Below are 112,659 nucleotides of genomic sequence, written 5' to 3' on the forward strand. Positions count from 1 at the left end.
CACACCACCACATCGCGCCTGGTCAGGGCGTCGGCCATCAGCATCGTCCAGCCCTGCGACTTCCCGGCCCGGGTCATGCCCATCACCAGCCAGTGCGCCAACGCGCGGCCGGCGGCGTCGTCACCGGTGAGCCACAGATGGCCGACCTCGCCGTCCTCGTACACGCCGGCGGGCAGCGGGTCGTGGATGGATCCGCCCGGGTTCGACGGGCCCGGCCACACCGCGCCGCGCTCCAACGGGTCGTTGGGGACGATGACCAGCTCGGCGCGGCCGGCGTCGTGCGGGTCGGCGGCGATGCGCACCGCACCCGGCCGGACGCCCAGCGCGCCAGCCATCTTGTCGGCAACGCCCTGCAAGTCCTTCACGGTCTGCTCACCGCGGTTGACCTCGACCTGGGCGACGACCCGGCCTTCGATTTCCTTCGGCTTGTACACCTCGCCGCCGGCGAGCACCTTGTCGAGCTTCGACTCCTGCGGCTCGCCCTGCTGCTCCGCGGCACCGTTGACGACCATGCGGCGGATCGTCCAGAACACGCAGATCCCGAATCCGCCGAACGCCCACGCGTCGATGACACCCCTGGTCAGGGGGCCGACGAGCATCCCGACGATGAACCAGAACCCACCCAGCCCCGCGGAGACGGTGCCCATCCAGCGGAGCACCTCGTCGCGGGGACGCAGCACCCGCCACGTGAACGGGACCAGGCCGGCGACCAGCGCGAACGCTGCCATGCTCATCCACGGCGCGGCCACCGGGTTCCGGCCCCACACCACGTAGGCGATTGAGGACAGCATCGGCAGGAGCATCCACGCCACCCACGGCGGGGCGTAGGTGAGCAGCCGCGACGCGCCGTGCTTCTGCACCCGGCTCCCCGTGGCCTTGCCAGCGTTCGCGCTGGTCGCACGCTTAGCCATCGCTGATCAGAGTCCCTTCATGTCGAACACCTTGCGCTGCCGCTTGGCGCCGATGACGTCCTGGTACTCGGACAGGAACGCCCGCGGGATGCGGGCGATGCTGGCCTGCGCCCCGTGGAGCAGCTCCCCGGCGCGGCGGGCGTGCCGGGCGACACGGCGGGCGCGGGCGTTCGGTGGCCGGCGATCCATCGAGGGGATGGTCGCCAGCGCCTGGTGGATGTCGTAGGCGCCCTGCAAGACGATCAGGCCGGAGTTGGAGGCGACGCGTCGTCCCAGCTCACACCACGTGAATAGGGCTTCGGCGTTCTCGAACTCGATGTCGCCGAGGACGGAGAAGTCGGCGTCAGATCCCACGGTCAGGCCTCCTGGTCGTCGATGGTGTTGGGCTTCGGGTTGTCGTGGCGGTACTCCATGGCGAGCGCGAACACGGTCACGGCCATGAGCAGCACGCTGGTGATGAGCGCGCCGTAGTAGAGCTGCTGGCGGTTGATGTACTCGCCGTAGACCGCGAGCAGCGCGAACGCGCCGGCGATCATGGAGGCGGCGTTGACGAGCCGTCCCCCAGCCGCTGCGCTCGTAGACGGTGTCGGGCTCGTCGAGGGTCAGGTCGACCTCGGTGTCGGTGTGCGTCCGGGTGTCGGACATGATGGGTGTTCCTTCCTCTGTTGGGGTTGGATGCGGGTCCCGGCCCGGCTGTAGGAGGTGGGACCGGGACCCGCAGCTTGGGTCAGACCGGGACCTGGTCCAGGTCTGCGGGTGAATCGGGAACGTGCACCGGACCGCCCTGCGCGTCGCGCTGGGCCCGGTAGATACGGACCGCCTCCGTCGCGTCCTGCTTGCGCCAGCGGTACCGGTTGACGACGGCGCTCACAGACACCGGACCGGGCTGGTCAGCGGGGTGGTCCACCCACAACTGCTCCACCATCGCCAGCACCCGCGGCGCCGGCTGCTTCTGCGCAGCGGACCGGGTGGACCGGGCCGCGGTGGACCGCTTCGCCTGCTTGCGGACCGGCGGCGTGTGGACCGGGGGAGGGTCGGTGTGGACCGGCTCGGGCTGCGTGGGAGTGGACCACTGCCACGGGTCCACCCGCTCCTGGTCCACCTCGACCGGCTCCGGATCGGTGTGCACCGGCTCCGCCTGGTCCACGTCCGCGTTCGGCTTCGCGCCCATCGCGCTGGCCGCCTCAACGAGCGTCACCAAAAGGTGAACCGACAGCGCCAGCATCACCGCAGGGATCGCCGACACCGCGAACCGCACCTGACTCTCCTCGATCACCAACGCGGCGCCAGCCGGCGGGATCGCGTGGAGACCGTTGCAGGCGATCGAGATCCCGGCACCGACGAGCACAACCGCCCACGGGTACCAGGCGGTGCTGCCGGTCATCCGGCGCAGCACCACCGCCGCGATCGTCGCCACGGCCATCGCCCCGTCCACGGAGACCGGCAGCAGCCACGCCCACTCGGTGCGGATGCGGGAGGCGATACCGACCGCGCGGATCGCGTCGTAGGACAGCGCGAACCCGGCTACGGCGACGGCGAGGGTGCCAGCGGAGGCGACCGTGCCGGCGAGGATCCCGAAGGCGATCGTGCGGATGCGGGGCCAGTTCATCGCTCGGCCCCCACCATCGCGATGTGCTCAACGTGCCCGGCCCCGTCCGCGACGTACACGACGGCGTAGTCGACGCCGTGCGCCACGACCAGGCCCCGGGCGGTCTCGACCGCCTCGACCTCGTGGCGGGCGATGAAGCGCTCGGTGCGCCGGAAGCGGGCGCCGGCGGCGTAGAGGTCGCATCGGTAACTCGGCATGTCCGCCAGCATGACACATCTTGGAAAGGTTGGAAAGGTTGGTAGAGTACTTCGCATGTTGAGCCCACCGCTTGCTCCCGCCCAGGGCCTTGCCATGCGACCATTGGTCAACTTGCAAGACCTGGCAGACCTGGGAGACGACGTGGCCGAGAGCGGATACCTGACCATCAAGCAGGTCCGGGACCGCCTCGTCGCCGCCGGCTACAGCGACAGCGACCAGACCATCCGCCGCCTCCTAGCCGACGGGAAGCTCGGCAAGGAAGGCATCGACTGGTACCGCACCGAACGCGGCAGGTACCGGATGGTTTCCGCCGATGCGGTGGACCGGCTCATCGCCCAGCGTCGCCAGCAGGGCGAGTAGCAGGCTCCCGTCCACTCGGGACGCTCACGGCCCGTAACCCAAGATCCTCAGATACTGCAAAGAGGTTCGCGTCCGATAGGGGCGGACCGGACGCCCGGTCATCGATCGGACGCGACGAACGGTCACCAACCGCAATCTGCTAGATGCAAGCTGCACGCGAATGGACCATGATGGGTCCCTTCACATCGACGCACCACACACGAACAACCGTTCCCGTCGGCCATCATGGCTGGTAGGAACTACACCAACGTAAGTCCCGGGCAGACACCACCGTGGGGGGAGGTGACCGCCATGCACCACCGCACACTCCAACGGGCGCTGCTGCTCGGCGCGTTCACCGCCGCCGGTGTCGCTGGCGCCGTCGCCTGGCAGTCCGCCGCCCACGCCGCCGACAAGCCGCCCGCCGCAGTCCACCAGCCGGGGGGTCTGGTGGAACGCGCGGTGGACCTGCCCGAGCAGGCGGCCGACCGGGCCCACGAGGTCGTCGAGGACGCCACCGAGCACGAGCCGGAGAACGAGGCGCCGGCCGACGAACCCGAGCACGCCGACGAGCCCCGCGGCGAGACGCCCCGCCAGGACGACGAGCCCGCCCAGGAGCCGGCCGACGACGACAGCGGCGAGGTCGCCCCGGAACGCCCGGTCGACGAGCAGCCCGCCGAGGAACCGCCGGCCGAGACCGAGCCGGAGACGCCCACCGACCCGGTGCCCGACGTCCCGCCGGTCGTCACCCCGCCGACCACACCGCCCGTGGTGGTCAACCCGCCCCCGGTCGTGGTCAACCCGCCGCCCGTCATCGTGACCCCCGTCCCCGAGACCCCGGCGCCGCAGCCCGACCTCTACGAGACCACCGAGCCCCCCGAGCCCCAGCCGGCGGCGGCGCCCGCCCTCGACGAGCCGGACCTCCCGGCCACGCCCACGATGCCCCTCGACCTGCCCGTACTCATCGGCCCCGTCCCCGCCACCGGCACCCCGCGCGAGGACGGCATCCGCCCGGTCGAGCCGCAGCAGGCGGCCCAGGTGCCGCTGTGCGCCGACGAGCTCGACGCGGCCCACCTCGACCCGAAGCGCATCACCATCCCGCTCGAAGTGCAGCACCACCGCAAGAAGGCCACCGCCGCGAGTACCCGCGGCAAGCCCTGCCCCGGTACACCCGGCGCACCCGACCCGCAGACAGCCGGCGCAGGCAACGTCAAACCGCCACCGCCCACCGGCGAGCAGCTCGTCGCCGAATCCGTGGCCGCCGCCTACTCCCGGCCGATCCTCCACCGGCTCTACCAGCTCCGGCCCCGCAGCCACATGCCCGCCGGACGCATGGAACACCCCGAGCCCGGACCCGCATAGCCGCCCCCCAGCCCGCCGCACCACAGCGGGCACGCGCCGGCAAGCCCACCATCCCGGGCTCCCGGCACGGAGGTGGGGGGAGCCGCCTCCGATCACCCGTCCCAGCAACGATCGGAGCTGAAACCAGAGTGAGTACCACCGCACCGAAACCACCGACGAAGCGCCTGCTGCTCACCGCCGGCCTCACCGCTGGCGCCACCATCGGGACCTGGGTCATCACCGGCATCGGGCACTTCGTCTTCTCCGGCATCCCCGCCCACCGCATCCCGGTGTATATCGGGCTGGGCGTCATCGGCATCATCGCGAGCGCCTGCCTGTTCACCCGGTACGCCATCCAGAAGCACCGCCGCGACGCGTGGTGGGAGGGCTTCTCCGCCAGCGACGAGCCGGCCGCCGAGGTGATCGAGCTGCGCGACTTCCGCCGCGACGGCAACGACACGCGCGGCTTCGGCACCGGCTCGACCAGCTAAGGCACGGAGAGTAGTCTCGGAAATGTGTACTGGACGGTGTACTGACCTTCTCTGACTGCCCCTGAATACGTCTCAGGTCAAGCCCCTGAGCAGGGACATTCAGACAAGGTCAGTCCGATCCAACACGCTCGTAATGCGTAGGTCGACGGTTCGATTCCGTCAGGCGGCTCGGTGAAGAAGCCCAGGTCATTGGCCTGGGCTTCGCCGTTTTCCAAGGTTTACAACTTTGCCGCCGGCCGTGCCCAGTCCGCATCTCCTCGCCGCGACCGCCGCGCCCATCTGGTTGGCGACCGCGTCCAGGTCGTCAGCGAACAGCCGCAGCGCTACTCAGTGACGGAGCCAGCCGGCTCACCGACCGCTTTGGCCTCACCGACTGGACCGGCCTCCTGAGGATCCTGCACGACCACGGCCCAGCCGACCTGATCCGCCGTGTATGCGCCGCAGAAGACTCCGACCCGCAGGGCGAGCGCTGGCCCCGTGGCAAGGCCCACGACGACGCGACCGCCGCCTACTGCACGCAACTGCTCGACGCATAGCGTCGCGGTCCTGTCTAGTCCCACCACATGCTCGACGAATCCGTCCCAGCACATGCACGACAGCCGGCCTTGGTTGCTCAGTCGACCCGGTTACAGTCGGTGACCCCTGAGCGACTGGGGCGCACACTCACATGCCGACGTGTGGAGGCCCCGGCGTGGGTCCTACGGCGCGTGCACGATCGGCTGATCGCCTCCCCACATCTCCACCACCGTTCCACCGGCTCCCGCTCGGACGAGATCCAGAACGACCGCGACAACGTCGGCCGGAGGAATCAGCGGCCGAGATGCTGCCCGCTCGTCGGCATTCATGCGCTCCCATTGCGCTCGGGCCCGGCTCAGCCCGATCCAGTCCGGCGCCACGCACATCATTCGGACCCCGTGGCTGCTCGCCAAGCTGGCCAGACTGGCGGTGAACCGAATCAGACCAGCCTTCGCTGCCCCGTATTCGGGCGAGCCGTAGGACCCGAAACCGATGCCACCGCTGGATGCGATGTTGATGATGGCGCCACCACCTTGTTGCCTCATCGGGTCTAGAACGAGCTGACTGAGCAGCATCGGGGCGATGAGGTTGAGGTTGATCGTCGCGGCCCACTCCGCGGCCCTCGCCTGCGGATACTGTCGCCGCGGGGTCCAGCCGCCGGCATTGTTGACAAGCACATGAGGACCGCCGAGGTTTTGCGCGGCCGCCACGACAAGGGCCAAGTCGTCATGCCCTCGTACGTCGACGCACAACCCTCGAGCCGGCATCCCACGCTCCTCGATCAAGCTCGCACACGCCTGCGCAGCTGGCTCATCGAGGTCGGCGACGACGATGCCGTAACCGGCGTGAGCCAAGCCGAGCGCGATCTCGCGCCCCAATCCACTGCCGGCGCCAGTAACGATCGCGGTGCGAGCCATGATCACACTCCCTTGACGTCATCTCATCGCGGTCGACTCTTCCTACCCGCACACGTGCCGCCCGAGACGCATGCGGACACGACCGACCGCCGGCGGTCCGCACAGGTGGCCGGTTCCGACTGAGCACCCGGATCTGCCGCATTCCGCGTGGCCGTCCGTCACAGCGAGCGGTTCTCACTGCCGAATTGACCTCTTGAGGATCAAGACGGCCCGCAAAGCGGGCCGCGCCGGCCCGGCCCCGGCCTGCTGGCGACCTCCGGCCGGCATCGGCCGGGCCGGCCGGCCACGTTTACGGACGACAAGACCTCGAAGACCTCGGGGCGCTGCCCCGAACCCCGGCCCTCCTCAGAGATCGGCCGGGTCGATCACCTCGCCGGGCACCACAAGGGCTACCAGCCTCCCCGGACGGGGCCAAGGTCGTTCGTCCGGTAGGGCGCTCCACCTTGTCCCCGTCCGGGGAGGCTGGACGGTCTGGCGACTGCCCGACGAGGAGATCCGCCACTAGGGGCGGGGTGGCAGGAGCGAACGACATGAGCTCTACTGCCACAGTAATGATCGAGCGAGGTTGCTTCTCCTGTGAGAACACCGCCCGGTTTGACGAGCTGCCGCCGCGTGAGCGGATTGCCAGCGATGAGCACTGGCGTGTGGCGCATGCCGCAGGCACCGGCCTACCGGGCTGGCTCGTGCTCGTCCCGCGCCGACACGTGCTCACCATCGCTGACCTGACCGATGCCGAGGCAGCCGGGTTGGGCTACTGGCAGGTGCGCCTGTCGCGAGCGCTGCATGCCGTGACTGGGTGCGTGAAGACGTACATCGTGCAGTTCGCGGAGGCGGAGGGCTTCGGCCACGTTCATTTCCACGTGATCCCACGGCCGGCCGATCTGCCCGTTGACCGCCGGGGGCCGAACGTTTTCGGATTCCTGGGGCAGCCGGAGGGCCAGGTGGTGAACGTTGACGAGATGGACGGCGTAGCGAGCGCCCTCGCACAACGGCTGGCTCGCGCAGGCGACACCAGCCAGGGCCATCACGGGCCATCCACGGGCCAGTAGCGGTGGCATGCACCGGTCACGAGAGGGCACGAGACGCAGTCCAGCGAGCCGCCGGCCGCAGGCCTTTCGGACATCACGACCGGTTGAGCGCGCTCTTCCAAACTGAGGCTCCGGCGCTTGGCGCCCCAGGAGAGTTTGGCTGGTAGGTAGCTACTCTCTGGCCGCTAGACCGGCAAGCGCGTATGCAACGACGACCAGAGTGCCGATCAGGAGCCATGGTGGCGCAAAGGTAGGGAGGTCGAGTGCCCCCCACCCGCAGATGAGCACGCCACTGATCATCAGGCCCAGAAGCGAGACTGCCCATGGGCGGCGCAAGCCGGCGGCCCATGCGACGAGCAGGCCGAGAACCACGCTGCCCGGGACTCCGACCCCAAGCGTGACGAGGACGGTGGACCCGAGGGTTTCCGGACCGTCGATCTCCGGATGGCGGTCGATGACCGAGCTCGCATACTGCGTCGCCAGGTAGAAGGCACCGGAAACTGCAAGACCCGCGGCGGCGCCCCGCAACCCATCCAGCAGCGAGGTTGGCACTGCGCGGCCGGGCGAGGCGGTCATGCCGCAAGCATTGTCTACTGAACTGCAAAGCACCAACCGCCGCGCGACCGCCAACGACCGCCATTGGTGACAGCAACAACGACAGCAACGCCGCCGGACTGGCGGGTACGGGGTAGGACGGTGACAGGCGTAGAGCCAGGACTTACAAGCGATGGCGGACCGTTTCGGACGGCTCCGCCGAGGCTACGGATCAGAGGGTCTGGCTTGGGAGCCACGCGTGGGAGCCACTGAGGCGAACCGAGCCGGACGAACTGGGACCGATTCAGTTGCCGAGAGCGCGGCGACCAGGGCGACGCGGACTTTGCCGAACGCCTGCGGAGAGGTCTTGGGAATCTACGGATCAGATGGCGGCACCGCACTGCATCAGTCCTCATTCAATCCTCAAGGGGCCGGGCCGCGCCCACCGACACTGAGAGATGCCGAGAGGGATTTCCGCAGGCCAGGCGGGGTTGGGGCAGGTAGACCGAGGTGGGCAACATGATCTCGTAATGCGTAGGTCGACGGTTCGATTCCGTCAGGCGGCTCGGTGAAGAAGCCCAGGTCATTGGCCTGGGCTTCGCCGTTTTCCAAGGTTCACAACTTTGCCGCCGGCCGTGCCCAGTCCGCATCTCCTCGCCGCGACCGCCGCGCCCATCTGGTTGGCGACCGCGTCCAGGTCGTCAGCGAACAGCCGCAGCGCTGCTCAGTGACGGAGCGAGCCGGCTCACCGACCGCTTTGGCCTCACCGACTGGGCCGGCCTCCTGAGGATCCTGCACGACCACGGCCCAGCCGACCTGATCCGCCGTGTTTGCGCCGCAGAAGACTCCGACCCGCAGGGCGAGCGCTGCTGGCCGCCGGCAAGGCACACGACGACGCGACCGCCGCCCACTGCACGCAACTGCTCGACGCATAGCGTCGCGGTCCTGCCCTCCGTCGACTGATGCGCGACATCCGTCCGCCAACTGATCTGCGACGCCTCCGCACGCTGATCGCGGCATGAGTGTGCGTCAGCGAGCGCAGAAGCCGGTAGAAGGTTCGCCTATCCCAACCTCTCGCGGACGAACGTTGCCAGCGCCTCTCGGGATGGTTGGCCCCAGCCGATGCAGAACGGGTGGCCGGCTGGATCGGCGTACACCCGGTGCCCCTCATCGCTTTCCAGATCACCGGCTTGCAGCAAGCGGGCACCGAGCCTCATCGCCTGTTCGTGCGCCGGCTCGGGGTCCTCAACGTGGAGGTCCATGTGTACCTGCTGAGGCTCGCCGTCCGGCCAGTCGGGAGGAACATGCTTCGGCGCGAGCTGGACGCCGATCCGCCACTCACCGGCCGCGTCGATGACGCTGTGGAACGTCTCGTCCTCAAAGACGTGCCCACCTAGCATCCCGGCCCAGAACGCGCTTTCAGCGTGCAGGTCAGCGGCTTCGAACACGACCACGGTTCGTATCAGTTCCATGAAAGTCGATCCTATGAACGCGTCCGACGGCGCGCCAGATTCGACTTTGCGGCAACAGCACGCTCATCGGCATGACAGGACCTCGCGTAGCGGCCACCCTGTCGCCCCCAGCTTGCTGGATCTGTCGCGCATCACCTGGCGGAACTGCGTCGCACATCAGTTGTCGGATCACATAGCGTCGCGGTTCAGACTGCCGAATTGCGCTCTATCAGATCAAGGCGGCCCGCGAGAGGGCCGCGCCGGCCGCGCTCGGCCTGCTGGCGGCGCAAGCGCCGGCATCGGCCGGCGCGCCGGCCAATGAAGGGCATGCCTCCGGCGGGGGCCAGACGACTCCGGAATGAGTTGCCGAACGGTTTCGGTCAGTCCTTCGAGCCAGAGCGGAGCTCTTCACGGACGTCAAGCCGGAGACGCCGCCCCGACCGGCCAGGACCGCCGATAGCCGGTACCGCCGCGGTCGGGGCGTTGTGCATCTGCTGGCCACCGCCATCGAGGAGGGCCGGGACCTGTCCTCGATGAGCGGCGTCCTGGCCGGCACCGCCTACTGTCTGCTGCTGGCCTGACGGCGGGGTGTTCGGCGGCTAGTTCAGATGCCGGGTGAAGAACCGGGCCGCGGCGTCCCCCGCGAACTGCGGGACACCGGTGTGCCCGCCCATATTGGCGTGCAGCGTCTTCTCCTTGGAGCCGAAGGCGTCGAACAGGTCCAGGGCTAACTGCCGATCGTTTCCTTCGTCGTCCCACTGCAGCAGGACATGCAGCGGAATGGTGACCTGCCGGGCCTCTTCGAACATGATGCGGGGCACGAAACTCCCGGCGAACAGAACGGCGGCCGATATGCGCGGCTCGACCACCGCCAGCCGGACGCCGATGGCGATCACTCCCCCCGAGTACCCGACCGGGCCGCCGATCTCGGGCAGCGAAAGGAGGGCGTCCAGGGCGGCCTGCCATTCCGGGACCGCCTTCTCGACCAGTGGGAGGACGAGCCGGTCGACAATCTCGTCGTCCACCGGCTCGCCGGCCTGCAGCAACCGGTGCAGGTCGGCGCGGGCCTGCTCGACGGCGGCGAAACGGGGCCGGTCACCGCCTCCGGGGAGCTCGATGGTGGCCGCGGCGAAGCCGTCCGCCGCGGAGTGCCGGGCCCGGGCCACCAGTCGGGGGTACATCTTGTGCAGTCCGCCGGGATGGCCGATCAGGATCAGCGGCGCCGGTGTGGACGCGGATGCGGATGCGGGCGTCCACAGGATGCCGGGGATCTCGCCGAGGGTGAATTCGCGCTCGAGGACACCGTCATCGAGGCGCTGTTCGGAAATGAATCGCACGGTCGTGCCTTTCGGGAGTGCTCGTGAACGGCGCTCCCGGACGACCTATCGCCCGACCGTGACTCCAGAGGGGAGCACCCATGTCGATACGTTCACGGGTACCACCTCCTCGGTCTCTCGCACGGACTCCGGAAAGGTAGCAGTAGTCGCCGTGGCCCGCCAACGGGTTTTTGCGAAGGCTCCGTGGCCGGACACTGGCGGACAGCCGTCTTGATCCTTGGTAAGGCGAGGGTCGGCGATTGCTTCCGGCCGTCGGCAGCGGCGCACGGATGTGACCCCACCGCCGCCCACTCCTGCCAGTGAGGCATAGGTCCCGCTCGCGCACACTTAGGCGGATTTGACGGCCTGTGCGATCAATGCCGCGCCGGAGGCGACGAGGGTGGCCGCAACCAGCACCAGGACCAACCGGGTCAGGACCCGGCCGGCGACCGCCCCGACGATGACCCCGTACTGCTCCTGTTCGGCTCGCACGAACCGGCTGGGCAGCAGCAGGACGGCCACCCCGGCGAACAGGAGCGCGGCACCGGCGACGGAAGGCATGAGGCGCCTCCTCGATCGATCCTAGTGCGGCCGGCGAGGGGCGCGCTCTGTGAACACAAGAGCAGCCAGGCGAGGAGTGGAGATCTGGCAGCGCCGTCCGCAAGGGCAGCGTGCCTGGGCGGTTTGGAAGATCATGAAGCCCGACCCGGCGACGCTCTGGAGAGGCACAGCATGGCGACCGCGCGAACGCGAAAGGTCACGGGCATCCTGTTGCTCGTCCTGCTCCTGCTCATCGTCGTCGGCGTCTTCGGCTGGGTTCTGTGGGATTTTTCGCGGTCGATGGACTTCGACTAGCCGAGGCCGTGATGGGTTGTCCAGGGGCCAGTACCTGTGCTCTCGGGATTGAATATTGGACACCGCGACCCGCCCCTCGCCACGCGCACCACGAGGCAGAAATGAGCGGCCGCATCTGGTCCGCAAGAGGTCGCGGACGGCGCGGGAAGAGGTCCGGTTACTCTACCCTGCCTTTGATTGCCAGCCTGACCTCTTCCTGCAGTTGATCCGCGACAAGGTTCCACCTGTGCTCGGCAATGATTTCGTTTACCTTGTCTGCCGGCATGCTGGGGCTCTTCTCGGCGAATAGTTGGCGCAGGTAGTCGTCGGCGTAGGTGGTTCGATCGACCGAGCGGCCGGTGGTCATGTTGTCGATTAACCGACCTGTCGACATTGCCTTCCAGAGCGGCAGTTCCACGCGCGGAATCATGGCTAGCCTGGCGAAGACGTCGTTGGAGAACAGAGGGCCGTCAGGCCTCCTGCTGGCGCGCTCTGCGAAATCGTTCTCGTCAAACCTCAGTGCTAGATCTCTCAGCACCTCCAGTTCGAACGCACTGCGGCCCTGATCCTTTGCCACGCGGTACGACTCTTCCGCAACCCTGTACGCCTTGACCGCGAGATACAGGGCCACGAGCCCAACGAGGCTCGAGACTGCGTTGAAGATCAGGCCAGCCATCTCCACAGCGACCATCCAAGCAGCACCGATCTACCGTTCAACCGTGCGCCAGTGCCTCGTCTTCGTAGCGAACAGCTGTCTACATGATCGCACCACCAACTGAGTAACGGCAGGTCGTCGATTGGGTGCCACAGCGCATGCCGAGCCTTCCGACGCGGCCCACGGACGCGCACGACAGCCGGCGCTGTCGGCACGATCGTGGCAAGCAACTGGTTAGCCGCCGAGGCGTCGCAAGCCATCCTTGATGGCCCCGCGCAGCATGGTCCCGTAGTCGTCCTCGGGTAGAACGGCGACGTGCCGCTGGGCCTCGAGGAGCGCGTCACGTGCGCCCGCACTGTCACCGAGGCGCTCGCGGGCCAGGCCCACCCCGACGTACAGGGACGGGTACAGGGTGGCCACCCGCTCGTCGCCGACCGCGTGGGCGAGATCGAGCGCCTCCTGGTTCCACCGCAGGACGTCCGTCGGCTCGTCCTGATGGCGGGCGACGTAGTGCGCCGCCACACACGCGTCGTAGTCGTCGCGGCTCGCGTCCCACGCCTGCTCGAACAGCGTACGGGCGTCCGCGCGGCGTCCTTCGGCCTCGGCCCGCATGCCTTCCTGGCACAGCTTGACCACCGGGTTGTCCAGATCCACGTCTCTCCTCCGTCCTTCGGCCCGTCCGGCCGCCCGAGGATCGTCGAGGGTCATCCAGGTCGAGGGTCAAGCGGCACGCGGGCGATCGCCTGCGGGAGCGGCGACGGAACGGCCGGAAGCCGGAAACCCGTTGGCGACGTCGGCGTCCGGCCGGGCAGGCTTGCGGCCGTGATGCTTCATGAGGGCGAGATTCCGGTGGACGAGGTGGTCGTCCGCTCGCTGCTGGAGGAACAGCGACCGGAGTGGGCCGCCCTTTCCCTGTCACCCGCCGGCTCAGGCACGGACAACAACATGTACCGGCTGGGGGACGACCTGCTCGTACGGCTGCCGCGCACCCCAGACAAGGCGGCCACGCTGCGCAAGGAGCAGACGTGGCTTCCACGGCTGGCGCCCCGTCTGGCCTGCCGGATCCCGGAGCCCGTCCACGCCGGGACGCCCGGAGCCGCGTTTCCGCTGGCCTGGTCGGTGTACCGCTGGATCGACGGCGAGGAGCCCGGCCCCGGTGCGGTCACCGACTGGGCCGCGTTCGGTCGGGACCTCGCGGAGACGGTACGCAGCCTGCACACCGTCGACCTCATGGGTGCCGCCCGCACGGGCAGCCTGAGCGGGTACCGCGGTGGTGCGCTGGGCCCCTGCGACGGGTGGGTCGGTGAGTCCTTCGACGCCTGCCGGGCGATCCCGGGGCTCGACCTGGACGTCGCGTTCCTGCACCAGTTGTGGCGGGACGCTCTGGCGCTGCCCGATCCCGCCGGGCGGCACGTGTGGCTCCACGCGGACCTGAAACCGACCAACCTGCTGGTGCGGGACGGCCGGCTGCACGCGCTCATCGACTTCGGCGGCCTGCAGGTCGGCGCACCGGACGCCGAACACGCGCCGGTCTGGGATCTTCCGGCAGAGGCGCGCGGCGCCTACTGGGACGCCATGGACCTGGACCACCTGACGTGGCTGCGTGCGCGGGCGTGGGCCGTGGCCGTCGGGATCAGCGGGGTGTCGTACTACTGGCACACGTATCCGGCGTTCGTGCGTGAGTGCCTCGCGCGTCTCCACGCGATCCTCGCCGAAGCCGGCCACGACTGACCGCCGGCCGGGACCGACCGCCGGGCACGACTGACCGCCGGCCAAGACTGACCGCCGGCCAGTACTGAGCGACCAGCCCAGTACCCGGCGCCGAGCGACGACGAGCCGAACGACGGCGAGTAACCGGGGTGCGCCGCCGCACGGCCGGGCGCGAGAATGCGGCGTGATCACCGACCACTGGCCCCTCCTCGGGTTGCGCCTGCGGACCGAGCGCCTCGAACTGCGGCTGCCGGGCGACGACGACCTCGCGGCCCTCGCCGACCTGGCCGTGCGCGGCGTGCACCGGCCGGACGAACGGCCCTTCCTGACCCCGTGGACGGATCTGCCGCCACGGGAGCTGGCGCGGAGGGTGGTGCAGTGGCAGTGGCAGACCCGCGGTCAGTGGACGCCCCAGGACTGGACCCTGCAACTGGTGGTCTTCGAGCACGGCCGGCCGGTGGGTGTGCAGCAGATGCGCGGGCGTGACTTCGCCGTGCTCCGGGAGGTGAAGAGCGCGTCCTGGCTCGGCCTGGAGCACCAGGGGCGGGGCGTCGGGCGGGAGATGCGGGCCGCGATGCTGCACCTGGCCTTCGCGGGTCTCGACGCCGAGTACGCCGTCACCGAGTCGTTCGCCGACAATCCCGCGCCGCTGGCGGTGTCGAAGCGGCTGGGCTACCGGCCGGACGGGATCAGCCGGGACGTCCTCGACGGCGAGGTGCGGGTCTCGGAGCGGCTGCGGCTGGCGCGCCGGGACTGGGCCGTCGCCGACCGTCCGGCCGTCACCGTGGAGGGCCTGGACGCCTGCCGCGAGCTGTTCGGGATCGGCTCGGCCGCCTGACCCGAGCGGCCGTGCCGCGGCCCGGCCCGCGCCACCGACGCGATGCAGGCCCGTGCCGTAGCCCTGCCCGAGCCGCCGACGGCGGTGCAGGCCCGTGCCGCGGCCTGCCCGAGCCGCCGACGCGGTGCAGGCCCGTGCCGCGGCCCCGCCCAGGCGGGACCGCGGCCGCGCCCGAACGAGAATCAGGCGCCGCTCGTACCGGTGTTCATGGCGGCGATGAAGACCAGGAGGAACCCGAGCACGCCGAGGATCGTGAAGATGTAGCTCAGGACGAGGCCGGCCGTGGCGATGCCGCCGCCCTGCTCGCCGGTCCGCTGGATCTGCTTCTTGGCGATGTGGCCGAGCACGATGCCGGCCGGGGAGAACACGAACGCGAAGACCAGCGACAGGATCGCCATGACGTTGGTGCCGGCGACCTGCGGCGCGGCGGACGCGTGCCGCTCGTGCTCGGTGTACGACGGTTGACTCATCGGTCCCTCCCTGGAAGCTCGCTGTGAGCCTCCAGATGTCCACAAGGGAGATCATGCAAACATGGATCTCGATACGATGTTCCTTCGCGCGATCACGTGCCCAGGTCAGCGACGCTGACCTGGGCACGTAATCGGGGTCGAGGGTCGCCGCAGGGGGCAAGGTGGGTGCCGGGCCCGCGGCGACCCGGGGCGGCCCGGCTCAGCCGTCCTCGCGGTCCGGGTTCTCGAGGCGGAAGAAGTTGCTCTGCTTCCCGTCGGAGCGCTCCTCCTGGTAGATGAAGTTCAGCCGGCGCCCGTCAAAGGTCTCGAACCACTCCTTCCAGCCGATCTCCCGCAACCGTTCGTCGCGGCCGTTGCTGGGGAAGTCGAAACGCAGGACGCCGGGACGCCCGTCGTGCTCGGTGCCGTCCACCGTGCACGGCACGCCGCCGCGTTCCTCGGCCCACTGGCGGATCACGTCGTGGTCGGTGGTCACGAGGCTGCGTCCGGGACGCTCGGGCTCGTCGTCGACCGAGGTGACCTCCTGCGAGTACTTCAGGGACGACGAGCTGTGCGGGCCGGTGCGGACGCCGCCGGACGACCCGCCGGACGACCCGGACGACCCGCCGGATCCGTTGCCGGAGGAGTCCTCGCGAAGGCTCCGGATCAGGGCCTTCACCAGCTCGTCCTTCTTCATGTCGGTGGTGCCGCCGACGCCGCGCCGGCTGAGCCGGCTGCGCAGCTCGTCCACCTTGAGCTCGGCGATCTCGCTCTCGTTGATGTCGGGGGTGTTCGGGGTCTGGTTGCCCGGTGGGTTCGTGGTCGCGGTCGTGCCCGAGTTGCTTCGCGTGGCCATGGCAGGTGCGTCCTTCCGTCGACCCGTGTCGGGGGTGGCGCCTTTCCGCGCCGGGGTCACCCGAACCAGTACCCCGAGCCGTCCCGCCAAACATCCCTCACCCGTCGACGGGCTCCGGCAGGTCCCGCAGGCGGCGTACCGGGGAGAAGATCACCCAGAGCACGCCGGCGAGCGCGCCCACGGTGGCGATCCAGAGCGCCTCACGTACGCCGATGGCCGCGCCGAGGCCGCCACCGATCACCGCGCCGATGGGGCGGATGCCGTAGTTGATCGTGCGCCGTACGCCGGAGGCACGGGCCAGCAGGTGCTCGGGCGTGAGCGCGGTCTGCACCGAGCCGCCCACGATGTCGAGCACCATGACGCCCACCGCGCAGAGGAACTCGGCGGCGAACAGCATCCCGAGCACCGCCGGGGTCGGCCCGCCCGCGAGCGGCACGAGCAGCAGGGGAGCGGGGAAGAGCACGAAGGAGGCCACGAGGGTCGGCCCGATCCCGAACCGGCGGGTCAGCCGCCCGGTGACGGCCGCGCCGAACAGCCCGCCCACGGCGCCCGCGCCGAGCACCGCGCCGAGCAGGCCGGGCGAGAGGTGCAGCTCCCGGGTCGCGTAGAGCACGAAGAGCGCCGCGAACATGAAGTTGAACAGGTTGAGCGTGGTGGTGCCGAGGAGGATCGCCCGCATCATGGGCGTCCGCGTGATGAACCGCAGGCCCTCGCGGAGCCCCAGGCCTCGGCCGCGCGCCGGCGCCGGCTCCGTCGGCCGGATCCGCCCCAGGAAGTACGCGGACACGAGGTACGACACGGCGTCGGCGACCAGGGCGATCGGCGCGGTGAGCGCCTGCACGAGGAGGCCGCCGATGCTCGGCCCGGCGACCAGGGACATGGCCCGGCTGCCGTTGATGAGGGTGTTGGCGTCGACGTAGTCCGGTCGGGCCACCAGGGACACGAAGAGCGGCCCGCGGGCGACCTCGAAGAGCACGGCGAGCGTGCCCATCGCGAACGCCACCGCGTAGAGCTGGGGCAGGGTGAGCACGTCGAGCAGGTACGCCGCGGGGATGGTGGCCAGCAGGAGCGCCCGGCCGACGTCGGCGAGGATCATGATCCGTCGCTTGTGCGGCAGCCGGTCCACCCAGCCGCCGGCCACCAGGGAGAAGAGCAGGTTCGGCGCGAGCAGGGCGGCGGTGAGGTAACCCATCTCGGCGGGCCCGGCGTCGGTGATGAGCACGGCCAGCAGCGGCAGCGCCAGCGTGGAGATCTCGTCGCCGAAGTAGGACACGGTCTGCGCCGACCAGTACCGCCGGAACGTCACCTCGCGCAGCAGTCGGGGCAGGCGGCCGCGGCGGACCGGGCCGCTGGGAGCGGAACCGGCCGGAACGTCGGCGATGTCGGGAGCGGGCGTGGCAACCGGGGTGGTGGGCAGGTCAGCGCTCATGGGAGTCACCCGACCCGGTCGCCTCTGCGGGCGGCGCGGACGCGTCCGCGGGCTCGCCGCCCGGGGTGGGCGACAGGACGGCGAGGCGTACGAAGGTGACCCGGCGGGCGTCGGCCGGCCGGCGGGACGGGTCGGCGACCCGGTCGTCGTACGTGGAGAGCACCGCGTCGATCCGGGCGGTCAGCTCGGCCATCTCCTCGGCGGTGACGTAGAGGGGCCAGTCGCCGAATCCGGTCACCGCCCGCCAGGCCGCCGGTTCCTCCGGCCGCCGGGCGAGCGACTCCTCGGCCTGTCGGGTGTAGAGCGCGAGCTGCGCCCGGTGCAGGTCGTCGGTGGCGGAGCGCACCTGCGGGTCGTCGGAGTCGTCGTCCCAGGAGGTGGCGAGGGCGGTGGCCCGCCACGGCCGCTCCCGGCCGTCGGCGGCGGGCGCCCGCTCGGCGAGCCCGTACTTCGCGAGTTGCCGCAGGTGGAAGGAGCAACTGGCCACACTCTCGTCGAGCGCCTCGGCGGCGCGGGTGGCCGTCATCGGGCCCTGCCGGCGGAGCAACCCGATGAGGGACAGCCGCAGCGGATGCGCGTAGCCGCGCAGCGCCTTGGGGTCCGTCAGCTTCACGCGGGGCAGCGTCATACGCTAAAGCTATCTTTAGAAAGCTATCTTTAGCAACCGCGCAAGCCCGAGACGGATCGACGCGGGACGGTCAGACGTACAGCTTCGTCACGTAGTCCGGGCCGTAGTGGCGCTCCAGGGCGGCGAGGTCCAGCTCGGGCGCCTCGACCTCCTTCACGAGACGCGCGCGGGTGGGGAGCGCGTCCGGCTGCCACGTCTCCGGCATCCACAGCTCGGACCGGAGGAACGCCTTCGCGCAGTGGTAGAAGATCTGCTCGATCTCCACCACCACGGCGAGGATCGGCCGGTGGCCCTTGACCGTCATCTCGTCGAACCACGGCGCGTCGCGGACGAGCCGGGCCCGGCCGTTGATGCGCAGCGTGTCGGTACGCCCCGGAATGATGGAGATCAGCCCGACGTGCGGGTTGTCGAGGATGTTGCGGTAACCGTCCGCCCGCCGGTTGCCCGGCCGCTCCGGCACCGCGATGGTCCGGTCGTCGAGCGCCAGCACGAAACCGGGCGGGTCGCCCTTGGGCGAGACGTCGCAGCTGCCGTCCGCTCCGGCGGTCGCCACCAGGCAGAACGGCGACGCGGCCAGCCACTGCCGGTCCCGATCGTGCAGCCGCGTGCGTTCCTTGTTGGCCGCCCGCGCGGTCGGCGTGCCCAGCAGCTCGCGCAGTTCGTCGTGCGAGGTGATCTCCACCGTCACGTGACCTCCCCGGAGGCGTTGACCATGATGGCGGAGCCGCCGCGCTGCGACCCCGTTCGCCAGCCTAGGGCAGACGCCCGAGCCCGGGTTTGCCCGCCGGAGCCGGGGGTACCGCCACTCACTGCGGCCGCCAGCGGATGGAGAGGTGCTGCGATGAGTGAACAGAGCGGTGGCGGATTCGGTCGCGGCTGGCTGAGCCGGCAACAGGGCTGGGATCCGATGGGCGAGCTCCAGTCGCTCCGCGCCGAGTTGCGCCGGCTGGTGGGCGGCCGGTCCGGGCCGCCGGACGTGGAGCTGGGCGAGACGCCCGACGGATGGGAGGTGGTCGTCCGGCTTCCCGGCGTGGCGCCCGAGGAGGTGGCCGTCGAGCTGGACGACCGGGAACTCTGCGTCCGCGCCCGCTCCGAGGCGGAGGTCAACGCCGACCACGGCATTCCCGGCGGTTTCGAGACGCGCGGCTTCGAGTACCGCGTGGAGCTGCCGTCCCGCGTGGACCCCGACGCGATCGACGCGGTGATGGACCACGGCCTGCTCCGTGTTCGGCTGCCGCGTGCGGCCCGGCCGGCGCCGCGCACCATCACCGTGGGCCGCTCCGGACCCCACACCGGGTCTCTCGGCGACCGTACGCCGATGCCGGGCGACCCGGCCGCGGACCGGGAGCTGCACCGCCCGGACACGGCGGCCGGCGAGATCGACCGGCCGTAGCGGGCGGAGTGGCCGCCGCGTCCCTGCTCGGCCCGGCCGCCGAGCCCCTGCCCGAGGTCGAACGGATCGCCGTGCTGCGCGCCAACGCGCTCGGCGACTTCATCTTCGTGCTGCCCGCGTTGGACGCGCTGCGCGCGGCGTACCCCGAGGCGGAGATCGTGCTGCTCGGGGCGCCCTGGCACGCGAAGCTCTGGCGCGACCGCCCCGGCCCCGTGGACCGGGTGCTCGTGGTGCCGCCCGCCGACGGCATCCGCTACCCGGAGCCCGATGAGCCGGCCGCCGCCATGGACGACTTCCTGGCGGCGGCCCGCACGGAGCGCTTCGACCTGGCGCTGCAGCTGCACGGGGGCGGTGGCAACTCGAACCCGCTGGTCGCCGCGCTCGGCGCCCGGGTCACGGCCGGCCTGCGCAGCGAGAACGCGCCGCCGCTGGACCGGTGGATCCGGTACGTCTACTACCAGCACGAGGTGATCCGCTACCTGGAGGTCGTGGCGCTGGTCGGCGCGCCGGCCACCACGATCCTGCCCACGCTCGCCGTGACGGTGGCCGACCGGGCCGAGGCGGCGGAGGTGCTCGGCCCGCCGCGGGCGCCCCGGGTGGCGCTGCACCCCGGCGCCACCGACACCCGGCGGCGCTGGCCCGCCGAGCGCTTCGCCGAGGTCGCCCGGGAGCTGGTCGGTGACGGGTACGAGGTGCTGGTCACCGGCACCCCGGCGGAACGGGAGGTGGTCGACCGGGTGGTCGAGGCGGCCGGGGTGCCGCTGCGGCCGCAGGTCGGCACGCTCAGCCTCGGCGGGCTGGCCGGCTGCTACGCCGACTGCGCGCTGGTCATCTCCAACGACACGGGCCCGCTGCACCTCGCCGGGGCGGTCGGCGCGCCCACCGTCGGCATCTTCTGGGTCGGCAACCTCATCAACACGGCGACCCCGCTACGCGGCCGGCACCGCCCGATCACCTCGTGGACGGTGCACTGCCCGGTCTGCGGCGTGGACTGCACCCCGGGCATCTACCCGCACCGGCCCGGCGACGGCGAGTGCCCGCACCGGGACTCCTTCGTGATCGACGTGCCCGTCGTCGAGGTGCTCGACGCGGCCCGGGAGCTGCTCCGCCCGGAACCCGGCGCGCCCTGATCCCACGACCCCGCCCGGCCGGGCCGGTTGCGGCAGGCCGCCCGGGGCCGGTTGTGGCAGGCGGCCCGTTCAGGCCGGTTGCGGCGCGTCCTCCTCGGCGAGGACGACCTCCCACGCCTCCACGTCCCGTTCCGTGACGGTGGTCGGCGACTCCAGGTGGTACGCGCCGCTGGGCAGCACCCCCGCCCCGCCGTGGCGGGCCAGCACGGCGAGCTGGGCGGCGACGTCCTCGCCCTGGTGCTTCTCCTGCACCCGCTGCCAGAAGTCGAAGCCGCCCGAGTCGACCAGCTTGGCCCGGTCGTAGAGCACGCACCCGCCGATCCACGAGACCTTGTACGCCCGCCACGCCCCCGGCGGCAGGGCCAGCTTCTCGGTGATGTGCAGCAGGTTCGCGGCCGGGTGGATCTGGGCTCGGTCCCACTCCGGGGTGCCGGGGCGGATCCGCTCCGGCGTTGGCGCGCCGATCCACTCCTCGTAGTGCGCGTGGGTCTCCGGCCGTACGTCGTCGACGTACGACAGCCCGTGCACGGCGTTGCCCACGAAGCCGCAGCCCAGCTCGGCGAGCGCGGTCACGAGCCGGTGCAGCGTGCCCGGCTCCAGCCAGACGTCGTCGTCGAGGCAGAGCACGTACCGGGCCGCCGACGCGGCCAGCAGGTACGCCCGGTGCTCGGCCAGCCCGCGTCGCGGCAGCCGGCGGGTCAGCAGGACCGGGTGCCCCCGGTGCCGCAGTGCCCGCACCATGGTGGCGGCCGCCGGGTGGGCGAATGCCGGATTCCCGTCCGACTGGTCGCTGACCACCACCCCGAACCCGGGCACCCCCTCCTGGACGGCCAGCCCGGACAGGGTGACGGCCAGCTCGGCGGGGCGGTTGCGGGTGGGGATCAGCACGTCGACCAGCCGGTCGGCGCGGAACTGCTCCGGGTTTCCCGGATCGAGCGGCCGGTTCACGACGGCTTGCGGGACAGGGACGGGTCGGTCTCGTGCTGCGGGGTGTGCGCCCGGATGCGCTCGATGATCCGCGAGGTGGACCGGTCCGGCACGTACCCGAGGGTGCGGACCTGGCCGCCGAGGCGGCGGACCAGCGGCGCCTCCGGCACCATCTCCGGCGGGTAGTCGCCGCCCTTCACGTAGACGTCCGGGCGGAGGGCCTTGATGAGCTCGGCCGGGGAGTCCTCCTCGAAGACCACCACGTGGTCCACGCAGGTGAGCGCGGCGAGCAGCGTCGCCCGGTCCTCGATCGTGTTCACCGGCCGGTCCGGCCCCTTCAGCCGGCGTACGCTGCCGTCGGAGTTCACGGCCACGACGAGCAGGTCGCCGAGCGTGCGGGCCTGTTCGAGATACCGCACGTGGCCCCGGTGGAGCACGTCGAAGCAGCCGTTGGTGAAGACCACCGAGCGGCCGGCGCGCCGGTGCTCGTCCACGATGGTGGACAGCTCGTCCGCGCCCACCACCACCGGGTGCCCGGCGTCCAGGCCGGGCGTGTCCAGCGCGGCGAGCAGGTCCTCGCGGCGGCAGACGCACGTCCCCGTGTCCGAGACCGTGATGGTGGCGGTGAGCTGGGCCAGCTGGGCGGCCGTCGACAGGGGAGCGTCGGCGGCCAGCGCCAGCGTCATCGCCGCCAGGTACGCGTCACCGGCTCCCACGGCGTGGCTGGCCGGCACCGGCGTGCTGTGGCTGCGCCGGCGCTCGCCGTCCGCGCCGCCCACCACGGCGCCCTCCGTGTCCAGGGTCACGGCCACCACGTGGGCGCCGGTGTGCGCGTGCAGTTCGGCGAGGCGCGACTCGGCGAGCATCGCCCGGTCCACGCCCTCCCCGGCCGTGGCGTTCACCGTGACGCCGGTGGCGGTCACCGTGAGCCCGTCGTCGGTCGTCGACAGCCGGTCCTCGCCGGGTGTCGGCTCGCCGGTGCGGTCGGGCCCGCCGGTACGCGCCGCGCCCACCGTGGTAGAGGTCTGTGCCCGGGACGTACGGTCGCCGGGCGCGGCGCCCACGGTCAGCTCGGACGGGCCGTCGGCCGGGTCGACGTCCGGGTGGTCCAGGTGCAGCTCGGCCCCGCCGCCGGGCCGCGCGGTGCGGGCGGCCCGGGCCAGCAGGCGGGTCGCCTCCGCGAAACTCGGGGTCACCACGGTGGGGGCGAGGCCACGCCAGTCGGCCAGGTCGTGGGCGTCCAGCGCCACCGTGGCGTAGCGTTCACGGTTCGCCACCAGCCAGGCGCGCACCGGGGCGGGCAGCGCACCGAGGCCGTAGTCGCAGACGACGAGGGTGGGCGCGGCACCACCGGCGGCGGCGCGCAGCTCCTCGGTGGCGCAGCTCAGCGCGGTGAGCAGGCGCTGCACGCCGTCCGGGTCGAGCGCGTCGTCCGGATCGCCGGAGTCCTCCCGCAGCAGGATCTGGCTGCCGGCCAGCATCCGTCGCTTCACCGGGGTGGGCCGGCCGTGCTGGTTGACCGTACGGTCCCAGACTCCCGCCCGGTCCAGGCAGTCGTGCAACTCGTCGCCGGCCACGTCGGCGCCCACCGGGGCGACCAGCACGGCGCGGCCGCCGAGCGCCGCGACGTTGACCGCCGTGTTGGCCGCGCCACCGGCCGCGGAGATCCGTCTCCGGAGGGTGAGCACCGGCGCGGGTGCCTCGCGGCAGAGCCGGTCGGACTCCGCGAACCGCCACTCGTCGAGCATGGCGTCGCCGATCACCAGGACCGGGCGTCCCTGCCAGCTCTCCACCACGCTGGCGAGCCGCCGCTGTTCCGCTGCTGCTCCTGCCATGCCTTCCGGGATCCCCTCGGCCCGATGGGTCAAACCTTGGCCCGGGCGGACGCGGGGCGCCTCGTGGGGCTGGTCACCGGACGTCGCGTTTCGCCCCATGCGGGTCGGGAAGGAACCACAGGTACCCCCGGGAAAGGAGATGCATCGGAGATGGCAGCGACGACACTTCAGGGCAAGCGGGTCGCGTTCCTGGCGGCGGACGGCGTCGAGGAGGTCGAGTACGTCCAGCCCCGGGAGGCGGTGGAGAACGCCGGCGCGACCGTCGAGCTGGTCTCGCTCAAGCCCGGTTCGATCCAGTCCTTCAACCATCTGGACCAGTCCAAGACGTACGACGTCGACGTCACGGCGGCGGACGCGGACCCCGACGCCTACGACGCCCTGGTGCTGCCGGGCGGGGTGGCGAACCCGGACTTCCTGCGTACGGACGCGGACGCGGTGCGTTTCGTGCGGGCGTTCTTCTCCGCCGGCAAGCCGGTCGGGGTGATCTGCCACGGCCCGTGGACGCTCATCGAGGCCGACGTGGTGCGCGGCCGGCGCATCACCTCCTGGCCGAGCCTGCGTACCGACCTCACGAACGCCGGCGCGAACTGGGTGGACGAGCCGTGCGTCACCGACAGCGGGCTGGTCAGCAGCCGCAAGCCGGACGACCTGCCCGCCTTCTGCGCCAAGATCGTCGAAGAGTTCGCGGGGGGCAGGCACTGACCCGCGGCCCCAGCCCGGTGATCATGAGCTTGGCGGCGGAATCGATTCCCGATCCCGCCGCCAACCTCATGATCGACGCGGGACAAGTTCCGCCCCTGCCCCGGGCATGGGTCCTTCGTGAGCGGGGTAGAAGGGCGGGTGACCACGGAAGCGCACGCCGCACCGCTGCTGAACAGCCGGCAGATCCGCCTGCTCATGCTCGGCCTGATGACCGGCATGCTGCTGGCGGCACTCGACCAGACCATCGTCGGTACGGCCCTGCCGACCATCGTCGGCGAGCTGGGCGGGATCAACCACTACTCGTGGGTGGTGACCGCGTACCTGCTCGCCTCGACCGCGTCGACCCCGCTCTACGGGAAGATGGCCGACCTGTACGGACGCCGCCCGGTCTTCCTGTTCTCGATCGGCACGTTCCTGCTGGGGTCGCTGCTGGCCGGGCTGTCGCAGAACATGACCCAGCTGATCCTGACCCGGGGTATCCAGGGCTTGGGGGCCGGCGGTCTCATGACGCTCGCGTTCACGATCATCTCGGACGTGGTGTCGCCCCGTGAGCGGGGTCGCTACCAGGGACTCTTCGGCGCGGTCTTCGGCATCTCGTCGGTGGCCGGGCCGCTCGTCGGCGGGTACTTCGCGGAGGCCAACTGGCGCTGGATCTTCTACATCAACGTGCCGCTGGCGATCCTCGCCATCGTGGTCTGCTACCACGTCATGCGGCTCGTGCCGTTCGAGCGCCGCGAGCACGCCATCGACTGGATCGGCGCGGCGCTGCTGGTCGCGGGCGTGAGTTCCCTGCTGCTGGCGCTGAGCTGGGCCGGCACCGAGTACGCCTGGAGCTCGCCCGTCATCCTCGGGCTGTTCGCGGCCGGCGCGGCGCTCGCCGTGCTGTTCGTCGTCCAGGAGGCCCGGGTCGCCGAGCCGATCCTGCCGCTGCGGCTGTTCCGCAACCGCACGTTCTCGCTGGCCAACCTGGCCGGCTTCGTGCTCGGTCTGGTGATGTTCGGGTCGATCATCTTCATCCCGCTGTACCTCCAGATCGTCAAGGGCGCCTCGCCGACCAAGAGCGGTCTGCTGATGTTGCCCATGATGGCCGGCATCATCGTGACCTCGGTGCTGACCGGCCGGGCCATGAGTCGGATCGGCCGGTACAAATGGTTCCCGGTGGTCGGCTCCGCGGTGCTGCTCGCCGGCATGCTGCTCTTCACCCAGCTGCGCGTGAACAGCTCGCTCTGGACGGCGTTCGGCTACATGGTGGTCATCGGCGTCGGGCTCGGCCTGTGCATGCAGTCCCTGATCCTCGCCGTGCAGAACGCGGTGTCGGTCCGGGACCTGGGCGCCGGGACCTCCTCGGCGACCTTCTTCCGGTCGCTCGGCGGGTCGTTCGGGGTGGCGATCCTGGGCGCGGCGCTGTCCTCACGACTCGCCGCCGAGCTGACCGACCGGCTGCCCCCGGCGATCGCCCAACTGCCGCCGCCGCAGCAGGCGGCGGTCGCGGCGGCCGGCGGCCCGAACATCTCGATCAACGACCCGGCCACCATCATGGCGCTGCCCGGGCCGGTGCGGGCCGCGATCCAGGCCTCGTTCGTGGAGGGCCTGCACCAGGTCTTCCTGACCGCCGGTCTGATCGCCATCGCCGCGGTGCTGGTCACGCTCGTCATGCCGAACGCGCAACTGCGCGGCACGGGGCCCGCCGGCAACACCGGTGGCACCGACGGGCTGGGCGGGGAGGCCCCGGCCCCCGGCGGCAAGCCGCTGTCGAAGGAGTCGAAGGACCAGGCCGCCGCCGAGATGGAGGCCAAGTCCCAGACGATGATCTAGGGTCGCCGGCGCCTGGCGCCTGGCGCCAGGCGCCAGGCAGCTGGCGGCACGGTCGGCGGGTCGCGTTGGTCGCGGCCCGCCGGGTCACTTCAGGATGAGCCGGTTGGTCTGCTCGAAGACGTCCAGGTCGGCGAGGGTCTCGAGGACCGAGGTCGAGAGCGGGGCCGGGAACTGCTCGCGGTGGAAGAAGCCCGCGTCCGTGGTCTCGTCGGTCACGCGGGCGAGCGTGCCGTCCCACTCCTCGACCCGGAACGCCGTCGTGAAGATCTGGTACGTGTGGCCGTACATGTTGGTGTGGGTGCGGTCGGGCCCGGTGTAGAGGGCGAACGCGCTCACCCGCAGGGCTCGCAGGCCGGTCTCCTCGCGGACCTCGCGGACCGCGCAGTCGGCGATCGACTCACCGAGCTCCATGGCGCCTGCGGGCATGGCCCACTGCCCGTTGTCGGAGCGTTGGATCAACAGGACACGGCCGGCGTTGTCGCGTACCACCGCGCGGGCACCGACGAACATCAGCGTCCGGTCCCCGGCGAGCGCGCGAAGCTGCCCCACGTACGAGTCCGCCCAGGAGATGCTCACCCGGACAATTTACGAGCCTCGGCCCGGGGCGACCCGGTTTCCGGGGTTCCCAAGATGTGACCGACGCCACTAGCTTGTCAGCCATGCGTAGCACGATGATGGACGCTCCCCTCCAGGTCGCCCGGATCCTCGAACACGGCTCCACCGTGCACGCCACGGCCGAGGTGGTGACGTGGACCGGCGCCGAGCCCCGCCGCATGACGTACGCCGAGGTGGGGCGGGCCGCCGCCCGCCTGGCCCACGGGTTGCGTGCCGAGTGCGGCGTGACCGGCGACGAGCGGGTCGGCACCTTCATGTGGAACAACAACGAGCACCTCGTGGCCTACTTCGCGGTGCCGAGCATGGGCGCGGTGCTGCACACGCTGAACATCCGGCTCTTTCCGGACCAGGTCGCCTACATCGCCAATCACGCCGAGGACAGCGTGGTGCTCGTCGACACCACGCTGATCCCGCTGCTCGCCCGCGTGATCGGCCAGATGGGCACGGTGCGGCACGTCGTGGTGGTGGGCGGCGGCGACCCGGCGCCACTGGTCGAGGCGGCCGGCGACCGCATCACCGTGCACCGCTGGGACGACCTGCTCGCCGGCCGCCCCGAGGCGTACGACTGGCCCGAGGTGGACGAGCGGGACGCGGCGGCCCTCTGCTACACCTCCGGGACCACCGGAAACCCGAAGGGCGTGGCGTACTCGCACCGCTCGATCTACCTGCACTCGCTCCAGGTCTGCATGCCGGAGGGGTTCGGCCTCGGCCCGACCGACCGGGAGCTGGCCATCGTCCCGATGTTCCACGCGATGTCGTGGGGCCTGCCGTACGCCGCGTTCCTCTCCGGCGCCTCGCTGGTCATGCCGGACCGGTTCCTCCAGGCGGCGCCGATCGCCGAGATGATCGCCGCCGAGCGGCCCACCCTGGCCGGCGCCGTCCCGACGATCTGGACCGACCTGCTGGCCTACCTGGACAGTCACGAGGTCGACATCTCCTCGCTGAAGGAGGTCATCGTCGGCGGCTCGGCCTGCCCGCCGGCGCTGATGCACGCGTTCTCCGAGCGGTACGGCATCGAGGTCATCCACGCCTGGGGCATGACGGAGATGTCCCCGCTCGGCTCGGTCTCCCGGCCGCCGGCCGGCGTGGCGGACGAGGAGGCGTGGCGCTACCGCTACACGCAGGGCCGGGTGCCGGCCGGTGTGGAGGCGCGCATCGTGGGGCCGTCGGGTGAGCCGCTGTCCGCCGACGGGACGTCCGTGGGCGAGCTGGAGGTCCGCGGGCCGTGGGTGACCGCGCGGTACGTGGGCGACGAGACGCCCGACGAGGAGAAGTTCCGCGACGGCTGGCTGCGTACGGGTGACGTGGGCACCCTGTCCCCGGACGGTTTCATCACGTTGACCGACCGGGCCAAGGACGTCATCAAGTCCGGGGGCGAGTGGATCTCGTCGGTGGAGCTGGAGAACGCCCTCATGGCGCATCCGGCCGTGCTCGAGGCCTGCGTGGTCGGGGTGCCCGACGAGCGCTGGGACGAGCGTCCCCTGGCGACGGTCGTGGTCCGGGAGGGCGCCTCGGTGACCGCCGAGGAGCTGCGCGAGTTCCTGGCCGGCTCGGTGGCGCGCTGGCAGCTGCCGGAGCGGTGGGCGTTCATCGACGCCGTGCCGAAGACGAGCGTCGGCAAGTTCGACAAGAAGGTCGTCCGTTCGCGGTACGCCGAGGGGGAACTCCCGGTCCGGGAGCTGGCCGCGCCGTAACGTTTTCCCGCGGGCGGTCGCTGTTGGGGACAGGACGTTCCTGACAGACCTTCCTCCCCAGGGGGCGGCCCCGGCGTTCGCACCGCGCCGGGGCCGCCCGTTTTTTGCGGGGCGACCCGCAATGCCATTATTGCGAAACTTGTTCGCCTACGTCCCGATGACGGGAAATCTCCTGGCCCGCCGTCATGACCGCACCCACCCAGCCCAGGCAGGGGTTACTGGTCGCTCGTCGCGATGAGGACCTTCCCGACCGCCCCACCCTCCACGGCCTCGTGCGCGGCGGCCGCCGCCGAGAGCGGGTAGTGGTGCAGGGGCAGGCCCGCGTCCTCACCCACCCGGATGCCACCCTGGGCGGCCGCCGCCGCGACGTCCCTGACCGCCTGCGCCTTGGCCGCCTTCGGCTCCGTGTAGACAAGGACGAACTGCCAGCGCGCGTTCGGCATCATGAGCTTCCGCACGGGCAGCGTCACCTCCCCGCCACCGTCGTCGGCGTAGACGCAGACCGAGCCGCCGTGGCGCAACACCTCCACGTCCGTGGCCGCGTTCGCGGCCGGGGCGACCTCCACGATCGTGTGCACCCCGTCGGGAGCGATCTTGCGGACCTCCTCGACCACGTCCTGCTCCCGGTAGTTGATGACGAACGACGCCCCGGCCGCCGCCGCGAGCTGCGCCTTCTCCGCGCTGCTCACCGTGGCGACCACGCAGGCGTCGGCCCAGCGGGCGAGCTGGATCGCCGCGTTGCCGACCGCGCCCGCCCCGCCCTGGACGAGCACCGTGTGGTCGCTCAGCGCGCCGGCACGCAGGTTGTCCGGCATGTACTCGCCGGCCGTCAGGCAGCGGTGCGCCGTGAGGAACGGAATGCCGAGGGCGGCGCCCAGGTCGAACGAGGCGTCGCCGAGGCGTACCGCCTGACGGACGGGGACCACCGTGTACTCGGCGGCGGTGCCCCACGGCCGCTGCCAGGCGGCCTCCCAGAGCCACACCCGCTCGCCGATCAGGTCCTGGTCGACGCCCTCGCCGACGGCCTCGATCACGCCGGCGCCGTCCTGCCCGGGAATCTGCCAGCCCTCGGGCAGCGGCCACTGCCGCCGGGCCTTCCAGTCCGTCGGGTTCACCCCGGAGACGGCCATCCGCACGAGGACCTCACCGCGACCGGGCTCCGGCACCGGCCGGTCGACCAACTGGAGCACCGACGGCTCGCCGGTGCGCTCGTACACGATCGCCTTCATCGTCCTGGCTCCTCCCCGCGCGGCGGCCCGCGTAGCCCTACCCGGCCGCGCGCTGATCATTCCGTCGGTGGGCTTCCAAACCGTACAACCGGGTCGGCGGAGGACGCGGACGGGCGCAACGGCACGGGAGGCGACTCACGCGAGTCGCTCGACCACCTCGGGCGTCAGCTCGTCGACCGAGGCGAGTGTCACGGCGGCGAGTTGCGCCGCGTCCGGGTCCAGTGGATACGACCCGTGCGGGATGGCGATCACCCGCATCCCCGCGGCGGCCGCCGACCGCACCCCGTTGGACGAGTCCTCCACGGCCGCGCAGCGTGCCGGGTCGACGCCCATCCGCTCGGCCACCGCGAGGTAGACGTCCGGCGCCGGCTTGCCCCGGGCGGTCTCCTCGGTGGAGAGCGTCGTGCGGAACACGTCGGTCAGGCCGGTGGCGGCCAGCGTCGCGGCGATCAGCCGGGTCGGCGAGGAGCTGGCCAACCCCAGCGGCCACCGCGCGGCCACGCGGCGCACCACCTCGTCGGCGTCGTCGATCAGCGGTACGCGCGCCGCGTACCGCCGGGTCATCTCGTCGACCACCTCGGTGGCCACCTGCTCGGCGGTACGCGAGACGCCCAGCTCGTCGCTGAGGTAGCGCGCCCACTCGCCGGTGCTCATTCCCATGAGCCGGCGCTGGCTGTCGGGCTGCCAGGTCCCGCCGTGCGTCGCCACGTACGCCCGCCGGACCTCCTCCCAGACCGGTTCGGAGTCCACGATCACGCCGTCCAGGTCGAAGATCACCGCATCCACCACGCCCCCATCCTCCCCGACGCGCCCCTGACCGGGTCGATCATGCAGTTGTGGTGCCCGTCCGGTGGCAATTTGCGCCTTTCGTACACCACAACTGCATGATCGCGGGCGATCCCCTGCCCGCGCGAGGGCTCAGCTCGGCAGGGCGGGGAGGCCGATCGGGCTGTTCGGCGGGATGACCGTGTGGCAGGCGCGGGCGATCGGGTCCAGCAGCTCGCGCAGCCGGTCGGTCCGCTCGGCGCCCAGGGTCCGCCAGGGCCTCGCGGCAGCCGCGTCGGTGGCGTCCTCGACCGCCTGGAAACCGGCCCGGCCCCGCTCCGTGGGCTCACCCGCCGCATCGAGCCAGCCCCGCGCCGTCAGGCGTTCCCGGGCGGCGTGCCACTGTTCCTCGGTCCAGCCCCGGCCCAGCAGGTTCTGCGCCGGCATGTCCACGGCGACGCGCCAGGCCAGGGTCTCCACCGGGTCGAGGTCGGCGGCGACCAGCGCGGCGATGTGCCCGTCGCCCCGGTGCTCGCGCAGAGTGGTGGCGGCCTGCCACAGCCGGGCCAGCGGGTACTCGCCGACGGGCAGCGCCGCGTTGGCCGCGCCGAGGACCCGCCCCGCGGTCTCGACCGTGCCGGCGGCCTCCTCCAGCAGGTCGGCGGCCTCGGCGAGGTGGGCCTCCGGCAGCTCGTACGTCAGCTCCGCGAGGGCCTGCACGGCTCCGGTGAGCCGGGCCCGCAGCGCCTCCTGCGGCGTGGCGAGGCACCAGACCGACGGCAGCGCCCGGGACACCATGACCGGAGCGAAGGTGAAGAACGCGGCGATCACCGGGGCCGCGTCGACGGCGCCCAGCGGAGCGGCCCGGCCCGCGAAGTAGCCCCGCCAGTACCCGCGCAGCCCGACCGCCTCGTACGCGGCCCGCGCCCGCGGATGGAAGTACGTCACGGCGTGCGCCGGCTCGTAGTGCGTCCACAGAAGCCGGGCGGTCCGCCCCAGGCCGTCCAGCACCGTCACGTGCACCTCCGCGTCCGCATCCGGATCCCGTGGACATCCGACTTCCAGGGTGACCAGGAACCTACTGGAGGTGCGTAACGGGCTGGAAGCCCTCTGTGGGCAACTGCACCGCCACCAGGTGACGGACCCGGATAAAGCAGGACGGCGGGCCGCCTGGAGGCGGCCCGCCGTCGCGTCGGGAACGCTGGTTACTGGGCGGCGAGGACGTCCACGACGAACCGCAGCGGACCGGCCGGGCGGCCACCGGCGCCGTCGTTGCCGTACGCCAGCTCGGCCGGGATGTCGAGCTGCACCCGGCTGCCCACGGTCACACCGACGAGCCCCTGGTCCCAACCCGGGATGACCTGGCCGACGCCGATCGGGAAGCTGGCCGGCTGGCCGGCCTCCCAGGAGGAGTCGAACTCCTTGCCGTCCTTGAAGAACACGCCCACGTAGTTCGTGGTGATCGTCTGGCCCTTCTTCACGGCCGGGCCGGTGCCCTTGATCACCGGGGTGACGGTCAGCTTCTTCAGCTCGCCCGTGCCGGGGGTGACGGTCGGCTTGGTGCCCAGCGCCGGGTCCGCGCCCTCGGGGAGCTGCGGGGCCTGGGGAGCCGCGGGCTGATCGGCGGGGGCGCTCGCGGACGGGCTGGTGTCGGCCTGCGGGGTGGCGTCGTCGTCGCCACGCTGACCGACGATCACGAAGACGGTGACCAGCACGGCCACCACGGCGAGGCCCGCGAGCCCGCCGAGCCACGCCTGCCGGCGGCGCTTGGCCTCGGCCGCCTTCTGCGCGGCCAACTGGGCGGCCAGCCGCCGCTCGGACTTCGACCGGTTCTGGGTCCGCTCGCTCACTCGTCGACTCCCTGCGAAAGGTGGGGGTGGCCGGCAGCGGGTGCCGGAGGGACAGCCGACGCACACGGTACCCGCCCGGACGCCCACAGCGCCGCACCCGGCGCCCGGCAACTGTGCCGCTCAGCCCTCCAGATGCCGGGCGAGCGCCTGTCGCAGGTGGTTCTTGGGTCGCGACCCGACGATCGAGCCGACCGGCTCGCCGTGCCGGAACACCAGCAGGGTGGGCAGCGACATCACCTGGTAGCGGCGGGTCGTCGCCGGGTTCTCGTCCGAGTTCAGCGTGACGATCGACAACCGCCCGGCGAACTCCTCGGCCAACTCGCCCAGACTGCGGGAGATGGCGTGGCAGCGCCCGGACCAACCCGTGCGTCTCGTAGTACCGCAGGGTTCGGGTGCTCGTGCCGGCGCGTTCTGCCAGTTCGCCGATCAGCATCGGACCTCCCTCGCCGCTGGCGTCGAGGGAAAAGCTAGACCTTGTCGCCGACGTCAAGGCAAGCCCGGAGCGCCGCTTGCGCGGGCCGGGAGCGCGGAGGGTGCGCCTCAGGCGGTCTTGCGGGCCGTCTTCTTGGGCGCCGCCTTCTTCGTGGTGGCCTTCTTCTCCGCCGCCGCCGTCTTCTGCGGCGCCGCCTTCTTGGCCGCCGCCTTCTTCGGCGCGGCCTTCTTCTCGGCGGTCTTCTTGGCCGGCGCCTTGGCCGCCTTCTTCTCGGCGGCCTTCTTCTGGGCCGAACGGGCCGCCGAAATCGGGGTCGGCTCTGCGGCGCCCTCACCGCGAGGCTCGCCGCGCGCCGCCTTGGCCCGCTCGACGGACGCCTTCAGCGCGGCCATCAGGTCCACGGCCGCGGCCGGGGCCTCCTCGACCTCCTCCGGCTGGACGACCTCCCGGCCCTCCACCTTCGCGTCGATGACCTCCTGCAACGCCGCCCGGTAGTCGTCGGTGAACGCGTCCGGCTCGAAGTCACCGGTCATCGAGTCGATCAGCGAGCTGGCCATCGCGAGCTCGGGCGGGCGGACCTTGAGGTCCTCGTCGAGGAAGCCGAACTCGGGCTTACGCACCTCGTCCGGCCAGAGCATGGTGTTGAGCAGCAGGACGCCCTCGCGGACCCGCAGCGTGGCGAGCTGCTCCCGCTGGCGCAGGGCGACCTTTACGATGGCGACCCGCTCGGAGTCGATGAGCGCGTCCCGCAGCAGCACGTACGGCTTCGTGGCCGAGCCGTCGGGCTCCAGGAAGTACGCCTTGTTGTAGAGGATCGGGTCGACCTGCTCCGCCGGGACGAACTCCAGCACGTCGATCGCGTGGGACGTGCTGAGCGGCAGCTCGGCGAAGTCCTCGTCGGTGAGGATCACCATCTCGCCGCCGCCGATGTCGTACCCCTTGGCGATGTCGTCGTAGGTGACCTCTTCGCCGCAGATCGAGCAGGTGCGCTTGTAGCGGATCCGACCGCCGTCCTCCCGGTGCACCTGGTGGAACCGGATGTCCTTTTCCTCCGTCGCCGAGTAGAGCTTGACCGCGATCGAGACCAGCCCGAACGAGACGGCTCCCTTCCAGATGGCCCGCATGTCAGCTCCTCTCCCCGGTACAGCCCAGGATCGCAAATGATCGAAGCGGGCGCGAGGACTTCCGCTGCGAACTACAGTCAGGAGGTGCCCGGCGCGCCGTTGAAGCCGATGCTCGCGATGACCGGGCAGCTCCCGGCGGGCGCCGGCTGGGCGTACGAGTTCAAGTGGGACGGCGTACGCGCCCTCGCCGACATCTCCGCCGGGGAGCAGCACCTGTACGCGCGCTCCGGCGTCGAGATCACCGCAGCCTACCCCGAGTTGGCCACGCTCCGTGATCAGGTGGGTGACGCGCTGCTCGACGGCGAGGTGGTGCTGATCGGCGAATCAGGGCAACCGTCCTTCACGGCGCTCGCCGAGCGGATGCACGTCCGGGACCGAAACCGGGCCGCCCGGCTCGCGGCCGTCATGCCCGTCACGTACATGATCTTCGACGTGCTCCGCCTCGACGGCGAGGACCTGACCGGCTGGCCGTACGAGCGCCGCCGGGAGACCCTGGACGGCCTGGGCCTGGGCGGCGCCCGTTGGGCCGTACCGCCGGTCTTCGCCGACGGCCCCGCCACCTACCAGGCCGCAGGTGAGCACGGCCTGGAGGGCGTGATGGCCAAGCGGCTCGGCTCGGTCTACCGGGCGGGGGTGCGCTCGCCGGACTGGGTGAAGGTCAAGCTGGAGGTGACCGGCGACTTCGTGGTCGGCGGGTGGCGGCCCGGGGCACGGAAGATCGGCGGGCTGCTGGTCGGCGTTCCCCGCCCGGATGGCCGGCTCACGTTCCGTGGCCGGGTCGGCGGCGGGATCGGCGCGGCCATCGAGCGTCAGCTCCTCACCGAGCTGGAGCCGCTGCGTACGCCGGCGTCGCCGTTCGCCGGGGACGTGCCACGGGAGGATGCGCGCGGGGCGATCTGGGTAACACCCCGGGTCGTGGTGGAGGTGAAGTACGGCCAGCGCACCCCCGACGGGCGGCTACGGTTCCCGCGGGTGCTCCGGCTGCGACCGGACAAACCGCCCGAGGAGGTCGACGATGCCGGCTGACCGCTTCCGGGTGGACGTCGAGGGGCGCGCGCTGGAGCTGTCCAACCTGGACAAGGTGCTCTACCCGGCTGCCGGGTTCACCAAGGGCGAGGTGATCGACTACTACACGCGGATCGCCCCGGTGCTCCTGCCGCACCTGGCCGACCGGGCGCTGACCCGGATCCGCTTTCCCAACGGCGTCGACGGCGGCTCGTTCTTCGAGAAGAACGCCCCGGCCGCCACGCCCGACTGGGTGCGTACGGAGAACCTGCCGGCGCCCGGATCGAGCAAGGGGAGGGAGACGATCGACTACGTGGTGGCCGACGATCTGCCCACGCTGGTCTGGCTCGCCAACCTCGCGGCGCTGGAGCTGCACACGCCGCAGTGGAAGGTCGGTGAGCACCCGGACATGATGGTGGTCGACCTGGATCCCGGGGCGCCCGCGGCGCTGAAGCAGTGCTGCCAGGTGGCGCTGCTCATGCGGGACCGGCTCGCCGAGGACGGCATCGACAGCTACCCGAAGACGTCCGGCAAGAAGGGCATGCAGCTCTGCTGCCCGATCGCCGGCACCCAGTCGTCGGACGACGTGTCGGCGTACGCGAAGCGAATCGCCCAGGAGCTGGAGCGCGGGCACCCGAAGGTCGTCGTGTCGAAGATGGCGAAGAACCTGCGCCCCGGCAAGGTCTTCATCGACTGGAGCCAGAACAACGCGGCGAAGACGACGGTAGCGCCGTACTCGCTGCGGGCGCAGGCGGTGCCGTCGGTGTCGACGCCGCTCACGTGGGACGAGGTGGAGGCGGGAGCGGCCGGAAAGCGGCCGGCCACGAAGCCGTACACGGCGGGCGAGGTGCTGAAGCGGGTCGAGAAGTCGGGGGACCTACTCGCCCCGATCCTCGACGGCGGCCCCGAACTGCCGGGGCCCTGACTCTGACTCTGACCGGCACTCCGGCAGCCGATCGTGCGGGGACCGCACCGCGCGTCGCGGGCGCCCGCAGCGGGCGGCTCCGGCCTCAAATCACGCAACGTGATGCTGTCGGCCAGCACCGAAAGTGACCGTCGATGCCGACCCCGTAGATGCGCGTTCGCGTCCTTTGCTCTGCACCCGTATATGCACCGGTGGCTTGAGCTGCGGTTACTTGCTTGCTGCGCGCGGGCCGCCCGCCGGGAGCCGCGACTCTCGGTCACTGTTGCGTATAGGGGTGCAGAGCAAAGCGTCCGAGGCGGGTGGGCGGTGGGGCGGGCGGACGTCACAGTCGGTGAGGTCATCAGGTGAGCCAGGCCTGACGTCCCAGGCCGGCACAGTGGCGGGGTCCGGCAGGCGGCAAGGCCCGGCAGGCGGTGCGGAGGGTTCAGACGGCGAAGGCCCGGCGTCCACCCCCGTCGTGGACGCCGGGCCGGTCGCGGCCCCCGCTGACCGCTGCGGGGCCGGCGTGGGTCAGCCGCGCCCGAAGATCTTCCGGCTGGACCCGAGCCGCAGGAACACCGTCTCGCCGGTGGCGTCCTGGAGCGCGTCGTTGTCGGTGACCGCGTACACCTCGCCGTTGCCAGCCACGGTGAACCCCTCCAGCTTCTCCTGCGTCCAGCCGTTCGTGGCCCGCAGCGCGGGCAGCACGTCGACGGCGAGCGTCTTCGGCAGCACGCGCAGCGGGCCGGGCGCCGCGGCCGCGTCGGGCATCGGCACGGTGTAGACCCGCTTGAGGGCGGCGGCGGGGCCGCTCAGCTTGTCTCGCTCGACGACCGCGAGCCTGTCACCGACCACGGTGATCTCGGACAGGCCGATCCAGTCACCGGCGACGGTGGTGCTGTTCAGCCGGTAGCCGAACCAGCTCCAGGTGCCGGCCGCGACGTCGTACCGGCCGATCCGCACGAGGCCGGCCGGATCCGTGGACAGCTCCCGCTGTACGGCCACCCAGACGACCTCCCGCCCAAGCCGGTCGGTGCTGGCGGTCACGCCCTCGAGGCCCTGCTTGCCCAGGCCGGCGGCGACCGCGGCGGGCAGCGGCACGACCTGCCGGGTGATCCCGGCGGAGTCGAGCCGGACCAGCGCGTTCTCCGGACCCTTGGCGCCCTCGACAGCCAGCCAGTAGCCGCCCTGCGGACGGGCGACGATGCCCTCGGCGTCGTAGCCGACCGGCGCGCCGGTGCCGTCGGTGACGGCCAGCGACCCGGTGATGACGGCTGGGGACTTCTTGGCGTCGATGGTCAGGATGCGGGTCTGGGAGTACGCCGCGTCGGTGACGCTCACGAGCTGGTCACGCTTGCCGGGCACCGCGCTCAGCGCGCCGAGGGCACCCCAGCCGATCGGCGTACCGCTCTCGTCCGAGGCGGAGACGATGGTCGGGAAGGCCGGCGTGCCCTGGCCCAGCTGATACAGCGAGACCGACGCCCGGACGTTGACCGAGGCGTCGTCCTCCTCACTGGAGATGGCGAACAGCCCGCGCGACGGGATGGGCAGCAGCCCCTCCGGCCCGTTCGTGGAGGGCAGCACCTGCCGGAAGGCCGGCCTGGTGGGGTCGCTCAGGTCGTAGACGGCCACGAAGTTGCTGCGCTCCGAGCCGACGAAGCCGTACCGCACACCGTCGTACTCGGCGACGGCCACGCCCTCGGGCTCGGTGCCCTTCTTGCCGGCGCGGTCCTCGTTGTGCAGGCCGTACGTGGCGGCGAGCCGCTCGAAGGTGTTGCCCGCATCCCAGGCCACCCGGCCGGTGCGGCTGTCGAAGACGGACCAGCCGCGGGTGCCGCCCCGCCAGTCGCCCTCGTTCGCCGTGGCGAGGTAGCGGTCGTCGATCCAGGCCACCGCGTCCGGCTCGCGCGGCACATCGGTGATGCTGCCGGTCAGGTCGATGGTGCCGTCGTCGTCGGTGTCGATGCCGCTGACGGACGCCGTACCCGCGCTGAACACCCGGTCGATCCGGCCGCTGGGCAGGTCGACCAGCGCGACGCCATTGTTCTCCTGAAGGGTCACGGCCAGCTGGTTGCGGCTGTTGATCGAGACGTACTCCGGCTCCGGGTCCGTCGGCGCGGCGAGGCCGGCCTTCACCAGGGCGGGGAGCGCCTGACCGTTCGGGCCCGTCAGCGGTACGGGTCGGAGCCGCCAGCCGGCCGGCGAGGTGCCGGTCAGGTCGACGATCTGCACGAAACCGCCGGGCTGCTGCGGCAGGTCACCTTCCTCGCCGCCGGGCGGGGTGGCCTCCTCGTCGCGCTCGTTCTCGATGGCGATGGCCGCGTAGCGGCGTTCCTTGCTGATGGCGATCGAGTCGGGCTGGCCGCCCAGGTCGAGGCTGCGGACCCGCTTGCGGGTGGCCAGTTCGATGACGTCCAGCCGGCCGGACGGCTCGGTGTAGCTGCGGCTCGTGTTCACGACGACGAGCACGTACGGACCGACCACGGCGACCGAGGTCGGCTCGTCCTCGGCGTCGCCGAGCTGGGCCAGCGAGAGGGTGCCGAGGCCGCGGGGCCTGTCGGCGTCGGAGATGTCGAGGAACCCGATCCGACGGCCCAGCGCGTCGGTGTAGATGAGGGTGCGCCCGTCCTGGCTCACGGTCGAGATCTCGGCGACGGTCGGGGACGTCGGGTCCTCACCGGCCGGCCGGTTCTGAAACACCGGGAACGTCGCGACCCGGTCGAAGGCGACCGACCTGCCCGGGTGGTGCGCGCCGGCCGAGGCAGAGGTGGCGCCGGTCAGGCTGGCGGCGGCGACGCCGACCGCGGTGAGCGCGGTGACTGCTCTTCTCAATGTCAAGGATGTCCTCCGTAGGGTCGTGCCCGGACGGAGGCTGGCACCTGTGAAGGAGCGTCAGCTTGCGCGTACGTGAACAGTTGGCGAAGGACCGCCCAGCCGCCACGCGGCAGGTCGTTGTCACAGCTCGAACAGCAGGGCGGCGTCGAGGAGAACGACGACCGCGGTGGCGAAGTGGATGCCGAAGGCCGTGGCCTTCGTACCACCGTGCTTCAGCACGATGAGCGTGTCGCCCAGCGGGTTGAGTGCGACGATCAGCATGAACCAGGCGACCGCGTCGGCGGTGGTGAAGGCGATCAGCGCGAGACCGAGCAGGCCGTAGCTGAGGTCGCGCATTCCCAATTGGCTAGCGGTGCTAGGGAATCACCGGGTTCGTTAGGGTGGGCGGGACTCGTCCCCGGGAGGGTGAAGATGCAGCGATCCGTCGCGGCCGACCTGTCGGCCCTGCCCACCGCCACGCCTCCCGTCGGCTCGGAGTGGCCCCTGCTCACCTACCTGGACGACGCGACCGGCGAGCGCGTCGACCTGACGGCGCAACACCTGGGCCACTGGGCGGCGCGCAGCGCCAGCCTGCTGCGGGACGGTTGCCGGCTCGTCGCCGGCGACCGGGTCGCGGTGCTGCTGCCGCCGCACTGGCGTACCGCGGCGGTGCTGCTGGGCGCCTGGTCGCTCGGCCTGGCGGTGTCGTTCCGGCCGCGGGCCACCGCCGGGCTGCCGGTGCTCGAACCGGGCGGGGATCTGCCGTACGACGCGGTGTTCGTGACCCCGGAACGCCTCGACGACTGGCTCGAGGACGTGCCGGACGGGACGCACCGCTACCTCGTGGGCACTCGACAGGAGCCGCTGACCGACGTACCGGTGGGCTGGCTCGACTGGTCGACCGAGGTGCTGCGGCACGGCGACGCCCCGCCCGACCACGCCACCATCCGCCCCACCGACCCGGCCACTCCGGACGGCACCACGTACGGCGAGTGGGGCGCGCTGGCCCGGGAGATGGCCGAGATGTGGGGGCTGCGTTCCGGTGACCGGCTGCTGGTCGACGCGGCCGAGCACGAGCAGCCGCTGAAGTGGCTGCTGGCGCCGCTGTCCGTGGGCGCGTCCGTGGTGGTGTGCGCAAACCTGGACCGGTCCACGCTAGACACCCGCATCACGTCGGAAAACGTAACCCGCGTGCTGTAGCGGTTCCTCCCGTCGATCATGCAATTGTGGTGCCCAATAGACCCCGTTATGCCCCTCTTGTGAGGCACCACAACTGCATGATCGGCGGCGGCTCTGGCGCGTACGTCGGCTGGGCCGGCCGGCCTCGCCCTCGAAGGGGGAGGCCGGCCGGCCCCGTCATCGGACGTCGGTGTCCTCCGGGAGGTAGTCGCCGTACGCGTACCAGCTCGTGCCGAGCTTCGGTCCCCACTCGACGGTCAGTGCCGGCGCGGGTGGGTCGTCCGGGTCGGGGAGCGGGAAACCGGGATTGAGCAGCGGTTGCCACTCCACCGTCAGGAACGGCTCGGTCATGACCACGCCTCCTCGGCGACCAGCGGGTCGTTGGACAGCTCCGGCGGCACGGTCTCCTCGGCGGGTGCCAGCCGTCCCGCCCGCTGCGGCGGCGGGAAGACCGGGTCGGTCGGCGCCGCACGGTGGTGCTGCGGGTGCCGGTCCTGGTAGTCGAGGGCGGCCTGGACCAGCGCCGGCTCGGAGAAGCGGGGGCCCCAGAAGGCCGCGTTGATGGGCAGTCCCTCGGTGCTGTCGTACCCGATGGGGAAGGTCACCATGGGCCAGGTGAGGGCGTTCGGGAGCTGGTAGAAGCTGCGGTAGTTGCGCAACTGGGTGCCGCCGAACCGGGGCCCGATCTGCGCGCCGATCGGCAGCACCAGCATGAAGTCGACGCCGGCCTCGTCGAGCGCGCGCTGGTAGTTGGCCTGCAACGTACGGCGGCGGCGCTCACCCTCGTCCCGTACGGCCGTGGGGATGGCGCCGGCCGCGGCCGTGGCCTGCGCGAAGTCGCCGAACTGCCGGGTCAACGCCTCGGCGTTCGCGGGGTGCGACTCGGCGAAGGCCTGGACCGCCTGCCAGTAGCGGATCTCGTACCGGTTGGGGTTGAGCACCGCCGTGGCGGGCGACACGGCGCTGCCGTCGGGCAGCGGCAGGCGCTCGGTCGTACGAAAGTAGGGGTCGTTCTCCGGCACGGTGACGTCGAGGCCCGGGAACTCCTTCACCGTGGCCCCCAGGGCGACCAGCTCGGCCTTGAACCGTTCGAACGCGGCACGGTAGTCGCCGTCGTACGTGTCGGCGGGCGGGACGCCCGTGCCGCCCCGGGTCATCCAGTCGGTCTGCGGGATGCCGATGGTCGTGCCGGCCAGCGGGCGGCTGCCGCGCCCCGCGGCCAGCGGCAGGGCGGGGAAGGGGTGCGGGGCGGACAGGGTCAGTGGATCGGGCGCCGGGTCCGGCCCGAGGACGGCGGCCAGCACGAGCGACGCGTCCCGGACCGACCGGGCGATGGGGCCGACCACGTCGTACCCCGGGGACAGCGGCATCACCCCGCCGGTCGAGACGAGGCCCAGCGAGGGCTTGATGGCGCTCGCGCCGTTCGCCGCCGACGGCATGATGATGGAGCCGCCGGTCTCCTCCCCGATCGTGGCGGCGGCCAGCCGGGCGGCCGTGGCCACCCCGGACCCCTGGCTCGACCCGCCCGGGATGAAGCGCGGGTTCCAGGCGTTGCCGGCGAACGTGCCGGCGATGCTGCCGGAGAACGCCGACGCGATCGTGTGACCGATGATCACCGCACCCTGCTCCCGCAGCCGTGCCACGAGGGTCGCGTCGCGGCGCGACAGGTTCCCGTCGTACGCGTGCGTGCCGTTCTTCGCCTCCAACCCCTTCACCGCGATGGAGTCCTTGATCCCGAAGGGGATGCCGCACAGCGGCGGCGCCTTCCGGTCGGTGCGCAGCCGCCGGTCCGCGGCCGCCGCCTGGGCGAGGGCGCCGTCGCGGTCGATCCGGACGAACGCGTTGTAGCCGCCGTTGTCGCCGTACACCTCGAACGGGCCGTTCAGCCGGGCGATGCGGTCGAGGTACGCCTCGGTCAGCTCCACCGAGGTCACCTTCCGCGCCCGCAGCAGGACGATCAGCTCGCCGATCTCGTAGTCCACGATCCGTGCCCGGCGCGGGATCCGGCCGACCGGCGGCAGGTGCTTGAGCAGGTCGATTGAGGATTCGGGCGCGGCCGCGGCTGGCTGCGCGGCTGCCAGACCGGCCACTGTGGCACCCGCAGCGGCGGCCCCGCCGCCGAGCAGGGACCGACGGCTCACACCCGAATGGGTGTCGTCGACGGTGGAGGGGGTTGTCGTTCCGTTGCGCATGAAGGCTCCCGTCAGCCAGGAAGGCGGATGCGTGGGACCGTCCGAGGGGCCGAGACGGCACCGGGAAGATCGTCACGCGTGACCGGTCACATCGATGTTGCCGATTGGTCTCCGCCGGGTAAACCGGGTCTTCAGCGGGTTGCGCTTTCCGCCGGGAACGGATCGCGGTGGCTTGATCGACTCAGTTCCGCCGATACGGCGGTGTCCCCGCGCGTCCGATGCCGCCATACCGGCGATCTGGTCTCGATCACGACCTCATCCGGCGCGTCCCCTCACGATCGACTCCGGTTCCGGGAAGTGGGGGTGTCCGGTCGGGGTGGATACCGCGAGTTCTCGGAAGCGGAGTCGACCAAGCGCGATCCGAGCGGGGCCTTGAGTCGCGGAGCCGCGACAAGTGATCCACACCAGGTCGGCAATGTGGCGTGTCCGGGTGACCGGGACACCGCCACATCGGCGACCTGGTGTGGATCAAGGGCGGCGGGCCGCCCCTGATCAGTCGATCGTCGGCAGCTTCGGGCCGAGGACGTCGTCGGCGTCGACGATCGTGTACGCGTACCCCTGCTCGGCCAGGAAGCGCTGCCGGTGCGCCGCGTACTCCGTGTCGATCGTGTCCCGGGACACCACCGTGTAGAAGTGCGCCTGCCGCCCGTCCGCCTTCGGACGCAGCACCCGCCCCAGCCGCTGCGCCTCCTCCTGCCGCGACCCGAACGTGCCCGACACCTGGATGGCCACGGCCGCCTCGGGCAGGTCGATGGAGAAGTTGCCGACCTTCGAGATCACCAGCGTCCGCAGCGCACCGGACCGGAACTCGTCGAACAGCCGCTCCCGCTCCTTGTTCGTGGTAGAGCCCTGCACGATGGGCGCGTCCAGGTACTCGCCGAGCTGGTGGAGCTGGTCGATGTACCCGCCGATCACGAGCACCTGGTCGTCGGCGTGCCGCTCCACGAGGGCACGCACCACCGGCAGCTTCGTCCGCGCCGTGGACGCCATCCGGTAGCGCTCCTCGGCCTCCGCCGTCGCGTACGCCAGCCGCTCGGCGTCGGTGAGCGTCACGCGTACCTCGACGCACTCGGCCGGCGCGATCCAGCCCTGCGACTCGATGTCCTTCCACGGCGCGTCGTACCGCTTCGGGCCGATGAGGCTGAACACGTCGCCCTCGCGGCCGTCCTCCCGCACCAGCGTGGCGGTGAGGCCGAGCCGTCGGCGGGCCTGGAGATCCGCGGTGAAGCGGAAGATCGGCGCGGGCAGGAGGTGCACCTCGTCGTAGATGACGAGGCCCCAGTCGCGGGCGTTGAACAGGTCGAGGTGGGTGAACGCGCCGCCGCGCCGCGAGGTGAGCACCTGGTACGTGGCGATGGTGACCGGGCGGATCTCCTTGCGCTCGCCCGAGTACTCGCCGATCTCGTCCTCGGTGAGCGACGTGCGGGCGACCAGCTCGCGCTTCCACTGCCGCCCGGCCACCGTGTTGGTGACGAGGATCAGCGTGGTGGCCCGCGCCTCGGCCATCGCCGCCGCCCCGACCAGGGTCTTGCCGGCGCCGCAGGGCAGCACCACGACACCGGACCCGCCGGCCCAGAACGCCTCGACGGCCTCCCGCTGGTACGACCGCAGCGTCCACGGCTTGCGGCCGTCCTTGCCGGCCTCGGCCAGGTCGATGGGGTGCGCCTCGCCGTCCACGTAGCCCGCGAGGTCCTCGGCCGGCCAGCCGAGCTTCAGCAGGGCCTGCTTGAGGCGTCCGCGCTCGGACGGGTGGACGGCGATCGTGTCGTCGTCGATCTTGTTGCCGAGCATGCCGGCGAGCTTCTTGCTCTTGGCCACCTCGACGAGCACCACGCGGTCGAGCGCCCGCAGCACCAGGCCGTGCGCCGGGTCGTTGGCGAGCTGGAGCCGGCCGTACCGGTCCATCGTCTCCGCCACGTCCACGAGCAGCGCGTGCGGCACCGGGTAGCGGGAGTACTTGATGAGCGTGTCGACGACACCCTCGGCGTCGTGGCCGGCGGCGCGCGCGTTCCACAGGCCCAGCGGGGTGAGCCGGTAGGTGTGCACGTGCTCGGGGGAGCGCTCCAGCTCGGCGAACGGCGCGATGGCCATCCGGCAGGCCTGCGCGTCGGGGTGGTCGATCTCCAGCAGCAGGGTCTTGTCCGACTGCACGATCAGTGGTCCACCGCTCACGCCAGCGTCCTCTCCTCGGGATGGCCGTCGAGTACCCGCCACGCGGCTGAAACCCCGCCGCAGGCCGACCATCCAGTGTTACACGCGCCCGGTTGCCGGAAGAAAGACGCGCACCGGGCGCAACCACACCCGTACTCGGAAACGTCTAAGAATGGGACGGCGGTGTAGGGAGGCGTCATGAAGCGTGTTCGGGTCACTTCCCGGCTGCTCGCCCTGATGGTGGTCACGCTGGTCGGCGCCGGTGCGTGTGCGTTCGATCCGCAGGCCGGCGGGAAGGGGAGCGAGGATCTCGCCCCGGTCGGCGCGGCGGAGCAGGTAACGGGGGCGAGCGGTACGCCCGGGCCGGGCCAGCGGCCCGTGGCGCCCGCGCAGCCGAAGGCGACGCCGACCCGGATGGCCCCGCCGACCAGGCCGACACCGCCGCCCAAGCCGAGCCGCACCGCCCCGAAGCCCAGCACGAGCACTCCCGCGGGCTGCCCCCAGGGCGAGCAGCAGCGCGCCGTGGAGACGTACCTCGCCCAGCTCGGCGGGTTCGGTCGGGTCACCGTCGACGGCAGGCAGTCTGCCGCCGACTGCGCCGCCATCAAGAAGTTCCAGAAGAGGTACGGCATCCGCCCCGCCGAGGGTCGCGCCGGGCCGACCACGTACGACGTCGCCAAGCGGCTCGCCACCACCGACACCGGCCGCTGCGAGGCCGGCTCGGGCACCACCTTCTGCATCGACCTCACCCGGCAGACCACCTGGGTCATGCGCAACGGCAAGGTGCTCGTGAAGCCCACCGTGACCCGGACGGGCATGGCCGGCTACCGGACGCCGTCCGGCACCTACACGATCAACTACCGCAACATCAAGGAGTGGTCCAACCCGTACGAGGTGTGGCTGCCCTACTGGCAGCACTTCACGCAGGGCATGGGCTTCCACGAGACCACGACGTACCTGCACGACAAGTCGATCGGCTCGCACGGCTGCGTCAACCTGCTGCACACCGACGCCGTCCGCTACTGGGAACTCGGCAAGGTCGGCAGCCGGGTCGTGCTCGTCGGGCGGCGCCCCGGCACCTGAGCAGCGGACCCGGGTTTTATCCCCTGTCACTTGCGCCCCGACGGTGCCACGCTGGACATCGGCGTCGTACCGGACGGGGAGGCGCGAATGGCGCTCGATCATGAGGTGGCCGACGAGCACGACCAGGCCGACGAGGTGTCCACGGCGACCGTGATCGCGTACACGGTCGCCGCGGTGGTCCTGTTCGGCTGGTTCCTCTACGGCTGGCTGGTGCTCCGGCAGGGCTTCGTCAACTCGGTCGGCGAGGCCGCCGGCACCGGGTTCGCCCTGCTGCTGATCATCTCGGTCGTCGGCACCGTACGCCGCAGCCGCCGCTGAGGTCAGTCGGCCAGCACCGCCGCCGTGATCCGGTGCAGCGCGAACGTGTGCAGCATCTCCGTCCGCTCGTCCTCGGCGCGCAGGTAGCCGGCGCCGATCGAGACCGGCTTGACCAGCCGCGACGCGGTCGCCCCGTGCGCGTCGACGTAGCCCACCCAGACCAGCGCCCGATCGCGTACCGCCTGCTGGAGCACCGCGAGCGCGTCCGCGTGGCCCTGCACGGGCGCCGGTCCGGTGGCGCCGCGCACGCCGCCACGTACCGCCGCCGGGGCCCGTCGGGCCGCCCGCGCCGCCGCGTCGCCCCGTCGGATGTGCTCGACCACGCCGAGCAGCCGCGGCATCGGCACCCTCGGCGCGGCGAGCGGGTCCAGCGTCCGGGTCGCCACGGACACACGGGCCGGCGCCCGCCGGGTCTTCGGACGGGACAGCACGGCCGCGCCGCTCGCGTCCTCCGGCACCGGGGCGTACCCGGCGTCGCGCAGCGCGCCCAGCAGCCGCCCCACCTGGTACGGGGTGGCCAGCACGGTCGGCGCGAGCCGGCGCAACGCCAACGACTCCAACCGCCGGTCGGCGAACACCTCGGTGAGCAGCGCCTCGTCGTCACTGCGCAGGTACGCGCCGGCCGAGCCGGCCCGCAGCCCGCCGTGCTTGCGGGCCACGTCGTCGATCAGGTACGTGAGCCCCTGCGGCACGGGGGTCCGGGACCGCCGCCGGAGAAGGGCGTGCAGGTCGTCGGCCGTGTAGCCGGCGTCCAACGCCCGGCGAACGCTCGCCGTCGTGATCCGGTGCACGCTGGCCCCGCCCGCCGACTCCGGCTCCGCGATCGCGTCCAGTTCGGCGGCGAGCGTCGGATCCGGCGGGCCCGGCACCACGACGCTCAGGTCGGCCTGCACGAGGAAGTGGTCGACGGGGGCGGGCAGCAGCGCGTCCAGGGCCCGTACGGCCGTCGACGGCTCCTCGCTGTCCGTATCGGCGTGCAGCCCGAGCGGGTCCTCGTCGCGGTCGTCCGCCTCGGTCACATCGGCCAGCAGCAGTCGCCCGTACGACGTGAGCGCCCCCAGACCGGTCACCCCGAGCTGGGCGGCCTCGGCCAGCACCTCCCGGTGCGCGGCCTCCCGACCCCGGCTGCGCCGCGGCGCCCGCCAGTCGAGCAGCTCCAGCACCTCGTCGGGAGTGGGCGCGGTGGCCGGCTCCAGGTCGGCCAGCACCCCGAGCACGGCACGCCGGGAACCGGGCGCGCCGGCGCGTTCCGCCTCGGCCGAGAGCACGGTGATCGGCCGGTCCCGGTCGTCGCGCTGCCCGACCAGCCCGACCTGCCGGGTCATGGTGAGCCAGGCGCGGGCCAGCTGTTCCCAGCGCTGGGCCAGCGAGGCGGCCCGCCACACCTCGTACCCGGCGGTCGGCAGCACCTGCTGGTCCGCCCCGTACCGGCTCGTCGTGACCCCGGGCAGCTCCAGCTCGCCGAGGAGCCCCGCCGCGTACGCCACCTCGACGAGCAGCGCCGTGGTCGGCTCGTCCAGGCCCCCGGCGCGGGCCAGCCGGCGCAGGTCACGAACCCCGATGCCGCCCGAGCGGAGCACGGGGGCCGGCTCGGCGGCAAGCTGGTCCAGCAGCCCCTCCGTCTGGCGTACGACCTCCATGGTCTGCCCGGCGCCGGCCGAGTCGACGGCCTTCGCCTCGCGCGGGGTCGCCGCGACGGTCGGTGGGCTCGTGCGCAGCGGCCCGAGCGGCCCGCTGTCCCGGCGCAGCAGCAGCCCGATCTCCCGGGGCAGCTCGACGGTCCCCGGCGAGCCGGACTTCCCGGTGGAGACGGCCACGAGCAGCCGGTTCTCCACCAGCCACCGCACCGGCGACCCGGTCGGCGCGCCGCCGTTGACCGGATCGGGCGGCAGCGCGTCCTCGGCGCCGACCGCGGGTGCCCGCAGCGCGCCCGGAGGGACGCTGCCCACCGGCGGGCCGGCCGCGAGCCGGTCCAGGATCGCGCGGGCCGAGGGCGGCGCCGCCAGCAGCGTCCGCCGCAGCTTCGCCGGGTCCGCGCACAGCGCCGCCGTCCGAGCGTCCAGCTCCGCCGCCGGTCGGCCCAGCCCCGCCGGGTACGGGGACACCTCGTCGACGCTCGCCACCACGGTCAGCGCGCTCTCCGGGCCGTACAGGAGGAAGAGCGCGCGCAGCCGGTCGACGGCGACCCGGACGCTGGTCGGCGCGGGCGGCCGCGGCCCGGCCGTCGCCATGGCGAGCACGGCGTCGGTCGAGGTGGTGCCGTCCGCCGGGTCGCGGGTGAGCCGGGCGGCGTCGAGGATCTGGAGGGTGAACTGGTCCAGCCCGTCCAGCGCCCGGGCCACCGACACGCGGGACTGGGCGCGGGTGGCGAGAGCCGAGATGTCGGCCGGCACGGGTACGACGAGGTCCGGCCGCAGCTGGAGCAGCGCGGCCAGGGAGTCGTCGGGCAGCGACCGGAGGTGGTCGGCGAGTGAGGTGCTCATCGTCGTTCCACGCTAGCCCGGCGACGGGGCCTCCCGCCCCTCGGACGTCCGGCTGGTCCACGAGCCCGGGTACGGTCTCCGCATGCGCGCACCGACCGTCGGGTTCGACCTCGACATGACCCTCGTCGACTCGCGTCCCGGCATCGCGGCCACCTACCGGGCGCTCACCGCGCGCACCGGCGTGCCGGTGGACGCCGACGCCGCGGTGTCCCGCCTCGGCCCGCCGCTGCGCACCGAGATCGCCCGGTGGTTCCCGCCCGAGCAGGTCGAGTCGGCCGTGCTGATCTACCGGGAGCTGTACCCGGCGTACGCGATCACCCCGACCGTCCCGCTGCCCGGCGCCCGGGAGGCGATCGAGGCGGTCCGGGAGCGCGGCGGCCGGGTGCTCGTGGTCACCTCGAAGATCGGCCGGCTGGCCCGGCTGCACCTGGACCACCTCAAGCTGGAGGTCGACGAGGTCGCGGGTGACCTGTTCGCCGAGGAGAAGGCCACGGCCCTGCGCGAGCACGGCGCCACCCACTACGTGGGGGACCACGTGGCCGACATGGTGGCCGCCGCGGCGGCCGGGGTGCCGGGCATCGCCGTGGCGACCGGCCCGTGCTCGCCCGGTGAGCTGCGGGAGGCCGGAGCGGACGTGGTGCTCGATGATCTCACCGGATTCCCGGCGGCGCTCGACGGCATGATCCGGCTAGCCTTGGAGCAGTAGACGGCTCAAACGAAGCAGGGGATCTCAGGTGCCTACGGGTCGAGTGAAGTGGTACGACGCGACCAAGGGATACGGGTTCGTCACCAGTGACGAGGGTGGCGACGTGTTCCTGCCGAAGGGCGCGCTACCGGCGGGTGTCACCGACCTCAAGGGCGGCCAGCGCGTCGACTTCAGCGTGGTGGACAGCCGCCGGGGCGCGCAGGCCATGGGGGTCAAGCTGCTGGAGGCGCCGCCGTCGGTGGCCGAGCTGCGCCGCCGGCCGGCGGAGGAGCTGCACGGCCTCGTCGAAGACATGATCAAGGTGCTCGAGGCGAAGGTCCAGCCGGACCTGCGCCGCGGCCGGTTCCCCGACCGGCGTACGGCCCAGAAGATCGCTCAGCTGGTCCACGCCGTGGCGCGCGAGCTGGAGGTCTGAGGCACGAGCCCGGCGTCGGCGGCACGGCCGAGCAGCGCCTCCACGGCGGCGAACCCCGCGTCCCCCAGGTCGGCGGTGAACTCGTTGACGTAGAGGCCGATGTGCCGGTCCACCACGTCGGGCTCCATCTCCTGCGCGTGCGCGAGCACGTACTCCCGGCTCGCGGCGGGGTCGGCCCACGCCTGCCGGACGGACTCGCGGATCCATCCGGCCGCCGCCTCCGGGTCGACGGCGCCGCGCCGCGCCAGGATCGCGCCGAGCGGGATGGGCAGGCCCGTGTCGCCCTCCCACCACTCGCCGAGGTCGACGAGGGCGGTGAGGCCGTGCCGGTGGTACGTGAACCGGGCCTCGTGGATGACCAGCCCGGCGTCGTACCGGCCGGCGGCCACGCCCGGCATGATCTCGTGGAACGGCACGACCTCGATCCGCACCGGCTGCTGGTCGGCCGCCCAGAGCCGGAACAGCAGGTACGCCGTGGTCCGGTCGCCGGGGACCGCCACGGTCGCGCCGGACAGGTCGGTGCGGTCGCCGCGCGTGAGCACGAGCGGGCCGCAGCCGCGGCCGAGCGCGCCGCCGCACGGCAGCAGGTGGTACTGGTCCAGCAGCCAGGGCAGCGCCGCGTAGCTCACCTTCACGAGGTCGAACGCCCCGCGCTCGGCCGCCGTGTTGGTCACGTCGACGTCGGCGTAGGTCACCTCGACCGGCGGCGCGCCGGCCACGCGGCCGTGCACGAGCGCGTGGAAGACGAAGGTGTCGTTGGGGCAGGGCGAGAACGCGAGGGAGAGCGCCACACCCCCACCGTAGACCCGCCCCCGCGCAGCCCGTCGGGTCGGGGGCCGACCACTGTGACGTGTGCCGTGTGTCGGTGTCGTTGGGGTGCCGGTGCCGGTGCCGGTGCCGGTGCCGGTGCCGTTGCGGGTGCTGATCCGGGGAACGGTGCCCTGCGTCGGGCGCTGTCGAGCTGCCCCAGAAATGGGGCATGGGGAAGGCGGGAATCGCCGGATCTCGGGCGGCCGCGGCGTCGACTACGAGTGGCCGCCCGGACGACACGGAAAGCCCCCGACTCCCGAGAGCCGCTTGATCGACTCCGGGGCCGGGCACCGGCAGCGTGCGGGCCGGTGACGGCACCGGATCGCCGATACGGCGGCATCGGGCCTCGTGGGACACCGCCACTTCGGCGAAACGGAGTCGATCAAGCCCGCCAGCGAGCGACCGGGGCCGCCGGGGCGACTGGGGCGAGCGAGGCCGGGTATGACCCACGTGGCCATGCTCAGGCGGCAGAGCTTGCACCGGTTTGTGCCGAGTCTCAGATATGGGGCAGCTCGACAGTGGCCGGAGGCCCCTCGTGGGACTCGACACCAGACGGTTGTCCACAGACTTATCCACAGTCCCGGAAGGGCTGTTGAAATCGGCTTTCGGGCTCGGGACCATCGCGGGATGACGGACGTCATCGGGTCGATCGACGTGGGTGCCGTGCTCCGCGTCCTGCGGCGGCAGGCCGACCTCAGCCAGCGGGAGCTGGCGGACCGGTCGGGTGTACCGAAGAGCACCCTGGCCCGGATCGAGGCGGGGTGGGGCGCCGAGCCGAGGTTCGGGACGGTGGAGCGGTTGGTCCGCGCGGCGGGTGGCGAGGTGGCGATCCGCAGGCCGGGTCGGGCCGGGCGCGGCATAACGTCGGGCGTGGCGGACGACGGCCTGCGCGACGACCGCCCGCGCGACGACGGCCTGCGCGACGATGATCTGCGGGACGACGCCGGCCGACGGTATCCGCCACACCTGGACGCCCGGAAGGTGCGGAAGCTTTCCGACTGGCCGGGCGCGTGGTGGGCGCACTGGTACACGCTGCCGCCCGAGCGGTGGCCGCTGCGGGTGCCCGAGGTGACCTACGACCTCGACCGGAGGCGCCGGGACGAGCGGCGGTGGCGCGAACGGATCCGCCAGCAGGTGCGGCTGCGGCGAGACCCGGATGGATTGCCGGCCACCTCGTGGCGGCTGCTCGCCGAACTTCCCGACGGAGCGCCGGTCGGTGAGCTACGGGCCCACCAGCGGAGTGACGATCTGCTTCTCGGGGATGATCTGGGCGACCGGCGCGAGATCGTCCTGGACGGCGTGCTCGTGGCGCCGGACGCGCGCCTGCTCGGCATCGGTCGGCGACTGGTCGCACTGCTCACCGACGAGATGGAGCGGGCGGGCATTCGGACCGCGCGGGCGGTCGCCGAGTTCGGCGAGGTCAGGTTCCTGGTGGCGTGCGGGTTCCGGCCGGAGGCGAGCCGGCCTACGGCGCTGCGGCTGGACCGCCGGGTGCGACCCGGGCGAGGGTGAGGGCGGGGGCGGCCTCGGTGAGGGCGGCGAGGGCTTCGCGCATGCGCCACGCGTTCCGGTCCCGCGGGCCGATCGGGTTCGAGACCGTGCGCAGCTCGGCGAAGGGAAGGCCGGCCTGGGCGGCCGCGACCGCCACGCCGTACCCCTCCATGGCCTCGGCCAGGGCGTCCGGGTAGCGCTCGGCGATCCGCTCCGTGCTGGCCGCCGTGCCGGTCACGGTGTTGACCGTGAGCACCGGCCCGACCCCGGCGTCCGGCAGTGCTTTCCGGAGCGTGGCCAGCAGCTCCGGGTCGGCCGGGACGATGCTGCCGCCGCCGAGCAGCGCCGGCGGCATGCCGAGCGCGTCGATCGGGATGAAGCCCTCCGGTGACTCCGCGCCGAGGTCGGCGGCGATGCTCGCGGTGCCCAGCACGGTGCCACCCACGGCCACCCGCCCGCTGAAGCCGCCAGCCACCCCGGCGCTCACCACCGCCCGGTACGGCCGGCCGGCCGCCTCGGCCAGCGCCAGCAGCCGCGCGGTGGCCGCACCCGCGACGGCGGGACCCACCCCGACCGGGGCCACGGTCACCGTGGGGTCGGTGAGGCCCGCGCGGATCGCGTCGGCCTCGGCGGGCACGGCGGTCACCACCAGCAGACCCGTCACGAGACCGGTCCGCGGGGTTCCCGGCGGGTCTCGTCGTCGCTGCCGCCCGCCCCGCCGACCGCCGAGGACGGCCGGTAGATGTGGTAGCCGGGCGGGGCGAGGCCGGGCTCGTAGCCCGCCGTGTCGCCCGGCGCCGGGGGCGGCGAGGTGGGACGCGGGTCGTCGCCCTCCGGCGCGGTGGTTTCCTCGTTGGCCTGCTCGGCCAGCTCGTCGTCGCCGAGCGGACGGCCGGCCAGCCGCTCGCCGCGCAGCCGGCCGGCCACCAGCACGCCCCGGATGGCCGCGAGCACGCCGACGCCGGCGGCGACCGCGATGCCCGTGCGCCCGGTGAACGGCACGAGCCCGAGCCCGCCGCCCGCGACGAACGCCAGCATCAGCACCGTCTCCGAGTGGGCGAACGAACTGGCCCGCAGGCGTTCCGGGATCCGCTCCTGGATCGAGGCGTCCACGGCGAGCTTGGCGAGGCCGCTGAACAGAGCGGCGACCAGGCAGAACAGGGCGACCATGGGCAGCGAGAACTTCAACACGGCGAGCACCGCCACGCCCGCCACGATGATCATGCTGCTGGACTGGATGGCCGTCGGCCGGTGGATGCGCAGGCGCGTGCCGATCGCGGTGGCCAGGAAGGTGCCGACGGCCAGCGCCGCGCCGACCAGGCCGAGCGCCGCCTCGGCGGTCAGGTCGCGGCCGAACACGACCGTCGTGAGGTCGCCCTTCTTGATGGCGAACGCGAGGAACAGCAGCAGGAACCCGTAGACCGCGCGCAGGGTGGCCGCCCCGATCAGGGTGGCGATCACGAGCCGGCCCGCGGGACGCCCCCGGCCCAGCGGGCGCTCGCCGGAGCGGCGGCCGAGTGCACGCAGCGGGCGGGGCACCCGCTCGGGCGGCTCGGAGTCGGCCTTCGGCGGCAGGCGCAGCGAGATCACCATGCCGACCAGGAAGATCACCGAGGCGACCCGCAGCGGCCACTGCGGCCCGAACCAGAACGCCGCCAACCCGATGGGGGCGACAAGGCCGCCGGCCACCGTGCCGTAGACGCTGGCGCGCGCCCCGACCTGGGACAGGCCCAGCCCCTCCGGCAGCAGTCTCGGCACGGCGGCCGAACGGGCCACCCCGTACGCCCGGGAGAGCGCCAGCACCCCGAAGGCCGCCGGGTAGAGCCCGAAGCCGTGGATGTAGTCGGAGATCAGCCAGGCGAGGAACGCCCGGCCGAGCATGGTGGCGGCGAGCGCGTACCGCCGGCCGTGCCGGAAGTGGTCGAGCAGCGGTCCGACCACGGGCGCCAGCATGGCGAACGGGACCATGGTGATCAGCAGGTAGAGCGCTACCTTGCTGCGCGCCTCGCCGAGCGGCACGTTGAAGAAGATCGTCCCGGCCAGCCCGATGGCGATCAGGGTGTCGCCGGCGCAGGAGAGCGCGTGCAGGTCGAACAGGCGGACCATGCCGACCTCGTTGCCCGCTCCGCGGGCCCGCGCGCGGCCGGCGCGCCGGGTCACCCACCGCCCGCTGCCGATCGACCCGCGCAGCAGCAGCCGGACGGCGCGGATGCCGGTGCCGACGGTCCGCCCGAGGACGGACCGGTCAGGGCGGGATGACAGCGGCATGTGCACCATCCTCGCCCATCCGATCCGCCTGTGCCGCGCCAGTTACGCAGAACCTCCCCGGGGAGTCCCTGTCAGCGGGGCGTACGCATGGGGAACAATGGTCGGGTGACCAGGCCCGCCTCCACCCGTGCCGCCCGTCTCGACCAGGTCTGTGCCGCCGCCGTCGACGTGGCGCGTGCCGGCATCACCGAGGTCGACCCCTCTGACGTCGGCGAACACCTCCAGGCCGTGGCCGAGGGCGAGCGGCTCGTGACGCACTACTTCGCGTGCCGGCTGGCCGGCTACCGCGGCTGGCGCTGGGCCGTCACCGTCACGCGGGTGCCCCGCAGCCGCACCGTGACCATCTGCGAGACGGTCCTGCTGCCCGGCACCGATGCGCTGCTCGCACCCGGGTGGTTGCCGTGGCAGGAGCGGCTGAAGCCGGGTGACCTGGGCCCCGGTGACCTGCTGCCCACGCCGCCGGACGACGAGCGGCTGGCCCCCGGCTACCTGCTCTCCGACGACCCGGCGGTCGAGGAGACGGCATGGGAGCTCGGCCTGGGCCGGGCCCGGGTGCTGTCCCGCGAAGGCCGCTCCGAGGCCGCCCAGCGGTGGTACGACGGCGAGCACGGCCCCTCCGCGCCGATCTCCACGGCGGCGCCGGCCTCGGCCCGCTGCGGCACCTGCGGCTTCTACCTTCCGCTGGCCGGTTCGCTGCGGCAGGCCTTCGGCGCCTGCGGCAACTTCTACGCCCCCGACGACGGTCGGGTCGTGAGCGCCGACCACGGCTGCGGCGCCCACTCGGAGACGCTCATCGAGGCGGCCGAGACGTCCGTCGAGGAGATGCCGACGGTCTACGACGACAGCGCGGTGGAGGCCGTCTCCGTGAGCCGGGCCCCGGGGTCCGTCGAGGCGGCCGAGCCGGCGGAGCCGTACGGCCACTCCTGATCTTCGGTCGGCCGTCCGCGCAGGTCAGCGGGGTCGGGCGGGTCAGGAGCTTGCGGCGCGGCGGCGGCGACGGTTGGCGTCGTGCCGCATCATCACGGCGAGACCGGGGAAGCCCCACAGAAACCCGGCCAGGCAGATCCACAGCCAGTTCTCGTGTCCGTGGTCGCTGAGCCAGCCGCGGAAGAAGACCAGCAGCACCAGGCCCGCGAGGGCCCAGCCGACCATGCCGGCGAGTGCGAACGGCACCATCGGCGGGTCGAGCGGCTCGGGCCGCGGCGGTTGCTGCTGCTTCGGCACGCGCCAAGCGTACGCGATCAACTTTCCTGGTCCGGCACTGATCTGGGACGATGCGCGCGACCGACGGAAGATCACCTGCGAGGACTCTGATGGCAGTAGCGCCGCCCGAGAACGGCACACCACCCGACCCCGCTCGCCCGCGTAACGGATTCGACCGGTTCTTCGACATCTCCGCCCGCGGCTCGACGCTGAGCCGCGAGGTACGCGGTGGCCTGGCGACCTTCTTCACGATGGCCTACATCGTGGTGCTCAACCCCCTCATCCTCGGTAGCGCCGTCGACGGTGACGGCAAGACCCTCCCGATTCCCGCGATCGCGGCGGCCACCGCCCTGGTCGCCGGTGTGATGACCATTCTCATGGGCGTGGTGGGCCGGTTCCCGTTGGCGCTCGCGGCCGGCCTCGGCGTCAACGCGCTGGTGGCGTACGAGATCGCTCCGGAGATGACCTGGGCCGACGCCATGGGCCTCGTGGTCATCGAAGGTGTGATCATCGCCGTGCTGGTGCTGACCGGCCTGCGTACCGCCGTGTTCCGCTCGGTGCCCACGCAGCTCAAGACGGCGATCGGCGTCGGCATCGGCCTCTTCCTGACCATCATCGGCCTCGTCGACGCCGGCTTCGTACGGCGGGTGCCCGACGTCGCGAACACCACCGTGCCCGTGGGGCTCGGCATCGGGGGCAAGCTGGCCAGTTGGCCGCTGCTGGTCTTCGTGGTCGGCCTGCTGCTGACGCTGGTGCTCGTGGTCCGCCGGGTCCGTGGCGCGATCCTCATCGGCATCCTCGGCTCGACCGTGCTGGCGGTCATCGTCGAGGCGATCGCGAACGTCGGTCCCTCGGTGGTGAACGGCAAGCCCAACCCAGCGGGCTGGGCGCTGAACGTCCCCGAGCTGCCGAAGACGGTGGTGGACGTGCCGGACCTGTCGCTGCTCGGCAACTTCAACGTGCTCGACTCGTGGGGTCGCGCCGGCTGGCTCGTGGCGCTCATGTTCGTCTTCACGCTGCTGATCACGGACTTCTTCGACACGATGGGCACGATGGTCGCGGTCGGCCAGGAGGGCGGCATGCTCGACGAGCGGGGCACCCCGCCGCGGGCCCGGGAGATCCTGCTGGTCGACTCGATCGCCGCGGCGGCCGGCGGCGCGGCCAGCACCTCCAGCAACACCTCGTACATCGAGAGTGCCGCCGGTGTGGCGGAGGGCGCCCGGACCGGTGCGGCCAACCTCGTCACCGGCGCGCTGTTCCTGCTCGCCATGTTCCTGGCGCCGCTGGTGGTCGTCGTGCCGTTCGAGGCGGCGTCCACGGCCCTCGTCGTGGTGGGCTTCCTCATGATGACGGCGGTGCGGACCATCGACTGGGCCGACTACGAGATCGCCATCCCGGCGTTCCTCACCATCGTGCTCATGCCGTTCACCTACTCGATCTCCAACGGGATCGGCGCGGGCGTCATCACGTACGTCCTGCTGAAGCTGGCCAAGGGCAAGGCGCGGGAGGTGCACCCGCTGCTGTACGGGGTGGCCGCGCTCTTCGTCGTGTACTTCCTGCGCGGGCCGATCGAGTCCGTGGTGTTGTGACGCCGGTCGCGTGGCCGGGTGCCGGAAAGCGGACACCCGGCCACGGGGCAGGGCGTAAGTCCTCGTGAGCCTGGTCATATCAGATGTCGTTAGCCATGCTCATTAGTTAAGCTAACTATCGTGACGGAGCGGACGGTGACGGCGAAACGCGTGCCACCGGCGCAGCTGGCTCCCCAGTTGCGTGATGCGATCACCCGACTCAACCGGCGGGTCCGACAGGCCCGCCCGGTCGGCGACCTGACGGTCACCCAGCTCTCCGCGCTCACCAGCCTCAAGCTGGCGGGCGCGTTGACGCCCCGGGAACTGTCCGACATCGAGCGGGTGCAGCCGCCGACGATGACCAGGATCGTCGGGAAGCTGGAGGAGCGCGGCCTCGTGCAGCGCACACCCCATCCGACCGACGGGCGCCAGGTCATCCTGGCGCCGACCGAGGGGGGACGGGCGGTGCTCGAGCAGTTCGAGCGCGCTCGTAACGAGTGGCTGGCCGAGCGGCTGGCCGAGCTCACCGAGGCTGATCGGGAGACGTTGCGGAGGGCCGCCGAGCTCTTCCAGCAGCTGGCTCGCGCCTGACTCACGCACCCGCGCCACCGGGTCCGCGCCGTCCGTTGTCGATGACGCGTACGACTCGAGGAGGCGCAGCCAAGAGTGCAGGCCAGGCTGAGCACAATGTTCCAGTCCCTACAGGTTCGCAACTACCGGCTCTTCGCGACCGGGCAGCTCATCAAGCTGCTCGGCGTCTGGATGATGTACATCGCCCAGGACTGGCTCGTTCTCGACCTCTCCGGTAATTCCGCCACCGCGCTCGGCGTGGTCACGGCACTCCAGTTCACCCCCGTCCTGCTGCTGACGCTCCTCTCCGGCCGCCTCGCCGACCGGTACGACAAGCGGATCCTGCTGTTCGTCGCGAACACCGTCTGGACGGTGCTGGCGCTCGGCATGAGCCTGCTCGTCCTCACCGACCTCGTGCAGCTCTGGCACGTGTTCGCGTTCGCGCTCCTCCTCGGTGTCGCGAACGCGGTCGAGACCCCGGTCCGGCAGGCCTTCGTGTCCGAGCTGGTCGGCGTCTCGCTGCTGCCGAACGCGCTCTCGCTGAACGCCGCCGTGTTCAACTCGGCCCGCATCGTGGGCCCGGCCGTCGCCGGTCTCGCCATCGCCGCCTTCGACGTCGGCCCGGTCTTCCTCTTCACCGCGCTCAGTTCGATCGCGCCGCTGGTCAACGTGGTCCGCATGCGGACGTCCGACCTGCACCGGGAGGCGCTGCTCCCGCGCGACGAGCGGGCCGAGGCGCGCGTGATCGACGGGCTGCGCTACGTGTGGCGGCGCGCCGACCTGCTGCTGCCGATGGTCGTCATGTCGGTGATCGGCATGTCGCTGTTCAACTTCCAGCTCACCCTCGCCGCGCTCGCGAAGACCGGGTTCAACACGGGCGCCGCCTCGTTCGGTCTGTTCAGCACGGCGCTCGCGGTCGGCGCGCTCGGCGGGGCGCTCTCCGGCACGGGCCGCCGCAGCCGCCCGTCGGTCTGGCTGGTGCTCGGCGCCGCCATCGCCTGCGCGAGCTTCGGCACGCTGGTCGGCCTCGCGTCGACGTACTGGCTGGTGGTGGCGCTGCTGGTGCCCACCGGGTTCTTCATGGTCTTCTTCGCCCAGGCCGCCAACCAGCGGGTCCAGCTCGGCGTGGACGCCGCCTTCCGCGGCCGGGTGATGGCCCTGTGGGTGCTGGTCTTCCTGGGCACCAACCCGGTGGGCGCGCCGGTGATCGGCCGGATCGCCGAGACCTTCGGCGCGGGCGCGGCCATCTGGGGTGGCGGGCTCATCTCGCTGGCCACCGCGCTGCTGGCCCTGACCTGGCAGCTGCGCCGTTCGGGGGCCCGACTCCGGTTCCGGGTGCTTCCGATGCCCCGCTTCTACGTCGTCCAGTCCGAGAGCTGAGCGACGCGAGGGGCCCCTGCGAACGGCAGGGGCCCCTTCGGTTTCCGCCGCGGGAGCGTCCGGTTGCGCGGATGACGCGGATGCGGCCAATCCGGTGGCGCGGCCGTACGGTGGGGCTTAGCGTCGATGCGTGGGAGTCGGACGCACGGTGCTGCTGGTCCTGGCGTTCGTCGCCGTGGCCAGCCTGCCCGTGCTGTTCGCCCTCATCTTCTGCGCCGACGAGATCATCGACCGGGTGGCCTGCGGCTACGCCGAATGGCGCGACCGCCGCCGCGAGCGCCGCACCATCGCCCGGCTCGACAGGGCCATCGAGGCCGACGCGCTGACCCGCGACATCGACCTGTCCGAGTTCGACCGCACGGACCGGCGGCCGCTCGAACAACTCGCCGCCGACCTGCGCCGGCTCGGCAGCCAGCGCCTCGGCGGCACCGGGCGGTCGGTGGTGTGGCACGGCGCGGTGCTCCAGGCGTACGACGACCGGCTGCGGATGGCCTGCCGGGCCCTCGGCATCACCGAGCACCTGACCGAGCTGACCGGCGTCGACCAGGAGATCGAGCGGGTGCGGGTCGAGGGGCTGCTGCACGCCGCCGGTCTGACGCTGCCCGCCGCCCGCACCGGGCGCCGCCAACAGCACCGCTAGGCGTACGCGGGTGCGGCTCTTCGTGGCGGTCTACCCGCCGCCGGAGGCGGTCGCCCACCTCACCGCCCAGATCGCCCAGTTGCGGGTCGGGGCGGCCGCCGCGGCCGGCACCAACGTCCGGCTCGCCGACCCGGCGCACCTCCACCTCACCCTCGCCTTCCTCGGCGACGTCGAGGCGGACCGGCTCGTCGAGGTGGAGAGCGCCCTCGGGCTCGCCGCCCAGTGGTTCCACGACGCCCGGGACTCCTCGCCCCGGCTGCGCCTCGGCGGCGGCGGCCGGTTCGGGCGCGGCCGGTTCACCGTGCTGTGGGTGGACGTGAGGGGCGAGGCCGAGGCGCTGGCCACCCTGGCCCGGCTGGTCCGTTCACGGCTGCGGCACGCGCGCCTGCCGCTCGACGACAAGCCGTTCCGCGCGCACCTCACGGTTGCCCGGCCCGGTGACCGGGTGGACCGCGTCGACGTCGAGGCGGACCGGGCCACTCTGGACGGTTACCTGGGCCCGGAGTGGCCGGCCACCGAGCTGGTGCTCGTACGCAGCCACCTCGGCCCGCGGCCCCACTACGACCGGCTCGCCGCCTGGCCGATCTGACACGGGCATCCCGCCCACGCGGCGCGCCGTCGAGGCCCGGTCGCCAGATCTCGGCGCAGCCGGCCGTCGACGGGCGCTGTCACCCTCCGACGGCCGGCCGCATCCTCACCAGGCCCACGCCTCCGGGCCCGGACCGCCGTTGCCGACGGGCGGGAACAGCTCGTCCAGCCGGGTCAGGGTTGCCTCGTCGAGCCGGACGTCCAGCGCGCCGAGCGAGCGGTCGAGCTGCTCCACGGTGCGGGGACCGATGATGGGCGCGGTCACCCCGGGCCGGGACAGCAGCCAGCCGAGCGCCACGTCGGCCGGGTCGTGCCCCAGGTCGGCGCAGAGCTTCTCGTACGCCTCGATGGTCGACCGGTGCTCGGCCAGCCCGTCGGCCGCCCGGCCGCTGTTGCCGCGCGCCGCCGAGCCCTCGGCCATCTTGCGCAGCACGCCGGCGAGCAGCCCGCCGTGCAGCGGCGACCACGGGATGATGCCGAGCCCGTGGTGCTGCGCGGCGGGAACCACCTCCAGCTCGACGTGCCGGGTCAGGAGGTTGTAGATGCACTGCTCGGAGACGAGGCCGAGGAAGTTGCGCCGGGACGCGGCCTCCTGGGCCACGGAGATGTGCCAGCCGGCGAAGTTGGACGATCCGACGTAGACGACCTTGCCCTGCGCGACCAACGTCTCCATGGCCTGCCAGATCTCCTCCCAGGGGGTGGTCCGGGAGACGTGGTGCATCTGGTAGAGGTCGATGGTGTCGGTCTGCAACCGGCGCAGCGAGTCCTCGCAGGCCCGGATGATGTGCCGGGCGGACAGGCCCTGCTCGTTGGGCCAGTCGCCCATCCTGCTGTAGACCTTCGTGGCCAGCACGACCTTGTCCCGCCGGCCGCCGCCCTGTGCCAGCCAACGGCCGATGATCTGCTCGGTGACCCCCTCACCGAGCTTCCACCCGTACACGTTGGCGGTGTCGAAGAAGTTGATCCCGTGCTCCAGCGCGCGATCCATGATCGCGAAGCTGTCCGGCTCGCTGGTCTGCGGGCCGAAGTTCATGGTGCCGAGGCAGAGACGACTGACCGAGAGGCCGGTGCGGCCAAGATTCGTGTACTCCATGAACCGAGCCTGCCACCGCGGCACTTAGAGTGCCTCTCGGCGGGCGGGTGGAACAGCCACCCGCCCGACGAGTGCCTAGGAGGACTCGCGCGCCGCCGGGCCGCTGCCGAAGAGCACGTCGTCCCAGCTCGGCAGGCGCTTGCGCGGCTTGCCCGACGTGTCGGCGGACTCGCCTCCGGCGGCCGCCGCCGCGGCGCCCGTGCGCCGGGGCCGGAGCACGGCCAGCGACGGAACGGCCGGCACCTCCTTCGGCGCGTCCGAGTCGTCGTCGAAGGCCGAGCCGGGACCGCCGCCGAGCAGCGCCGCAGCGCCGCCACCGACCGGGCGCTGCCGGGGCGCCTCGGACCCGGCGAGCGCCGCCGGCGTGCGCGGCTCCAGGCCCCGGCCCGGCGTGCCGCCGAGCGGACGGTCGAGGGAGGCGAGCAGGGCGTCGCGCCCGGCGCGGATCGGGTCGCGACCCGGGCGCGGGTGGTCGGCCGAACCGGGCAGCCCGTGCCCACCCCGACTCGGCTCACCACGCGACGGACCGGGCAGGGCGTGCCCGCCCCGCTCCGGCGCCGGCTCCTGGCCGAGGATCGGCGTGGGCCGCTCGGCGCACAGGTACTGCGCCATGTCGTCGTGCGGCGCGACCGCCTGGCGGGTCTTGTCGAGATCCCAGACCGCCTGCGCGGTGGCCTTGCCCGACGGCCAGGTGGCGATGATCCGCCAGGTGCCGTCGTCGCGCCGGTAGGCGTCCCAGGAGATCTTCTCGGTGTCGATGCCGTGCTGGGCCAGCCGGGCGTTGACCACCTCGGCGAGCGGGGTCGGCTTCTCCGCGCCCTTCAGCCGCGTGCGCCGGGCGTGCTGGGCGAGCATGGCCCGCTCCTGAAGCACGGGGCCGGCGTAGCGCAGCACCCGGTCGACCGGCACGCCGGCGATGCGGGCGACGTCCTCGGCGGACTCGCCGGAGCGGATCCGGGCCTGGATGTCACGCGGCGACAGGGACGGGATCGGATCGGCGGCGGCCGCCGGGGCCACCGTGAGCGGCGGTGCGCCCGGCTCGGCGTGCAGCGCGGTGGCCACACGTTCGTCGAGGGGCAGCGCGAGGAGCCGCCCCACCTCGTCGGCGAGCACCAGGGCCTGGCCGTCCTCGGAGAGGGCGACGAAGCGTACTGGGCGCATTGCGTTGCCTCCGTCCCGCTTCGTTGGCCGCACGCCACGAGCCAGCCACCCGGGCGTCTCGCACCACCGTACGCTCATCTGCCCGCAGGTGGGGGATCCGACACCCCGCATGTCGCGGGTGAGCAGCGCCGATGATCACGGTGGGTGGCCGCCGCACCGGGCGACGGCCACCCACCGTCACTCCGGACTAGAGCCGCTCCACCACGTAGTCGATGGACGCCGTGAGCGCCTCGACGTCGGCCGGCTCGACGGCCGGGAAGAGCGCGACCCGCAACTGGTTGCGGCCGAGCTTGCGGTAGGGCTCGGTGTCCACGATGCCGTTGGCGCGCAGCGCCTTCGCGACGGCGGTTGCGTCCACCCCGTCGGCGAAGTCGATCGTGGCGACCACGTTGGACCGCAGCGCCGGGTCGGCGACGTACGGGGTGGCCACCGTGGAGCGCTCGGCCCAGCCGTACACGATGGCGGCGCTCTCGGCCGTCCGCTTGGCCGCCCAGGCCAGGCCGCCCTGCGCGTTCATCCAGTCGGTCTGCTCGGCGGCCAGGAAGATGGTCGCGAGCGCCGGGGTGTTGTAGGTCTGCTCGAGCCGCGAGTTGTCGATGGCGGTGACCAGGTCCAGGAAGGCCGGGATGTACCGGCCGGACGCCTTGATCTCGGCGGCCCGCTCCAGCGCCGCCGGCGACATGAGGGCCAGCCAGAGGCCGCCGTCGGAGCCGAAGCACTTCTGCGGCGCGAAGTAGTAGACGTCGGTCTCGGCGACGTCCACGTCCAGGCCGCCGGCGGCGGAGGTGGCGTCGACCAGCAGGAGCGAGCCCTCGTCGGCGCCGGCAACGCGGGAGATCGGCACGGCCACGCCGGTCGAGGTCTCGTTGTGCGGGGTGGCGTAGACGTCGACGCCGGCCTCGGCCACCAGGCGCGGGGCGCTGCCCGCCTCGGACCTGTGGACGGTGGGCTCGCCGAGGAACGGCGCGTCCTTGACGGCCTTCGCGAACTTCGCGCCGAACTCGCCGAAGCTCGCGAACTGGGCCCGGTCGCGGATCAGGCCGAACGTGGCGACCTCCCAGAAGGCCGTGGTGCCGCCGTTGCCCAGCACCACCTCGTAGCCCTCGGGCAGCGCGAAGAACTCGGCGATCCCGCGGCGCAGCCGGGCCACCTGGTCGCGCACCGTCTTCTGTCGGTGGGAGGTGCCCAGGTAGCTGGTGGCCACGTCGGCGAGGGCGGACACCGCCGCCGGGCGGACCTTGGACGGCCCGCAGCCGAACCGCCCGTCGGCGGGCTTGATCTCGTCGGGAATCCGGATGGTCGGTGCGTCAGCCACGGTCTTCAGGGTCCTTCCGCGTGGGCCGGGTGAGCTGGCGGGCGCGGGATCCTCGACGGGCGCGGGGCACGCGCCGACCGGGATCCGAGCCTGGTCCGGCGGCACTGCCGAGCCCTCATCCTTTCATCCCCGGCCGCCGGGCCCGTGGTCGGTCCCGCGCCCGGCACTGAGGCGTACGCCACAACCGGCCGGCCCCGGACAGCGGAAAGGGCCCCGCGCCGGCGTGGCGGGGGCCCTTTCGCGGGGATCGCTCAGACGCCGTGCGGGATGGCGTCCCAGCCCTCGACCTCCTGCGGCTTGCGCGGGCCGGGGCCGACGTAGCGGGCGGACGGGCGGACCAGCCGCTGGAGCCGCTTCTGCTCCAGGATGTGCGCGCTCCAGCCGCCCATCCGGGCGCAGGTGAACATCGAGGTGAACATGTGCGCGGGCACCTCGGCGAAGTCGAGCACCACGGCCGACCAGAACTCGACGTTGGTGGCGAGCACCCGGTCCGGCTTGCGGTTGTGCAGCTCCTCGAGGGCGGCCTTCTCGAGCGCCTCGGCGATCTCGAAGCGGGGCGCGCCGAGCTCCTTCGCGGTGCGGCGGAGCACGCGGGCCCGCGGGTCCTCGGCCCGGTAGACCCGGTGCCCGAAGCCCATGAGCCGCTCGCCGCGGTCGAGGACGCCCTTGACGTACCCCTCGGCGTCGCCGCTGCGCTCGACGGCCTCGAGCATGCTCAGCACCCGCGACGGCGCGCCGCCGTGCAGCGGCCCGGAGAGCGCGCCGATGCCGGAGGAGATGCAGGCCGCGGCGTCCGCGCCCGTCGAGGCGACGATCCGGGCGGTGAAGGTGGAGGCGTTCAGGCCGTGCTCGGCCGCCGAGATGAAGTACGCGTCGACCGCCTTGACGTGCCGCGGGTCCGGCTCGCCGCGCCAGCGCTTCATGAACCGCTCGACGATGGTCTGCGCCTTGTCGATCTCCTTCTGCGGCACGGCGGGGAGACCCAGGCCGCGGGCGGACTGCGCCACGAAGGAGAGCGCGGTCACCGAGACCCGCGCGAGGTCCTCGCGCGCCTGCTCGTCGGAGATGTCCAGGAGCTGGCTGAGGCCCCAGTACGGAGCGAGCATCGCGACCGCGGACTGCACGTCGACGCGGATGTCGCCGGAGTGCACCGGCACCGGGAACGGCTCAGCCGGCGGGAGGCCCGGCCCGAACCGGCCGTCGACCAGCAGGGCCCACACGTTCCCGAAGGAGACCTGGCCGATCAGATCCTCGATGTCCACCCCGCGGTACCGGAGGGCGCCGCCCTCGCGGTCGGGCTCGGCGATCTCGGTCTCGAAGGCTACGACGCCCTCCAGGCCCGGTTTGAAGTCGGCCATGTCGCTCTCCTGGCTCTGGTCCGGTGCGCCCGGTGAGCCCCAATCCGGCCCAGCCGGTCGAGCACCTTAGGCGACCCTCAGGGATGTGTTCGGAACATCTTGCCTGCTGAGTAACCCAGTACGCGACCCGCGGGGACTGTGCCGCACGCGACATCCCCCGCCGAGCATCCCGTCCGCCGCCGGGGTGAGACTGGGGCGGTACGGGCTGGGCAGCCACGCGCGCGCCGGCGGCCCGGGAAAGAGGAGTGGGAACGTGACGGGCGACACACCAGCCCCGGCCGCGATGCGTAACGAGTACGCCGCGGACCGGGGCCTTTCCGAGACCGACCTGGCCGGTGACTGGCACACCCAGTTCACCCGCTGGTTCGCCGACGCGGTGGCCTTCGGGCTGCCCGAGCCGAACGCGATGGTCGTGGGCACCGCCGACGCCGCGGGCCGGCCCAGCGGCCGCACCGTGCTGCTGAAGGGCTACGACCCGGACGGGTTCGTGTTCTTCACCAACCACGCCTCGCGCAAGGGCACCGAGGTGGCGGCCAACCCGTACGCCAGCCTCGTCTTCCCCTGGTTCCCCATGCAGCGCCAGGTCGTGGTGGCGGGCGCCGTCGAGCCACTGCCCCGGGCGGAGACCGAGGCGTACTTCGCGACCCGGCCCCGCACTTCCCAGCTTGGCGCCTGGGCCAGCCCCCAGTCGCAGGTCGTGCCCGACCGCGCCGCGATCGAGCAGCGCTACCGGGAGGCGGAGGAGCGGTTCGCGGGCGTGGAGGCGATCCCGGCGCCGCCGCACTGGGGCGGGCTGCGCGTCCGCCCCGGGTCGGTCGAGTTCTGGCAGGGCCGCGCCGGGCGGCTGCACGACCGGCTGCGGTTCCGGCGTACGGACGCCGGCGACTGGACCGTCGAACGGCTCGCGCCGTGACGGGCGCGCAGCAGGCCCGGCCGCGCGGGGCGCGCCGCTGGGCCATCGACCTGCGGCCGCTGCGGGTGGCCGACTACCGGCGGATCTGGCTCGGCAACGGGATCGCGACGTTCGGTTTCCAGTTCACGGCGGTCGCCGTGCCGGTCGAGATGTACGACCTCACCCGCGACTCGTTCTGGGTCGGCCTGCTCGGCGTGGCGGGGTTCCTGCCGCTGCTCGTGTTCGGGCTCTGGGGCGGGGCCGTCGCCGACGCGCGGGACCGGCGGCTCGTGCTGCTCGGCGGGTCGGTGCTGCTCTGGGCGTCCACCCTCGGCCTCCTCGTGCAGGCGCTGCTGCGGGTGGGCAGCCCGGTGCTGCTGCTCGTCCTGGTGGCCGTGCAGTCCACCGCGTTCGCCGTCACCTCGCCGGCCCGCAGCGCGATCCTGCCCAAGCTGGTGCCCCAGCACCTGGTGCCGGCCGCGAGCACGCTGAACTACACGACCTTCACGGCCTCGTCGGTGGTCGGTCCGCTGGCGGCCGGCCTGATCTTCGCGTCGTGGCAGACGGACGTCGGGCTGCCCGTCGCGTACGCCGTGGACGCGGTGCTGTTCACCGTCTCGCTCTGGGCCACCCTGCGGCTGCCCTCGCTGCCGCCGGAGCCGGACCCGGACGGCGACGGCACGCCGCGCAGGGCGGGGCTCGCGAGCGTGGTGGACGGGTTCCGCTTCCTGGCGACGACGCCGGTGCTGCTGCTCTCGTTCGGCGTCGACCTGATCGCGATGATCCTCGCGATGCCGCGCGCGCTCTTCCCGGAGATCGCCCACGAGCGGTTCGAGGGTGCGGGGGCGGTCGGGTGGCTGTACGCCGCCATCGCCATCGGCTCGATGCTCGGCGGGCTCACGTCCGGCTGGATCGGCCGGCTGCGCCGCCAGGGCCTCGGGCTGGTGCTCGCGGTGGTCGGCTGGGGGATGGCCATCGCGGCCGCCGGGTTCGCCCACCAGCTCTGGCTCATGGTGGTGCTGCTCGGCGTGGCCGGCGCGGCCGACCTGGTGAGCGCCGTGCTGCGGCAGACCATGCTGCTCGTGTACGCGCCGGACCGGATGCGCGGCCGGCTGCAGGGTGTGAACACGGTGGTCGTCGCGGGCGGCCCGCGCCTCGGCGACCTGCGGGCCGGCACCACGGCGGCCGCGTTCGGCGGCGGGGTGGCCTGGGTGGCCGGCGGCGTCGCCTCCGCAGTCCTGGTGGTGGTGCTGGCGGTCGCCTTCCCGGCGCTGCTGCGCTACCGGGCCGCCACCACGGTCGACCCCGAGCGGCCGCCCGCGGAGGAGACGACCGCCGCGGCGGCGTCGGGCGGTGACCGAGAGTGATTGATTAGGGTCGCCTCCATGGACACCCCGGACCAGCGCCCACCCTCGGGCACCCAGTGGACGATCTCCGCCGCCGGCCACGAGGCCGTCATCGTCGAGGTGGGCGGCGGGGTGCGGACGTACGCGCACGACGGCGTCGACTACCTCGATGGGTACGCCGAGGACGAGCTCTGCCCCGGCTGCGCCGGCCAGGTGCTCGCGCCGTGGCCGAACCGGATCCGGGACGGCCGGTACGCCATCGGTGAGCGGACGCACCAGCTGCCGCTCACCGAGCCGGAGCGGCACGTGGCCATCCACGGGCTGGTCAACTGGGTGCGTTGGCACCTGCTGGAGCAGTCCACGGACGCGGTGACCCTCGGCTACGCGCTGCCGCCGCAGCCCGGCTACCCGTGGGCGTTGGACCTGCGCAGCCGCTGGAGCGTCGGGGCCGACGGCCTGCGCGCCGAGCACGAGGTCCGCAACGTCGGCGGCGAGCCGGCGCCGTTCGGCTTCTCGGTGCACCCGTACCTCCAACTGCCCGGGGTGGCCGTGGACGACCTGGCGATGCGGGTGCCCGGCCGGACCCGGATGGTGCTCGACAACCGGCTGCTCCCGATCGCTGCGACCGCCGTGGACGGCACCGAGTACGACTACACGAGCCCCCGCCGCATCGGCGACGCCGTGCTCGACCTGTCCTTCGGCGACGTGGCGCGGGACGCCGACGGCGGGTCCGCGGTGAGCCTGGCCGGCCCGGACGGCTCGGCGGGCGTGACGATCTGGGCCGACCGGGAGTTCGGCTGGTGGCAGGTCTTCACCGGGGACACGCTCACGGGTGACCGGCACCGCCGCTCGGTGGCGGTCGAGCCCATGACCTGCCCGCCGGACGCGTTCCGCTCCGGCCGCGACGTGATCATGTTGAAGCCGGGGGAGACCTGGCGGGGCGTCTGGGGCGTCCGGCCCGGCGCCTGATCGGCGAGGGGAGCCGCATGGAGTTCGCCGAGGTCATCCGGCGGCGGCGGATGGTCCGCAACTACGACCCGGACCGGCCCGTGCCGCCCGAGGTCGTGCAGCGGCTGCTCGACCACGCGGTCCGCGCGCCCTCCGCCGGCTTCGCGCAGGGCTGGGGCTTCCTGGTGCTCGAGGGGGCCGCCGACCGGGAACGGTTCTGGGCGGCGGCCACGCCGGGCGGCGGGGGCCGGGAGCGTTGGCTCACCGGCATGCGGCGAGCGCCGCTGATCCTCGTCCCGCACGCGAACCGGTCGGTGTACCTGGAGCGGTACGCCGAGCCGGACAAGGGCTGGACGGACCGGTCGACGGACCGCTGGCCGGTGCCCTACTGGTACGTGGACGCCGGCTTCGCCGCACTGCTCATGCTGCTGACCGCCGTGGACGAGGGGCTCGGCGCGTGTTTCTTCGGGATCCACCCCCAGCGGCTGGCCGCGTACCGGGAGGCGTTCGGCGTACCCGAGGAGTTCGAACCCCTCGGCGCGATCACCGTGGGTTACCGCGCGGCCGACCACCGGTCACCGTCGCTGCGGCGGGGCCGCCGTCCCGTCGACGAGGTGGTGCGGCGCGGCCGGTGGAGCTGAGCGCCACGCCGGACGTGCGCGTTGAAGATCGGGCGAGCGGTAGCGAAACTGACATCAGGGAGCAGAACGCGGTGTGGAACAGGCGGCTAGGCTGGCACGGTCATCGGTGCCGCGCCGTGCGGTGCCACGCCGCGACCCGGCACGGCGCCGTAGGTCGGCCCGGCCACGGGGAGGGGAGCGTGCCGTCGTGATCTTCAGAGCGGTCCGGGACGGGCGTCCCTACCCGGAGCACAACCTGACGCTCAAGCAGTGGGCGGAGATCCCGCCGCGGCCGCTGCGCCTGGACCAGTTGATCACTACCAAGCGTGAGCTGGCGCTCGACAAGCTCCTCGCCGAGGACTCCACCTTCTACGGCGACCTGTTTCCGCACGTGGTGCAGTGGAACGGCGGCCTCTACCTGGAGGACGGCCTGCACCGGGCGCTGCGCGCGGCGCTCCAGCAGCGCAACCAGATCCACGCGCGGGTGCTGGTGCTCTCCGAGGCGGTCGAGTAGCGCTCTCCCGCGCTCGCGGTGAGCGCTCCTCGCGCGGAAAGCTGAGCCACCGTTAGGGTGGCTGCCATGAGCCAGCGTCCCACCGCCCCGCTCGACCTGCTCGACCTCGACTCCGCGCTCAGCGAGGAGGAGCGGCAGATCCGCGCCGTCGTGCGCCAGCTCGTCGACGACCGGGTCCGGCCGCACGTCGCCGGGTGGTACGAGAACGGTGAGGTCCCCGCCCGCGAGCTGGCCCGCGAGTTCGGCAAGCTCGGCCTGCTCGGCATGCACCTGACCGGCTACGGCTGCGCGGGCGCCTCCGCCGTCGCGTACGGACTGGCCTGCCTGGAGCTGGAGGCCGGCGACTCGGGGCTGCGTTCACTGGTCTCCGTGCAGGGGTCGCTCGCCATGTACGCCATCTGGCGCTACGGCAGCGAGGAGCAGAAGCAGCGCTGGCTGCCGTCGATGGCCACCGGCGAGGCGATCGGCTGCTTCGGCCTGACCGAGCCCGACCACGGCTCCGACCCCGCCTCGATGGCGACCCGGGCCTGCCGCGACGGCGACGACTGGGTGCTCACCGGCGGCAAGATGTGGATCACCAACGCGCCCGTCGCCGACGTCGGGGTGATCTGGGCGCGCACCGACGACGGGGTGCGCGGTTTCGCCGTACCGATGGACAGCCCCGGCGTGAGCGCCCGGGAGATCCGGCACAAGATGTCGCTGCGCGCGTCGGTGACCGGGGAGATCGTGCTCGACGACGTCCGGCTGCCGGCCGACGCGCTGCTCCCCGACGCGGTGGGGCTCAAGGCGCCGCTGAGCTGCCTCACCGAGGCGCGGCACGGCATCGTCTGGGGCGCGCTCGGCGCCGCGCGGGACTGCCTGGAGACCGCCCTGGCGTACGCGGGCACCCGCACCCAGTTCGGCCGACCGCTCGCCGGGTTCCAGCTCACCCAGGCCAAGCTCGCCGACATGGCCGTCGAGTTGCAGAAGGGCTACCTGCTGGCGCTGCACCTGGGCCGTCTCACCGACGCCGGCCGGCTCCGCCCCGAACAGGTGAGCGTCGGCAAGCTGAACAACGTGCGGGAGGCGCTCGCCATCGCGCGGCAGTGCCGCACCATCCTCGGTGCCAACGGCATCTCCGGCGAGTATCCGGTGATGCGTCACGCCAACAACCTGGAGAGCGTGCTCACGTACGAGGGCACGTCCGAGATCCATCAGTTGGTGATCGGGCAGAAGCTCACCGGGATCAACGCGTTCGCGTGACCGTCTCACATCGCTGAGCTGCGGATACGACCTGTCGGGCGGCTCGCCGAGCGCCTGTCGTACGGCGGACGTACCGTCATTGTCAGACGCCAGTGTCTGACGAGGACGGTGAGGGCGATGGCCCGCGACGCTGACAGCAACGAGCCCACCAGGGAGTTCCCGGGCTACCCGACCGGAGAGGCCCTCAAGGTCCGCTCCGACGTGACGCCCGAGCCGGCGACGACGCCGGAGCACCACACACGGCCCGCCGGCGGGCCCACGCGAGGGCTGCTGTGGGTGCTCGGCGCGGCGGCGCTCGCCGTGATCGTCCTGCTCGGCGTGCAGACGAGCGGTCTCTGGCCGAGCTTCCGCAACCCGTTCGCTGAGGAGCAGACCGACCGCAGCCAGCCGACGCTGCTGAAGTCGATCCAGGACCTCAGCCGCTACGTGGCGGCCGAGGGCAACTTCCAGGTGGTGGTCGACCTCCAGACCGACCGCAAGTACGTGCCGGAGTTCCTGCTCAACGAGCGGACGCTCTTCGTGGGGGCGGGCAGCGTGGAGGCGTACGTCGACTTCACGAAGATCTCCGAGGGGGCCGTCGTCGAGTCGGCCGACGGCAAGTCGGTGGAGATCAAGCTGCCGGCGCCGCAGCTCGGCGAGACCAACCTTGACCTGGAGAAGAGCTACGTGTTCGCCGAGAAGCGTGGCCTGCTCAACCGCCTGGGTGACGTGTTCGCGAGCGACCCCAACCGGCAGCAGGAGGTCTACCGGCTCGCCGAGGAGCGGATCACGGCGGCCGCGCGCGACAGTGGCCTCGGCGCCCGGGCGGAGGAGAACACCCGCAAGATGCTGGAGGGTCTGCTCGGCTCCCTCGGCTACGAGAAGGTGACCGTCACCTACGTCGCCTCCTGATCAGGTCTCCGGCCGGAGACCGACGGCGCCCGCCCCGAGGCCGGGGCGGGCGCCGCCGCGCAGACCCCCCACCCCCGCCCCCGCCCTCCTCTGACGGGTGATCAAGAGGTTTGCGTCAGATCCAGCGCCATTCTTGACGCAAAGCTCTTGATCAACAGGAGTTGGGCGGGCGGGTGGGTGAGGGGGAACGGTCAGTGGGCGGTGGTGGCCAGGTAGCGGTCCTCGTTGGGCATCAGGAGCCAGAGCACCAGGTACACGATCACCTGGGTGCCGGGCAGCAGCAGCGACAGCAGGAACAGCAGCCGGACACCGTTGGCCGACATGCCGAACCGCTGGGCCAGGCCGGCGCAGACACCGGCGAGCATGCGCCCCTGGCGGGGCCGGACCAGTTTGCGACTCATCGTCGTACTCCCACTCTGCGGCGGTGCGTGCCGCGTCTGACCTCCACGGTAGGAACGGGTGGCCAGCGCGCCCTCAGCCCGCAGGACGATCGGGCACCCGTGTACCCGTAGGTGGTTACCCGTGCAGACCGACACGATGCGCCCCCCGGCGAGCCGGCACCGCCGAAGATCACGCCGCAGCACGGTTGTCGTGGCCTCGATGGAGGCGGGAGGCCACTACAAGCAGGAAGTAGTGCGGCAGCACCGCCAGCCGCAGCGGCGGCCCCGACCGCCGGGCGACGGGTGACCTGGGCGGGTAGGCTCGCCGGTTGGGCGCCCACACCCCGGGCCCCGCCGGTCGCCCGGACCCGGGCGGCCACGACCGGGCCGTACCCGCACGACGGAGACGACGGCGAAGAAAGTGCAGCCATGATCAGTGTTTTCGATCTCTTCAGCGTCGGCATCGGGCCGTCCAGCTCGCACACCGTCGGGCCGATGCGGGCCGCCCGCACCTTCGTGAGCGGGCTCAAGGCCGACGGGCTGCTGACCGCCACCGCCCGGGTGCAGGCCGAGCTCTTCGGCTCCCTCGGGGCGACCGGGCACGGTCACGGCAGCGACCGCGCCGTGCTGCTCGGGCTGGTCGGCGAGGCGCCCGAGACGGTCGACACGGACACCGTCGCCCCCCGGATCGAGCGGATCCGCGCCGAGCGCCGCATCGCCCTGCTCGACGCGCACGACATCGCCTTCGACCCGGACCGGGACCTGGTGCTGCACCGCCGCCGGTCACTGCCGTACCACCCGAACGGGATGACCTTCGCGGCGTACGACGACACGGGCGCCGAGCTGCGTACGCGCACCTACTACTCGGTGGGCGGCGGGTTCGTGGTGGACGAGGCGGCGGCCGGCGCGGACCGGATCGTCCCGGACACCACCCGGGTCCGGCACCCGTTCCTCACGGGTGCGGAGCTGCTCGAGGTCACCGGCGCCACCGGGCTGTCGATCAGCGAGGTGATGCTCGCCAACGAGCTGTCCTGGCGCAGCGAGTCCGAGGTGCGCGCCGGCCTGCTGGAGATCTGGCGCGTGATGCGCGAGTGCGTGGAGCGGGGCTGCGAGCGCGACGGGACGCTGCCCGGCGGCCTGAAGGTGCGCCGCCGCGCCGCCGAGCTGCGCCGCAGCCTGGAGGCGGAGGCCGGCAGCGCCGACCCGCTGCGGGCCATGGACTGGGTGACCCTGTTCGCGCTCGCCGTCAACGAGGAGAACGCCGCGGGCGGCCGGGTGGTCACCGCGCCCACCAACGGGGCGGCCGGGATCATCCCCGCCGTCCTGCACTACTACACGCGGTTCGTGCCGGGCGCGTCCGACGAGGGTGTGGTCCGGTTCCTGCTGGCGGCCGGCGCGATCGGTGTGCTGTTCAAGGAGAACGCGTCGATCTCCGGCGCCGAGGTCGGGTGCCAGGGCGAGGTGGGGTCCGCCTGCTCGATGGCGGCGGCCGGGCTCGCGGAGGCGCTCGGCGGCACGCCGGCGCAGGTGGAGAACGCCGCCGAGATCGGGATGGAGCACAACCTGGGGCTGACCTGCGACCCGGTCGGTGGCCTCGTGCAGATCCCCTGCATCGAGCGGAACGCGGTGGCTAGCATCAAGGCGATCACGGCTGCCCGGCTCGCGCTGCGCGGCGACGGGGTGCACGCCGTCTCGCTGGACAAGGTCATCAAGACCATGCGGGAGACCGGCGCGGACATGAAGGTCAAGTACAAGGAGACGGCACGCGGCGGTCTGGCCGTCAACGTGATCGAGTGCTGACCGCGCCCGATTCGGGACGTTCGTTCACCGACTGCTAACCTGTCGTCCGTTTCGAAGGCGGGAGGCGGCGGTGACCTCTGGCGTCGCGGCGTTGTGGTCGCACCGCAACTCGCTGCGCATCCTGGTCAAGCGCGATCTCGCCGTGAAGTACCAGCAGTCGGTGCTCGGCTACGTCTGGTCGTTGATCGAGCCGCTCGGCATGGGCGCCATCTACTGGTTCGTCTTCGGCGTGCTCTACTCGCGGGACACGGGGCGCCACCTGGGCGACGCCGCGGAGTCGTACCCGCTGTTCCTGATCACCGGGATCTTCGCCTGGATGTGGACGAGTTCGGCGCTGAGCGAGGCGACCAACGCGCTCACCGGTCAGTCCCGGTTGATCACCACCATGAACGTGCCGCGGCAGGTGTTCCCCATCGGCCGGGTCACCGGCCGGTTCGCGGAGTACGCGGCCGGGCTGCCGATCCTCGCGGCCGTCGCGGTGGCGTACGCCGTGCACGGCCGGGTGCACCCGGGCTGGTCGCTGCTCGCCCTGCCGCTCGCCGTGGCCGTCCAGGGCGTCCTGCTCGTCGGGCTGGCGCTGCTGCTGTCCGCGTTCAACGTGCTGATGCGGGACGTGGAGAGGTTCATGCGGCTGGTGATCCGGGTGCTCTTCTACGCGACGCCGATCATCTACCCGCTGAGCCTCGTGCGGGAGTCGGACCTGCCCGGCTGGCTGAAGATCGCGTACGAGGTGAACCCGCTGGTCGGCATCTTCCAGCTGCACCACTCGATCTGGTACCCGGACGAGTTCCCCGACGCCCGCCTGCTCGCCACGACCGTCGGCGTGAGCCTGCTGGTGCTGGTGATCGGATGGCTGTCGTTCCGTCGGCTCGAACCCGCCGTGCTCAAGGAACTCTGAGATGGCCGACCCGATCATCGAGGCGGACGGGCTCGGCATCCGGTTCGTCCGCAACCGGCGCCGCCAACTGCGGCTGCGGGAGATGTTCATCCACCGCGGCGGGCGTACGGCGCCGTCGGGCCAGTTCTGGCCGCTGCGCGACGTGTCGTTCACCGTACGGCCCGGCGAGACGGTCGGCGTCATCGGCCGCAACGGCACCGGCAAGAGCACGCTGCTGCGGCTGATCGCCGGGGTGCTGATCCCGGACGAGGGGAGCATCCGGGTGCGCGGCGACGTGGCGCCGCTGCTCGAACTGTCCGCCGGCTTCTCCAACGACCTGACCGGGCGGGAGAACCTGCACCTCGTGGGTGGCCTGCACGGGCTCTCGTCGGGCTACCTGAAGCGGCACTTCGACGACATCGTCTCGTTCGCGGGCGAGCAGGTGGAGCGCGCCATCGACACGTCGGTACGGCACTACTCGTCCGGCATGAAGGTGCGGCTCGGCTTCGCGATCATCTCGCACCTGCCGCACCCGATCCTGCTCATGGACGAGGTGACCGCGGTCGGGGACGCGGAGTTCCGGAAGAAGTGTTATGCGACGATCGACCGTCTGCTCGGGGAGGGGCGCACTCTGGTGCTGGTGTCACACAACGAAAAGGACCTGACCCGGTTCTGCCGTCGGGGGCTGTTCCTCGACGGGGGCCGGCTGAGCCTCGACGGCACCATCGCCGAGGCGCTGGACGCGTACCACGGCGCGGTCCCCCGGTGACCCTCGCGATCGTGCTCGCCGGCGGCGCCGCCGCGGCGGGCCTGCCCACCCGTACCGGCGAGACGCTCGCCGACCGGCTGGCCGCCCAGTGCCGCCGTGCCGGCGCCCACGAGGTCCGGTTCGCCGCCGACCTCGACGAGTTGGCCGCGCTGGCCGACGTGGCCACCGGCCCGGTGCTGGTGACCGGCGGCGACCTCGTGGCGCACGGCGCCGTGCTGCGCCACCTGGCCACCAGCCCCGTCGGGCCGACCGTGGCGCTCGTGCTGACCGGCCCGCCCGGCGCCGGTCGCGCGGTGGTCCGCGAGGAGCGCGGCCAGGTGGTCGAGGCGGGCCCGGCGGAGACCCTGAACGGCGAGGCCACGGGGGTCTTCGGCGGTGCCCTGCGCGTCGGCGCCGCCGACCTGCCGGCGCTCGCCGCCGCCGCCCGGGCCGTGGCGGCCGGCACCGTGCCGCCACCCGCGGCGGCCACCGCCGTGGACCGGCTCTTCGCGGGCCTCGCCGTGCTCGGCACGCTGGTCTTCGCCCACCGGGTACGCCTGCTCGTCGCCCACCGGGTGGACGGCGCGCCCGAGCTGGCCGCCGCCGAGGCGGCGCTCGCGGAGGTGGACGAGGACCGGGCCGAGCTGCGCCTGTCGGTGAAGGAGCGGGATGACTTCTTCTCCACCTACTTCGTGAGCACCTGGTCGCCGTACCTCGTCCGGGCCGCGGCCCGCCTGGGGCTCGGCCCCAGCACGGTCACGGTGATCTCGATCCTCTTCGCGGTGGCCGCCGCCGTGCTCTTCGCCGTCGAGGGCCGGCCCGCGCTGGTCGGCGGTGCGGTCCTGCTCTACCTCGGCTTCGTCCTGGACTGCGTGGACGGGCAGCTCGCCCGCTACACCCGCAACTTCAGCGCCTGGGGTGGCTGGCTGGACACGATGGCCGACCGGGCGAAGGAGTACCTGGTCTACGCCGGCCTGGGCTTCGGCGCCACGCAGGCCGGTCACCGCTACGGCTGGGCGCTCGCGATCGCGGCCATGACGTTGCAGACGGTCCGGCACATGACCGACACCTGGTACGGCGTCCTGCACGACGAGGCGGCGCGCCGACCGCGCACCTCCGGCACGGGCGGGGGCGGCATCGGCGACCGGTTGAACGCGGCCTCCACGAGGGTGCAGGCCGACACGGGTTCGCTGTCGTACTGGCTGAAGCGGACGGTGGTCTTCCCCATCGGGGAGCGGTGGGCGCTCATCGCGCTGACCGTGGCGCTGTTCAACCCGTGGGTGAGCCTGGTGGCGGTGCTGGTGTGGGGTGTGCTCGCCTTCGCGTACACGGGTGCCCTGCGTACGCTGCGGGCCCGCTGGATGTGGGTCCCCGTGCTGGACACCGTCGACGCCACGTTGCACCGCGACGACGGCCCGCTGGCGGCGCGGATGCCCGTGGTCCGGCCGGTGGGCCCGCTCACCCTCGCGGTGATCGGGGCGCTCGGCCCGGCGGCGCTGCTGGCCCTGGGGTTGGCGGCCGGGGGCTCGGACGGCGCGGGGAACGGCCTGCGGTGGCTGCTGCCGGTGGCCCTGCTGGTGCTGCTGGTCGGTGGTCTGGGGGCGGGCGCCGCGCACAACGGCCCACTGGACTGGCTGGTGCCGGCCGCCCTGCGCGCCGGTGAGTACCTCTTCGCGATCGCCGTGGGGGTGCTCGGCGACGTGCCGGCATGGCTGATCTTCGGCTACGTCTTCGTGCTCACCGTGCACCACTACGACCTCACGGCCCGGCTCGAGAAGCGGCAGGCCGCCCCGCCGTTGCACCCCGTCACCCTCGGCTGGGACGGGCGCTCGCTGCTCCTGTGCCTGGCGGCAATCGTCGGGTTTGCGGGTATCGGGATGGCTACACTCGGTACGTACCTTCTCGTGGTTTTCGTGGCGAGCGTCGTCCTGGCCTGGGTCGTCCTGCCGGCCCGCGCGGCGCGGGCGTCGGCGGTGCCGGTGCGGACGGGGGGCGGCGCGCCGGGCTGACGGAGGGACGGCCGGATGACTGCGATCAGTTTCGTCGTACCGGCCTTCCGGGTGCAGGGCTACCTGCGCGAGTGCCTGGACTCGATCCTCGACCAGCCGTTCGACGACCTCGAGGTCATCGGCGTCGACGACTGCTCGCCGGACGACAGCGGCGAGATCTTCGAGGAGTACGCGGCGCGCGACCAGCGGGTGCGCCCCATCCGGCTCGGTGAGAACGTCGGGCTCGGTCCGGCCCGCAACGTCGGGCTGGACCGGGCCGTCGGCGAGTACGTCTGGTTCCTGGACGGTGACGACTGGCTCGCGCCGGAGTGCCTCCCCGTGGTGGCCGACCGGCTGCGCGCCACCCGGCCCGACGTCCTGCTCGTCGACCACGTCCGGACGCACTGGAACGACACGGCCACCCGCAGCGCCATGCGGGACGTGTTCCCGGAGCCGCCCGGGGAGGAGACGTTCCGGCTGCGGGACCGCCCGGAGGCGATGCGACTGCTGCACACCGCCTGGAACCGGGTGGTCCGCCGGCAGTTCCTCCTCGACCTCGGCCTGCGCTTCGAGCCCGGCTGGTACGAGGACGTGTCCTTCAGCTATCCCACGCTCATGGCGGCCGACCGCATCGGTGTGCTGGACCGGGTCTGCGTCAACTACCGCCAGCGCCGCGCCGGGGCCATCACCCGGACCCGGGGCGAGCGGCACTTCGAGGTGTTCCCGCAGTGGCACCGGGTGTTCCGGCTCATGGACAGCTGGGGGCCCGCGGTCGACGAGCTGCGCCCCGCGGTCTTCGAGCGGATGATCTGGCACTACCTCACCGTGCTCGGCAACGGGCAGCGGATCGCCCCCGAGCTACGCCCCGCGTTCTTCGCGCAGATCACCGCCGACTACTCCCGCTGGCTGCCGCCCGGCGGCTATCCGGCGCCGGACGGGGTGGAGGGGCTCAAGCACCGGCTCGTGGCCGGCGGACGCTGGCGGACGTTCAGCGCGCTGCGTACCGCCAGCCGGGCGCGTGACGCGGCGCGGCGCTCGGCGCGCCGGACGAGGCGGCGCGTGGCGCCGGTGGCCCGTCGCAACGCCCGCCGGGCCCGGGACGTGCTGCTGCGCGAGTACTACCGGGCGGAACTGCACCGGCCGCTCGACCCGACACTGGCCGTCTACGCCGCGTACTGGTACCGGGGCTACTCCTGCAACCCGGCCGCGATCTACGAGGCGGCCCGGCGGCTCACACCGGAGATCCGGGGAGTCTGGATCGTCCGACGCGACCGGGTCGACACCCTGCCGCCGGGGGTGGAGTACGTCGTGGCGGGCACCCCGGGCTACTACCGGATGCTGGCCCGGGCCCGCTGGCTGGTCAACAACGTCAACTTCCCGGACTTCGTCCGGAAGCGGCCCGGCTCGGTGCACGTGCAGACCCACCACGGCACGCCGGTCAAGGTGATGGGGCTCGACCAGCAGCGGTACCCGATCGGCGCCGGACGGATGGACTTCGCGGGGCTGCTGCGCCGGGTGGACCGCTGGGACTACAGCATCACCTCGAACAGCTTCTCCACCCAGATGTGGGACCGGGCGTACCCGGCCGCGTACACGACCCTGGAGGTCGGCTACCCGCGCAACGACCGGCTGGTCACGGCCACGCCCGAGGAGGTGCTGCGGCTGCGCGCCGACCTCGGGATCGGGCTCGCCGAGAAGGTGGTCCTGTACGCGCCGACGCACCGGGAACACCTGGCCACCTACCGGCCGCCGTTCGACCCGGACCGCTTCGTCGAGGCGCTCGGCCCCGCCGGCCGGCTCCTGATGCGCAGCCACTACTTCCACGACCGGGACCGGCGGCCGCGCCGGCCGGTGGACCGGGACCGGGTGCGGGACGTGAGCGCCCACCAGCGGGTGGAGGACCTGTACCTGGTCGCCGACGTGCTCGTCACCGACTATTCGTCGGCCATGTTCGACTACGCCGTCCTGGACCGCCCGATCGTGATCTACGCGCCGGACTGGGAGGCGTACCGGCTGGCCCGCGGTGTCTACTTCGACATCACTGCGGAGCCGCCGGGCGCGGTCGCACTCACGTTCCCCGATCTGCTCACCGTGTTCCGCAGTGGCGAGTTCCGATCGGAGGCCACCACGAAGGCGCGCCAGCGGTTCCGGGCCCGGTTCTGTGCGTTGGACGACGGGCACGCGGCCGAACGGGTGGTCCGTCGCGTCTTCCTCGGGGAGCCGGCCCCGCCCCGCCCGGGCTGCTGAGACGAGTCGGCCCGCCGCGCCACCACGGGCCGGTCCGCCGCGCCGCCGCTGGCCGGTCCGCCGCGCCGCGGCCGGGCCGGCCGGTTCGACGGGCATCGCCCGGGCTCGATGCGGCCGTAACAGCGTCGTCACCGCCCGAACATGGCACGTTTACCCGATGTGCTGGCGGCATGATCCTCGTCACAGTCATTTGGGGGTTCTGCCCGACGAGCTGGGGGAGGTGACGGTGACCACCGTCGCGCTCAAGGATGTGACCAAGGTGTTCCGGGACGGCACCGTCGCCGTCGACAGCATCAACCTGGACGTGGCCGACGGCGAGTTCATGGTGCTGCTCGGCCCGTCCGGGTGCGGCAAGTCGACCGTGCTGCGGATGGTCGCCGGGCTGGAGGACCCGACCCAGGGCGCCGTGCTGCTCGACGGCGAGCTGGCCAACGACCTGTCACCGCGGGAGCGGAAGATCGCCATGGTCTTCCAGGACTTCGCGCTCTATCCGCACATGTCGGTGGGTGACAACATCGCCTTTCCGCTGCGCCTGGCCGGGGTGGAGCCGCTACCGCGCGGCGAGCGGGTCAGTGACGTGGCCAGCGCGTTGGGCATCGGCGACGTGCTCGCCCGGAAGCCCAGCCAGCTCTCCGGCGGGCAGCGCCAGCGCGTGGCCATGGGCCGCGCGATCGTCCGCCGGCCGGGCCTGTTCCTCATGGACGAGCCACTGTCGAATCTGGACAGCGGCCTACGCGCCGAGCTGCGCGCGGAGATCTCCGGCCTGACCCGCGAGCTGGGCGTCACCACCATCTACGTCACGCACGACCAGGCCGAGGCGCTCACCATGGCCGACCGGGTCGCTATCATGCGCCGCGGCGTCCTTCAGGACGTCGGCACACCCACCCAGGTGTACGGCCGGCCGGCCACCCTCTACGTGGCCGCGTTCCTGGGCAGCCCGCGGATGAACCTGCTGGAGGCGTCGGTCTACGTCCACCTCGACCGGTACGTCACGCTCACCCTCGGCGAGCAGGCCCTCTACCTGCCGTGGGACGACATCCGCAGCCGTGCCGTGGCGCACTACCACGGCGAGCGGATCGTCGTCGGGATGCGGGCCGAGGCGATCACCCCGGTGAGCCCGGACAGCCCGGGCGACGTGCTCCACGGCCGCATCCGCTACCTGGAGCACCACGGGCACGAGTCGCTCGCGTTCCTCGACATCGGGGCGACCGCCATCGTCGTCGACGAGATGGGCAGCCGGGGCGACTCCGCCGACGCGGGCCAGCGTGGCCTGCGCCGCTTCGGGCAGGTGATGCAGCGGCTGACCGGGAAGCCGGCGGACGCCCCCGAGCAGGTGGTGGGCCGGGCCCGGACCAGCGTGCTGCCCGATCCCGGGCGGCACCACCGACGCCCGGCCGAGCTGGCCGTACGCCTCGCCCCGTACCCGGCGGTCAGCAGCGGGCACCCGCTGTCCGTCCGGGTGCGGATGGACGCGCTGCACTTCTTCGACGAGCGCGGCGACCGTATCGACGTGGGGTGGCGGTGAGCGGCGCCGATGCCCTACCGTGCGCCGCAGGCCAAGGACCAACGAGGAAGGGGTGTGCCCGTGTCGGGTGACCGTCCGAACCCGCTCGTCATCGAGCGCATCCTGCGCGACCGGAACGGGATCTGGCAGCAGATCGTGGCCGAGCGCGACCTGAACGGGCTCACCGTCCGGATGCTGGTGAGCTCGGCGATCGCGCTGGCGTGCTACGGCGCCGTCCTCGGCGCGTTCCACAGTGTGCTCATGGCGCTGACCTCGGCGGTCAAGCTGCCGCTGCTCTTCCTCATCACGCTGGCCATCTGCCTGCCCACGCTCTACCTGTTCAACCTGGTCTTCGGGGCCCGCCTCTCGGTCCGCCAGTCGCTCGCGCTGGTCATGGTGGCCATCACGGTCACCTCGATGCTGGCCGTGGCGTTCGCCCCGATCAGCCTCTTCTTCCTGATCACCGCGCCCGACTACGGGTTCTTCAAGCTGCTCAACGTGGCGATCCTGACGCTGTCGGCGGTGGTGGGGCTGCGCTTCCTGACCGGCGGCATGCAGGTGCTCAACGAGCACGGCCTGCTCGCCCCGTCGACGCCCACCGAGGCGGTGTCGACGTCGGCCGGAACGGCCGCGTCCGTCACCCCGGCGGCCGTGGCGGCCGCACCGGCCGCCGGGGCGGGGTCCTCCCCGGCCGTGCCGGCCGCGGCGGTCGCGAACGGTGGGACGCCGGCCGCGAGCGCCACGGCGACGGCCGTGGCCGAGGCGGCACCGGCCGCGCCCGCCACGCCCCCCGCGGTGCCCGCGCAGCCCGTGCCGGCCGCGGTCGGCGCGCCGCTGGTCGCGTTCCCGCCCGGCATGGTGCCGCCGGGCTACCCGGCCGCGCAGCGCCCGTGGGCCACGCCGCCGGTACGCCGGGGCGAACCGGGCCAGCGGGCCGGCGAGCATGACCCTGCTCTACATCTGGATCCTGCTATTCGGGTTCGTCGGCACGCAGCTCGCGTGGACCCTGCGCCCGTTCTTCGGTGACCCGGGGCAGGACTTCAGCCTGTTCCGCAGCATCGACGGCAACTTCTACGCCGAGATCCTGCGCACGATCGCCAACCTCTGACCGGTCGGCGCGGGTGGGCGGCGCGGGCAGCGGTCGCTGCTCCCCGCTGCTACGCGGCGGGCTGTCGACCTGCCCCAGATCTGGGGCAGGTCGACAGCGGTCGCGGCCGGTGGGCCGCCGTCGGCCCGGATCGCCCTTGCCGCAGCAAGTTACCCACGAGTAGCGTCTGGTCATGTCCATCGACTCACGCCAGGTGGCGGCCGGAATGCTCGAGGCCGTGCCGTTCGCCCGTACGCTCGGCTTCGAGTTCGTCGAGATCGCCCCCGAGGCCGACGGGGGCGTCCGGGCCGTCGTCCGGCTGCCCGACTCGCCGGCCACCCACAACCACGTCGGCGGCCCGCACGCCGGCGCCATGTTCACCCTCGGCGAGACCGCGTCCGGCGCGGTGGTGCTGGCCGCGTTCGGGCACCTGCTCGACCGCGCCGTGCCGCTGGCGGTGCGGGCCGACATCGCGTACCGCAAGCTGGCCCGCGGGCCGGTGCGCGCCACCGCCCGGCTGGCCGGGTCGGTGACCGCGGTGGCGGCCGAGCTGGACGCCGGGCGGCGGCCGGAGTTCCCGGTCGAGGTGGAGATCGCCACCGAGGACGGGACGCCCACGTCGCAGATGACGGTGGTCTGGACGCTCCGCCCGCAATGATCCCGCCCGGGCGGAAACGCCCGGGCCGCGCGGGACGGGCGGAAACGCGTTTGTCGGCCCGGCCGGGTGGATAGATTCGTACCGTGCTGGGCCTACCTGCTCACGTGACCGCCTGTCTCTTCGACCTCGATGGCGTGCTGACGCAGACCGCCCGGGTGCACAACGCCGCGTGGACCGAGACGTTCGACGCGTTCCTGCGGCAACACGCCGCGGCCACCGGGGAGCCGTTCCGGCCGTTCGACCCGGGCCCCGACTACAACCGGTACGTCGACGGCCGGCCCCGCGCGGACGGCGTCCGGGCGTTCCTCGCCTCGCGCGGCATCGTGCTGCCCGAGGGCTCGCCGGACGACCCGCCGGACGCCGACACCGTCAACGGGGTGGGCAACCGCAAGAACGTCCTGCTGCTGCAACGGCTGCGCACCCAGGGCGTGGACGTCTACCCGGGCTCGGTGACCTACCTGAAGGCGGCCGCGGCGGCCGGGCTGCGCCGCGCCGTCGTGACGGCCAGCGCGAACGGCCGGGAGGTCGTGGCCGCGGCCGGCCTGGAACCGTTGATCGAGACCCGGGTGGACGGGCTGGTGGCCCGGGCGCAGGGTCTGCGCGGCAAACCGCACCCGGACACGTTCCTCGCGGGAGCGCGGCTGCTCGGCGTCGACCCCTCCCAGGCCGCCGTGTTCGAGGACGCGCTGGCCGGGGTGGCCGCCGGGCGCGCCGGCGGGTTCGGGTTCGTGGTCGGCGTCGACCGCGTGGGCCAGGCCGACGAGCTCCGGGCGCACGGCGCCGACGTGGTGGTCCGCGACCTCGCGGACCTGCTGGACGAAGGGCACGGCGCATGATCAGGGAACGTTCCTATCCGGTCGATCCCTGGCACGTACGGGAGATCCGGCTGGACATGGACGTGCTGGCCCAGTCCGAGTCGGTCTTCGCCCTGTCGAACGGGCACATCGGGCTGCGCGGCAACCTGGACGAGGGCGAGCCGCACGGCCTGCCCGGCACCTACCTGAACTCGTTCTACGAGTTGCGCCCGCTGCCGTACGCGGAGGCCGGTTTCGGCTTCCCCGAGTCCGGCCAGACGATCGTCAACGTGACCAACGGCAAGCTGCTCCGGCTGCTGGTCGACGACGAGCCGCTCGACGTCCGCTACGGCGAGCTGCTCTCCCACGAGCGGATCCTCGACCTGCGGGCCGGCACCCTCCACCGCGAGCTGCACTGGCGTTCGCCGGCCGGCCGCGAGGTCAGGGTGCGCAGCACCCGGCTCGTGTCGTTCACCCAGCGGGCGGTCGCCGCCATCAACTACGAGGTCGAGGCCGTCGACGGCCCGTTGCGGCTGATCATCCAGTCCGAACTGGTCGCCAACGAGACGCTGCCGGCGCAGAGCCGCGACCCGCGGGTGGCGGCGGTGCTGGAGTCGCCGTTGCAGGCCGAGGAGGAGCTGACCACCGAGGACGGCGGGCTGCTCATCCACCGGACCAAGGTGTCCGGGCTGCGCGTGGCGGCCGCCATGGAGCACGAGGTGCACGGCGCGGGGCACGCGAGCGTCGAGTCCGAGGGGTACGAGGACTGGGTGCGCACCACGATCGGCTGCGTGCTGAAGCCCGGCCAGACGCTGCGGGTGGTCAAGTACCTGACGTACGGCTGGTCGAGTCGCCGCTCCCTGCCGGCGCTGCGCGACCAGGTCGGCGCGGCGCTGGCCGCCGCCCGGCTCGACGGCTGGGAGGGGCTCTGCCGCGAGCAACGGGCCTACCTCGACGAGTTCTGGGACGACGCCGACGTGCGCGTCGAGGGGGACCCGGAGGTGCAGCAGGCCGTCCGGTTCGGCCTGTTCCACGTGCTCCAGGCCGGCGCCCGGGCCGAGCGGCGGCCCATCTCGGCGAAGGGGCTGACCGGTCCGGGGTACGACGGGCACGCCTTCTGGGACACCGAGATGTTCGTGCTGCCGGTGCTCACGTACACCCAGCCGAGCGCGGTCCGCAACGCCCTGTACTGGCGGCACTCGACGCTCGACCAGGCCCGGGAGCGCGCGCAGACGCTCAACCTCAAGGGCGCCGCGTTTCCCTGGCGGACGATCGAGGGGCCGGAGTCGTCCGGCTACTGGCCCGCGGGCACCGCGGCGTTCCACATCGCCGCAGGCATCGCCGACGCGATGCGCCGGTACGTGCTCGTCACCGGTGACACCGGCCTCGATCGGGAGATCGGCCTCGAACTGCTGGTCGAGACGGCCCGGCTGTGGCGCTCGATCGGTCACCACGACCGGCACGGGCAGTTCCACATCGACGGCGTGACCGGCCCTGACGAGTACACGGCCGTGAAGAACGACAACATCTACACCAACCTCATGGCGCAGCGGAACCTGCTGACCGCGGCCGACGCCGCGATGCGCTACCGGGACGAGGCGCTGCGCCTCGGCGTCACCGACGAGGAGGCGGCGAGCTGGCGGGACGCGGCCACCGCCATGCACATCCCGTACGACAAGGAGGTCGGCGTCCACCAGCAGGTGGAGGGGTTCACCCGGCTGCAGGAGTGGGACTTCGCGAACACGCCGGCGGAGAAGTACCCGCTGCTGCTGCACTACCCGTACTTCGACCTGTACCGCAAGCAGGTGATCAAGCAGGCGGACCTGGTGCTCGCCATGCACTGGCGGGGGGACGCGTTCACCCCGGAGCAGAAGCTGCGCAACTTCCTCTACTACGAGCGGCGGACCGTCCGGGACTCGTCGCTGTCGGCCTGCACCCAGGCCGTGCTCGCGGCCGAGGTGGGCCACCCGGAGCTGGCGCACACCTACCTGCGCGAGGCGGCCCTCATGGACCTCCACGATCTCAACGAGAACACCCGCGACGGGGTGCACATGGCCTCGCTCGCGGGTGCGTGGATCGCCCTCGTGGCCGGCCTCGGCGGCCTCCGCGACCACGACGGCACGCTGTCGTTCGCGCCCCGGCTGTCCAGCCGCATGAGCCGTCTTGAGTTCTCGCTCCAGTGGCGCGGCCGGCACCTGCGCGTCGACGTGCGGCCGCACCAGACGACGTACGCCCTGCGCCACGCCGATCCGGACGACGTGGTCGAACTGCGCCACCACGGTGAGACGATCCAGGTCACCTGCGACGAGCCGGTCACCGTACCGGTGCCCGCGGCGCACCCGTCCGGGCCGCCTCCGGAGCAACCGCCCGGGCGCTCGCCGCTGCTCCGGCTGCCCGAGCGGGAGCCGTGAGTTCCTGACCAAGAGGTCGGGGCGGGCCAGAGGCCCGCCCCGACCGTCGAACTCGGCGTCAGAAGCGCTCGCCCGTGGAGGGGCGGCCTTCGGCGTCGCGGGGTGCCATCGTCCGGGGATCGTCGGCGGTACGCGCATGGGCGACTTCGTCCGCCCAGTCCTTGTTGCGTTCGACGCTCCGAAGCCGGCGCTCCTCCGCGGCCCTCTGCTGCTCCCGGGACGCCTGTTGCTGTGGGGACGTCTGCCGCTGCTCGGCCATGATGATCCTCGCGATCCGTCGGGGCGCGGTTGCGCCGACACGGTCTGCGGTCGCCTGTCGCCTACCCGGACACCGCCTGCGCAAACGCCGCCGGAGGCGTGCGACGGGCCGGCCCGGGTATCCGGTGCACCGCCGGTCGTGGCGGCCGGCGGGGTGGAGGTCAGCCATGGACGTACGCAGTAGCGAGGTGACGATCCCGGTGGGGGAGGCCCGGCTGCCGGCCGACCTGGTCCTCCCCGCCGACCCGGTCGGGGTGGTGCTCTTCGCGCACGGCAGCGGCAGCTCCCGGCACAGCCCCCGGAACACCGCCGTGGCCCGGGTGCTCAACGGGCAGTCGCTCGGCACCGTGCTCGTCGACCTGCTCACCCCCGAGGAGGACGAGGTGGACGCCCGCACCGCCGAGCTCCGCTTCGACATCGGGCTGCTCTCCGACCGGCTGGCCGCCATCGTCGACTGGCTGGCCGAGGAGCCGTCGACGCGACAGTTGCCCATCGGTCTCTTCGGTGCGAGCACCGGCGCCGCCGCCGCGCTCGTCAGCGCGGCGTACCGGCCCGACCGGGTGGGCGCCGTGGTGTCCCGGGGTGGCCGGCCGGATCTGGCCGGCGCGTCGCTGTCGGGCGTACGCGCCCCGACGCTGCTGCTCGTGGGCGGCCTGGACGAGCAGGTCATCATGCTCAACGAGCAGGCGCGCCAGGCCCTGCCCGGCCACGTCGAGCTGCACGTGGTGCCCGGCGCCACGCACCTCTTCGAGGAACCCGGCAAGCTCGACCAGGTCGCCGACGAGGCCGCCGCCTGGTTCGCGACCCACCTCCGTCGCTGACCGGCCCGGGTCATCCCGCCCCGGCCGGAGGGTCGACGCGGCGGCGGCGCTGCACGGTGTCGACGACGCGCCAGGTGACGGCGGCGAGCGGCACCGAGACGAACGCCCCGGCGATGCCGGCCACGAACGTGCCGGCGGCCACCACGATCAGGAGCACGGCCGGGTGCAGCCGGACCTGCCGCTTCATGATCAGCGGATCGAGCACGTTCCCCTCGATCTGCTGCACGGCGATGACCGCGGCCAGCAGGACCAGCGCGGTGACGGGCCCCTTGGCGGCGAGCGCCACCAAAACCGCCACGATGCCCGCGACGGTGGCGCCGATGATCGGCACGAACGCCCCGATGAAGGTGATCAGCACGAGCGGCAACGCCAGGGGGACCCGGAGCAGCAGCAGCGCCAGCCCGATCCCGAGCGCGTCGCTCGCCGCGATCATCAGGGTGCCCCGGCTGTACGCGCCGAGCGTGCGCCAGCCCGCCCGGCCGGCCTCGGCCACGACCTCCCGGTTCGGCCCGGTCATGCGGGACAGCACCCAACCCCACATCCAGCGGCCGTCCTTCAGCAGGAAGAAGAGCAACACCAGCGAGAGCAGTGCGGCGCCGAACGCCTCGGTGAGCGTCCGGGCACCCGCCACCAGGTCGAACCGGCTGCGCCCGATGGCCTTCCGGACCTCGTCGATCACCCGGTCGAGCTGCTGGTCGCTGACCGGCAGGGCCGCGGTCACGAACTCCCGTGTGTTGGCGACTCCTCGCGTCAGCTCCTGGCGCAGCGCCCCGAACTGGCCGGCCGTCAGGTTCCACGCCAGCACCACCACCCCGGCCAGGACGCCGACCAGCAGCAGGATGCTGAGCAGGGCGGCCAGCGAGGGCGGCACCCGCAGCCGGCGCAGCAGGAGCAGCACCGGGTCGAGCAGCGCGGCCAGGAAGAGGGCGACGGCCACCGCGATGGCCACCGGCGCGAGCAGTCCCGTGATCCGGGCCAGCACGTACAGCCCGGCCACGACGACCACGAGGCAGGCGCTCCAGAGGACCGCCGAGCGGACCAGCCACGGCAGCGCCGCCCAGGCGTGGCGCATGCTGTTTCCGGCCACGTTGGGGGCCGCTCCACCGGGCGAACGCCCCGCACCGTCCTCGTCCACCGTGGGCCCTCCTCGCGAGTCGCGGGGTGGTACCCGTGCAGGTGCCTTCGACACCCGGTGTCCGGCGGCGACCGGCGTTTGCGCTCAGGGGCGGAGGGAACCCGAAAGGACCGACCCGCAACAGAGGAGGACGCCGTGGGCGACTTCATGGACAAGGCCAAGGACGTCGCGGACAAGCACGACAAGCAGGTCGACCAGGGGCTGGAGAAGGGCGGCGAGATGGCCGACCGGCGTACCGGCGGGAAGTACGACGACCAGATCGACAAGGGCGTCGACCAGGCCCAGGCACGCACCGGCGAGGGCGACCAGGTGCGGTGAGCCGCCACCGCTCCCGGGCCGCCGCGACGCGGCGGCCCGGGAGCGGTGGCGGGACGGACGGTCGTCAGCGCTCCTGCTCGCGCAGGTCGGCCATCGAGGTGGGCCGGTGGGCGAGCGCGTCACGCATCCGGTCGACCAGGCCGGTCCCGGGTGCGAGCAGCTTGTTCGCGGGCGGGTGGTCGGGCGCGGCGGGGTGCGGCCGGGTCGGTGCGGACTTCTTGGCGGCGTTCACCTTGCCGGCGAGTTCGACCAGCTCCTCCTTGGCGACCGCGGCCCGCAGCCGGGGGAAGAGGTCGCCCTCCTCGTCCTTCACGTGGTGGCGGATGGTGCCGGTGAGGTGGGCGAGCAACTCGTCGAAGCGGGGGTCGGACGGGTCGACGCCCTCCAGGTCCTTCATGGTCCGTTCGGCGTCCGAGTGTTCGGAGATCTCGTGCTCGGCGACCTCGTCGCCGTCCGGGAACGCCTTCCGGGCGGCCGGGTAGACGTACATCTCCTCCGCGATCGCGTGCCGGACGAGTTCGGCGATCACCACGTCGGCGAGCTGCCGGCGGTGCTCGGGCGTGCCCTGCCGGCTCTCCAGCTCGACGAAGAGCGCCTCGACCTCGCGGTGGTCGGCGGTCAGCACGTCGACGACGTCCTGGTCCCTGCTCTGTGGATCGGTCATGTCGTGCCCCTTACCGGTTGCGGATACGGTCGGTGCAGGGCTCGTACCCCGGCGCGTCCGACCGAACCGTGGGCGCGTGCGGCAAATCCGCTCATGATTCACCCGCTCCGGGTGGGGTAACCCTCGCCATGGTCGACGAGCGTCCCGCCGAGGAACCCGCGCGCTCGCCGCTCGGCGAGGCCGCCGAGCGCAGCGGGAGGCGGGTGGCGCACGCCCGGCGCGTCGGCGGCCAGGCGGGCCGCGTACGGCTGCGCCAGCTCGAGATCACCCTCGTGATCGCGGTGCAGGCCGGGCTGGCCTCCGCGCTGGCCGCCCTCATCGCGCACAAGTTCCTCGGCCCCGGCGCGCACGTCTTCGCCCCGGCGGCCGCCGTGGCGACCATCGCCACGGCGATCGGCCAGCGCGCCCGCCGGACCTTCGAGCTGCTCGGCGGGGTGGGTCTCGGCATCGTGATCGGGGACCTGCTGCGGTTCGCGCTGGGCAACGGCCCGTGGCAGACCGGTCTGGTGGTCGGGCTGGCGATCGCCATCGCGCTGGTGGTCGCCGGTCGGGGTGGCGCGCTCGTCGGTCAGGCCGGCGGTACCGCCGTCCTGATCTCCACCCTGGCGCCCATGGAACGTGGACTCGAGCTACCGCGGATCTTCGACGCTCTCGTGGGTGGCGCGGTGGGCATGCTGGTCGTCGTGCTGCTGCTGCCCGTCAACCCGATTCGGGTGCTCGACCGCGCCTCGGCGCCGATCGTCGCGAGGCTCAGCGACCAGACCGACGAGATCGCCGAGGCCCTGCGGCAGCGGGACTCCGACCGGGCGATCCGGGCACTGGACCAGCTGCGTGGGCTCGAGCCGGACCTGGCCCGGTTGAACGAGACGCTCAGCGGCGCCGAGGAGGTGGTGACCCTGGCGCCGGCACGGTGGCACCGCCGGGCGCAGTTCCACCGGTACGCCCACGCGATCGCGCACTTCGAGCGGTTGGCGCTGGACGTGCGGGTGATGGCGCGCCGGGCGTCGACGGCGATCCAGTACCGGGAGCCGATTCCGGACGAACTACCCGCCGCGTTCGTACGGCTCGCCGACGCGGTCCGGGTGATGCGCCAGGAGTGCCGCGCCGCGGATACGTTCGACCGGACCCCGGCCCTCGTGCTGGAGGCGGCCGACCTCGCGGGCCGTGCCTGGGCGCGGGGGGTCAACTCGTTCGTCGACTCGCTGATCACCGACCTCCGGTCGGGCGCCAGCGACCTGCTCCGGGCGATCGGGCACGAGCCGGAGGAGGCGAATCGCCTGGTGCGTACGGCGGCGGGCGCCGGCCAGCGGGCGATCCGGCCGCCCGCGTACCAGCGGCTGCACCGGGCTTCACGACAGAAGTTCTCCGCCGGTCCCGAGGGGCGGATGCGTCGGGCCGCGCTGCGGGCCAGCCTCCGCAGCCGGTCCGGTCAGGCCCGTGCCAGAAAACGGGCCGGGCTCCCCCAGCGGAGGAGCCCGGCCCGGTGACACTGCCGATCAGGAGGAGTAGCCCCGCTCGGCGATCCAGTTGGCGACCTTGCCGAGGGGCATCCAGTACTCGCCGTCGGTCGGGTCGGCCGGGTCGGCGATCTGGATCGAGTCCCCGCCGTCCCGGTACCCGACGAGGGTCAGGTAGTGACCGCCCTCGTACGAGTGCGGGTTGCCGTTGGCGTCCACGGCCGTGCCCTTGACGTTGGCGACCACGGGCCGACCGGCGTCCAGCGCGGCCGTCACGTTGGCACGCAGCTGCTCGACCTGCTCCGGCTTGGCCACCGAGTCACGGATCTCGGTGGTCTTGTACTTGCCGCCGGTCAGCTCGTTGAGCACCCGCGTGGTGTCCAGGGCCGACGGCGTGCCGGCCTCGGTCGTGCCCAGCAGCGCGGCGACCTCGTCCTGCGAGAGGGCCTTGCCCTGGGCGGAGAGCGCGATCCGCGTCGCGGCCGGACCGCAGTAGAAGAAGTTCGGCTGAGCCTGGTACTCCACGCCCACCTGGCGCTCGGCGCGGCGGTCGTGGGCACCGTCCTTGCCCGGCTTGTCGGCCTGGGCGGACGTCGCCGGGCCGGTCTGGGGCGGCGCGGCCTGGGCGGCCACGGTGGGACCCAGCACGCACCCGCCGGCGACCAGCAGGCCGGCGACGGAGAGGCTGCTCTTCTGGATGATCGGGTTCATGCGTCGGGCTCCAATCGGGGGGTTGACGCCTCCGACGGAGGCGTACGCACCAGGACAGGCGCTCGGCACCTTGGTGAGGATCGAGCCGGGGCCGGTGTGGGCTTGGGCTCTCCAGGGACGTAACGGCCCTGCTTCGGCTGGCATTCCGCCACTCGCGGCACCGCGTGACGGCGTCGCGACCAGGTGCAACAGCGATCGGTACGGCCGGATTCCAGGTGCCGCGGTGAGGGACTTCTCGGGCCGCCGTGGGACGAAACGGTCAGGCCACGCAGCGGGTCACAGGGTGCCCAGCAGCCGCGTGATGTGCACTTCGAGCACCACCCGCTCCGGGTTCGGCCGCGGGGTGCGGTAGCGCTCGGCGTACCTCCGCTCCGCCTCGGCCACCGCGGCCGGATCCGTCCGGACGACCGCCCGGCCCTCGATGGTGAGCCAGCGCCGGCCGTCGACCTGGCACACGGCCACGGCGGCGCCCCGCGGGCCGGCGGCGGCCACGTGACGCGCCTTGCGGGACGTGGCGGAGGTGATGACCCGAGCCAGGCCGGCCGCGGGGTCCAGCGTCACCCCGACGGGCACCACGTGCGGGGTGCCGTCCGCGCGCAGGGTCGTGAGTGTGGCGAGGTGCCGTTCCCGGCAGAAGCGCAGAACCCGTTCGTCACGGACGTCCCACCCGTGCCCACCCGACATGCCCGCCCCCCGTTTCCCGGTGCCGACCGATCATGGCACGGGCCAGCGGGCCCGGCCTGTCTCCGGCGGGGCGTCCGGCTGGCCGGGCAGCCGACGCGCGGCCGCCCGGTGCCGGTGGACCAGTCGGGTGAGGTAGATGAGCGCCGCCGTGAGGACGCCCATGTCGTCCAGGTAGATCGGGTCGGGCAGCAGGTCGACGGGGAAGATCGTGTAGAGCAGGGCGCCGTAGAGCGCGAACTTGCCGCTCGCGCCGAGCGCCGTGAGCATCCGGTGCGTACGCACCACCTTGACGGCGAGCAGCACGGCGCCGATCAGCGTGGCGAGCACCACGACGCCGACGATCACGACGACGATCCACGCTTCCCGCGACATGCGGTCACGCTAACCCAGCGGCACCAGATCCGTCCCGGCAGCGCACCGGCCGTCCCGCGAAGGCGCCCGAGCCGGCCGGGCCGTCTCCCGCAAGCACCACACCGGCGGGGCCGTGCGGCGCGACGTCAGTACGCCGCCGCGGCGGAGCGGCCCCGCGCCACCACCGGGTTCTCCCGCGTCTGCTCGACCGGGCGGGCCACCTCGCTCAGCGGCAGCACCGACTGCGGCTCCTCGATGCGGCGGCCGGTCGCGACGAACGCCTCCTCACGGAGACTGCGCGCCGCCGCGACGGCCGTCTCGGCGGCCCGCCAGGCGGCCTGCTCCCGCTCCCGGGCCGCCTGGTGCCGGGCGAACAGGTTGTCCCGCACGGCGCGTCGGAGCACCAGTTCCTGCTCCACGGGGTGCAGCCGCGGGTCCCAGCCGTTGCGGTGCGCGAAGACGTCACTGAGCTGCTCCACCGACAGCTCCCGCCGCCAGTACGCGTCGAGCGCCGCCCGGTGCAGGTAACGCTCGCGGTCGACGTACTCGGCCGGGGTGCGGGCGGTGCGGGGCAGCGGCATCGACGCGGCGGCGCCGAGCCGGCGTACGTCCGCCTCGGCCGCCTCGTACGCCTGCCAGGCCGTCTCGACCGCCTCCTGGGCGGCCAGCCACTCGGCCCGCCGGCGCTGGGCGGTGGTCGTGGCGCGCTCCGCGGCCACCGAGACCTCCTGCGCGTAGCGGGCACGTTCTCGCTCCTCCTGGGCGAGTTCGAGCTGGCTGGGCATGGCGGCGCGGCGGATGCGCACGGCGGCGTCGGCCGCGAGCCGTCCCGGTCGCAGGAGCAGGACGGCGACGGTGGCGCCCACCACGGCGAGCAGGCCCAGCCAGATCGCGGCGGCCCGGGGCACGTCGGGCAGGACGGCGGAGAGGACGGTCTGCATCATCTGCACCTCGTGGTCAGTGTCGAGAATGGACGAATTGACCCGCTGGCGGGCGGAGAGACGGTGGGCGGGCTCCGGGTCACGGTGCCGTCGCGGTGCACCGGCTGCGCGACGACCGCGCGTCGGACGCTGCGGGCGAGGCGCCGGCCGGGCCGGAACGGTCGGGCGGTTCGAACCGCTCGGGCCGTTCGGACCACTCCGGTCGGCCGGGCCGGGACGTCCGCGGTCGGGTCGGGCCGGAAAGGCCTTCGCGCGGGCGGGCGCGACGTCGGACCGGAGGCCGCTCGGACCGGACCGTCGACCCGGAGCCGACGCTCGCGTCGGCACGAGACCGGCGGAGGCCCTCGGATCAGGCGAGTGGTGGGCCTCGGCGGCCGGGTGCGCGACGCCCTGGATCGGTGGCCGCCGTGGCGCCCGGAGCCGTCGTCACGACGGTGGCGGCCGAAGCGGCGGGAACGCCCTCGCGGCCGGGCCCGTGGGCGGTGCCGTCGTCGACGGTCGGCCGGTCGACGGCGCGCGTGCTGGCGGGACGCGACAGGTCGGGCGCGCTGCTCAGGACGCTCGCGGAGAGCCGCGGGGCGGCGCCTGGGGCCGCCCCGGCCGGCACCGAGGTGGCGCCGTTGAGACCGACGGTGAGCGCGAGCGCGGCGACGGCCAGGCGGGTCAGCTCACGCAGGGAACGCAGCGTGGCCCGCCACACGGGGCGGGTGGACGCTACGGAGAGCACGGCACCAACCTATCGCCCGTAGCGGTCGGGCGCAGCGCGGCGGCGGGCGGCCGCGACGTGACCATGCCCACGCCCTGCATGTGGACAGACGACGACGGCCCACCCGGGAGAGTTCCCGGACGGGCCGTCGGTGCGCCGTGGAGGGGTCAGTCGCCGGTGCCGAGCACCGGGGGAGCGGCATTCCGGCCGTCGCCCCAGACCATCTCGTCCTCCGTGAGCCAGGTGAGGCGCTCGCCCGACTCGTCCTCGTCGTGCTGACCACGCCCGCCGAGCACGCCCGGCCGGTTGCCGGCGCCGCGGCCCGTCGCCGCCGCGCGGTTGCCCTCGCCGCGCCGGCCGTCCATGCTCCGGCCCACGCCGGTGGCCGAGCGGGTGTCCGCCCCGGCGGTGCCGCCGCCCGGGCGGGCCGGTGCCGTCGGGGCGCTCCCGGACGAGCTGGCGAGCGCGCCCGTGGCGACCAGGCCACCGGCCGCCGCGACACCCGCGCCGGCGCCGGTGAACAGGCCGGAGCCCGAGGTGCCGGGAGAGGTCGTGCCGGCGAGGCCGAGTGAATTTCCACCGGTGCCGGCCGGCAGCGTGCCGCCGGTCGACGGGTCGGCGCCCGCGAGCGACGTGCCGAGCCCGGCGCCCGTGACATCCGGCGTGGTGACCGTGCCGCCGTCGCCGAACGGACCCGACCCGTCGCCGCCGTGACCGCTCGTGGGCCCGGGACCGACCCGGTCGGGCGTCACCATGACGGCGTCACCGGTGCGCAGGCCGGCGCCCCGGATCTCCGGTGCGCCCGTGGGCGTGCCGACGTGCGGACCGCCGCGGACGGTCGGCCCGCTGCCGTCCACGGTGCCCGGGGTGTCCGGGTCGGGCGGCGGGGGTGTGACGATCCGCCCGTAGGCGGAGAGGTCGTAACCGGCGGCCAACTCGGCCACCACGTTGACCATGCGCTGGTGCGCCTTCTCCTGCTCTTCCTTGTCCTGCTGGTGGCCCATCAGACCGCCGACCAGCGCGCCCGGCACGCCGAACACGGCCGCGCCCTTGAGGGCGCCGGACACCGCCTGGTCGTGGTCGTCGGTCTCCTCGGGGCTCTCCGCCTGCTTCTGGGCCGTGCGCAGCTGGCCGGACATCATGGTGAGCGCCGACGTGACGTCGGCCATCCCCTCGCCCAGCGTGCCCGCGTAGTCGACGATCAGGGTCAGCCGGCGCTGGAACTCCTGACTCGCCGAGCCGACCCAGGTGTGGGAGAGCTTCTCGAGGTCGCCGCTCAGGTCTCGGCCGAGGGCGTCGACGATGCCCTTGAGGGCGGACCACTGGGCGGCCACACCGTCGATCTGCCCCGGCTTGCCGGCCATCACGGCGTCGTAGAGCGTCTGGTGGCTCTGACCCTGGTAGCGCTGGACGTACTCAGACACGCGGCTTTCCCTCCGGCTCGAGCGCCTCGTTGACCCCGGTGAGCGCGGACGCGATGTCGGCGGCGCTGGCCGCGTTGCGCGCCTCGGTGGTCCGGTAGTCGGCCAGGATCGTGCTGGTCGCCTTCTGCGCCGCCTTCACCGCCTGTTGGAGCCGCGTGACCTGCTCCACATAGGACTGGCGGATCTCGGAGTAACGGCGCGAGTTGCTGGTCGCGTCGGTGAAGGTGCCCAGCGCCGGAGGCGTGCACTGCATCTCGGTGTTGAGCTTGCGCAGCAACGACTCGGCCTGGGTCAGCCGGTCGGCCAACCGCGAATGGAAGTCCTCAAGGGACAGGAGATCGACTTCCGTGCGCCCGGTCATGGCAACATCCCCGTAGTGCTAATCGACAACCGTTGGCCAGGCTCAGGTTAGTCGACAGGGGCGACAGGAGGCGACCCGCCGTCGCCTTCTGTCACCCGCGAACCACTCAGCCGCCGGCCCCGGCCGGCCCCGACGTGGCGGCGTCCGGCGACTCGGGCGGCGCGGTGCCGCTCTCCTCGGGCGCCGGCGACCCGCCCGACTCCGGCCCGCCCGCCGCCGGCGGCGCCGGGGCGGCGGATGCCGGAGCGCCGGGCTCGAAGTACGTGCCCGCATCTTCGCGCCGCAGCGTGGGCCCGGTCGGTATGAGCGCGAGCAGCGACCCGGGCACGGCGAGCGGGGTGACGCCGCCGTAGCCGAGCGCCGGGATCGCCTCCGCGCCGAGCGGGTACCGGACGCCCTGGGGCGTGATCAGGTAGACCGTCGCGCCGGGCGCCCCGGTGCCGCTCTCGCCGGACCCCGGTGCGGCCTGGGCGAGGACGCCCTTGCCGCCGGGCAGCAGCACCTCGTCGGCCGTGCGGACGGCGTCGCGGCCGGTCTGCCGTGCCGTCTGCGAACCGGGAACGTCGCCGGTGAGCTCCGCCGGCGCGCGGTCGAACACCTCCAGCGTGGTGACCGGCGGGCGGCCCGCCACACCCGCGCGGTACGTCGCGCAGAGCACCGTCTGGCCCTCCCGCACGGGGTAGAGGGTGGGCAGCTTCTGCGGCATGCCGACCTCGTCCGCCCGCTCGTCGGTGAGGGCGCGGCCGACCTGCTCGGGGGTGATGTCGATGATCTCCCCGCCCGAGCGGAGCAGCAGCAGCGCGCCCACCTCGCCGATCGTGGCGAGCCCCTCCCGGGTCAGTACGTAGTGCTGCCCCGAGGAGCGGTACACCTGGCCGATGCGGCCGGGCTGGTCGCCCACCGAGCGGCTGCTCGGCTCACCCATGCCGTCGAGCTGCGGCTCGCGCAGGGCGGGGCCGGCCGGAACGGCGTTCAGCAGCTGCTGACCCGCGACGAGCGTGGGCGCGTTGGCCATCCGCAGGGCGGCGATCCGGCTCTCCCCGGTCAGCTCCAGCCGCAGGTTGTTGGTGAGCAGCTGCCGCTGGCCGTCGACGTTGACGAGCACCGCCCGGTCGCCCAGCGGGTCGCCGCCGGGAAGCGGCCGGTCGATCACCAGTCGGGTGCTCGGCCGGCGGGGGTCGGCCGGGTCGGGCACGTCGCAGACCGACCAGGGCAGCCCGGCCAACGACTTGCGGTCCGGCAGGGCGTCCGGCGCGCCGACGATGCCCACCGTGCGGCCACGCGGCCGGTCCCGGATGGACGCCTGCGACATCGTCCGGACCTCCGGGTCGGCCTCGTTCACGATGAGCCGGGCCGAGGCGTAGTTGAGCGTGGGGTGCAGCAGGCCGTCGACGAAGACGTAGGTGGCGCCGGTCTCCCGCTCGATCACCACGGTGTTGGGCTCCAGCGGCGCGGTGTTGCCGGTCAACTGCCCGTAGGCGCCGGCGCCGCCGAGCACGACGGCCGCGGCGATGACGCTGCCGAAGACCGCCATGCCGAGTCGGCGCATGGGCAGGTTGTTCGTCTCCGGGTCGCCCGACAGCAACGCGGAGACGATCCGGCGGGTGACGAAGCGGTACGCCTGCACCTGATCGCGGCGGGTCCGCATGACTTACCTCCGGCGGGGTGGATCCGCGACGATCAGGTCCGGGTCGTGTCGCGGGCTTCCCTACGATAAGGGGCCGTCGGCGGGTTTCCGGGACCAGCGCCCGCGCCCGGCGGCGTACCGACGTGGCGGGAAGCGGCACCGTGCAGGAGGGACAGTCACCGATGACGCAGGTTCAGGCGCCACCCGCGCGTGTTGCGGCGGATCCGCTCGAGGCGAGCGAACGGCAGGCACCCGCCGCCGACCAGGGCCGCCGCGGTCGGGTCGGGCCGCTCGTGGTGGGTCAGCTCGTCGTTGTCGAACTCTGCGCGGTGGCCGTCGCCGCCGCGCTGGGCGGGCCGGTCTGGCTCGTCGGGGTGGTCGCCGCGCTCGCGCTGGGCGTCCTCCTGGCGGTCTTCGCCCGCCGCGGTGGCCGTTGGTGGTACGAGGACGTGCTGCTGCGGCGGCGGTTGCGGGACCGCCGGGAACGGGCGCGCGCGACGCTCGTGGCGGGCGGCGGCAGCGAGCCACGGCTCGCGTCGCTCGCCCCCGAGCTGTCCGTCATCGAGCTGACCGACCGCGGCACGCGCCTCGGGATCGGCCAGGACGAGCAGGGCTGGTTCGCCGCCGTGGCGCTGTTCGGCCGTTCCGGCGCGCCGGTCGGGTCCGTGGAGGCGTCCGTGGTGGACCGCGCCGTGCGGGTGCTCGCCGACTTCAGCGGGCCGGTCACCCTGGCCCAGGTGGTCTCGCACACGCTGGTCTGGTACCCGGCGCCGGGCGCTCCGCCGGCCGCCCACCGTACCGTCTGGGTGGCGCTGCGGCTGTCGGTGCCGGACGCCCGGACGGAGACGGTGACCCGCGGCGGCGGCATGGCCGGCGTGCACCGCACGCTGGCCGCCGGGATCGGCCGGCTCGGCAAGGCCCTGAACGCGGCGGGCCTCGCCCACCGGCCGCTCGGACGCGACGAGCTGCGATCGGCCGTGGTCTCGGCCGCCGGTCTCGACCTCACGCCCGATCCGCCGGTGGAGACCTGGAGCGGGCTGCGCGGCGGCGGGTGGACCCACCGCTGTCTGACCCTGCGGGCCCGCCCGGACGCCCCGCTCGGCGCTCTCGTGGACGCCGTGACCTCGACCTCCGCGCCGTCGCACACGGTCGCCGCGACGGTGCTGCCCGGTGGTCGCGCGGTGGCCCCGCTGCTGCGGGTCGCCGCCATGGACAAGCACGTCGAGGCGCTGGTAAGGGTGGTCCGGGACGTGGCCGCGCGGTGCGGCACGCCGGCCCGTCCGCTCGACGGCCAGCACGGCCCCGGTGTCTGGGCGACCACCCCGGCCGCGGCGCCGGTCGGCGGGAGCGGGTCGGTCAGGGCCGCAGGTTGACGATCCAGCCGTAGAGGCCGAGGACCCAGACGGCCAGCGGCACCAGCGCGATGATCAGCAGGATCTCGGCGATGTCCAGCAGGCGGCCCCAGACCGGCGAGATCCGCTTGCCGGCCACGGTCAGGCCGTAGATCAGGCCGACCACCGCGACCAGCAGGAGGCCGCCCACGATCACGCCGAGCCGCAGCGCCATCCCGTTGCCCGCGAAGGTGGCCGCCGCGGCGAGGCCGAGCCCGACGGTGCCGGTCACGAGGACCGGCGTGCGCTGGGCGCGGCTGAGCAGCGGCCGGGCCCGCAGCAGCGACAGCACGGCCAGCACGAGGCAGAGCAGCACCGCGGGGAGCCGGCCGTTCACGGCGAGCACCACCTGCGCGCCGAGCACCACGAGGGCGACGGTCCACAGCAGACCGGTGAGGAACTCGTCGGCGCGCTCGCTCAACTGGAGCACCCGGCGGCCGTCCACCGACTCGGTGTCCGTCTTGAGGTCGTCCGGCCCGGTGGGGATGGACGGCACGGGCAGGCGGGCCAGCCGGTACGACGCCATGGGCAGCGCCGGGACCGCGCCGAACGCGACGACGGCCACCACGGCCGCGGCGGCCGGCGCGCTGATGCCGAAGGCCAGGCAGAGCAGGGCGCCCAGGCCGGTCGTCACGCCGATCGCGATCGCGCCGAGGAAGAGGGGCAGCCGGTCGCCCACGGCGAGCGCCGCCACCGCGCCGAAGACGACCACAGCGGTGGCGGCCAGCAGGACGTGGGGACTGGCCAGCTCGGTGAGCCTCCGGTCGCCGCCGAGCAGCAGCAGACCGCCGACGCCCGCGTACGCGAGACCCACCAGGCCGAGCGTCGCACCGGTGCGGCTGTCGCCCGCGGCCCGGGACAGCACCGCGCTGCTCACCAGCAGCGCCACCGCCACCAGCAGGGCGGCCAGCGCGGCGGGCAGCTGCGGCGGCCCGGCGAAGAGCGCCGCCACCGCGCCGCCGGTGAGGGCCGCCGCCGCGAACAGCACGGCGAACGACCGGGTCGTGGAGACCTGCCAGGCGCCACGCCGCTGGTTGGTAGCCGTGGCGACCGCGTCCACCACGTCGTCGAAGACGACCTCGGGCGCGGTGGCCGCCCGGGGGTTGAAGTAGAGGACCTCGCCGTCGCGGACGCCGAGCTGCGTGACCGTACGCCCGCCGTCCAGCGGCTGCCCGCCGAGCCGCGTGAGGCTCCAGCCGCCGTGCCGGACGCCCTCGTCGGCGAGGTCCTCGCCGGCGTAGCGCAGCAGCGTCGGCAGCAGGTCGGCGAGGGGGACGTCGGACGGCAGCGCGAGATCCATGCGCGTGCGGGGCGCCACGATGGTGATCCGGCTGAGACCGCCCGTCGCCGTCTTCGTCGCCACTGTGGCCTCCTCGTGCTCTCCGAACGCCTGGCCGCCGGCGTCACCCGTGGGTCCGCGACGCTCACGGGAGATTACCTACGATGGCAGCCACGTACGATGCCCACCCGACGGGTCCGGTGCGTCGAACGGGTTCGCCAGGGCCGCTTCTGGGGAGGAGACAGCCGTGAGCACGGTGGTGTTCCGCCGGCTTCCGCGTCAGCCGGGACCGGCACTGCCTCGTGGCGAGGTGCTGCTGGAATCTCCGCCCGAGCTGCCCGAGCCGACGCCCCGCGGCATGGGGCAGCTGCTCATGATCCTGCCGATGGTCTGCGGCGTCGGCGCGATGGCCTTTCTCTACGCCGGTCGCGGCGGCGGCATGATGACGTACGTCGCGGGTGGACTGTTCGGCGTCTCGATGCTCGGGATGGCGATCGGCTCGCTGAGCAACGGCGGGAACGACAAGGCCGAGCTGAACGCCGACCGCCGGGACTACATGCGTTACCTGGCCCAAATGCGCAAGCGCACCCGGCGCGCGGCCGAGCAGCAGCGGGCGGCCATGGCGTGGCGGCACCCCGAGCCGGACGCGCTCTGGTCGATCGCGGCGTCCCGCCGGCTCTGGGAACGGCGCATCACGGAGGACGACTTCGGCGAGACCCGGATCGCCCTCGGGCCGCAGCGACTGGCCGTGGAGATCGTTCCGCCAGAGACCAAGCCGGTCGAGGACCTGGAGCCGATGAGCGCCATCGCGCTGCGCCGGTTCGTCCGTGCCCACTCGACGGTGCCGGACCTGCCGACCGCACTGTCGGTCCGCGCGTTCAGCCGGGTGGTGCTGCGCGGTGACCGGGAGCCGGTGCTCGACCTGGCCCGGGCCGCGCTCGGGCAGTTGGCCACCTTCCACGCCCCGGACGACCTCGTCGTCGCGGTCGTGGCCGCGCCCGACCGGCAGCCGGCCTGGAACTGGGTGAAGTGGCTGCCGCACGCCCAGCACCACGCCCGCAGCGACGCGGCCGGCGCCCGCCGGCTCGTCTTCGCGAGCCTGGCCGAGGCGGAGGAGTCGCTCGCCGACGACCTGGCCGGCCGGCCCCGCTTCGCGCCTGAGGCCAAGCCGCTGACCACCGCGCCGCACGTGGTGGTCGTGCTCGACGGCGGCGAGGTCTCGCCGACGTGCCAGCTGATGGGGCCGGGCCTGCTGGGCGCCACCGTCATCGACCTCTCGGGCACCGTCCCGCGGGACGCCGGCCGGTGGCTGCTCTGCCTCGACGCGGGCGACGGCAGCAGCCTCGACCTGGTCCGCGGCGCCTCCTCGTCCCACCTGGGCCGGCCCGACCGGCTCAGCGCCGCGGCCGCCGAGGGGTTGGCCCGGCAGATCGCCCCGTACCGGCTCTCCCAGCAGCAGGCCAGCACCGAGGAACCGCTGGCCCGCAGCATGGAACTGCCCGACCTGCTCGGTGTCGGCGACGCCGCGGCCGTGGACGTGCAGCAGACCTGGCGGCCGCGCAGCCACCGGGACCGTCTGCGCATCCCGCTCGGCGTGGGCCCGGACGGCAACGTCGTCGAACTCGACTTCAAGGAGTCGGCGCACGAGGGCATGGGCCCACACGGCCTGGTGATCGGCGCGACCGGCTCCGGAAAGAGCGAGCTGCTCCGCACGGTGGTCGGCGCGCTGGCGGTCACCCACTCCTCGGAGGAACTCAACTTCGTCCTGGTCGACTTCAAGGGCGGTGCCACGTTCGCCTCGCTGGAGGCGCTGCCGCACACCAGTGCCGTGATCACCAACCTGGCCGACGAGCTGCCGCTCGTCGACCGCATGCGCGACGCCCTCGCCGGTGAGATGAACCGCCGCCAGGAGGTCCTGCGCGCGGCCGGGAACTACATCTCCCGATTCGAGTACGAGAAGGCGCGGGCGGCCGGCGAGCCGCTGGACCCGATGCCCAGCCTGCTCATCATCTGTGACGAGTTCAGCGAGCTGCTCGCCGCCAAGCCGGACTTCATCGACCTCTTCGTGATGATCGGCCGGCTGGGCCGGTCGCTCGGCGTACACCTTCTGCTCGCCAGCCAGCGGCTCGAGGAGGGCAAGCTGCGCGGCCTCGACACCCACCTGTCGTACCGGATCGGTCTGCGTACGTTCTCCGCGGTGGAGAGCCGCATCGTGCTCGGCGTTCCGGACGCGTACGAGCTGCCGAACGCGCCCGGTCACGGCTACCTGAAGACCGACACCAGCACGATGCTGCGGTTCCGGGCCGCGTACGTCTCGGGGCCGTACCGCGCGCCGGGGCAGCAGGCGTCCCGCTCGCAGGCGCTCGTGCAGCGCCGGATCGTGCCGTACGGGGTGAACTTCGTGCCGGTGCAGATCCCGCAGGTGCCGGTCGAGGCCGTCCCGGAGCCGGAGGAGCCGGCCGACGGCAAGGCCGTGGCGATGCTCGACGTGCTCATCGACCGCCTCAAGGGTCGGGGCCGTCCGGCGCACCAGGTCTGGCTTCCGCCGCTGGCCGAGCCCCCGGGTCTCGCCGAGCTGCTGCCGCAGCTGAGCGTCCACCCCACCTTCGGCCTCTGCACCGCCAACTGGGCCGGCCGGGGCCGGCTGGCCGTGCCGGTCGGCGTGGTCGACCGCCCGTACGAGCAGCGGCGGGACCCGATGATGGTGGATCTCGCGGGCGCCGGCGGCAACGTGGTGATCGTGGGCGCGTCGCTGAGCGGCAAGAGCACGATGTTGCGCTCGCTGCTGGCCTCGTTGTCGCTCACCCACACTCCGCGCGAGGTGCAGTTCTTCTGCCTGGACTTCGGCGGCGGCGCGCTGCGCAGCCTCGAGGGGCTGCCGCACATGTCCGGTGTGGCCGGTCGGCGCGACACCGAGGCGGTGCGTCGTACGGTGGCCGAGGTCGTGGCCATCATCGACGACCGGGAGGCCCGCTTCGCCCAGTACGGCATCGACTCGGTGGCGAGCTACCGGCGCCGGCGGGCCGCGGGCGAGTTCGCGGACGACCCGTTCGGCGACGTCTTCCTGGTGGTGGACGGCTGGAACACGCTCCGGCAGGACTACGAGGAGCTGGAGCAGACCATCACGAACCTGGCCAACCGGGGGCTGGGGTTCGGCGTGCACGTGGTGATCACGGCCGTGCGCTGGGCGGAGATCCGGATCAACATGCGGGACCTGCTCGGCACGAAGCTGGAGCTGCGGCTCGGTGACGCGGCCGAGTCGGAGATCGACCGGCGGGCCGCGCAGAACGTTCCGGTCGGCGCGCCCGGCCGCGGTCTCACCCGCGAGAAGCTGCACTTCCTCGCGGCGATCTCCCGTATCGACGGGCGCCGGGACGTCGAGGACCTCACCGAGGCGTCGGTGGCGTTGGCGCGGCACGTCGCGGAGAACTGGCCTGGCCGCCCCGCGCCGAAGGTGCGGTTGCTGCCGCGGAAGCTGCCGGTCGGCGAGCTGGCCCGGATCATCGACCGGTCGGTGCCCGGTCTGCCCATCGGTGTCAACGAGTCGGCGTTGGCGCCGGTCTACCTGGACCTCGCCGCCGAGCCGCACCTGACCGTCTTCGGCGACGCGGAGTGCGGCAAGACGAACCTGCTGCGGTTGATCGCCCGGGGCATCACCGAGCGCTACACGCCGGCCCAGGCGCGCCTCGTGATCGCCGACTACCGGCGTGGCCTGCTCGGCGCGGTGGAGGGCGACCATCTGCTCGACTACGCTCCGTCGAACCAGGTCTTCGCGCAGGGGCTGGGCTCGATCCGCAGCGCGCTCTCGAACCGGCTGCCGGGGCCCGACGTGACCACGGCACAGCTGCGCGACCGTAGCTGGTGGAAGGGACCGGACCTGTACATCCTGGTCGACGACTACGACCTCGTGGCCTCCGGCGGCAGCAATCCGCTCAGCGCCCTGCACGAACTGTTGCCGCAGGCCCGTGACATCGGGCTGCACCTCATCGTCACGAGACGGGTCGGTGGCGTCGCCCGGGCGCTCTACGAACCGGTGCTGCAACGGCTGCGCGAGCTGGACACGCCGGGCCTGCTCATGTCGGGCAACCGTGAGGAGGGTCCGGTGTTCGGCACGCTGCGGCCCAGCCCGCAGCCGCCCGGCCGGGGCACGCTCGTCCGGCGGCGCGACGGCCAGCAGCTCATCCAGACGGCCTGGTCCGAGCCGGCGTAGCGGAGAGTGTCCGCGCCGTTGCGTCCTGGTAGCGTGCGACGCGAAGGGTCGTGTTGCGCACACTGTGGACGTGTGGTCACGGTGCGTGCGACGCACCCGGCGGCGCCGCGGGGCAGGTGACGGCCGGTCGAGACGGTGGCGGCACGCGCGCCGGCCGGCTCGGGTCCACTGTGGGACATCGATTGGCGTCGGGGCAGGGCTGCGCGCGCTGGACGCGTTCCGCTACGGTCTTCGAAGGAGTGTCCGTCGGTGGGGTGTTTCGCCTTGCCGCGGGGGAGGGCGCGGCAGATCCGCCGCCACAAAATGACGGAAGGGTGTGAAGCATGGCGTTCGAGGTCGAAGCTGCGACTCTGCATACCGCCGCGAGTGACGTGCGGTCCACGCGCAGCGAGGTCGACGGCGAGCTGAAGAAGCTGTGGAACGCGGTCGACGATCTGGCGATGGCCTGGAAGGGCCAGGCGTCCACGGGTTTCCAGACGCTCATGCGGACCTGGAACGAGGACACCGCGAAGTTGCTGACGGCGATGGACGAGATTGCCGACCTGCTCGACAAGTCGGGGACGACGCACCAGGTCAACGACGAAGAGCAGCAGCAGATGCTGGACAAGTTCCACTCTGCTCTCAACCCGTGACCCGCTACCAGGAGCAGAGGAGGAATTCGTGACGATCAAGGTTGACTACGCGGTCCTCGAGAGTGCCCACCACCAGATGCAGAGCATCTCGCAGACCATCGACGAGAAGCTGGACACGCTGCGCCAGATGCTCTCCAAGCTGCAGTGGGAGGGTGAGGACCGCCACTCCTACGAGCAGCACCAGGCCCAGTGGGACGCCGCGGTCCGGGACATCAACCGGATCCTGAACGACATCGGTGGCGCCGTGGGTATCGCCCGCGAGAACTACGTGACCACCGAGATGAGCAACTCCAAGGTCTGGGGCGGCGGCAGCTGACAGTTCGCACGGCTCCGGTCCGGTTCGACCGGACCGGAGCCGTGGTGCGTTACGAGTTCACACCGCCATGGGGGAAGTCATGCCTGCCCGGAAGCGTCTTCGGTCCGTCACCCGGTCGGCCTGCGCCGCATTCTCGCTGGTCGCCGCGGTCGGCATCGGCCCGGTGGCCGCGCCGGCCCCGGCGCGTGCGGCCGACACCGTGCGCGGCCTCCAGTGGCATCTCGACGCCCTCAAGATCCCCGAGGCGCAGCGGCTCACGAAGGGTCGCGGGGTCACCGTGGCGGTGATCGACAGTGGCGTCGACGCGGGTCATCCCGACCTCAGGGGGCAGGTGCTGCGCGGGCGGGGCTTCGGCCCGGGCGCGGCCGCCGACGGTCGGACGGACCCGGACACCGAGTCCGGGCACGGCACCGCGATGGCCGGCATCATCGCCGGCCGGGGTGGCGGGTCCATGCACGTACTGGGCATCGCCCCGGAAGCGAAGATCCTTCCGGTGGGTCTCGGGCCGGGCGAGAACGGTCTCGAGGAGACCCCGGCCGGGGTCCGCTGGGCCGTGGACGCCGGCGCCAAGGTCATGAACGTGTCGCTCGGCGCGCACGGCGACGACCCGGAGATGGTCGAGGCGGTCCGGTACGCGCTGAGCAAGGACGTGGTGGTCGTCGCCTCGAGCGGCAACCGGGACAGCGGCTACCCGGAGATCCCCGTTCCCGCCAGCATCCCGGGCGTCATAGCGGTGGGCGGCGCCACCCGGTCCGGAGGGCTCTGGGACGGCACCGTGACCGGCCCCGCGATGGTCATCTCCGCGCCCGGCGAGCGGATCATCGCCCCGGCCCCGTCCGCGGCCTCGCCGAACGGCTACCTCGTCTCCGACGGGACCAGCAACGCGGCGGCCATCGTCTCCGGCATCGTCGCGCTGGTCCGCGCCCGCTATCCGGACCTGAACGCCGCCAACGTGGTGAACCGGCTCGTCCGCACCGCGCGGGACCGCGGCCCGGAGGGCCGGGATCCGGAGTTCGGCTTCGGCTCGGTCGACGTGCTCGCCGCACTGACCCGCTCGGTACCGGCCGTCGACGCGAACCCGCTGGCCGCGCCCGCCTCCGGGTCGGCCAGCCCGGGCACGCCGGTCGGTGGCGCCGACGAGAAGGGCGACGACGGTCCGGCGGTGTCGATCGGGCTGGCCGACAACGCGGGCATCCAGATCATGCTCTGCCTGCTGGCCGTGCTCGTGGCGGTGGCGGTCATCGTGGTCCTCGTCGTGGTGAACCGTCGCTCCCGCCGTCGGGCGGGGTCCGCGGCACCGTCCGGCATCCAGCCGCCGGGCTCGTATCCGTCGGGCGCGCGCTCCGCGCCGGGCGCGTACCCGCCGCCCGGGACGTACCAGCCCTACCCGCCGCCGGGTACACCGGCGCCGCCCGCCGGGTTCGGGCCGCCGGCACCCGGGCCGCACCCGTACCCGCCAGCACCGGGGCCGCACCCGTACCCGCCGGCGCCGGGCCAGCAGCCGCACCCGCCGGCCCCCGGGCAGTATCCGTACCCGCCGCCGGGGCAGCAGCCGTATCCACCGGCGCCGGCCAATCAGCCCGCGCCGCCGTACGGGCCGCCGCACCAGCCCGGTCCGTCGGGTGCCGTGCCGCCCGCGCCACCGTCCGCGGCGCCCGGAGCGCCGCCGGCGGATCCGCAAACGCGCCAGTGATCGAAGCGTTCAGCCGCGCCAGGGGAGGACAGCGATGAGCGACGAGAACGACCGGGTGGAGATAGACCTGCCGGTCCACATGCCCATCAACCCGGCCATGCCCCACCTCGGAGATGTCCGGGGAGTCTCCTACGACAAGGTCGGGGTGAGTCAGGCCGAGACGCCCAGCGGCCTGGTGGCCGGCAAGGGCGAGGAGGGCGTCAAGACCGAGTGGGACGCGGGCAACCTCGACTCGGCCATCGACTGGCTGGAGACGCACGCCAACTACCTCTACCGGCTCTCCTTCAACATGGTCGAGATCAAGGAGAAGCTCGGCGGTGACCAGGGCATGGGGGGCGAGGGCCCGCTCGGCGCCTTCCAGTCCGCGAAGGATCTGGCCAAGCAGCACGGCCAGTTGTACGCCTCCACGGAGAGCGGGCTGCGCAGCCTCTCGGACAGCCTGTACGACGCCGCGGACGCGCTGCGCACGGTCAAGCGCAACTACGAGAACGCCGAGGGCGCCAACGCCATGACGGCGCAGGAGATGCAGCAGGCCTTCGCCAACGCCGCACGCGGCAACGGCGACCAGTAGAGCGGGGGACGGGGAGATGGGCGACAAGAGCTGGGAGGACATGGCCCGGGAGGTGTGCGTGGCCGGCCGGCCGGCCGACGTCCAGAGCGCGGCTCTCGGCTGGAAGGAACTGGTCAAGAACCTCGGCGAGGTCAAGGAGAGCCTCGAAAAGAACGTCAAGGACCTCGGCGCGGTCTGGAAGGGCCCGGCGTACGAGGCGTTCAAGACGCACATCGAGGGCCTGGCCAAGCAGACGGGCAACCTCCAGGACGACATCGACAAGCCGGGCCGGGGCAAGGTCAGCATCGTCACCACGTTGGAGACCGCGGCGAGGCAGCTTGAGGCCGCGCAGAACGAGATGCCCATCCCGGCGGCCTGCATCGGCGACGTTCTCGCCGCGCGGAACGGCGAGATCACGCTCGGCGTCGGCCTGTTCGAGACCCGGGTCAAGGCCGACCTGCTGGGCAGTTGGCCTGCCGAGCAGTTGGGCAAGCTCGGTGACTGGGTGACCGGCTGGTTCTCCGACAAGGAGGGCGAGGCCCGCAAGGTCTACGACGAGGTCAACGGCCACTTCCGGGACCGGACCATGGAGGCGCCCGGCCGGACGGGCGGATACGACCAGAACAACGTCAGGCCCGACGTGCCCAACCTGGACACCGGGGGTGGCAACAAGGGCAACGTCGGTTCGGTGCCGAACATCGGCAGCGGCATGCCGAAGACCGGGGGGATCGGCGACACGCCGACCATGAAGACCGGCGACCTCCCTCAGACCGGCACGCCGCCGGGCATCGGCTCGGGCGCGCACCCGGATCTCTCCAACAACTACCCGAGCACCGGTGGCGTGGGCGGCGGGGGCGGTGGCGGCGGCGCGTACCCGAGCACCGGCGGGCTGCCCGGCGACTACGGCACCGGTCTCGCGGGCGCCGGCGGCGGCACGGGGACCATGTCCGGCCTCGGCTCGGGCAGCGGCCTCAGCACCTCCGGCCTGGGTGGGGGAGGCCTGGGCGGCGGCGCCGGGGCGATCCCGGGCGGCGGCGCGTTGGGCAAGGCGGTCAGTCCCGGAATGCCGCCCATGATGGGCGGCGGCATGGCCGGCGCCGGTGGCGGTGGCCGTGGCGCGGGTGGCCGGATGGGCGCGGGTCGGCCCGGGATGGGCATGCCCGGCATGGCGGGTGGCGCGGGTGCCGGCGGTCGCGGCGCCGGAGCCAAGGGCGGCGGTGTGGGCGCCCGTGGCGCGGGTGCCCGTGGCGGGATGGCCGGAATGGGCGGGGGTCACGGCGCCGGCTACGGCGAGGAGGAGTCCGCCCGTAACACCTGGCTGGAAGAGGACGAGGACGTGTGGGGCGTCGACGACGGCGGGACGCCCGGCATCCTGCGCTGATCGCTCGACCGGACGCCGCCCGACCCGCGTGGTCGGGCGGCGTGCCTTTCCACCGCTGATCCGGAGGCGCGGCCCTGCGACGTCGCGCTCGCCCGCGCCCCCGCTCGCCCGCGCGCGACTCGTAGCGACGCTAGAGCGCGTCGAATACAGCCAACCCGTGCTCTACGGCCACTTCAGCGGCAAGAACGCGAGCCGCTAGTTCGGAACGGGCGAGTCGACGTTGGTCGGGCGCCGCCCGGGACGCCAACCGCGCCGCCGTCCCCGGATCAGGATCGGCTTGACGGCGAGCAGTACGGCGGCGAGCAACGCCCCGGCCACGGCCACCCAGACCGCCACGGCGCGCTGCCAGCCCAGGGGATCGGGCGTGGCGGCGGGAACGGGCATCGCGCCGAGCGGCGGGTTGGTCCGGGTGCCGAGCACCGTGGTCACGGCCCGGTAGGGGTTGACCATCCCGTACCCGATCTGGGCGTTGTGGCCCTCCGGTGGGTTGTCCGCCGTCCTGGTGATCCGGTCGGCGACCTGCTGGGGTGTGAGATCCGGGTGCGCGGCGCGGACCAGCGCGACGACCCCCGAGACGTACGCGGCGGCGAAGCTGGTGCCGCCCTCGGCGCGGAACAGGTAACCCGGCCCGCCCGGCGCTGGCCCGACGATGTTGAGGCCCGGCCCCGCGATGTCGACGTAGTTGCCGCTGACCGAGCTGCCGACGTGCTCGCCCTGCTCGTTCATGCCGCCCACCGCGATGACACCGGGGTACGCGGCCGGGTAGGCGAGGTAGTTCTGCTGGTCCTTCTGCAGGTTGCCGGCGGCGGCGACGAGCACGACCCGCTTGCTGAGGGCGTACTCGACGGCGGAGGCCAGTTCCGGGCGGGGCAGGGTCACGAGGGACAGGTTGATGACGTCGGCGCCGTGGTCGACCGCCCAGCGGATGGCCTTGGCGATCTCGCCGGGCAGCGCCTCGTCGTCGGGCGCGCGCTCCTCCTCCAGCACCCGGATCGGCAGGATCCGGGACTGCGGGGCGATGCCGGTGAACGGAACGGTGGTGTTCTCCCGCCCGGCGATGATGCCGGCCACGATGGTGCCGTGCCCCACGCGGTCGCACTGTCCCTGGCTCGCCGGCAGGCCGTTGAAGTCGGCGCCCTCGCGCACCTGCCCTTGGAGCACCGGGTGGTTGGGCGAGACGCCGGAGTCGATGACGGCGACGGTCACGCCCGACCCGCGGGACAGCCGCCAGACCGACGAGGGCTCCAGCCGCCTCAGCGCCCAGGACGTCTCGGTCGGCGGCGGGTTGCCGGCCGGGCCGCACTTGGGCGCGGCGACCGCGGGTGACGGCGGCACGGCGACGCTGGCGAGCAGGACGCTGACCGCTCCACACAGGACCGTCCGGACGACGCGCCCGGTGCGGCGGGTCGCCTCGTTCCCCTCCGGCCGCAAGCTCTCGCGCACGCCGTGAGACTACCGCCGTCGTGCCCGCCGCGCGGTGACGGGAGCGTCCGTCGTCACGATCCGCCCGGCACCCCAGGCGGAGTCAACTCCGCGGCTCGGCGAGGCCGCGGCGTCACGGCGACCGTGCCGGTCGCGGCTCGGGAGCTACCGGCCGTCGGCGGCAGGTGGATCGGCGGGTAGCTCGGTGAAGAGCGCGAGCAGGGCGCCCACCTCGCGGTCCGCCTCGGCGGGGTGGCGGAACCGGCCGGACGGGTTGATCGTGTACTCGTTGCGCCGGCCCACCCGGGTGCGGCTGAGATAGCCGCCCGTCTCCAGGTCGGTGACGATCGCCTGCGCGGCCCGCTCGGTGACGCCCACCTCGTCCGCCACGTCGCGCAGCCGGGCGGTGGGGTTGCGGGCGATGGCGAGCAGCACGTGTGCGTGGTTCGTGAGGAAGGTCCAGTAGCGGCCGCTTTCGTACCCGCTCTCGCTCGTCGCCATGGCCGCCATCGTAGGGGCCGCCGGCCGCTCGGCGGCGTTCTCGATGCCCGCGCGGGCCCGCCCGCGACCCCCGCCCGTCGCCGGGCTTCGAATACCTGAAACGCAAATCACGTATACCTTGACGTGTCTTGCACCGGGTGTGACCGTTGGTCACAGCCTGCGACCCCTGGCCGCAGGGACACTCCGGTGACCAGCCCGGGCACCGCCAGCAGCAGCGACGTGGAGAGCAGAGGTCGGGGTATGAGCGGAGCGGGATCGGCCGAGACGCACCCGGGAGCACAGCGGAAGCACGGACCCGCGGATGCGGTCGTGGCTCCGCCGGCGCCCGGGCCTGAGCAGGCCCTCGCCGAACTGGTGGCCGGCAACGGCCGCTTCGTGGCCGGCGCGCCGCGCCATCCGAATCAGGACGCCGGACACCGCGCCGCCCTCGCCGGCGGGCAGCATCCGTTCGCGGTGATCCTCGGCTGCTCCGACTCCCGCCTCGCCGCCGAGATCATCTTCGACCGCGGCCTCGGTGACCTCTTCGTGGTCCGCACCGCCGGGCACACCTCGGGGCCCGAGGTGCTGGGCAGCGTCGAGTACGCGGTCACCGTGCTGCGTACGCCGCTCGTCGTGGTGCTGGGGCACGACTCGTGCGGTGCGGTGCGGGCGGCGCGGGAGGCGGTCGCCACCGGCACGCGGCCGCCCGGCCACCTCGGCGCCGTGGTGGACGCCGTGGTGCCGAGCCTGACCCGGGCCGCCGCCGAGGGTGTGGACGACATCGACGGGATCGTCGACATCCACATCGCGCAGACCGTCGAGGCCCTGCTGGGCAACTCCTCCGTGCTGGCCGACGAGGTCGCGGCCGGGCGGTGCGCCGTGGTCGGCATGTCGTACCGGCTGGCGGCCGGCGAGGTCCGCCAGGTGGCGGCGGCCGGCGTGCTCGCGGCCGACTCCGCTCCGGCGGTCTGACCGCCACCACGTACGCGACGAGGGCCGCCCCGCGCGGTGCGGAACGGCCCTCGTGCGGCGTGCTCGCCCGCTACAGCAGCGACATGTGCACGTGGTCGGTGTGGTTCGACGGCCCGCTGTACGACTTCCAGCCCGTGGCCGGGAACCAGATCTGCCGGTTCCAGATCACGTAGTAGATGCCGAGCCGGTCGGCGTTGCGGATGAGGAAGGCGGCGACGTTGTTGCCGTACATCCGGGTGTCGTTGTTGTGCCACGGCGAGAAACCGCTCTTCTGCAGCGACCAGTCGCAGGCCCGGCCCTTCGGATGCTCCCACGGGCCGCCCGGTCGGTAGCAGCCGACGAACCGGTTGAAGCCGGCCCGCTTGACCTCCTTGTACGCGTGCAGCGTGCGGGGGGTGATGCACCCGGAGGTGGTGGGGTCGTCCTCGCTGCACGACTCGGGCTTCCAGTCGCCGTCGGCGGTCCGGCCGGGGCCCACCCGCGCGACCGGGGAGGTGGCCGACACGAGGCCGCCGGTGAATCCCTGCCCACCGACCAGGGCCAGGGCCTTCTCGGCCTCGCGCTTCTGCTTGGCCATGATGGCCGTCTGCTTCTGTTGCTCGCGTACCTCGGTGTCGATCGCCAGCTTGGCGAGCTCGGCGCGGTTCTTCACCTCGTTGATCCGGGCCAGCTTCTCCGAGTTCACCATGTTGAGCTCGTCGAGGCCGGTCGCCCGCTCGACGAACGAGTCCGGCGTGTCGCTGCCCAGGAGCACGGCCACCGCGCCGATCCGGCCGGTCCGGTACGACTGGGCGGCGATCTCACTGATCTGCGGCGCCAGCGCGTCCAACTCGGACTGCGCCTTCTTCACCTCGAGGGTCAGCTCGGCCTGGCGCCTCTTGGACTTGTCGAGCTTGCTCTTGGCCGCCGAGTAGTTGCGGTTCGTCGCCTCGATGACGTCGTTGATGAGGGGAGGATCGTCGTCCTCGTGCCCGGACGGGGTGGGCGGTTTGGGTGCCGCGGACACCGGGACCGGCCCGACGAGCACGGTGCAGGCGGCGATCACGGCCACCACGGGTGTCAACCAGCGGCGTAGGGGTGCCGTCACAGTGTTCCCTTCCGTCGACCGCCGACCGGGTTAGCTGACGGGTTCGGGGCGGAAGTGGCCCCTACCGCTCGCGCGGATTCACCCCGGGTACCTGGGTTCCCGGCTCGCCGGGTGGCGATTGGGCGGTGGCCCCGCAGGCGCCGCTGCGCGCCTTCGGCGGTGACCGACGGCGAGGTTACCCGAGAGTGCTCCCGGGGATCTACGCCCGGATGCCGACCAAAAGCGTCATTTCGCCATAACGCTGGGTAGGGAGTGACGCGATCGGCAGCCGGTCGGGCCGGCGTGCTCACGCTGAGGAGTGTCACCATGCGCTGTCCGTGCTCCTGTCGGACTCGGGCCACGCGCCGGGGGCGGCGTGGGGCGGTGTCGCGGTGCGGCGCGGGCCGGGTCGGGAGGAGGCGAGCGCCTCCAACGTCTCGGCCGGGTCGGGAGCCGGTCGGGCGGCCGGAGCCGGCGCGGGATCGTGGGCCTCTGGTGCGGCGACGTGGCGGCCGGCCGCGGTCACCACGGCGGCCAGGCCGGTCGTCAGCGGTACGGCGGCGATGAGGCCCAGCGTGGCGACCGCGCTGCGGACGATCTCCTGG

110 protein-coding genes, 2 pseudogenes and 1 riboswitch (1 of these 113 only partly in view) are annotated in these 112,659 nt (G+C 72.8%); of the genes and pseudogenes, 54 read left to right on the plus strand and 58 right to left on the minus strand.

From position 1 onward, the window contains the following. The 5 genes and pseudogenes from ACSNOA_RS03545 to ACSNOA_RS03565 all read right to left on the minus strand — a co-directional run. Positions 1-911: pseudogene (locus ACSNOA_RS03545) on the minus strand (hypothetical protein); the annotation flags it as partial. Positions 912-917: 6 nt separating this feature from the next. Next, the gene (locus ACSNOA_RS03550) at positions 918-1,265 is read right to left on the minus strand and encodes a hypothetical protein (RefSeq protein WP_436655026.1); all 348 of its coding nucleotides are present in this window, start codon (positions 1,263-1,265) and stop codon (positions 918-920) included. A gap of 2 nt (positions 1,266-1,267) precedes the next feature. Then, positions 1,268-1,447 (minus strand): hypothetical protein, encoded by a 180-nt coding sequence (locus ACSNOA_RS03555; RefSeq protein ID WP_436656219.1) that lies wholly within the window; start codon positions 1,445-1,447, stop codon positions 1,268-1,270. 191 nt (positions 1,448-1,638) lie between these two features. After that, the gene (locus tag ACSNOA_RS03560; protein ID WP_436655030.1) at positions 1,639-2,520 is read right to left on the minus strand and encodes a DUF2637 domain-containing protein; all 882 of its coding nucleotides are present in this window, start codon (positions 2,518-2,520) and stop codon (positions 1,639-1,641) included. Continuing rightward, on the minus strand, positions 2,517-2,717 hold the full coding sequence (locus tag ACSNOA_RS03565; RefSeq protein ID WP_436655032.1) for a hypothetical protein: 201 nt from the start codon (positions 2,715-2,717) through the stop codon (positions 2,517-2,519). The genes ACSNOA_RS03560 and ACSNOA_RS03565 overlap by 4 nt, the downstream gene beginning before the upstream one ends. 142 nt (positions 2,718-2,859) lie before the next feature. On the opposite strand from ACSNOA_RS03565, the gene ACSNOA_RS03570 reads away from it, so the two are divergent. The 3 genes from ACSNOA_RS03570 to ACSNOA_RS03580 all read left to right on the plus strand — a co-directional run bounded on the left by ACSNOA_RS03570 (position 2,860) and on the right by ACSNOA_RS03580 (position 4,889). Beyond that, entirely contained in the window at positions 2,860-3,078 is a 219-nt protein-coding gene (locus ACSNOA_RS03570; RefSeq protein WP_436655034.1) for a hypothetical protein, read from the plus strand. A 291-nt stretch (positions 3,079-3,369) separates the two neighbouring features. Further along, positions 3,370-4,419 carry a hypothetical protein gene (locus ACSNOA_RS03575; protein WP_436655036.1) on the plus strand — a complete coding sequence of 350 codons (1,050 nt, stop codon included), beginning with the start codon at positions 3,370-3,372 and terminating at the stop codon, positions 4,417-4,419. A 128-nt stretch (positions 4,420-4,547) separates the two neighbouring features. Beyond that, complete coding sequence (locus ACSNOA_RS03580) at positions 4,548-4,889, plus strand: hypothetical protein (protein ID WP_436655038.1); 342 nt, start codon at positions 4,548-4,550, stop codon at positions 4,887-4,889. 698 nt (positions 4,890-5,587) lie between these two features. On the opposite strand, the gene ACSNOA_RS03585 is transcribed toward ACSNOA_RS03580, so the two are convergent. Further along, positions 5,588-6,322, minus strand: coding sequence for an SDR family NAD(P)-dependent oxidoreductase (locus ACSNOA_RS03585; protein WP_436656221.1), 735 nt, complete (start codon positions 6,320-6,322; stop codon positions 5,588-5,590). Positions 6,323-6,873: 551 nt separating this feature from the next. Between ACSNOA_RS03585 and ACSNOA_RS03590 the strand changes: the two genes are divergently transcribed. Further along, positions 6,874-7,371, plus strand: a complete 498-nt coding sequence (locus tag ACSNOA_RS03590; protein ID WP_436656223.1) for an HIT family protein — start codon at positions 6,874-6,876, stop codon at positions 7,369-7,371. A gap of 150 nt (positions 7,372-7,521) precedes the next feature. On the opposite strand, the gene ACSNOA_RS03595 is transcribed toward ACSNOA_RS03590, so the two are convergent. The 4 genes from ACSNOA_RS03595 to ACSNOA_RS03610 form a co-directional block, all read right to left on the minus strand. Continuing rightward, positions 7,522-7,926: a hypothetical protein gene (locus ACSNOA_RS03595; RefSeq protein WP_436656225.1), complete on the minus strand. Its 405-nt coding sequence runs from the start codon at positions 7,924-7,926 to the stop codon at positions 7,522-7,524. Between the two features lie 1,019 nt (positions 7,927-8,945). Further along, positions 8,946-9,356 (minus strand): VOC family protein, encoded by a 411-nt coding sequence (locus tag ACSNOA_RS03600; protein ID WP_436656227.1) that lies wholly within the window; start codon positions 9,354-9,356, stop codon positions 8,946-8,948. Positions 9,357-9,934: 578 nt separating this feature from the next. Continuing rightward, complete coding sequence (locus ACSNOA_RS03605) at positions 9,935-10,672, minus strand: dienelactone hydrolase family protein (protein WP_436656229.1); 738 nt, start codon at positions 10,670-10,672, stop codon at positions 9,935-9,937. Between the two features lie 327 nt (positions 10,673-10,999). Further along, positions 11,000-11,212 (minus strand): hypothetical protein, encoded by a 213-nt coding sequence (locus tag ACSNOA_RS03610; protein WP_436656231.1) that lies wholly within the window; start codon positions 11,210-11,212, stop codon positions 11,000-11,002. Positions 11,213-11,383: 171 nt separating this feature from the next. On the opposite strand from ACSNOA_RS03610, the gene ACSNOA_RS03615 reads away from it, so the two are divergent. Next, entirely contained in the window at positions 11,384-11,506 is a 123-nt protein-coding gene (locus ACSNOA_RS03615; RefSeq protein ID WP_436656233.1) for a hypothetical protein, read from the plus strand. 157 nt (positions 11,507-11,663) lie between these two features. On the opposite strand, the gene ACSNOA_RS03620 is transcribed toward ACSNOA_RS03615, so the two are convergent. Both ACSNOA_RS03620 and ACSNOA_RS03625 read right to left on the minus strand, forming a co-directional pair. Beyond that, the gene (locus ACSNOA_RS03620) at positions 11,664-12,176 is read right to left on the minus strand and encodes a hypothetical protein (protein ID WP_436656235.1); all 513 of its coding nucleotides are present in this window, start codon (positions 12,174-12,176) and stop codon (positions 11,664-11,666) included. Positions 12,177-12,374: 198 nt separating this feature from the next. Beyond that, the gene (locus ACSNOA_RS03625) at positions 12,375-12,794 is read right to left on the minus strand and encodes a hypothetical protein (RefSeq protein WP_436656237.1); all 420 of its coding nucleotides are present in this window, start codon (positions 12,792-12,794) and stop codon (positions 12,375-12,377) included. Positions 12,795-12,965: 171 nt separating this feature from the next. Between ACSNOA_RS03625 and ACSNOA_RS03630 the strand changes: the two genes are divergently transcribed. After that, entirely contained in the window at positions 12,966-13,871 is a 906-nt protein-coding gene (locus ACSNOA_RS03630; RefSeq protein ID WP_436658305.1) for an aminoglycoside phosphotransferase family protein, read from the plus strand. 163 nt (positions 13,872-14,034) lie between these two features. Continuing rightward, complete coding sequence (locus tag ACSNOA_RS03635; RefSeq protein WP_436656239.1) at positions 14,035-14,688, plus strand: GNAT family N-acetyltransferase; 654 nt, start codon at positions 14,035-14,037, stop codon at positions 14,686-14,688. 182 nt (positions 14,689-14,870) lie between these two features. Here ACSNOA_RS03635 and ACSNOA_RS03640 read toward each other — a convergent pair whose 3' ends face one another. The 5 genes from ACSNOA_RS03640 to ACSNOA_RS03660 all read right to left on the minus strand — a co-directional run bounded on the left by ACSNOA_RS03640 (position 14,871) and on the right by ACSNOA_RS03660 (position 18,738). Then, positions 14,871-15,158, minus strand: coding sequence for a DUF4190 domain-containing protein (locus ACSNOA_RS03640; RefSeq protein ID WP_436656241.1), 288 nt, complete (start codon positions 15,156-15,158; stop codon positions 14,871-14,873). A gap of 199 nt (positions 15,159-15,357) precedes the next feature. Next, a complete protein-coding gene (locus ACSNOA_RS03645; RefSeq protein ID WP_436656243.1) occupies positions 15,358-15,993 on the minus strand; it encodes a hypothetical protein in 636 nt (211 codons plus the stop codon). A gap of 97 nt (positions 15,994-16,090) precedes the next feature. Continuing rightward, positions 16,091-17,422, minus strand: coding sequence for an MFS transporter (locus tag ACSNOA_RS03650; protein ID WP_436656245.1), 1,332 nt, complete (start codon positions 17,420-17,422; stop codon positions 16,091-16,093). Beyond that, the gene (locus ACSNOA_RS03655; RefSeq protein ID WP_436656247.1) at positions 17,412-18,050 is read right to left on the minus strand and encodes a helix-turn-helix domain-containing protein; all 639 of its coding nucleotides are present in this window, start codon (positions 18,048-18,050) and stop codon (positions 17,412-17,414) included. The genes ACSNOA_RS03650 and ACSNOA_RS03655 overlap by 11 nt, the downstream gene beginning before the upstream one ends. 70 nt (positions 18,051-18,120) lie before the next feature. Further along, entirely contained in the window at positions 18,121-18,738 is a 618-nt protein-coding gene (locus tag ACSNOA_RS03660; RefSeq protein WP_436656249.1) for a pyridoxamine 5'-phosphate oxidase family protein, read from the minus strand. Between the two features lie 153 nt (positions 18,739-18,891). Here ACSNOA_RS03660 and ACSNOA_RS03665 point away from each other — a divergent pair, with 153 nt between their 5' ends. Both ACSNOA_RS03665 and ACSNOA_RS03670 read left to right on the plus strand, forming a co-directional pair. Further along, positions 18,892-19,443: an Hsp20/alpha crystallin family protein gene (locus ACSNOA_RS03665; RefSeq protein ID WP_436656251.1), complete on the plus strand. Its 552-nt coding sequence runs from the start codon at positions 18,892-18,894 to the stop codon at positions 19,441-19,443. Between the two features lie 8 nt (positions 19,444-19,451). Next, a complete protein-coding gene (locus ACSNOA_RS03670) occupies positions 19,452-20,573 on the plus strand; it encodes a glycosyltransferase family 9 protein (protein WP_436656253.1) in 1,122 nt (373 codons plus the stop codon). 69 nt (positions 20,574-20,642) lie between these two features. On the opposite strand, the gene ACSNOA_RS03675 is transcribed toward ACSNOA_RS03670, so the two are convergent. Together ACSNOA_RS03675 and rfaE2 are read right to left on the minus strand one after the other, a co-directional pair. Further along, positions 20,643-21,521 (minus strand): glycosyltransferase, encoded by an 879-nt coding sequence (locus ACSNOA_RS03675; RefSeq protein ID WP_436656255.1) that lies wholly within the window; start codon positions 21,519-21,521, stop codon positions 20,643-20,645. After that, the gene (gene rfaE2 / locus ACSNOA_RS03680; RefSeq protein WP_436656257.1) at positions 21,518-23,335 is read right to left on the minus strand and encodes a D-glycero-beta-D-manno-heptose 1-phosphate adenylyltransferase; all 1,818 of its coding nucleotides are present in this window, start codon (positions 23,333-23,335) and stop codon (positions 21,518-21,520) included. Before rfaE2 ends, ACSNOA_RS03675 begins: the two co-directional genes overlap by 4 nt. 150 nt (positions 23,336-23,485) lie before the next feature. On the opposite strand from rfaE2, the gene ACSNOA_RS03685 reads away from it, so the two are divergent. Both ACSNOA_RS03685 and ACSNOA_RS03690 read left to right on the plus strand, forming a co-directional pair. After that, positions 23,486-24,037, plus strand: a complete 552-nt coding sequence (locus ACSNOA_RS03685) for a type 1 glutamine amidotransferase domain-containing protein (protein WP_436656259.1) — start codon at positions 23,486-23,488, stop codon at positions 24,035-24,037. Positions 24,038-24,175: 138 nt separating this feature from the next. After that, a complete protein-coding gene (locus tag ACSNOA_RS03690) occupies positions 24,176-25,852 on the plus strand; it encodes an MDR family MFS transporter (protein ID WP_436656261.1) in 1,677 nt (558 codons plus the stop codon). 84 nt (positions 25,853-25,936) lie between these two features. On the opposite strand, the gene ACSNOA_RS03695 is transcribed toward ACSNOA_RS03690, so the two are convergent. After that, positions 25,937-26,428, minus strand: a complete 492-nt coding sequence (locus ACSNOA_RS03695) for an NUDIX domain-containing protein (RefSeq protein WP_436656263.1) — start codon at positions 26,426-26,428, stop codon at positions 25,937-25,939. Positions 26,429-26,511: 83 nt separating this feature from the next. Between ACSNOA_RS03695 and ACSNOA_RS03700 the strand changes: the two genes are divergently transcribed. Continuing rightward, the gene (locus ACSNOA_RS03700) at positions 26,512-28,161 is read left to right on the plus strand and encodes a fatty acid--CoA ligase (protein ID WP_436656265.1); all 1,650 of its coding nucleotides are present in this window, start codon (positions 26,512-26,514) and stop codon (positions 28,159-28,161) included. 215 nt (positions 28,162-28,376) lie between these two features. Here ACSNOA_RS03700 and ACSNOA_RS03705 read toward each other — a convergent pair whose 3' ends face one another. The 7 genes and pseudogenes from ACSNOA_RS03705 to ACSNOA_RS03735 form a co-directional block, all read right to left on the minus strand. Further along, a complete protein-coding gene (locus ACSNOA_RS03705; RefSeq protein WP_436656267.1) occupies positions 28,377-29,390 on the minus strand; it encodes an NADPH:quinone reductase in 1,014 nt (337 codons plus the stop codon). 135 nt (positions 29,391-29,525) lie between these two features. After that, the gene (locus tag ACSNOA_RS03710; RefSeq protein ID WP_436656269.1) at positions 29,526-30,179 is read right to left on the minus strand and encodes an HAD family hydrolase; all 654 of its coding nucleotides are present in this window, start codon (positions 30,177-30,179) and stop codon (positions 29,526-29,528) included. A 129-nt stretch (positions 30,180-30,308) separates the two neighbouring features. Beyond that, positions 30,309-31,166 (minus strand): SCO6745 family protein, encoded by an 858-nt coding sequence (locus ACSNOA_RS03715; protein ID WP_436658306.1) that lies wholly within the window; start codon positions 31,164-31,166, stop codon positions 30,309-30,311. A 194-nt stretch (positions 31,167-31,360) separates the two neighbouring features. Beyond that, positions 31,361-32,005, minus strand: coding sequence for an FKBP-type peptidyl-prolyl cis-trans isomerase (locus tag ACSNOA_RS03720; RefSeq protein WP_436656271.1), 645 nt, complete (start codon positions 32,003-32,005; stop codon positions 31,361-31,363). A 120-nt stretch (positions 32,006-32,125) separates the two neighbouring features. Further along, positions 32,126-32,323: a thioredoxin family protein gene (locus ACSNOA_RS03725; RefSeq protein ID WP_436656273.1), complete on the minus strand. Its 198-nt coding sequence runs from the start codon at positions 32,321-32,323 to the stop codon at positions 32,126-32,128. 40 nt (positions 32,324-32,363) lie between these two features. Next, positions 32,364-32,438 (minus strand): annotated as a pseudogene (locus ACSNOA_RS03730) (MerR family DNA-binding transcriptional regulator); the annotation flags it as partial. Positions 32,439-32,545: 107 nt separating this feature from the next. Beyond that, positions 32,546-33,562, minus strand: coding sequence for a Ku protein (locus tag ACSNOA_RS03735; protein ID WP_436656275.1), 1,017 nt, complete (start codon positions 33,560-33,562; stop codon positions 32,546-32,548). Positions 33,563-33,646: 84 nt separating this feature from the next. Here ACSNOA_RS03735 and ligD (ACSNOA_RS03740) point away from each other — a divergent pair, with 84 nt between their 5' ends. After that, positions 33,647-34,588: a non-homologous end-joining DNA ligase gene (ligD, locus tag ACSNOA_RS03740; RefSeq protein WP_436656277.1), complete on the plus strand. Its 942-nt coding sequence runs from the start codon at positions 33,647-33,649 to the stop codon at positions 34,586-34,588. Continuing rightward, complete coding sequence (ligD, locus tag ACSNOA_RS03745; protein WP_436656279.1) at positions 34,578-35,492, plus strand: non-homologous end-joining DNA ligase; 915 nt, start codon at positions 34,578-34,580, stop codon at positions 35,490-35,492. The genes ligD (ACSNOA_RS03740) and ligD (ACSNOA_RS03745) overlap by 11 nt, the downstream gene beginning before the upstream one ends. A 510-nt stretch (positions 35,493-36,002) precedes the next feature. Here ligD (ACSNOA_RS03745) and ACSNOA_RS03750 read toward each other — a convergent pair. Both ACSNOA_RS03750 and ACSNOA_RS03755 read right to left on the minus strand, forming a co-directional pair. Further along, on the minus strand, positions 36,003-38,309 hold the full coding sequence (locus ACSNOA_RS03750) for an esterase-like activity of phytase family protein (protein ID WP_436656281.1): 2,307 nt from the start codon (positions 38,307-38,309) through the stop codon (positions 36,003-36,005). A gap of 117 nt (positions 38,310-38,426) precedes the next feature. Then, entirely contained in the window at positions 38,427-38,642 is a 216-nt protein-coding gene (locus ACSNOA_RS03755; protein WP_436656283.1) for a DUF4267 domain-containing protein, read from the minus strand. Between the two features lie 75 nt (positions 38,643-38,717). Between ACSNOA_RS03755 and ACSNOA_RS03760 the strand changes: the two genes are divergently transcribed. After that, on the plus strand, positions 38,718-39,485 hold the full coding sequence (locus ACSNOA_RS03760) for a TIGR03089 family protein (protein WP_436656285.1): 768 nt from the start codon (positions 38,718-38,720) through the stop codon (positions 39,483-39,485). A gap of 156 nt (positions 39,486-39,641) precedes the next feature. Here ACSNOA_RS03760 and ACSNOA_RS03765 read toward each other — a convergent pair whose 3' ends face one another. The 3 genes from ACSNOA_RS03765 to ACSNOA_RS03775 all read right to left on the minus strand — a co-directional run bounded on the left by ACSNOA_RS03765 (position 39,642) and on the right by ACSNOA_RS03775 (position 43,828). Further along, positions 39,642-39,815, minus strand: a complete 174-nt coding sequence (locus ACSNOA_RS03765; protein ID WP_436656287.1) for a hypothetical protein — start codon at positions 39,813-39,815, stop codon at positions 39,642-39,644. Beyond that, positions 39,812-41,554 carry an amidase gene (locus tag ACSNOA_RS03770; protein ID WP_436656289.1) on the minus strand — a complete coding sequence of 581 codons (1,743 nt, stop codon included), beginning with the start codon at positions 41,552-41,554 and terminating at the stop codon, positions 39,812-39,814. The genes ACSNOA_RS03765 and ACSNOA_RS03770 overlap by 4 nt, the downstream gene beginning before the upstream one ends. Before the next feature lie 594 nt (positions 41,555-42,148). Continuing rightward, positions 42,149-43,828 (minus strand): DNA repair helicase XPB, encoded by a 1,680-nt coding sequence (locus ACSNOA_RS03775; RefSeq protein WP_436656291.1) that lies wholly within the window; start codon positions 43,826-43,828, stop codon positions 42,149-42,151. Positions 43,829-44,005: 177 nt separating this feature from the next. Between ACSNOA_RS03775 and ACSNOA_RS03780 the strand changes: the two genes are divergently transcribed. Continuing rightward, positions 44,006-44,890 carry a L,D-transpeptidase family protein gene (locus tag ACSNOA_RS03780; RefSeq protein WP_436656293.1) on the plus strand — a complete coding sequence of 295 codons (885 nt, stop codon included), beginning with the start codon at positions 44,006-44,008 and terminating at the stop codon, positions 44,888-44,890. Positions 44,891-44,977: 87 nt separating this feature from the next. Next, positions 44,978-45,208, plus strand: a complete 231-nt coding sequence (locus tag ACSNOA_RS03785) for a hypothetical protein (RefSeq protein ID WP_436656295.1) — start codon at positions 44,978-44,980, stop codon at positions 45,206-45,208. 2 nt (positions 45,209-45,210) lie between these two features. Here the strand turns inward: ACSNOA_RS03785 and ACSNOA_RS03790 are convergent, their stop codons facing one another. After that, a complete protein-coding gene (locus tag ACSNOA_RS03790) occupies positions 45,211-47,691 on the minus strand; it encodes a helicase-associated domain-containing protein (protein ID WP_436656297.1) in 2,481 nt (826 codons plus the stop codon). An 82-nt stretch (positions 47,692-47,773) separates the two neighbouring features. On the opposite strand from ACSNOA_RS03790, the gene ACSNOA_RS03795 reads away from it, so the two are divergent. Continuing rightward, on the plus strand, positions 47,774-48,397 hold the full coding sequence (locus tag ACSNOA_RS03795) for an HAD family hydrolase (protein WP_436656299.1): 624 nt from the start codon (positions 47,774-47,776) through the stop codon (positions 48,395-48,397). Positions 48,398-48,425: 28 nt separating this feature from the next. Further along, the gene (locus ACSNOA_RS03800) at positions 48,426-48,812 is read left to right on the plus strand and encodes a cold-shock protein (protein WP_436656301.1); all 387 of its coding nucleotides are present in this window, start codon (positions 48,426-48,428) and stop codon (positions 48,810-48,812) included. Here the strand turns inward: ACSNOA_RS03800 and ACSNOA_RS03805 are convergent. After that, positions 48,773-49,603, minus strand: a complete 831-nt coding sequence (locus ACSNOA_RS03805; protein WP_436656303.1) for a 1,4-dihydroxy-6-naphthoate synthase — start codon at positions 49,601-49,603, stop codon at positions 48,773-48,775. The genes ACSNOA_RS03800 and ACSNOA_RS03805 overlap by 40 nt on opposite strands. Before the next feature lie 646 nt (positions 49,604-50,249). Between ACSNOA_RS03805 and ACSNOA_RS03810 the strand changes: the two genes are divergently transcribed. Next, positions 50,250-51,134: a GNAT family N-acetyltransferase gene (locus ACSNOA_RS03810; protein ID WP_436656305.1), complete on the plus strand. Its 885-nt coding sequence runs from the start codon at positions 50,250-50,252 to the stop codon at positions 51,132-51,134. On the opposite strand, the gene ACSNOA_RS03815 is transcribed toward ACSNOA_RS03810, so the two are convergent. Both ACSNOA_RS03815 and ACSNOA_RS03820 read right to left on the minus strand, forming a co-directional pair. Beyond that, positions 51,088-51,777 carry a futalosine hydrolase gene (locus ACSNOA_RS03815; RefSeq protein ID WP_436656307.1) on the minus strand — a complete coding sequence of 230 codons (690 nt, stop codon included), beginning with the start codon at positions 51,775-51,777 and terminating at the stop codon, positions 51,088-51,090. The two genes, ACSNOA_RS03810 and ACSNOA_RS03815, sit on opposite strands and share 47 nt — an antisense overlap. Beyond that, positions 51,774-53,381, minus strand: a complete 1,608-nt coding sequence (locus ACSNOA_RS03820; protein WP_436656309.1) for an MFS transporter — start codon at positions 53,379-53,381, stop codon at positions 51,774-51,776. Before ACSNOA_RS03820 ends, ACSNOA_RS03815 begins: the two co-directional genes overlap by 4 nt. A gap of 87 nt (positions 53,382-53,468) precedes the next feature. Between ACSNOA_RS03820 and ACSNOA_RS03825 the strand changes: the two genes are divergently transcribed. Continuing rightward, on the plus strand, positions 53,469-54,308 hold the full coding sequence (locus ACSNOA_RS03825; RefSeq protein WP_436656311.1) for a DUF3027 domain-containing protein: 840 nt from the start codon (positions 53,469-53,471) through the stop codon (positions 54,306-54,308). 42 nt (positions 54,309-54,350) lie between these two features. Here the strand turns inward: ACSNOA_RS03825 and ACSNOA_RS03830 are convergent, their stop codons facing one another. Further along, entirely contained in the window at positions 54,351-54,605 is a 255-nt protein-coding gene (locus tag ACSNOA_RS03830) for a DUF2530 domain-containing protein (RefSeq protein WP_436656313.1), read from the minus strand. 89 nt (positions 54,606-54,694) lie between these two features. Here ACSNOA_RS03830 and ACSNOA_RS03835 point away from each other — a divergent pair, with 89 nt between their 5' ends. The 5 genes from ACSNOA_RS03835 (at position 54,695) to thpR (ending at position 59,331) form a co-directional block, all read left to right on the plus strand. Beyond that, complete coding sequence (locus tag ACSNOA_RS03835) at positions 54,695-56,173, plus strand: NCS2 family permease (protein ID WP_436656315.1); 1,479 nt, start codon at positions 54,695-54,697, stop codon at positions 56,171-56,173. A 120-nt stretch (positions 56,174-56,293) separates the two neighbouring features. Then, positions 56,294-56,743 carry a MarR family winged helix-turn-helix transcriptional regulator gene (locus ACSNOA_RS03840; RefSeq protein ID WP_436656317.1) on the plus strand — a complete coding sequence of 150 codons (450 nt, stop codon included), beginning with the start codon at positions 56,294-56,296 and terminating at the stop codon, positions 56,741-56,743. A 75-nt stretch (positions 56,744-56,818) separates the two neighbouring features. Next, the gene (locus ACSNOA_RS03845) at positions 56,819-58,102 is read left to right on the plus strand and encodes an MFS transporter (RefSeq protein ID WP_436656319.1); all 1,284 of its coding nucleotides are present in this window, start codon (positions 56,819-56,821) and stop codon (positions 58,100-58,102) included. 130 nt (positions 58,103-58,232) lie between these two features. Continuing rightward, complete coding sequence (locus ACSNOA_RS03850) at positions 58,233-58,742, plus strand: hypothetical protein (RefSeq protein ID WP_436656321.1); 510 nt, start codon at positions 58,233-58,235, stop codon at positions 58,740-58,742. A 10-nt stretch (positions 58,743-58,752) separates the two neighbouring features. Then, positions 58,753-59,331 carry an RNA 2',3'-cyclic phosphodiesterase gene (gene thpR / locus ACSNOA_RS03855; RefSeq protein ID WP_436656323.1) on the plus strand — a complete coding sequence of 193 codons (579 nt, stop codon included), beginning with the start codon at positions 58,753-58,755 and terminating at the stop codon, positions 59,329-59,331. A 105-nt stretch (positions 59,332-59,436) separates the two neighbouring features. Here the strand turns inward: thpR and ACSNOA_RS03860 are convergent, their stop codons facing one another. From ACSNOA_RS03860 to ACSNOA_RS03875, 4 genes are all read right to left on the minus strand, one after another. Continuing rightward, complete coding sequence (locus tag ACSNOA_RS03860; protein WP_436656325.1) at positions 59,437-60,423, minus strand: aldo/keto reductase; 987 nt, start codon at positions 60,421-60,423, stop codon at positions 59,437-59,439. A 75-nt stretch (positions 60,424-60,498) separates the two neighbouring features. Next, entirely contained in the window at positions 60,499-61,584 is a 1,086-nt protein-coding gene (gene sepH / locus ACSNOA_RS03865; RefSeq protein WP_436656327.1) for a septation protein SepH, read from the minus strand. Between the two features lie 187 nt (positions 61,585-61,771). Then, complete coding sequence (gene serC, locus ACSNOA_RS03870) at positions 61,772-62,899, minus strand: phosphoserine transaminase (protein ID WP_436656329.1); 1,128 nt, start codon at positions 62,897-62,899, stop codon at positions 61,772-61,774. A gap of 251 nt (positions 62,900-63,150) precedes the next feature. Then, complete coding sequence (locus ACSNOA_RS03875) at positions 63,151-64,257, minus strand: citrate synthase 2 (protein ID WP_436656331.1); 1,107 nt, start codon at positions 64,255-64,257, stop codon at positions 63,151-63,153. Positions 64,258-64,540: 283 nt separating this feature from the next. Between ACSNOA_RS03875 and pdxH the strand changes: the two genes are divergently transcribed. The 7 genes from pdxH (at position 64,541) to ACSNOA_RS03910 (ending at position 70,710) form a co-directional block, all read left to right on the plus strand. Then, a complete protein-coding gene (pdxH, locus tag ACSNOA_RS03880) occupies positions 64,541-65,170 on the plus strand; it encodes a pyridoxamine 5'-phosphate oxidase (RefSeq protein WP_436658307.1) in 630 nt (209 codons plus the stop codon). Continuing rightward, positions 65,167-66,516 (plus strand): MFS transporter, encoded by a 1,350-nt coding sequence (locus ACSNOA_RS03885; RefSeq protein WP_436656333.1) that lies wholly within the window; start codon positions 65,167-65,169, stop codon positions 66,514-66,516. The genes pdxH and ACSNOA_RS03885 overlap by 4 nt, the downstream gene beginning before the upstream one ends. Positions 66,517-66,534: 18 nt before the next feature. Next, positions 66,535-67,464 carry an aldose 1-epimerase family protein gene (locus ACSNOA_RS03890; protein WP_436656335.1) on the plus strand — a complete coding sequence of 310 codons (930 nt, stop codon included), beginning with the start codon at positions 66,535-66,537 and terminating at the stop codon, positions 67,462-67,464. A gap of 17 nt (positions 67,465-67,481) precedes the next feature. Next, the gene (locus ACSNOA_RS03895; protein ID WP_436656337.1) at positions 67,482-68,084 is read left to right on the plus strand and encodes a nitroreductase family protein; all 603 of its coding nucleotides are present in this window, start codon (positions 67,482-67,484) and stop codon (positions 68,082-68,084) included. Between the two features lie 187 nt (positions 68,085-68,271). Continuing rightward, positions 68,272-68,577, plus strand: a complete 306-nt coding sequence (locus tag ACSNOA_RS03900) for a type II toxin-antitoxin system VapB family antitoxin (protein WP_091593012.1) — start codon at positions 68,272-68,274, stop codon at positions 68,575-68,577. Between the two features lie 66 nt (positions 68,578-68,643). After that, positions 68,644-69,819, plus strand: coding sequence for an acyl-CoA dehydrogenase family protein (locus ACSNOA_RS03905; RefSeq protein WP_436656340.1), 1,176 nt, complete (start codon positions 68,644-68,646; stop codon positions 69,817-69,819). 117 nt (positions 69,820-69,936) lie between these two features. Then, positions 69,937-70,710 (plus strand): DUF4230 domain-containing protein, encoded by a 774-nt coding sequence (locus ACSNOA_RS03910; RefSeq protein WP_436656342.1) that lies wholly within the window; start codon positions 69,937-69,939, stop codon positions 70,708-70,710. A gap of 191 nt (positions 70,711-70,901) precedes the next feature. Here the strand turns inward: ACSNOA_RS03910 and ACSNOA_RS03915 are convergent, their stop codons facing one another. Beyond that, positions 70,902-71,111 carry a PspC domain-containing protein gene (locus ACSNOA_RS03915; protein ID WP_436656344.1) on the minus strand — a complete coding sequence of 70 codons (210 nt, stop codon included), beginning with the start codon at positions 71,109-71,111 and terminating at the stop codon, positions 70,902-70,904. A 408-nt stretch (positions 71,112-71,519) separates the two neighbouring features. Here ACSNOA_RS03915 and ACSNOA_RS03920 point away from each other — a divergent pair, with 408 nt between their 5' ends. The 10 genes from ACSNOA_RS03920 (at position 71,520) to ACSNOA_RS03965 (ending at position 85,204) form a co-directional block, all read left to right on the plus strand. Beyond that, positions 71,520-72,890: an L-serine ammonia-lyase gene (locus ACSNOA_RS03920; protein WP_436656346.1), complete on the plus strand. Its 1,371-nt coding sequence runs from the start codon at positions 71,520-71,522 to the stop codon at positions 72,888-72,890. 70 nt (positions 72,891-72,960) lie between these two features. Beyond that, complete coding sequence (locus ACSNOA_RS03925) at positions 72,961-73,788, plus strand: ABC transporter permease (RefSeq protein ID WP_436656348.1); 828 nt, start codon at positions 72,961-72,963, stop codon at positions 73,786-73,788. 1 nt (position 73,789) lies between these two features. Next, on the plus strand, positions 73,790-74,536 hold the full coding sequence (locus ACSNOA_RS03930) for an ABC transporter ATP-binding protein (RefSeq protein WP_436656350.1): 747 nt from the start codon (positions 73,790-73,792) through the stop codon (positions 74,534-74,536). Next, positions 74,533-76,524, plus strand: a complete 1,992-nt coding sequence (locus ACSNOA_RS03935; protein WP_436656352.1) for a DUF5941 domain-containing protein — start codon at positions 74,533-74,535, stop codon at positions 76,522-76,524. Before ACSNOA_RS03930 ends, ACSNOA_RS03935 begins: the two co-directional genes overlap by 4 nt. A gap of 15 nt (positions 76,525-76,539) precedes the next feature. Beyond that, positions 76,540-78,750, plus strand: coding sequence for a bifunctional glycosyltransferase family 2 protein/CDP-glycerol:glycerophosphate glycerophosphotransferase (locus tag ACSNOA_RS03940; RefSeq protein ID WP_436656354.1), 2,211 nt, complete (start codon positions 76,540-76,542; stop codon positions 78,748-78,750). A gap of 226 nt (positions 78,751-78,976) precedes the next feature. Beyond that, positions 78,977-80,275: an ABC transporter ATP-binding protein gene (locus ACSNOA_RS03945; RefSeq protein ID WP_436656356.1), complete on the plus strand. Its 1,299-nt coding sequence runs from the start codon at positions 78,977-78,979 to the stop codon at positions 80,273-80,275. A gap of 60 nt (positions 80,276-80,335) precedes the next feature. Further along, positions 80,336-81,280, plus strand: a complete 945-nt coding sequence (locus ACSNOA_RS03950; protein WP_436656358.1) for a hypothetical protein — start codon at positions 80,336-80,338, stop codon at positions 81,278-81,280. A 254-nt stretch (positions 81,281-81,534) separates the two neighbouring features. Further along, positions 81,535-81,999, plus strand: a complete 465-nt coding sequence (locus tag ACSNOA_RS03955; RefSeq protein WP_436656360.1) for a DUF4442 domain-containing protein — start codon at positions 81,535-81,537, stop codon at positions 81,997-81,999. Between the two features lie 83 nt (positions 82,000-82,082). After that, positions 82,083-82,835 carry a beta-phosphoglucomutase family hydrolase gene (locus tag ACSNOA_RS03960; protein ID WP_436656362.1) on the plus strand — a complete coding sequence of 251 codons (753 nt, stop codon included), beginning with the start codon at positions 82,083-82,085 and terminating at the stop codon, positions 82,833-82,835. Then, on the plus strand, positions 82,832-85,204 hold the full coding sequence (locus ACSNOA_RS03965) for a glycoside hydrolase family 65 protein (RefSeq protein WP_436656364.1): 2,373 nt from the start codon (positions 82,832-82,834) through the stop codon (positions 85,202-85,204). The genes ACSNOA_RS03960 and ACSNOA_RS03965 overlap by 4 nt, the downstream gene beginning before the upstream one ends. A 58-nt stretch (positions 85,205-85,262) precedes the next feature. Here the strand turns inward: ACSNOA_RS03965 and ACSNOA_RS03970 are convergent, their stop codons facing one another. Further along, entirely contained in the window at positions 85,263-85,463 is a 201-nt protein-coding gene (locus tag ACSNOA_RS03970; protein WP_436656366.1) for a hypothetical protein, read from the minus strand. Positions 85,464-85,629: 166 nt separating this feature from the next. Between ACSNOA_RS03970 and ACSNOA_RS03975 the strand changes: the two genes are divergently transcribed. Then, positions 85,630-86,283, plus strand: coding sequence for a dienelactone hydrolase family protein (locus ACSNOA_RS03975; RefSeq protein ID WP_436656368.1), 654 nt, complete (start codon positions 85,630-85,632; stop codon positions 86,281-86,283). Between the two features lie 10 nt (positions 86,284-86,293). Here ACSNOA_RS03975 and ACSNOA_RS03980 read toward each other — a convergent pair whose 3' ends face one another. After that, positions 86,294-87,418 (minus strand): AI-2E family transporter, encoded by a 1,125-nt coding sequence (locus ACSNOA_RS03980; RefSeq protein WP_436656370.1) that lies wholly within the window; start codon positions 87,416-87,418, stop codon positions 86,294-86,296. 135 nt (positions 87,419-87,553) lie between these two features. Here ACSNOA_RS03980 and ACSNOA_RS03985 point away from each other — a divergent pair, with 135 nt between their 5' ends. After that, positions 87,554-87,736 (plus strand): antitoxin, encoded by a 183-nt coding sequence (locus tag ACSNOA_RS03985; RefSeq protein ID WP_436656372.1) that lies wholly within the window; start codon positions 87,554-87,556, stop codon positions 87,734-87,736. A 64-nt stretch (positions 87,737-87,800) separates the two neighbouring features. Here the strand turns inward: ACSNOA_RS03985 and ACSNOA_RS03990 are convergent, their stop codons facing one another. After that, positions 87,801-88,400, minus strand: coding sequence for a hemerythrin domain-containing protein (locus ACSNOA_RS03990; protein WP_436656374.1), 600 nt, complete (start codon positions 88,398-88,400; stop codon positions 87,801-87,803). Between the two features lie 128 nt (positions 88,401-88,528). Between ACSNOA_RS03990 and ACSNOA_RS03995 the strand changes: the two genes are divergently transcribed. Continuing rightward, positions 88,529-89,887, plus strand: coding sequence for an FUSC family protein (locus ACSNOA_RS03995; protein ID WP_436656376.1), 1,359 nt, complete (start codon positions 88,529-88,531; stop codon positions 89,885-89,887). Positions 89,888-89,896: 9 nt separating this feature from the next. On the opposite strand, the gene ACSNOA_RS04000 is transcribed toward ACSNOA_RS03995, so the two are convergent. From ACSNOA_RS04000 to eccB, 8 genes are all read right to left on the minus strand, one after another. Continuing rightward, a complete protein-coding gene (locus ACSNOA_RS04000) occupies positions 89,897-90,568 on the minus strand; it encodes a C39 family peptidase (RefSeq protein ID WP_436656378.1) in 672 nt (223 codons plus the stop codon). A gap of 276 nt (positions 90,569-90,844) precedes the next feature. Beyond that, positions 90,845-91,252 carry a pyridoxamine 5'-phosphate oxidase family protein gene (locus tag ACSNOA_RS04005; RefSeq protein WP_436656380.1) on the minus strand — a complete coding sequence of 136 codons (408 nt, stop codon included), beginning with the start codon at positions 91,250-91,252 and terminating at the stop codon, positions 90,845-90,847. 30 nt (positions 91,253-91,282) lie between these two features. Further along, complete coding sequence (locus tag ACSNOA_RS04010) at positions 91,283-91,624, minus strand: DUF1232 domain-containing protein (protein WP_436656382.1); 342 nt, start codon at positions 91,622-91,624, stop codon at positions 91,283-91,285. Between the two features lie 125 nt (positions 91,625-91,749). Then, positions 91,750-92,544: a hypothetical protein gene (locus ACSNOA_RS04015; protein WP_436656384.1), complete on the minus strand. Its 795-nt coding sequence runs from the start codon at positions 92,542-92,544 to the stop codon at positions 91,750-91,752. A 349-nt stretch (positions 92,545-92,893) separates the two neighbouring features. Beyond that, positions 92,894-93,271 carry a hypothetical protein gene (locus tag ACSNOA_RS04020; RefSeq protein WP_436656386.1) on the minus strand — a complete coding sequence of 126 codons (378 nt, stop codon included), beginning with the start codon at positions 93,269-93,271 and terminating at the stop codon, positions 92,894-92,896. Positions 93,272-93,417: 146 nt separating this feature from the next. After that, entirely contained in the window at positions 93,418-94,674 is a 1,257-nt protein-coding gene (locus tag ACSNOA_RS04025; RefSeq protein WP_436656388.1) for a WXG100 family type VII secretion target, read from the minus strand. Further along, positions 94,667-95,035, minus strand: a complete 369-nt coding sequence (locus tag ACSNOA_RS04030) for a hypothetical protein (protein ID WP_436656390.1) — start codon at positions 95,033-95,035, stop codon at positions 94,667-94,669. The genes ACSNOA_RS04025 and ACSNOA_RS04030 overlap by 8 nt, the downstream gene beginning before the upstream one ends. 106 nt (positions 95,036-95,141) lie before the next feature. After that, on the minus strand, positions 95,142-96,683 hold the full coding sequence (gene eccB, locus ACSNOA_RS04035) for a type VII secretion protein EccB (RefSeq protein ID WP_436656392.1): 1,542 nt from the start codon (positions 96,681-96,683) through the stop codon (positions 95,142-95,144). Between the two features lie 161 nt (positions 96,684-96,844). Between eccB and ACSNOA_RS04040 the strand changes: the two genes are divergently transcribed. After that, positions 96,845-98,035, plus strand: coding sequence for a type VII secretion protein EccE (locus ACSNOA_RS04040; RefSeq protein WP_436656394.1), 1,191 nt, complete (start codon positions 96,845-96,847; stop codon positions 98,033-98,035). On the opposite strand, the gene eccD is transcribed toward ACSNOA_RS04040, so the two are convergent. Next, positions 98,019-99,416 carry a type VII secretion integral membrane protein EccD gene (gene eccD, locus ACSNOA_RS04045; RefSeq protein ID WP_436656396.1) on the minus strand — a complete coding sequence of 466 codons (1,398 nt, stop codon included), beginning with the start codon at positions 99,414-99,416 and terminating at the stop codon, positions 98,019-98,021. The genes ACSNOA_RS04040 and eccD overlap by 17 nt on opposite strands. Positions 99,417-99,579: 163 nt before the next feature. Between eccD and eccCa the strand changes: the two genes are divergently transcribed. The 6 genes from eccCa (at position 99,580) to ACSNOA_RS04075 (ending at position 108,114) form a co-directional block, all read left to right on the plus strand. After that, positions 99,580-103,542, plus strand: coding sequence for a type VII secretion protein EccCa (gene eccCa / locus ACSNOA_RS04050; protein WP_436656398.1), 3,963 nt, complete (start codon positions 99,580-99,582; stop codon positions 103,540-103,542). A gap of 323 nt (positions 103,543-103,865) precedes the next feature. Beyond that, a complete protein-coding gene (locus ACSNOA_RS04055) occupies positions 103,866-104,174 on the plus strand; it encodes a WXG100 family type VII secretion target (protein WP_436656400.1) in 309 nt (102 codons plus the stop codon). Positions 104,175-104,202: 28 nt separating this feature from the next. Further along, positions 104,203-104,490 (plus strand): WXG100 family type VII secretion target, encoded by a 288-nt coding sequence (locus ACSNOA_RS04060; RefSeq protein WP_436656402.1) that lies wholly within the window; start codon positions 104,203-104,205, stop codon positions 104,488-104,490. Between the two features lie 79 nt (positions 104,491-104,569). Further along, the gene (locus ACSNOA_RS04065; protein ID WP_436656404.1) at positions 104,570-106,183 is read left to right on the plus strand and encodes a S8 family serine peptidase; all 1,614 of its coding nucleotides are present in this window, start codon (positions 104,570-104,572) and stop codon (positions 106,181-106,183) included. A 34-nt stretch (positions 106,184-106,217) separates the two neighbouring features. Further along, on the plus strand, positions 106,218-106,754 hold the full coding sequence (locus ACSNOA_RS04070; protein ID WP_436656406.1) for a hypothetical protein: 537 nt from the start codon (positions 106,218-106,220) through the stop codon (positions 106,752-106,754). 16 nt (positions 106,755-106,770) lie between these two features. Continuing rightward, entirely contained in the window at positions 106,771-108,114 is a 1,344-nt protein-coding gene (locus tag ACSNOA_RS04075; protein ID WP_436656408.1) for a WXG100 family type VII secretion target, read from the plus strand. A 195-nt stretch (positions 108,115-108,309) separates the two neighbouring features. On the opposite strand, the gene mycP is transcribed toward ACSNOA_RS04075, so the two are convergent. After that, positions 108,310-109,557, minus strand: coding sequence for a type VII secretion-associated serine protease mycosin (gene mycP, locus ACSNOA_RS04080; RefSeq protein ID WP_436656410.1), 1,248 nt, complete (start codon positions 109,555-109,557; stop codon positions 108,310-108,312). Between the two features lie 144 nt (positions 109,558-109,701). Continuing rightward, positions 109,702-110,046 carry a helix-turn-helix transcriptional regulator gene (locus tag ACSNOA_RS04085; protein ID WP_436656412.1) on the minus strand — a complete coding sequence of 115 codons (345 nt, stop codon included), beginning with the start codon at positions 110,044-110,046 and terminating at the stop codon, positions 109,702-109,704. A gap of 231 nt (positions 110,047-110,277) precedes the next feature. On the opposite strand from ACSNOA_RS04085, the gene ACSNOA_RS04090 reads away from it, so the two are divergent. Further along, positions 110,278-110,988 (plus strand): carbonic anhydrase, encoded by a 711-nt coding sequence (locus ACSNOA_RS04090; RefSeq protein ID WP_436656414.1) that lies wholly within the window; start codon positions 110,278-110,280, stop codon positions 110,986-110,988. A 70-nt stretch (positions 110,989-111,058) separates the two neighbouring features. Here the strand turns inward: ACSNOA_RS04090 and ACSNOA_RS04095 are convergent, their stop codons facing one another. Continuing rightward, positions 111,059-112,075: a coiled-coil domain-containing protein gene (locus tag ACSNOA_RS04095; protein ID WP_436656416.1), complete on the minus strand. Its 1,017-nt coding sequence runs from the start codon at positions 112,073-112,075 to the stop codon at positions 111,059-111,061. Positions 112,076-112,079: 4 nt separating this feature from the next. Next, a riboswitch (cyclic di-AMP (ydaO/yuaA leader) is annotated at positions 112,080-112,210 on the minus strand. 166 nt (positions 112,211-112,376) lie between these two features. Next, positions 112,377-112,659 carry the final stretch of a YibE/F family protein gene (locus tag ACSNOA_RS04100; RefSeq protein WP_436656418.1) on the minus strand. The gene runs 1,082 nt beyond the window's last position, so 283 of the gene's 1,365 nt are visible here — the last part of the coding sequence; the start codon falls outside the window, past its right edge — the gene reads right to left on this strand; the stop codon is at positions 112,377-112,379.

The organism is Micromonospora sp. URMC 103 (genome assembly GCF_051386435.1).
Classification (GTDB): Bacteria; Actinomycetota; Actinomycetes; order Mycobacteriales; family Micromonosporaceae; genus Micromonospora.

Bases quoted from the DNA above. Each gene is read 5' to 3' on its own strand.
- ACSNOA_RS03555 (WP_436656219.1), bottom strand. From the start codon at position 1,447: ATGATCGCCGGCGCGTTCGCGCTGCTCGCGGTCTACGGCGAGTACATC.
- ACSNOA_RS03560 (WP_436655030.1), bottom strand. From the start codon at position 2,520: ATGAACTGGCCCCGCATCCGCACGATCGCCTTCGGGATCCTCGCCGGC.
- ACSNOA_RS03565 (WP_436655032.1), bottom strand. From the start codon at position 2,717: ATGCCGAGTTACCGATGCGACCTCTACGCCGCCGGCGCCCGCTTCCGG.
- ACSNOA_RS03575 (WP_436655036.1), top strand. From the start codon at position 3,370: ATGCACCACCGCACACTCCAACGGGCGCTGCTGCTCGGCGCGTTCACC.
- ACSNOA_RS03585 (WP_436656221.1), bottom strand. From the start codon at position 6,322: ATGGCTCGCACCGCGATCGTTACTGGCGCCGGCAGTGGATTGGGGCGC.
- ACSNOA_RS03590 (WP_436656223.1), top strand. From the start codon at position 6,874: ATGATCGAGCGAGGTTGCTTCTCCTGTGAGAACACCGCCCGGTTTGAC.
- ACSNOA_RS03595 (WP_436656225.1), bottom strand. From the start codon at position 7,926: ATGACCGCCTCGCCCGGCCGCGCAGTGCCAACCTCGCTGCTGGATGGG.
- ACSNOA_RS03600 (WP_436656227.1), bottom strand. From the start codon at position 9,356: ATGGAACTGATACGAACCGTGGTCGTGTTCGAAGCCGCTGACCTGCAC.
- ACSNOA_RS03610 (WP_436656231.1), bottom strand. From the start codon at position 11,212: ATGCCTTCCGTCGCCGGTGCCGCGCTCCTGTTCGCCGGGGTGGCCGTC.
- ACSNOA_RS03615 (WP_436656233.1), top strand. From the start codon at position 11,384: ATGGCGACCGCGCGAACGCGAAAGGTCACGGGCATCCTGTTGCTCGTC.
- ACSNOA_RS03620 (WP_436656235.1), bottom strand. From the start codon at position 12,176: ATGGTCGCTGTGGAGATGGCTGGCCTGATCTTCAACGCAGTCTCGAGC.
- ACSNOA_RS03630 (WP_436658305.1), top strand. From the start codon at position 12,966: ATGCTTCATGAGGGCGAGATTCCGGTGGACGAGGTGGTCGTCCGCTCG.
- ACSNOA_RS03640 (WP_436656241.1), bottom strand. From the start codon at position 15,158: ATGAGTCAACCGTCGTACACCGAGCACGAGCGGCACGCGTCCGCCGCG.
- ACSNOA_RS03645 (WP_436656243.1), bottom strand. From the start codon at position 15,993: ATGGCCACGCGAAGCAACTCGGGCACGACCGCGACCACGAACCCACCG.
- ACSNOA_RS03650 (WP_436656245.1), bottom strand. From the start codon at position 17,422: ATGAGCGCTGACCTGCCCACCACCCCGGTTGCCACGCCCGCTCCCGAC.
- ACSNOA_RS03655 (WP_436656247.1), bottom strand. From the start codon at position 18,050: ATGACGCTGCCCCGCGTGAAGCTGACGGACCCCAAGGCGCTGCGCGGC.
- ACSNOA_RS03665 (WP_436656251.1), top strand. From the start codon at position 18,892: ATGAGTGAACAGAGCGGTGGCGGATTCGGTCGCGGCTGGCTGAGCCGG.
- rfaE2 (WP_436656257.1), bottom strand. From the start codon at position 23,335: ATGGCAGGAGCAGCAGCGGAACAGCGGCGGCTCGCCAGCGTGGTGGAG.
- ACSNOA_RS03685 (WP_436656259.1), top strand. From the start codon at position 23,486: ATGGCAGCGACGACACTTCAGGGCAAGCGGGTCGCGTTCCTGGCGGCG.
- ACSNOA_RS03700 (WP_436656265.1), top strand. From the start codon at position 26,512: ATGCGTAGCACGATGATGGACGCTCCCCTCCAGGTCGCCCGGATCCTC.
- ACSNOA_RS03705 (WP_436656267.1), bottom strand. From the start codon at position 29,390: ATGAAGGCGATCGTGTACGAGCGCACCGGCGAGCCGTCGGTGCTCCAG.
- ACSNOA_RS03735 (WP_436656275.1), bottom strand. From the start codon at position 33,562: ATGCGGGCCATCTGGAAGGGAGCCGTCTCGTTCGGGCTGGTCTCGATC.
- ligD (WP_436656279.1), top strand. From the start codon at position 34,578: ATGCCGGCTGACCGCTTCCGGGTGGACGTCGAGGGGCGCGCGCTGGAG.
- ACSNOA_RS03755 (WP_436656283.1), bottom strand. From the start codon at position 38,642: ATGCGCGACCTCAGCTACGGCCTGCTCGGTCTCGCGCTGATCGCCTTC.
- ACSNOA_RS03760 (WP_436656285.1), top strand. From the start codon at position 38,718: ATGCAGCGATCCGTCGCGGCCGACCTGTCGGCCCTGCCCACCGCCACG.
- ACSNOA_RS03765 (WP_436656287.1), bottom strand. From the start codon at position 39,815: ATGACCGAGCCGTTCCTGACGGTGGAGTGGCAACCGCTGCTCAATCCC.
- ACSNOA_RS03780 (WP_436656293.1), top strand. From the start codon at position 44,006: ATGAAGCGTGTTCGGGTCACTTCCCGGCTGCTCGCCCTGATGGTGGTC.
- ACSNOA_RS03785 (WP_436656295.1), top strand. From the start codon at position 44,978: ATGGCGCTCGATCATGAGGTGGCCGACGAGCACGACCAGGCCGACGAG.
- ACSNOA_RS03790 (WP_436656297.1), bottom strand. From the start codon at position 47,691: ATGAGCACCTCACTCGCCGACCACCTCCGGTCGCTGCCCGACGACTCC.
- ACSNOA_RS03795 (WP_436656299.1), top strand. From the start codon at position 47,774: ATGCGCGCACCGACCGTCGGGTTCGACCTCGACATGACCCTCGTCGAC.
- ACSNOA_RS03810 (WP_436656305.1), top strand. From the start codon at position 50,250: ATGACGGACGTCATCGGGTCGATCGACGTGGGTGCCGTGCTCCGCGTC.
- ACSNOA_RS03820 (WP_436656309.1), bottom strand. From the start codon at position 53,381: ATGCCGCTGTCATCCCGCCCTGACCGGTCCGTCCTCGGGCGGACCGTC.
- ACSNOA_RS03825 (WP_436656311.1), top strand. From the start codon at position 53,469: ATGGGGAACAATGGTCGGGTGACCAGGCCCGCCTCCACCCGTGCCGCC.
- ACSNOA_RS03835 (WP_436656315.1), top strand. From the start codon at position 54,695: ATGGCAGTAGCGCCGCCCGAGAACGGCACACCACCCGACCCCGCTCGC.
- ACSNOA_RS03860 (WP_436656325.1), bottom strand. From the start codon at position 60,423: ATGGAGTACACGAATCTTGGCCGCACCGGCCTCTCGGTCAGTCGTCTC.
- sepH (WP_436656327.1), bottom strand. From the start codon at position 61,584: ATGCGCCCAGTACGCTTCGTCGCCCTCTCCGAGGACGGCCAGGCCCTG.
- ACSNOA_RS03875 (WP_436656331.1), bottom strand. From the start codon at position 64,257: ATGGCCGACTTCAAACCGGGCCTGGAGGGCGTCGTAGCCTTCGAGACC.
- pdxH (WP_436658307.1), top strand. From the start codon at position 64,541: ATGCGTAACGAGTACGCCGCGGACCGGGGCCTTTCCGAGACCGACCTG.
- ACSNOA_RS03890 (WP_436656335.1), top strand. From the start codon at position 66,535: ATGGACACCCCGGACCAGCGCCCACCCTCGGGCACCCAGTGGACGATC.
- ACSNOA_RS03895 (WP_436656337.1), top strand. From the start codon at position 67,482: ATGGAGTTCGCCGAGGTCATCCGGCGGCGGCGGATGGTCCGCAACTAC.
- ACSNOA_RS03905 (WP_436656340.1), top strand. From the start codon at position 68,644: ATGAGCCAGCGTCCCACCGCCCCGCTCGACCTGCTCGACCTCGACTCC.
- ACSNOA_RS03910 (WP_436656342.1), top strand. From the start codon at position 69,937: ATGGCCCGCGACGCTGACAGCAACGAGCCCACCAGGGAGTTCCCGGGC.
- ACSNOA_RS03915 (WP_436656344.1), bottom strand. From the start codon at position 71,111: ATGAGTCGCAAACTGGTCCGGCCCCGCCAGGGGCGCATGCTCGCCGGT.
- ACSNOA_RS03920 (WP_436656346.1), top strand. From the start codon at position 71,520: ATGATCAGTGTTTTCGATCTCTTCAGCGTCGGCATCGGGCCGTCCAGC.
- ACSNOA_RS03930 (WP_436656350.1), top strand. From the start codon at position 73,790: ATGGCCGACCCGATCATCGAGGCGGACGGGCTCGGCATCCGGTTCGTC.
- ACSNOA_RS03940 (WP_436656354.1), top strand. From the start codon at position 76,540: ATGACTGCGATCAGTTTCGTCGTACCGGCCTTCCGGGTGCAGGGCTAC.
- ACSNOA_RS03955 (WP_436656360.1), top strand. From the start codon at position 81,535: ATGTCCATCGACTCACGCCAGGTGGCGGCCGGAATGCTCGAGGCCGTG.
- ACSNOA_RS03965 (WP_436656364.1), top strand. From the start codon at position 82,832: ATGATCAGGGAACGTTCCTATCCGGTCGATCCCTGGCACGTACGGGAG.
- ACSNOA_RS03970 (WP_436656366.1), bottom strand. From the start codon at position 85,463: ATGGCCGAGCAGCGGCAGACGTCCCCACAGCAACAGGCGTCCCGGGAG.
- ACSNOA_RS03975 (WP_436656368.1), top strand. From the start codon at position 85,630: ATGGACGTACGCAGTAGCGAGGTGACGATCCCGGTGGGGGAGGCCCGG.
- ACSNOA_RS03990 (WP_436656374.1), bottom strand. From the start codon at position 88,400: ATGACCGATCCACAGAGCAGGGACCAGGACGTCGTCGACGTGCTGACC.
- ACSNOA_RS03995 (WP_436656376.1), top strand. From the start codon at position 88,529: ATGGTCGACGAGCGTCCCGCCGAGGAACCCGCGCGCTCGCCGCTCGGC.
- ACSNOA_RS04000 (WP_436656378.1), bottom strand. From the start codon at position 90,568: ATGAACCCGATCATCCAGAAGAGCAGCCTCTCCGTCGCCGGCCTGCTG.
- ACSNOA_RS04005 (WP_436656380.1), bottom strand. From the start codon at position 91,252: ATGTCGGGTGGGCACGGGTGGGACGTCCGTGACGAACGGGTTCTGCGC.
- ACSNOA_RS04010 (WP_436656382.1), bottom strand. From the start codon at position 91,624: ATGTCGCGGGAAGCGTGGATCGTCGTCGTGATCGTCGGCGTCGTGGTG.
- ACSNOA_RS04015 (WP_436656384.1), bottom strand. From the start codon at position 92,544: ATGCAGACCGTCCTCTCCGCCGTCCTGCCCGACGTGCCCCGGGCCGCC.
- ACSNOA_RS04030 (WP_436656390.1), bottom strand. From the start codon at position 95,035: ATGACCGGGCGCACGGAAGTCGATCTCCTGTCCCTTGAGGACTTCCAT.
- eccB (WP_436656392.1), bottom strand. From the start codon at position 96,683: ATGCGGACCCGCCGCGATCAGGTGCAGGCGTACCGCTTCGTCACCCGC.
- ACSNOA_RS04040 (WP_436656394.1), top strand. From the start codon at position 96,845: ATGACGCAGGTTCAGGCGCCACCCGCGCGTGTTGCGGCGGATCCGCTC.
- ACSNOA_RS04055 (WP_436656400.1), top strand. From the start codon at position 103,866: ATGGCGTTCGAGGTCGAAGCTGCGACTCTGCATACCGCCGCGAGTGAC.
- ACSNOA_RS04065 (WP_436656404.1), top strand. From the start codon at position 104,570: ATGCCTGCCCGGAAGCGTCTTCGGTCCGTCACCCGGTCGGCCTGCGCC.
- ACSNOA_RS04070 (WP_436656406.1), top strand. From the start codon at position 106,218: ATGAGCGACGAGAACGACCGGGTGGAGATAGACCTGCCGGTCCACATG.
- ACSNOA_RS04075 (WP_436656408.1), top strand. From the start codon at position 106,771: ATGGGCGACAAGAGCTGGGAGGACATGGCCCGGGAGGTGTGCGTGGCC.
- ACSNOA_RS04085 (WP_436656412.1), bottom strand. From the start codon at position 110,046: ATGGCGGCCATGGCGACGAGCGAGAGCGGGTACGAAAGCGGCCGCTAC.
- ACSNOA_RS04090 (WP_436656414.1), top strand. From the start codon at position 110,278: ATGAGCGGAGCGGGATCGGCCGAGACGCACCCGGGAGCACAGCGGAAG.